Origin of the sequence: Ruegeria lacuscaerulensis (genome assembly GCF_013034685.1) — a bacterium.
GTDB lineage: Bacteria > Pseudomonadota > Alphaproteobacteria > Rhodobacterales > Rhodobacteraceae > Ruegeria > Ruegeria lacuscaerulensis_B.
The window spans coordinates 279,357-390,728 of the sequence record NZ_WQGO01000004.1; the positions used below are offsets into that span (position 1 = coordinate 279,357).

At 59.6% G+C, this 111,372-nt stretch carries 117 protein-coding genes (2 of these 117 running past the window's edge); 50 read left to right on the forward strand and 67 right to left on the reverse strand.

Translation table 11 applies throughout. The features are described 5' to 3' along the window. Together tmpB and GOV80_RS12495 are read left to right on the forward strand one after the other, a co-directional pair. Window positions 1–174: the 3' portion of a (R)-1-hydroxy-2-trimethylaminoethylphosphonate oxygenase gene (gene tmpB, locus GOV80_RS12490; RefSeq protein WP_170785117.1), read on the forward strand. 417 nt of this gene lie to the left of the window's left edge; only the last 174 of its 591 coding nucleotides appear in the window; the start codon falls outside the window, past its left edge; it ends in the stop codon at window positions 172–174. After that, a complete protein-coding gene (locus GOV80_RS12495; protein WP_170785119.1) occupies window positions 171–839 on the forward strand; it encodes an ureidoglycolate lyase in 669 nt (222 codons plus the stop codon). The genes tmpB and GOV80_RS12495 overlap by 4 nt, the downstream gene beginning before the upstream one ends. Here GOV80_RS12495 and GOV80_RS12500 read toward each other — a convergent pair. Both GOV80_RS12500 and dapB read right to left on the reverse strand, forming a co-directional pair. Then, the gene (locus tag GOV80_RS12500; RefSeq protein WP_170785121.1) at window positions 826–1,509 is read right to left on the reverse strand and encodes a DUF2306 domain-containing protein; all 684 of its coding nucleotides are present in this window, start codon (window positions 1,507–1,509) and stop codon (window positions 826–828) included. The genes GOV80_RS12495 and GOV80_RS12500 overlap by 14 nt on opposite strands. A gap of 38 nt (window positions 1,510–1,547) precedes the next feature. After that, entirely contained in the window at window positions 1,548–2,357 is an 810-nt protein-coding gene (gene dapB / locus GOV80_RS12505; RefSeq protein WP_170772800.1) for a 4-hydroxy-tetrahydrodipicolinate reductase, read from the reverse strand. Window positions 2,358–2,447: 90 nt separating this feature from the next. Here dapB and rbfA point away from each other — a divergent pair, with 90 nt between their 5' ends. The 6 genes from rbfA (at window position 2,448) to rpsO (ending at window position 6,577) form a co-directional block, all read left to right on the forward strand. Then, window positions 2,448–2,843, forward strand: a complete 396-nt coding sequence (gene rbfA, locus GOV80_RS12510; RefSeq protein ID WP_170379347.1) for a 30S ribosome-binding factor RbfA — start codon at window positions 2,448–2,450, stop codon at window positions 2,841–2,843. Then, window positions 2,840–3,583, forward strand: coding sequence for a phosphodiester glycosidase family protein (locus GOV80_RS12515; protein WP_170785123.1), 744 nt, complete (start codon window positions 2,840–2,842; stop codon window positions 3,581–3,583). Before rbfA ends, GOV80_RS12515 begins: the two co-directional genes overlap by 4 nt. Window positions 3,584–3,637: 54 nt before the next feature. Beyond that, window positions 3,638–4,543, forward strand: a complete 906-nt coding sequence (gene truB / locus GOV80_RS12520; RefSeq protein WP_170785125.1) for a tRNA pseudouridine(55) synthase TruB — start codon at window positions 3,638–3,640, stop codon at window positions 4,541–4,543. A 20-nt stretch (window positions 4,544–4,563) separates the two neighbouring features. Then, the gene (locus GOV80_RS12525; protein WP_170785127.1) at window positions 4,564–5,067 is read left to right on the forward strand and encodes a DUF1643 domain-containing protein; all 504 of its coding nucleotides are present in this window, start codon (window positions 4,564–4,566) and stop codon (window positions 5,065–5,067) included. A gap of 95 nt (window positions 5,068–5,162) precedes the next feature. Further along, window positions 5,163–6,161 carry a calcium-binding protein gene (locus GOV80_RS12530; RefSeq protein ID WP_170785129.1) on the forward strand — a complete coding sequence of 333 codons (999 nt, stop codon included), beginning with the start codon at window positions 5,163–5,165 and terminating at the stop codon, window positions 6,159–6,161. 146 nt (window positions 6,162–6,307) lie between these two features. Next, window positions 6,308–6,577, forward strand: coding sequence for a 30S ribosomal protein S15 (rpsO, locus tag GOV80_RS12535; protein ID WP_008757925.1), 270 nt, complete (start codon window positions 6,308–6,310; stop codon window positions 6,575–6,577). A gap of 84 nt (window positions 6,578–6,661) precedes the next feature. Here the strand turns inward: rpsO and GOV80_RS12540 are convergent, their stop codons facing one another. Beyond that, window positions 6,662–7,039 (reverse strand): winged helix-turn-helix transcriptional regulator, encoded by a 378-nt coding sequence (locus tag GOV80_RS12540; RefSeq protein ID WP_170772810.1) that lies wholly within the window; start codon window positions 7,037–7,039, stop codon window positions 6,662–6,664. Between the two features lie 180 nt (window positions 7,040–7,219). Here GOV80_RS12540 and GOV80_RS12545 point away from each other — a divergent pair, with 180 nt between their 5' ends. Continuing rightward, window positions 7,220–7,990, forward strand: coding sequence for a nuclear transport factor 2 family protein (locus GOV80_RS12545; protein ID WP_170785131.1), 771 nt, complete (start codon window positions 7,220–7,222; stop codon window positions 7,988–7,990). Between the two features lie 69 nt (window positions 7,991–8,059). Here GOV80_RS12545 and GOV80_RS12550 read toward each other — a convergent pair whose 3' ends face one another. After that, window positions 8,060–9,772 (reverse strand): adenylate/guanylate cyclase domain-containing protein, encoded by a 1,713-nt coding sequence (locus tag GOV80_RS12550; protein WP_170785133.1) that lies wholly within the window; start codon window positions 9,770–9,772, stop codon window positions 8,060–8,062. 346 nt (window positions 9,773–10,118) lie between these two features. Here GOV80_RS12550 and pnp point away from each other — a divergent pair, with 346 nt between their 5' ends. Next, window positions 10,119–12,266 (forward strand): polyribonucleotide nucleotidyltransferase, encoded by a 2,148-nt coding sequence (pnp, locus tag GOV80_RS12555; protein WP_170785135.1) that lies wholly within the window; start codon window positions 10,119–10,121, stop codon window positions 12,264–12,266. 61 nt (window positions 12,267–12,327) lie between these two features. On the opposite strand, the gene GOV80_RS12560 is transcribed toward pnp, so the two are convergent. Next, window positions 12,328–12,849 (reverse strand): GNAT family N-acetyltransferase, encoded by a 522-nt coding sequence (locus GOV80_RS12560; RefSeq protein WP_170772818.1) that lies wholly within the window; start codon window positions 12,847–12,849, stop codon window positions 12,328–12,330. 57 nt (window positions 12,850–12,906) lie between these two features. After that, the gene (locus GOV80_RS12565; RefSeq protein ID WP_170772820.1) at window positions 12,907–13,542 is read right to left on the reverse strand and encodes a DUF1326 domain-containing protein; all 636 of its coding nucleotides are present in this window, start codon (window positions 13,540–13,542) and stop codon (window positions 12,907–12,909) included. Window positions 13,543–13,791: 249 nt separating this feature from the next. Here GOV80_RS12565 and GOV80_RS12570 point away from each other — a divergent pair, with 249 nt between their 5' ends. From GOV80_RS12570 to GOV80_RS12580, 3 genes are all read left to right on the forward strand, one after another. After that, a complete protein-coding gene (locus GOV80_RS12570; protein WP_170785137.1) occupies window positions 13,792–14,277 on the forward strand; it encodes a PACE efflux transporter in 486 nt (161 codons plus the stop codon). Window positions 14,278–14,409: 132 nt separating this feature from the next. Continuing rightward, window positions 14,410–15,099: an outer membrane protein gene (locus GOV80_RS12575; protein ID WP_170772824.1), complete on the forward strand. Its 690-nt coding sequence runs from the start codon at window positions 14,410–14,412 to the stop codon at window positions 15,097–15,099. Between the two features lie 69 nt (window positions 15,100–15,168). Further along, window positions 15,169–15,891 carry a glycosyltransferase family 25 protein gene (locus GOV80_RS12580; protein WP_170785139.1) on the forward strand — a complete coding sequence of 241 codons (723 nt, stop codon included), beginning with the start codon at window positions 15,169–15,171 and terminating at the stop codon, window positions 15,889–15,891. Window positions 15,892–15,929: 38 nt separating this feature from the next. Here the strand turns inward: GOV80_RS12580 and GOV80_RS12585 are convergent, their stop codons facing one another. Both GOV80_RS12585 and GOV80_RS12590 read right to left on the reverse strand, forming a co-directional pair. After that, window positions 15,930–16,580: a peroxiredoxin gene (locus tag GOV80_RS12585; RefSeq protein WP_170785141.1), complete on the reverse strand. Its 651-nt coding sequence runs from the start codon at window positions 16,578–16,580 to the stop codon at window positions 15,930–15,932. Window positions 16,581–16,743: 163 nt separating this feature from the next. Next, complete coding sequence (locus GOV80_RS12590; RefSeq protein ID WP_170785143.1) at window positions 16,744–17,586, reverse strand: bifunctional helix-turn-helix domain-containing protein/methylated-DNA--[protein]-cysteine S-methyltransferase; 843 nt, start codon at window positions 17,584–17,586, stop codon at window positions 16,744–16,746. 116 nt (window positions 17,587–17,702) lie between these two features. On the opposite strand from GOV80_RS12590, the gene nth reads away from it, so the two are divergent. Together nth and GOV80_RS12600 are read left to right on the forward strand one after the other, a co-directional pair. Beyond that, window positions 17,703–18,347, forward strand: coding sequence for an endonuclease III (nth, locus tag GOV80_RS12595; RefSeq protein WP_170785145.1), 645 nt, complete (start codon window positions 17,703–17,705; stop codon window positions 18,345–18,347). Then, window positions 18,344–19,333 carry an adenosine kinase gene (locus tag GOV80_RS12600; protein ID WP_170785147.1) on the forward strand — a complete coding sequence of 330 codons (990 nt, stop codon included), beginning with the start codon at window positions 18,344–18,346 and terminating at the stop codon, window positions 19,331–19,333. Before nth ends, GOV80_RS12600 begins: the two co-directional genes overlap by 4 nt. 48 nt (window positions 19,334–19,381) lie before the next feature. On the opposite strand, the gene GOV80_RS12605 is transcribed toward GOV80_RS12600, so the two are convergent. The 3 genes from GOV80_RS12605 to GOV80_RS12615 all read right to left on the reverse strand — a co-directional run bounded on the left by GOV80_RS12605 (window position 19,382) and on the right by GOV80_RS12615 (window position 22,157). Continuing rightward, window positions 19,382–20,221 carry a DUF547 domain-containing protein gene (locus GOV80_RS12605; protein ID WP_170785149.1) on the reverse strand — a complete coding sequence of 280 codons (840 nt, stop codon included), beginning with the start codon at window positions 20,219–20,221 and terminating at the stop codon, window positions 19,382–19,384. Continuing rightward, the gene (locus tag GOV80_RS12610; RefSeq protein WP_170785150.1) at window positions 20,218–21,591 is read right to left on the reverse strand and encodes a radical SAM protein; all 1,374 of its coding nucleotides are present in this window, start codon (window positions 21,589–21,591) and stop codon (window positions 20,218–20,220) included. The genes GOV80_RS12605 and GOV80_RS12610 overlap by 4 nt, the downstream gene beginning before the upstream one ends. An 80-nt stretch (window positions 21,592–21,671) precedes the next feature. Beyond that, window positions 21,672–22,157: an RNA pyrophosphohydrolase gene (locus GOV80_RS12615; RefSeq protein ID WP_170785152.1), complete on the reverse strand. Its 486-nt coding sequence runs from the start codon at window positions 22,155–22,157 to the stop codon at window positions 21,672–21,674. A 138-nt stretch (window positions 22,158–22,295) separates the two neighbouring features. Here GOV80_RS12615 and GOV80_RS12620 point away from each other — a divergent pair, with 138 nt between their 5' ends. Next, complete coding sequence (locus GOV80_RS12620) at window positions 22,296–24,323, forward strand: NADPH-dependent 2,4-dienoyl-CoA reductase (RefSeq protein WP_170785154.1); 2,028 nt, start codon at window positions 22,296–22,298, stop codon at window positions 24,321–24,323. Window positions 24,324–24,606: 283 nt separating this feature from the next. After that, complete coding sequence (locus tag GOV80_RS12625; protein WP_170772843.1) at window positions 24,607–25,512, forward strand: LysR family transcriptional regulator; 906 nt, start codon at window positions 24,607–24,609, stop codon at window positions 25,510–25,512. Between the two features lie 52 nt (window positions 25,513–25,564). On the opposite strand, the gene GOV80_RS12630 is transcribed toward GOV80_RS12625, so the two are convergent. Further along, window positions 25,565–26,482 (reverse strand): hydrogen peroxide-inducible genes activator, encoded by a 918-nt coding sequence (locus GOV80_RS12630; protein WP_170785156.1) that lies wholly within the window; start codon window positions 26,480–26,482, stop codon window positions 25,565–25,567. A gap of 98 nt (window positions 26,483–26,580) precedes the next feature. On the opposite strand from GOV80_RS12630, the gene GOV80_RS12635 reads away from it, so the two are divergent. After that, on the forward strand, window positions 26,581–27,543 hold the full coding sequence (locus GOV80_RS12635; protein ID WP_170785158.1) for a sodium-dependent bicarbonate transport family permease: 963 nt from the start codon (window positions 26,581–26,583) through the stop codon (window positions 27,541–27,543). 5 nt (window positions 27,544–27,548) lie between these two features. Here GOV80_RS12635 and GOV80_RS12640 read toward each other — a convergent pair whose 3' ends face one another. From GOV80_RS12640 to GOV80_RS12655, 4 genes are read right to left on the reverse strand one after another with little or no spacing between them, the layout of a single operon-like run. Continuing rightward, window positions 27,549–28,451 (reverse strand): OmpA family protein, encoded by a 903-nt coding sequence (locus GOV80_RS12640; RefSeq protein WP_170785160.1) that lies wholly within the window; start codon window positions 28,449–28,451, stop codon window positions 27,549–27,551. Further along, the gene (locus GOV80_RS12645; RefSeq protein WP_170785162.1) at window positions 28,448–29,020 is read right to left on the reverse strand and encodes a peroxidase-related enzyme; all 573 of its coding nucleotides are present in this window, start codon (window positions 29,018–29,020) and stop codon (window positions 28,448–28,450) included. Before GOV80_RS12645 ends, GOV80_RS12640 begins: the two co-directional genes overlap by 4 nt. A gap of 15 nt (window positions 29,021–29,035) precedes the next feature. Continuing rightward, window positions 29,036–29,743: a GNAT family N-acetyltransferase gene (locus tag GOV80_RS12650; protein WP_170785164.1), complete on the reverse strand. Its 708-nt coding sequence runs from the start codon at window positions 29,741–29,743 to the stop codon at window positions 29,036–29,038. Further along, window positions 29,740–30,462 carry a competence/damage-inducible protein A gene (locus GOV80_RS12655; protein ID WP_170785166.1) on the reverse strand — a complete coding sequence of 241 codons (723 nt, stop codon included), beginning with the start codon at window positions 30,460–30,462 and terminating at the stop codon, window positions 29,740–29,742. Before GOV80_RS12655 ends, GOV80_RS12650 begins: the two co-directional genes overlap by 4 nt. 51 nt (window positions 30,463–30,513) lie before the next feature. Between GOV80_RS12655 and sfsA the strand changes: the two genes are divergently transcribed. Further along, the gene (sfsA, locus tag GOV80_RS12660) at window positions 30,514–31,224 is read left to right on the forward strand and encodes a DNA/RNA nuclease SfsA (RefSeq protein ID WP_170785168.1); all 711 of its coding nucleotides are present in this window, start codon (window positions 30,514–30,516) and stop codon (window positions 31,222–31,224) included. Here sfsA and GOV80_RS12665 read toward each other — a convergent pair. Next, complete coding sequence (locus tag GOV80_RS12665) at window positions 31,221–31,583, reverse strand: hypothetical protein (RefSeq protein ID WP_170785170.1); 363 nt, start codon at window positions 31,581–31,583, stop codon at window positions 31,221–31,223. The genes sfsA and GOV80_RS12665 overlap by 4 nt on opposite strands. Before the next feature lie 247 nt (window positions 31,584–31,830). On the opposite strand from GOV80_RS12665, the gene map reads away from it, so the two are divergent. Continuing rightward, complete coding sequence (gene map / locus GOV80_RS12670) at window positions 31,831–32,643, forward strand: type I methionyl aminopeptidase (protein WP_170772862.1); 813 nt, start codon at window positions 31,831–31,833, stop codon at window positions 32,641–32,643. Here map and GOV80_RS12675 read toward each other — a convergent pair. The 4 genes from GOV80_RS12675 to GOV80_RS12690 are packed head-to-tail and all read right to left on the reverse strand — an operon-like array spanning window position 32,631 to window position 35,238. Further along, a complete protein-coding gene (locus tag GOV80_RS12675; RefSeq protein WP_170785172.1) occupies window positions 32,631–32,816 on the reverse strand; it encodes a hypothetical protein in 186 nt (61 codons plus the stop codon). The genes map and GOV80_RS12675 overlap by 13 nt on opposite strands. A 25-nt stretch (window positions 32,817–32,841) precedes the next feature. Next, entirely contained in the window at window positions 32,842–33,477 is a 636-nt protein-coding gene (locus GOV80_RS12680) for an HAD family hydrolase (RefSeq protein WP_170785174.1), read from the reverse strand. Further along, window positions 33,470–34,030 carry a 16S rRNA (guanine(966)-N(2))-methyltransferase RsmD gene (rsmD, locus tag GOV80_RS12685; RefSeq protein ID WP_170785176.1) on the reverse strand — a complete coding sequence of 187 codons (561 nt, stop codon included), beginning with the start codon at window positions 34,028–34,030 and terminating at the stop codon, window positions 33,470–33,472. The genes GOV80_RS12680 and rsmD overlap by 8 nt, the downstream gene beginning before the upstream one ends. Beyond that, window positions 34,027–35,238 (reverse strand): NAD(P)/FAD-dependent oxidoreductase, encoded by a 1,212-nt coding sequence (locus GOV80_RS12690; protein ID WP_170785178.1) that lies wholly within the window; start codon window positions 35,236–35,238, stop codon window positions 34,027–34,029. The genes rsmD and GOV80_RS12690 overlap by 4 nt, the downstream gene beginning before the upstream one ends. Before the next feature lie 99 nt (window positions 35,239–35,337). Between GOV80_RS12690 and GOV80_RS12695 the strand changes: the two genes are divergently transcribed. The 4 genes from GOV80_RS12695 (at window position 35,338) to GOV80_RS12710 (ending at window position 36,867) form a co-directional block, all read left to right on the forward strand. Next, window positions 35,338–35,823 (forward strand): peroxiredoxin, encoded by a 486-nt coding sequence (locus tag GOV80_RS12695; RefSeq protein ID WP_170785180.1) that lies wholly within the window; start codon window positions 35,338–35,340, stop codon window positions 35,821–35,823. A 100-nt stretch (window positions 35,824–35,923) separates the two neighbouring features. Continuing rightward, a complete protein-coding gene (locus tag GOV80_RS12700) occupies window positions 35,924–36,169 on the forward strand; it encodes a glycine zipper 2TM domain-containing protein (RefSeq protein ID WP_170772870.1) in 246 nt (81 codons plus the stop codon). 10 nt (window positions 36,170–36,179) lie between these two features. After that, window positions 36,180–36,527 (forward strand): EF-hand domain-containing protein, encoded by a 348-nt coding sequence (locus tag GOV80_RS12705; protein ID WP_170772871.1) that lies wholly within the window; start codon window positions 36,180–36,182, stop codon window positions 36,525–36,527. Window positions 36,528–36,555: 28 nt separating this feature from the next. Continuing rightward, on the forward strand, window positions 36,556–36,867 hold the full coding sequence (locus GOV80_RS12710; RefSeq protein WP_170772872.1) for a hypothetical protein: 312 nt from the start codon (window positions 36,556–36,558) through the stop codon (window positions 36,865–36,867). On the opposite strand, the gene GOV80_RS12715 is transcribed toward GOV80_RS12710, so the two are convergent. Genes GOV80_RS12715 through GOV80_RS12730 form a run of 4 tightly spaced genes read right to left on the reverse strand, consistent with a single transcriptional unit; the run spans window position 36,864 to window position 39,606 of the window. Beyond that, window positions 36,864–37,157, reverse strand: coding sequence for a 4a-hydroxytetrahydrobiopterin dehydratase (locus GOV80_RS12715; RefSeq protein ID WP_170785182.1), 294 nt, complete (start codon window positions 37,155–37,157; stop codon window positions 36,864–36,866). The genes GOV80_RS12710 and GOV80_RS12715 overlap by 4 nt on opposite strands. Beyond that, window positions 37,154–38,341, reverse strand: coding sequence for a GNAT family N-acetyltransferase (locus GOV80_RS12720; RefSeq protein WP_170785184.1), 1,188 nt, complete (start codon window positions 38,339–38,341; stop codon window positions 37,154–37,156). The genes GOV80_RS12715 and GOV80_RS12720 overlap by 4 nt, the downstream gene beginning before the upstream one ends. 45 nt (window positions 38,342–38,386) lie before the next feature. Then, window positions 38,387–39,154, reverse strand: coding sequence for a glycerophosphodiester phosphodiesterase family protein (locus GOV80_RS12725; RefSeq protein ID WP_170785186.1), 768 nt, complete (start codon window positions 39,152–39,154; stop codon window positions 38,387–38,389). Then, window positions 39,151–39,606 carry a RidA family protein gene (locus tag GOV80_RS12730; RefSeq protein WP_170772876.1) on the reverse strand — a complete coding sequence of 152 codons (456 nt, stop codon included), beginning with the start codon at window positions 39,604–39,606 and terminating at the stop codon, window positions 39,151–39,153. The genes GOV80_RS12725 and GOV80_RS12730 overlap by 4 nt, the downstream gene beginning before the upstream one ends. Before the next feature lie 300 nt (window positions 39,607–39,906). Between GOV80_RS12730 and GOV80_RS12735 the strand changes: the two genes are divergently transcribed. Together GOV80_RS12735 and GOV80_RS12740 are read left to right on the forward strand one after the other, a co-directional pair. Next, entirely contained in the window at window positions 39,907–40,719 is an 813-nt protein-coding gene (locus GOV80_RS12735) for an MlaA family lipoprotein (RefSeq protein ID WP_237215815.1), read from the forward strand. Beyond that, window positions 40,709–41,311 (forward strand): MlaC/ttg2D family ABC transporter substrate-binding protein, encoded by a 603-nt coding sequence (locus GOV80_RS12740; protein WP_170772878.1) that lies wholly within the window; start codon window positions 40,709–40,711, stop codon window positions 41,309–41,311. The genes GOV80_RS12735 and GOV80_RS12740 overlap by 11 nt, the downstream gene beginning before the upstream one ends. Before the next feature lie 58 nt (window positions 41,312–41,369). Here GOV80_RS12740 and GOV80_RS12745 read toward each other — a convergent pair whose 3' ends face one another. The 4 genes from GOV80_RS12745 to GOV80_RS12760 are packed head-to-tail and all read right to left on the reverse strand — an operon-like array spanning window position 41,370 to window position 45,546. Beyond that, entirely contained in the window at window positions 41,370–42,467 is a 1,098-nt protein-coding gene (locus GOV80_RS12745; protein ID WP_170772880.1) for an ABC transporter ATP-binding protein, read from the reverse strand. 5 nt (window positions 42,468–42,472) lie between these two features. Next, window positions 42,473–43,378: a carbohydrate ABC transporter permease gene (locus GOV80_RS12750; RefSeq protein ID WP_170785188.1), complete on the reverse strand. Its 906-nt coding sequence runs from the start codon at window positions 43,376–43,378 to the stop codon at window positions 42,473–42,475. After that, entirely contained in the window at window positions 43,371–44,243 is an 873-nt protein-coding gene (locus GOV80_RS12755; protein WP_170387762.1) for a carbohydrate ABC transporter permease, read from the reverse strand. Before GOV80_RS12755 ends, GOV80_RS12750 begins: the two co-directional genes overlap by 8 nt. A gap of 58 nt (window positions 44,244–44,301) precedes the next feature. Next, a complete protein-coding gene (locus tag GOV80_RS12760; protein ID WP_170785190.1) occupies window positions 44,302–45,546 on the reverse strand; it encodes an ABC transporter substrate-binding protein in 1,245 nt (414 codons plus the stop codon). Between the two features lie 220 nt (window positions 45,547–45,766). On the opposite strand from GOV80_RS12760, the gene GOV80_RS12765 reads away from it, so the two are divergent. Further along, the gene (locus GOV80_RS12765; RefSeq protein WP_170785192.1) at window positions 45,767–46,501 is read left to right on the forward strand and encodes a response regulator transcription factor; all 735 of its coding nucleotides are present in this window, start codon (window positions 45,767–45,769) and stop codon (window positions 46,499–46,501) included. Continuing rightward, on the forward strand, window positions 46,498–47,940 hold the full coding sequence (locus GOV80_RS12770) for a sensor histidine kinase (protein ID WP_170785194.1): 1,443 nt from the start codon (window positions 46,498–46,500) through the stop codon (window positions 47,938–47,940). Before GOV80_RS12765 ends, GOV80_RS12770 begins: the two co-directional genes overlap by 4 nt. Before the next feature lie 4 nt (window positions 47,941–47,944). On the opposite strand, the gene fliP is transcribed toward GOV80_RS12770, so the two are convergent. Genes fliP through fliF form a run of 4 tightly spaced genes read right to left on the reverse strand, consistent with a single transcriptional unit; the run spans window position 47,945 to window position 51,138 of the window. Next, entirely contained in the window at window positions 47,945–48,673 is a 729-nt protein-coding gene (fliP, locus tag GOV80_RS12775; RefSeq protein ID WP_170785196.1) for a flagellar type III secretion system pore protein FliP, read from the reverse strand. Continuing rightward, window positions 48,673–48,960, reverse strand: coding sequence for a FliM/FliN family flagellar motor switch protein (locus GOV80_RS12780; RefSeq protein WP_170785198.1), 288 nt, complete (start codon window positions 48,958–48,960; stop codon window positions 48,673–48,675). The genes fliP and GOV80_RS12780 overlap by 1 nt, the downstream gene beginning before the upstream one ends. Beyond that, window positions 48,953–49,549, reverse strand: a complete 597-nt coding sequence (locus GOV80_RS12785; protein ID WP_170785200.1) for a FliH/SctL family protein — start codon at window positions 49,547–49,549, stop codon at window positions 48,953–48,955. Before GOV80_RS12785 ends, GOV80_RS12780 begins: the two co-directional genes overlap by 8 nt. Next, window positions 49,549–51,138 (reverse strand): flagellar basal-body MS-ring/collar protein FliF, encoded by a 1,590-nt coding sequence (fliF, locus tag GOV80_RS12790; protein ID WP_170785202.1) that lies wholly within the window; start codon window positions 51,136–51,138, stop codon window positions 49,549–49,551. The genes GOV80_RS12785 and fliF overlap by 1 nt, the downstream gene beginning before the upstream one ends. A gap of 119 nt (window positions 51,139–51,257) precedes the next feature. On the opposite strand from fliF, the gene GOV80_RS12795 reads away from it, so the two are divergent. From GOV80_RS12795 to GOV80_RS12815, 5 genes are read left to right on the forward strand one after another with little or no spacing between them, the layout of a single operon-like run. Then, the gene (locus GOV80_RS12795) at window positions 51,258–51,755 is read left to right on the forward strand and encodes a flagellar basal body-associated FliL family protein (RefSeq protein WP_170785204.1); all 498 of its coding nucleotides are present in this window, start codon (window positions 51,258–51,260) and stop codon (window positions 51,753–51,755) included. Window positions 51,756–51,764: 9 nt separating this feature from the next. Next, window positions 51,765–52,244, forward strand: coding sequence for a hypothetical protein (locus tag GOV80_RS12800; protein ID WP_170772897.1), 480 nt, complete (start codon window positions 51,765–51,767; stop codon window positions 52,242–52,244). After that, on the forward strand, window positions 52,241–52,813 hold the full coding sequence (locus tag GOV80_RS12805) for a MotE family protein (protein ID WP_170785206.1): 573 nt from the start codon (window positions 52,241–52,243) through the stop codon (window positions 52,811–52,813). The genes GOV80_RS12800 and GOV80_RS12805 overlap by 4 nt, the downstream gene beginning before the upstream one ends. A 46-nt stretch (window positions 52,814–52,859) precedes the next feature. Continuing rightward, complete coding sequence (gene motA, locus GOV80_RS12810) at window positions 52,860–53,729, forward strand: flagellar motor stator protein MotA (protein ID WP_170785208.1); 870 nt, start codon at window positions 52,860–52,862, stop codon at window positions 53,727–53,729. Further along, window positions 53,726–55,864 carry a tetratricopeptide repeat protein gene (locus tag GOV80_RS12815; protein ID WP_170785210.1) on the forward strand — a complete coding sequence of 713 codons (2,139 nt, stop codon included), beginning with the start codon at window positions 53,726–53,728 and terminating at the stop codon, window positions 55,862–55,864. Before motA ends, GOV80_RS12815 begins: the two co-directional genes overlap by 4 nt. Before the next feature lie 36 nt (window positions 55,865–55,900). Here the strand turns inward: GOV80_RS12815 and GOV80_RS12820 are convergent, their stop codons facing one another. Together GOV80_RS12820 and GOV80_RS12825 are read right to left on the reverse strand one after the other, a co-directional pair. Beyond that, window positions 55,901–57,250 carry an MmgE/PrpD family protein gene (locus GOV80_RS12820; protein ID WP_170785211.1) on the reverse strand — a complete coding sequence of 450 codons (1,350 nt, stop codon included), beginning with the start codon at window positions 57,248–57,250 and terminating at the stop codon, window positions 55,901–55,903. Beyond that, window positions 57,247–59,691, reverse strand: coding sequence for a GcvT family protein (locus tag GOV80_RS12825; protein ID WP_170785213.1), 2,445 nt, complete (start codon window positions 59,689–59,691; stop codon window positions 57,247–57,249). The genes GOV80_RS12820 and GOV80_RS12825 overlap by 4 nt, the downstream gene beginning before the upstream one ends. A gap of 370 nt (window positions 59,692–60,061) precedes the next feature. Here GOV80_RS12825 and GOV80_RS12830 point away from each other — a divergent pair, with 370 nt between their 5' ends. Then, on the forward strand, window positions 60,062–60,391 hold the full coding sequence (locus tag GOV80_RS12830) for a hypothetical protein (protein WP_170785215.1): 330 nt from the start codon (window positions 60,062–60,064) through the stop codon (window positions 60,389–60,391). Window positions 60,392–60,394: 3 nt separating this feature from the next. Here the strand turns inward: GOV80_RS12830 and GOV80_RS12835 are convergent, their stop codons facing one another. Then, window positions 60,395–60,895, reverse strand: coding sequence for a potassium channel family protein (locus GOV80_RS12835; protein ID WP_170785217.1), 501 nt, complete (start codon window positions 60,893–60,895; stop codon window positions 60,395–60,397). 63 nt (window positions 60,896–60,958) lie between these two features. Next, window positions 60,959–61,864 (reverse strand): oxygen-dependent tRNA uridine(34) hydroxylase TrhO, encoded by a 906-nt coding sequence (gene trhO / locus GOV80_RS12840; protein WP_170785219.1) that lies wholly within the window; start codon window positions 61,862–61,864, stop codon window positions 60,959–60,961. A 93-nt stretch (window positions 61,865–61,957) separates the two neighbouring features. Between trhO and pncA the strand changes: the two genes are divergently transcribed. Then, entirely contained in the window at window positions 61,958–62,551 is a 594-nt protein-coding gene (gene pncA / locus GOV80_RS12845) for a bifunctional nicotinamidase/pyrazinamidase (RefSeq protein WP_170785221.1), read from the forward strand. Here pncA and GOV80_RS12850 read toward each other — a convergent pair. Continuing rightward, on the reverse strand, window positions 62,548–63,081 hold the full coding sequence (locus GOV80_RS12850; RefSeq protein WP_170785224.1) for a hypothetical protein: 534 nt from the start codon (window positions 63,079–63,081) through the stop codon (window positions 62,548–62,550). The two genes, pncA and GOV80_RS12850, sit on opposite strands and share 4 nt — an antisense overlap. Window positions 63,082–63,245: 164 nt before the next feature. Here GOV80_RS12850 and pncB point away from each other — a divergent pair, with 164 nt between their 5' ends. Next, window positions 63,246–64,538: a nicotinate phosphoribosyltransferase gene (gene pncB, locus GOV80_RS12855; protein WP_170785226.1), complete on the forward strand. Its 1,293-nt coding sequence runs from the start codon at window positions 63,246–63,248 to the stop codon at window positions 64,536–64,538. Window positions 64,539–64,541: 3 nt separating this feature from the next. Here pncB and GOV80_RS12860 read toward each other — a convergent pair whose 3' ends face one another. The 6 genes from GOV80_RS12860 to GOV80_RS12885 are packed head-to-tail and all read right to left on the reverse strand — an operon-like array spanning window position 64,542 to window position 72,030. After that, window positions 64,542–65,993, reverse strand: a complete 1,452-nt coding sequence (locus GOV80_RS12860; RefSeq protein ID WP_170785228.1) for an aldehyde dehydrogenase family protein — start codon at window positions 65,991–65,993, stop codon at window positions 64,542–64,544. A 32-nt stretch (window positions 65,994–66,025) separates the two neighbouring features. Next, a complete protein-coding gene (locus GOV80_RS12865; RefSeq protein WP_170785230.1) occupies window positions 66,026–67,624 on the reverse strand; it encodes an ABC transporter ATP-binding protein in 1,599 nt (532 codons plus the stop codon). Continuing rightward, a complete protein-coding gene (locus GOV80_RS12870) occupies window positions 67,621–68,436 on the reverse strand; it encodes an ABC transporter permease (RefSeq protein WP_170785232.1) in 816 nt (271 codons plus the stop codon). The genes GOV80_RS12865 and GOV80_RS12870 overlap by 4 nt, the downstream gene beginning before the upstream one ends. Continuing rightward, window positions 68,433–69,380 carry an ABC transporter permease gene (locus GOV80_RS12875; protein WP_170785234.1) on the reverse strand — a complete coding sequence of 316 codons (948 nt, stop codon included), beginning with the start codon at window positions 69,378–69,380 and terminating at the stop codon, window positions 68,433–68,435. Before GOV80_RS12875 ends, GOV80_RS12870 begins: the two co-directional genes overlap by 4 nt. Before the next feature lie 40 nt (window positions 69,381–69,420). Then, window positions 69,421–70,482, reverse strand: a complete 1,062-nt coding sequence (locus tag GOV80_RS12880; protein WP_170785236.1) for a ligand-gated ion channel — start codon at window positions 70,480–70,482, stop codon at window positions 69,421–69,423. A gap of 60 nt (window positions 70,483–70,542) precedes the next feature. Continuing rightward, entirely contained in the window at window positions 70,543–72,030 is a 1,488-nt protein-coding gene (locus GOV80_RS12885) for an ABC transporter substrate-binding protein (protein ID WP_170785238.1), read from the reverse strand. 171 nt (window positions 72,031–72,201) lie between these two features. Here GOV80_RS12885 and panB point away from each other — a divergent pair, with 171 nt between their 5' ends. The 3 genes from panB to glpK all read left to right on the forward strand — a co-directional run bounded on the left by panB (window position 72,202) and on the right by glpK (window position 75,429). After that, entirely contained in the window at window positions 72,202–73,041 is an 840-nt protein-coding gene (gene panB, locus GOV80_RS12890; RefSeq protein WP_170785240.1) for a 3-methyl-2-oxobutanoate hydroxymethyltransferase, read from the forward strand. Beyond that, complete coding sequence (gene panC / locus GOV80_RS12895; RefSeq protein ID WP_170785243.1) at window positions 73,038–73,880, forward strand: pantoate--beta-alanine ligase; 843 nt, start codon at window positions 73,038–73,040, stop codon at window positions 73,878–73,880. The genes panB and panC overlap by 4 nt, the downstream gene beginning before the upstream one ends. 70 nt (window positions 73,881–73,950) lie before the next feature. After that, window positions 73,951–75,429 (forward strand): glycerol kinase GlpK, encoded by a 1,479-nt coding sequence (gene glpK / locus GOV80_RS12900; protein ID WP_170772936.1) that lies wholly within the window; start codon window positions 73,951–73,953, stop codon window positions 75,427–75,429. Window positions 75,430–75,442: 13 nt separating this feature from the next. On the opposite strand, the gene smpB is transcribed toward glpK, so the two are convergent. From smpB to GOV80_RS12950, 10 genes are all read right to left on the reverse strand, one after another. Continuing rightward, window positions 75,443–75,925 (reverse strand): SsrA-binding protein SmpB, encoded by a 483-nt coding sequence (gene smpB, locus GOV80_RS12905; RefSeq protein ID WP_170755184.1) that lies wholly within the window; start codon window positions 75,923–75,925, stop codon window positions 75,443–75,445. A 41-nt stretch (window positions 75,926–75,966) separates the two neighbouring features. After that, a complete protein-coding gene (idi, locus tag GOV80_RS12910; protein WP_170785245.1) occupies window positions 75,967–76,509 on the reverse strand; it encodes an isopentenyl-diphosphate Delta-isomerase in 543 nt (180 codons plus the stop codon). 152 nt (window positions 76,510–76,661) lie between these two features. Beyond that, window positions 76,662–77,075: a c-type cytochrome gene (locus tag GOV80_RS12915; protein ID WP_170772938.1), complete on the reverse strand. Its 414-nt coding sequence runs from the start codon at window positions 77,073–77,075 to the stop codon at window positions 76,662–76,664. Between the two features lie 113 nt (window positions 77,076–77,188). Continuing rightward, window positions 77,189–78,208 carry a P1 family peptidase gene (locus GOV80_RS12920; RefSeq protein WP_170785247.1) on the reverse strand — a complete coding sequence of 340 codons (1,020 nt, stop codon included), beginning with the start codon at window positions 78,206–78,208 and terminating at the stop codon, window positions 77,189–77,191. 81 nt (window positions 78,209–78,289) lie between these two features. Further along, window positions 78,290–79,036 (reverse strand): SDR family oxidoreductase, encoded by a 747-nt coding sequence (locus GOV80_RS12925; protein WP_170785249.1) that lies wholly within the window; start codon window positions 79,034–79,036, stop codon window positions 78,290–78,292. A 55-nt stretch (window positions 79,037–79,091) separates the two neighbouring features. Then, entirely contained in the window at window positions 79,092–79,511 is a 420-nt protein-coding gene (gene arfB / locus GOV80_RS12930) for an alternative ribosome rescue aminoacyl-tRNA hydrolase ArfB (protein WP_170772944.1), read from the reverse strand. A gap of 263 nt (window positions 79,512–79,774) precedes the next feature. Then, complete coding sequence (locus GOV80_RS12935; RefSeq protein WP_170785251.1) at window positions 79,775–80,419, reverse strand: queuosine precursor transporter; 645 nt, start codon at window positions 80,417–80,419, stop codon at window positions 79,775–79,777. A 91-nt stretch (window positions 80,420–80,510) separates the two neighbouring features. Then, complete coding sequence (locus GOV80_RS12940) at window positions 80,511–81,395, reverse strand: esterase-like activity of phytase family protein (RefSeq protein WP_170785253.1); 885 nt, start codon at window positions 81,393–81,395, stop codon at window positions 80,511–80,513. Then, a complete protein-coding gene (gene mepA, locus GOV80_RS12945; protein ID WP_170785255.1) occupies window positions 81,368–82,231 on the reverse strand; it encodes a penicillin-insensitive murein endopeptidase in 864 nt (287 codons plus the stop codon). The genes GOV80_RS12940 and mepA overlap by 28 nt, the downstream gene beginning before the upstream one ends. Then, window positions 82,228–83,595, reverse strand: a complete 1,368-nt coding sequence (locus tag GOV80_RS12950; RefSeq protein WP_170785257.1) for an MFS transporter — start codon at window positions 83,593–83,595, stop codon at window positions 82,228–82,230. The genes mepA and GOV80_RS12950 overlap by 4 nt, the downstream gene beginning before the upstream one ends. Window positions 83,596–83,725: 130 nt before the next feature. Here GOV80_RS12950 and GOV80_RS12955 point away from each other — a divergent pair, with 130 nt between their 5' ends. The 3 genes from GOV80_RS12955 to yaaA all read left to right on the forward strand — a co-directional run bounded on the left by GOV80_RS12955 (window position 83,726) and on the right by yaaA (window position 86,934). Continuing rightward, the gene (locus tag GOV80_RS12955; RefSeq protein ID WP_170772954.1) at window positions 83,726–84,013 is read left to right on the forward strand and encodes a YggT family protein; all 288 of its coding nucleotides are present in this window, start codon (window positions 83,726–83,728) and stop codon (window positions 84,011–84,013) included. A 78-nt stretch (window positions 84,014–84,091) separates the two neighbouring features. Continuing rightward, a complete protein-coding gene (gene recQ / locus GOV80_RS12960) occupies window positions 84,092–86,131 on the forward strand; it encodes a DNA helicase RecQ (protein WP_170785259.1) in 2,040 nt (679 codons plus the stop codon). A 32-nt stretch (window positions 86,132–86,163) separates the two neighbouring features. After that, window positions 86,164–86,934, forward strand: coding sequence for a peroxide stress protein YaaA (gene yaaA, locus GOV80_RS12965; protein WP_170785261.1), 771 nt, complete (start codon window positions 86,164–86,166; stop codon window positions 86,932–86,934). On the opposite strand, the gene GOV80_RS12970 is transcribed toward yaaA, so the two are convergent. Beyond that, on the reverse strand, window positions 86,925–87,383 hold the full coding sequence (locus tag GOV80_RS12970; protein ID WP_170785263.1) for a VOC family protein: 459 nt from the start codon (window positions 87,381–87,383) through the stop codon (window positions 86,925–86,927). The genes yaaA and GOV80_RS12970 overlap by 10 nt on opposite strands. A 9-nt stretch (window positions 87,384–87,392) precedes the next feature. Then, the gene (locus GOV80_RS12975) at window positions 87,393–89,597 is read right to left on the reverse strand and encodes a response regulator (protein ID WP_170785264.1); all 2,205 of its coding nucleotides are present in this window, start codon (window positions 89,595–89,597) and stop codon (window positions 87,393–87,395) included. A gap of 117 nt (window positions 89,598–89,714) precedes the next feature. Between GOV80_RS12975 and GOV80_RS12980 the strand changes: the two genes are divergently transcribed. Continuing rightward, on the forward strand, window positions 89,715–90,566 hold the full coding sequence (locus tag GOV80_RS12980; protein ID WP_170785266.1) for a 2-keto-4-pentenoate hydratase: 852 nt from the start codon (window positions 89,715–89,717) through the stop codon (window positions 90,564–90,566). On the opposite strand, the gene GOV80_RS12985 is transcribed toward GOV80_RS12980, so the two are convergent. The 4 genes from GOV80_RS12985 to GOV80_RS13000 are packed head-to-tail and all read right to left on the reverse strand — an operon-like array spanning window position 90,567 to window position 97,244. After that, entirely contained in the window at window positions 90,567–92,609 is a 2,043-nt protein-coding gene (locus GOV80_RS12985; RefSeq protein ID WP_170785268.1) for a DUF7408 domain-containing protein, read from the reverse strand. It lies immediately after the preceding gene. Continuing rightward, a complete protein-coding gene (locus GOV80_RS12990; protein ID WP_170785270.1) occupies window positions 92,606–95,368 on the reverse strand; it encodes a DUF4159 domain-containing protein in 2,763 nt (920 codons plus the stop codon). Before GOV80_RS12990 ends, GOV80_RS12985 begins: the two co-directional genes overlap by 4 nt. Continuing rightward, a complete protein-coding gene (locus tag GOV80_RS12995; protein ID WP_170785272.1) occupies window positions 95,365–96,240 on the reverse strand; it encodes a DUF58 domain-containing protein in 876 nt (291 codons plus the stop codon). Before GOV80_RS12995 ends, GOV80_RS12990 begins: the two co-directional genes overlap by 4 nt. Further along, window positions 96,237–97,244, reverse strand: coding sequence for an AAA family ATPase (locus GOV80_RS13000; RefSeq protein ID WP_170785274.1), 1,008 nt, complete (start codon window positions 97,242–97,244; stop codon window positions 96,237–96,239). The genes GOV80_RS12995 and GOV80_RS13000 overlap by 4 nt, the downstream gene beginning before the upstream one ends. Before the next feature lie 64 nt (window positions 97,245–97,308). Here GOV80_RS13000 and GOV80_RS13005 point away from each other — a divergent pair, with 64 nt between their 5' ends. Beyond that, a complete protein-coding gene (locus GOV80_RS13005) occupies window positions 97,309–97,887 on the forward strand; it encodes a DUF1285 domain-containing protein (protein WP_170785275.1) in 579 nt (192 codons plus the stop codon). On the opposite strand, the gene GOV80_RS13010 is transcribed toward GOV80_RS13005, so the two are convergent. After that, window positions 97,884–98,825, reverse strand: coding sequence for a DMT family transporter (locus tag GOV80_RS13010; protein ID WP_237215817.1), 942 nt, complete (start codon window positions 98,823–98,825; stop codon window positions 97,884–97,886). The genes GOV80_RS13005 and GOV80_RS13010 overlap by 4 nt on opposite strands. Window positions 98,826–98,997: 172 nt before the next feature. Between GOV80_RS13010 and GOV80_RS13015 the strand changes: the two genes are divergently transcribed. Together GOV80_RS13015 and GOV80_RS13020 are read left to right on the forward strand one after the other, a co-directional pair. Next, a complete protein-coding gene (locus GOV80_RS13015; protein WP_170785277.1) occupies window positions 98,998–99,753 on the forward strand; it encodes a hydroxypyruvate isomerase family protein in 756 nt (251 codons plus the stop codon). A 60-nt stretch (window positions 99,754–99,813) separates the two neighbouring features. Beyond that, window positions 99,814–100,044 (forward strand): DUF2798 domain-containing protein, encoded by a 231-nt coding sequence (locus GOV80_RS13020; RefSeq protein WP_170772971.1) that lies wholly within the window; start codon window positions 99,814–99,816, stop codon window positions 100,042–100,044. Between the two features lie 43 nt (window positions 100,045–100,087). Here GOV80_RS13020 and polA read toward each other — a convergent pair whose 3' ends face one another. The 4 genes from polA to GOV80_RS13040 all read right to left on the reverse strand — a co-directional run bounded on the left by polA (window position 100,088) and on the right by GOV80_RS13040 (window position 104,489). Then, window positions 100,088–102,883, reverse strand: a complete 2,796-nt coding sequence (gene polA / locus GOV80_RS13025; protein ID WP_170785279.1) for a DNA polymerase I — start codon at window positions 102,881–102,883, stop codon at window positions 100,088–100,090. Window positions 102,884–102,953: 70 nt separating this feature from the next. Then, window positions 102,954–103,424, reverse strand: coding sequence for a hypothetical protein (locus GOV80_RS13030; protein WP_170785281.1), 471 nt, complete (start codon window positions 103,422–103,424; stop codon window positions 102,954–102,956). 138 nt (window positions 103,425–103,562) lie between these two features. Further along, on the reverse strand, window positions 103,563–104,225 hold the full coding sequence (locus GOV80_RS13035; protein ID WP_170785283.1) for a YrbL family protein: 663 nt from the start codon (window positions 104,223–104,225) through the stop codon (window positions 103,563–103,565). A 90-nt stretch (window positions 104,226–104,315) separates the two neighbouring features. Further along, window positions 104,316–104,489, reverse strand: a complete 174-nt coding sequence (locus GOV80_RS13040) for a zinc-finger domain-containing protein (protein ID WP_170772979.1) — start codon at window positions 104,487–104,489, stop codon at window positions 104,316–104,318. Between the two features lie 87 nt (window positions 104,490–104,576). Between GOV80_RS13040 and GOV80_RS13045 the strand changes: the two genes are divergently transcribed. Next, a complete protein-coding gene (locus GOV80_RS13045) occupies window positions 104,577–105,566 on the forward strand; it encodes an ABC transporter ATP-binding protein (RefSeq protein WP_170785489.1) in 990 nt (329 codons plus the stop codon). On the opposite strand, the gene GOV80_RS13050 is transcribed toward GOV80_RS13045, so the two are convergent. After that, a complete protein-coding gene (locus GOV80_RS13050; protein ID WP_170785285.1) occupies window positions 105,563–106,027 on the reverse strand; it encodes a DUF1203 domain-containing protein in 465 nt (154 codons plus the stop codon). The two genes, GOV80_RS13045 and GOV80_RS13050, sit on opposite strands and share 4 nt — an antisense overlap. 110 nt (window positions 106,028–106,137) lie before the next feature. Here GOV80_RS13050 and GOV80_RS13055 point away from each other — a divergent pair, with 110 nt between their 5' ends. The 3 genes from GOV80_RS13055 (at window position 106,138) to GOV80_RS13065 (ending at window position 110,591) form a co-directional block, all read left to right on the forward strand. Then, window positions 106,138–109,056 carry an error-prone DNA polymerase gene (locus GOV80_RS13055; protein ID WP_170785287.1) on the forward strand — a complete coding sequence of 973 codons (2,919 nt, stop codon included), beginning with the start codon at window positions 106,138–106,140 and terminating at the stop codon, window positions 109,054–109,056. A 48-nt stretch (window positions 109,057–109,104) separates the two neighbouring features. Next, window positions 109,105–109,518, forward strand: a complete 414-nt coding sequence (locus GOV80_RS13060; protein WP_170785289.1) for a group III truncated hemoglobin — start codon at window positions 109,105–109,107, stop codon at window positions 109,516–109,518. Between the two features lie 134 nt (window positions 109,519–109,652). Next, entirely contained in the window at window positions 109,653–110,591 is a 939-nt protein-coding gene (locus tag GOV80_RS13065; protein WP_170785291.1) for a DMT family transporter, read from the forward strand. A 52-nt stretch (window positions 110,592–110,643) separates the two neighbouring features. Here the strand turns inward: GOV80_RS13065 and GOV80_RS13070 are convergent, their stop codons facing one another. Continuing rightward, on the reverse strand, window positions 110,644–111,372 hold the 3' portion of the coding sequence (locus GOV80_RS13070; RefSeq protein ID WP_170785293.1) for an S-(hydroxymethyl)glutathione dehydrogenase/class III alcohol dehydrogenase. It continues 384 nt past the right edge of the window; the window shows 729 of its 1,113 coding nt (coding positions 385–1,113); its start codon lies off the right edge, out of view; its stop codon occupies window positions 110,644–110,646.

Genomic DNA, 111,372 nt, shown 5'->3' on the forward strand with positions numbered 1-111,372 from the left:
CCGATGAACCCCGAAGAGGTGGCCGCGTTCGAGGCCAACCCGAACCTGAAAGAGATCATTCAGGTCCGCTATCTGGACGAGGCTGGCAAACGCGCGGGCATGGAAACCCCCGATTTCGCCCATTTCGCCCCGATGGTGCAGCGCATGGTCGATAAGCATATGGGGGCCGCATGACCGCGCCTGAATACATCTTTGAAGCCAGCACCAAGCCGTCCCTACCTTGGCACGAGGTGCCCCTGATCCGGGCCACCGATGCATCCGTCAAAGGCTATGGTTGTCTGGTCGATGACCCTCAAGGGTTCGAGATCGAGATCACCCGCTGGCCGCAGCAAGGCTGGCGGCCCATCGACGAGGGCACCGGCGACGAAGGCGGCTGGGTTGAAGGCACGTTCAAATGCGACTGGCAAGGCGACGTGCTCTATGGCGAGAACGAGGCGGTCAAAGGCCAATATGTTCTGGGCTGGTCCGCCGATCCGCAGCAAGCGCAAAAGGCACGCCAAACCGCGCCTCGTGATCAGGTCCTGCTGTGGCACATGAACTATCACCCGGATGGTGGTCAGATGTTCTGGCCCCTGGACAACAAGCCCTTCATCGTTCCTGCTGCCCTGCCCGGCGACAACCTGACGCCCGAGAAGGTCGTGGCCTTCTGGTGCGACGGCTCGCGCGGGCTCTATATTCATCCCGGTATCTGGCACGAGGGAATTTTCCCGGTCGAAGACAGCCAGCGGTTCCTTGACCGTCAGGGCGCAGTTCATGCGCGCGTCAGCGCCGATATCGGGAAAGAGTTCGGCGTCTACCTGTCTTGCCCGTTGCGCGCGGACATGATTAAGGACGTGTAGGCAAAGCCCCAGTATGCGCCCGTTGCTTGCGGTTGACCCATAGCTGAACGGCCATCAGATACGGCACGTAGAACGCAAAGTTCTGCACAAGGTCAAACGGGCCCGAGAAATCGGGCTCGGACCCCAGCCCACCGGTCAGCAGATACCAGATCGTGTAGTGCACCCGATAAAGCCACGATCCCAGCGCCAGCCAGAACAGACGCAGGCCCCAAGCCCAATGGCCTGCACGGTCTTTGTTCAACGCCATACGCGCCACCATCAGCGCAGCGGTGAACAGGCACAGACCATAGAGGAAAAAGGCCGCCGACATGACCGGCCCACCGATCGTGCCACGCAGAGGGATATAGGTCATTCCGGCCAAACCCGTGATCAGCGCGAGTGTGACAAGCACTCGGCCCAGCATACGATGGAAACCGGTAAATCTCCGCCGCAAGTTTGGTAGTACTTGCAAAGGGACAAGCGCGACCAACACGGTACCGGCAAATATATGCACCAGCATCGCCAAATTGCCGACGCCCTGCCCGTCTGCAAACAAATAGCTTTGCTGCGCCGCGTCTTCAGACAGCCCGACACGGATCATGCCAAATCCATGCACGACGAAAGGCAGCAGCGTCAGATAGAACACCACCAGCAGCAGGCCCAAAACTACGCGAGACTTCACGGTTCGCATAAGCTGACCCTAGCGCCTTTGGTCTCCGCGTCTATGGCTCAGAGGCCCAGCACATCTACCATGTCATATTGGCCGGGCGCTTTGCCTTGCCCCCACAGCGCCGCTTTCAGCGCGCCGCGGGCGAAGATGACGCGGTCGGTGGCCAAATGGCGCAGCACGATACGTTCGCCCGGAGCTGCGAATAAAACATCGTGTTCGCCCACGATGTCTCCGCCGCGAATGGCGTGGAAACCGATATCGCCGCGTTTGCGCGCGCCCGTGATGCCGTCGCGGGCGCGATCGGACACGTCCGCCAGATTGACCCCGCGCCCTTCGGCTGCGGCCTCACCCAGCATCAAGGCAGTGCCCGAGGGCGCATCGACCTTGTGGTGGTGATGACCTTCGATCACTTCGATATCGAAATCCTCATCCAGCGCGGCGGCAACTTTCTTGGTCAGCTGCACAAGCAGATTGACGCCGAGGCTCATATTGCCCGCCCGCACGATCACTGCATGGCGCGCGGCAGGTTCCAGCGCGGCAATCTGCTCATCCGTCATACCGGTGGTGCCAATCACATGTACACAGCGCGCTTGTGCGGCCAGCGCGGCAAATTCCAGCGTCGCCTCGGGCGCGGTGAAGTCTATCACCGCCTGCGCCTGCGCGAATGCTTCCAGTGGGTCATCTGTGACAGTGACGCCCAACGCGGGGCCGCCCATCGCCGTGCCCACATCCTGACCGATCCAGTCATGGTCCGCACGTTCAACAACGCCGACCAGACGCGCCTGATCGCTCTCAGATACGGTCTTGATCAGCATCTGCCCCATACGGCCCGAAGCTCCTGTGATGACTATCCCCGGAATATGGGTCATGGCTTGCTTCCCTCATTGCAATCGGCTCAAAGCCTCCTACCCGGTTCGCGCCCGCTTGGCAAAGGTGGGATTTGGGCTTAGATCGAAGTCATGGCAAAGAACAAATTCCACGATGGCCCCGGCCCGTCCCAACGACAGCTTCGTGTCGGCGAACTGATCCGTCGCACCCTGTCCGAGGTTCTAGCGCGCGGAGATGTCCACGACCCCGACCTGAATCGCATGTCAATCACCGTGGGTGAGGTCCGCACCTCGCCCGATCTCAAGATCGCCACCGCCTATGTGCTGCCCTTGGGCGGCAAGGGGCAGGAGGACGTGATCGACCTGCTGGCCCGCAACAAGGGCGAGCTGCGCCGCATGATCGGCAAGAAGCTGAACCTGAAATTCTCGCCCGATCTGCGGTTCCGTCTGGATGACACGTTTGACCGTCTGGACGACACCCGCCGCATGTTCGAACAGGACGCGGTGCGCCGCGATCTGGACGAGTGATCCGCACGCTGGCCACATTGGGCGCGCTCCTGTGGGCCGCGCAGGCCGGTGCGGTGAGCTGTGAAAAAGTCACCCACGACGACAAGCGATACACTGTTTGTGAGGTGGACGCGGCAAACGAAGACCTGCGTCTATTTCTGAACGACGACAGCGGCGATCTGCTGGGGCATTTTTCCTCGGTGAATGAGGCGCTGGCCCCCGGCGGTGAACGCCTGGCCTTTGCGATGAATGCGGGCATGTATCACGACGACCGCTCGCCCGTGGGTCACTATGTCGAGAACGGCCAAGAGCAGATGCGCGTCATCTCCAACCCCGGCCCCGGCAATTTCGGCCTTCTACCCAATGGGGTGTTCTGCATCCGCGAGGGCCGCGCCGATGTGTTCGAGACGCTTGACTATGTGGATCAGGCCCCCGAGTGCCGCTTTGCCACCCAATCCGGCCCCATGCTGGTGATCGACGGAGAGCTGCATCCGCGTTTTCTGCCCGACTCGACCTCTCTGTTCGTGCGCAACGGGGTGGGCACTAGTGCTGATGGCACCCGCGCGGTGTTTGCGATCTCGGACGATTACGTCACCTTCCACGAATTCGGCAGCCTGTTTCGGGACGTGCTGAAAACCCCCAACGCACTGTTCTTCGACGGGAATATTTCACGCATGTATGACCGGGCCGGGGGCCGCTCAGATATCGGCTTTTCACTGGGGCCCATCGTGGGTGTGGTCGAAATCGCACCTGTAAATTGACAGCGCCCATGTGATCCGCTACCCCGCGCGCCTCAGCATGAATCAAGGTGTAATATGGGACGCAAACGCAAGGGCCGCGACATTTCCGGTTGGCTGGTGGTGGACAAGCCTGCGGGCATGACCTCGACCGCCGTGGTCAACAAGGTGCGGTGGGCGATGGATGCGAAAAAGGCGGGCCACGCGGGTACGCTGGACCCCGAGGCGACCGGCGTTCTGGCCGTGGCGCTGGGTGAGGCGACCAAGACCGTTCCCTACATCACCGACGCCTTGAAAGCCTACACCTTCACCGTGCGTCTGGGTCAGGCCACCAATACCGACGATGCCGAGGGCGAGGTGATTGCACAAAGCGATGCGCGCCCCTCGGATGACGATATCAAACAGGCGCTGACCCCGTTTCTGGGTGACATCATGCAGGTGCCGCCCAAGTTTTCCGCCGTGAAGATCGATGGCCAACGCGCCTATAAACTAGCTCGCGATGGCGAGGATGTGGAACTCTCCGCCCGGCCTCTGTGGGTCGAAGAGCTGATCCTTGTCGACCGCCTGGATGACGATCATGTGGTGCTGGAAATGACCTGCGGAAAAGGTGGCTATGTGCGCTCCATCGCCCGCGATCTGGGTGCGGCGCTGGGATGTCACGGCCACGTCAAAGAACTACGCCGCATCTGGTCCGGTCCGTTCGAGGTCGAAGATGGACTGTCCGTCGACCAGATCGACGAAATGGCAAAGACCGAGGCTCTGGATGACTACCTCCACCCGCTGGAGACCGGCCTCGCCGACCTGCCCGAGTTGAAATGTACCCCCGAGGGCGCCACCCGTCTGCGCAATGGCAATCCGGGCATGGTGCTGGCCAGCGACGTGGAATATGGCGACGAGGCTTGGGCCTCACTTGACGGCAAAGCTGTGGCCGTGGGCATCTATAAATCCGGCGAATTGCATCCCAGCCGGGTGTTCGTCGCCTGAACGCCGTGCTAGGCGGGGGCATGATCACCCGAACGCACACCAAAGGCGATGCGCCCTCGACCGCCGTCTACTCCGATTGCGAGAAGTATCGCTATAGCCTGACCCGCATGTGGGATGCGGGCGGGCGCAAGGCGCTGTTTGTGATGCTCAACCCTTCGACCGCGACCGAGGTGCAGAACGATCCCACCGTCGAACGCTGTGAACGGCGGGCGCGGGCGCTGGGGTTTGGCGCGTTTCAAGTGACGAACATCTTTGCCTGGCGCGACACCGACCCCCGCAAGATGCGCGCCGCCACCGATCCGGTAGGCCCCGCGAATGACGCCGCCATTCTGGACGGTGTCAATTGGGCCGATCAGGTCATCGCCGCATGGGGCACCCATGGCGAACATCTGGACCGCGGCCCGGCGGTCGAGACCCTGCTGCGCGGCACCGGGCATCCTCTGTTCCATCTGGGACTTACCAAGGCGGGCCACCCGAAACACCCGCTCTACATCGCCTATACCCAGCAACCCGAGCTATGGTGACAAAGGGTTAACCAATACCCCAAGCAGGTTTTGACCAACTGGCTGAATGCATGGGATAAATCATCCTCGGGGCAATGCGTGCGCGGAGGGGTTCCATGTTCATGATCGGGTTTCTCAGTATCGCAGCCCTGGGCGGCGCGGCTTATGCGATAAGCGATATATTCGAGCCAGAGGACGAGCCCGAAGAAGACGACGTCATTGAAGATGACGCCGAAGAGATCTCGGAAGGCAATCTGCTTGAGATTGACGATGTGCCAGACGCACCGTCAACCGGAACTGTCATTTTCGAACACGAAGGCAATCTGATCCTTGCTGGTACTGAAGAGCAGGACATTCTGACCGGTCAAGATGGCGACGACCAGATCAATGGCTATGCCGGGGATGACACCGTGATTGGCGGCGCGGGCGATGATACCCTCCATGGCGGGGACGGGGACGACACGGTCTTGGGTGGGTTGGACGATGACATTCTGCATGGCGAGGATGGCGATGACCTTCTGACCGGAGAGGACGGGGATGACACGCTCTACGGTTATTTCGGCGTGGATAATTTGGAGGGCGGCGTCGGGGACGACGATCTTTATGGCGGTCAGGACGACGACAGGCTGAGCGGGGGTGACGGGGATGACGCACTGCATGGCGGCTATGGCAACGACACGCTGAACGGCGGCGCGGGTGAGGATGCGCTGTTCGGGGACGACGGCGACGATATTCTAATCGGACAAGACGCCGAAGGCGAGGATGAGGTCGATTTCCTCAACGGTGGCGAAGGGGATGACACCATTCTGGCCGACGGGGGCGACATTGTGACTGGCGGCAATGGCACGGATGAAATCATCGTTACCCCGGAAGAAGGCGACGACCCGGTCACAGTGATGGATTTCCAGCCCGGTCAAGACAAGCTGCTGATCTCGTGGACCGGCGAGGAAGACCCCGACATTCAGGTTGAACCCGATGCCGAAGATGACAACCTGACAAATGTCGTGATCAACGGGCAGACCGCCGTGCAACTGCTGGCAGCCGAAGGATTGACCGCCGAGGATATCCAACTGATTGGCGAGGGCGCGCTGGCGCAATTGAACGCGCTGGGCTGATCGGGCAGAATCCCTTTGCTATCCACCGAAAATCCGCTTATACGCGCGCATCCGCATCGGAATCGGTGCGGTTTTCTCCATGGGCCTGTGCTGGACGACATCCCGGCCTGCGCCATTAACCTTAACCTTTTTACAAGGAGACCCCGATGTCGATTACTGCCGCTGAAAAAGCACGCGTCATGAAAGAATTCGCAACCAAGGACGGCGACACCGGTTCGCCTGAAGTCCAGGTTGCCATCCTGACCTCGCGCATCACCACCCTGACCGAGCACTTCAAGACCCACAAAAAAGACAACCACGGTCGCCGCGGTCTGCTGAAAATGGTCGCCCAGCGCCGTAAACTGCTGGACTACCTGAAGGGCAAGGAAGAAGCACGCTATCAGGACCTGATCAAAAAGCTGGGCATCCGCCGCTAAGCGCTTTTTCGTCCAATTCGAAACGCCCGCCAATTTGGTGGGCGTTTTTTTTGTTCGGGACGATCTATCGAAGCTATTGTGCTGTCAGTCCGAAGCGGCGCGATCATATTCCATGCGCGCGGTCTTAACCTGATCCATCTGTTCGTGCGACCAGTAGACGAGCGGCCTGAGCAGTTCCAATAAGCTGCGGCCCTGAGGTGTCAGTGCATAAGACACAGCGACAGGCGGACCGGGATCGACAGTACGCGTTAAATATCCATCCCGCTGTAGCCCCCGCAGATTTTCGGTCAGCACCCTTTGCGTAACGTCACCGATACATCGCTTGAGCTCTCCGAACCGCTTCGGCTCATCTTCTAGCGCCAGAATGATGATCATCCGCCACTTGCCTGTGACGTTGGACAAAACGGATCGGATCGAACAGTTCGACGCTTCGGCTTTATTGCTAACGCCAATGGGAAGCATGACACCCTCAAGTTCATTATGAATACCAGAAACGACTACAATACCTCATAGCACAAATGCAACATACTGTTTTTTCGCCAGTATCCTAAAAGTAACCCGGTGACTTTAAGGTGCGTAATTGCCCTTTGGTGCGTTTTTGATACCTACTATCAACGCAACACGAATCATCAGGAATTCACCATGACCCCCAAAGATCTTGTCCTCGCACTTTTTTCTGCCGCTTTCCTGGACCATGACCCCGAAGCTGCGCGTCAGATGGTAAGCACCGACTATGTTCAGCACAATCCGCAGGTACCGACCGGGGCCGAAGGACTGATGGGCCTGATCTCGTTGGTCGGTCAGGCTGGTATGACCGCGACCACCCATCGCGTGATCACCGAAGGTGATCTGGTCGTACTGCACAACACCTATGACAATGCCGACGCGTTCGGCGCGTCCTCGCTCGCTGCGTTTGACATCTTTCGCGTAGAAGACGGGAAAGTGGTTGAACATTGGGACAACTTGCAACCTATCCCCGAAACCACCGCGTCAGGGCGCGGCATGACGGATGGTGCGGTTGAGATCACCGATCTCGACAAGACCCAAGAAAACAAAGCCTCGGTTCTGGGTTTTGTACGCGACGTGTTGGGCGGGGCAGCACCAGAGAATGTCTCGAAATACATGGACCCCGAAGTTTACATGCAACACAACCCGTCAATCGAAGACGGCCTGTCGGGATTGATGGCCGCGATCGAAGCATTTGCTGCACAGGGAATGGTAATCACCAAGTTTGAGCCTCAATTCGCCGTGGCCGAGGGCAATTTCGTCTTTGTCGCGACCGATGCTGTCATGGGCGGCGAACCCTGGGCCTTCTTCGATCTGTGGCGCGTGGAAGATGGCAAGATCGTAGAGCACTGGGACGTCGTCTCACCTATCCCGTCCGAAATGGCACATGGGAACGGCAAGTTCTGAGTAAGCTTGACCGCCCCTGAAGCGCCATGAGAAAGCGCCCGTCAAACCTGCCGGCGTTTTCCGCTTTCTTCAATCAGGAAGACCCGCATTCCGCCACCCGGCGCGCCAATTTTCCGAAGCATTTGTCATCGAAAACACAGGCAGTTTGGCTTGTTCGGTAGATGCGGTGATATCGGGCCGAAGCGCATTAAGGTCATTGACCGCAGACTTCGCCGCGGCTGTATCCGGCAGTTGCCCCAACGCGGCAATCAGCATCAAATGGCTCATGACAAAACCGGACCGAACGGCCAGAGCCTCACGCGCTGCGGCGGCGGCTTCTTCGTACCGGGCAAGCTGGAACAAAGCGCTGCATCGGGCAATATGCGCGGCGTGTCGCATTGGGTCCTTGGGGCTGAGTTCAACGGATTGCGTCGCATGATCCAGTGCCTCGTCCGGTCGATTTAGCATGCACAGGTTGATCGAAGCCAGCATATGCACACTCGCAGCATTCGGATTCTCGGCCAACGCCTGTTTGAAAGCAGCCCGTGCGCGCGGTAAATCCCGCGCCAGCATCGAGATCGAGTGCGCCGCATAGGCCATTGCGATTCCGTCAGCCCGGTCGCTCATCAACACGCGTTCGGCGGCAGCTACGGCGGCCTTGGGGCCTTTGCCCACAGGTTCCAGACCCTGCACAAGGCGCTGGATGTGCAGCCATGCCAACAACCCGGCTGCGGCTGCGTAGTCAGCGTCGCGCTCCAGTGCCAGAGTGGTAAGCCGGATCGCTTCGCGATTGTCTTCATCGGTCAGCAAATGGAAATGCGACAGAGCCTGTAAATACAGCTCATACGCCTCCAGATTTTCGGTTGGCTTGGCGCGCGAGCGGGTGGTTTCAGCGCGACGCAGTGACGGCTCGATTGCTGTCACCACCTCTTGCGTGACCTTGTCCTGAAGATCGAAAATATCGTCCAACACACCATCAAACCGATCTGCCCAAAGGTGGCTGCCGTTTTCCGCATCAATCAACTGCCCGGTAATCCGAACACGTTGGCCCGCCCGACGGACCGACCCTTCCAGCACATAGCGAACGCCCAGGCTACGCCCGACCTCGCGGATATCAGTGCTTTTTCCTTTGAAAATAAAAGATGAATTGCGCGCCACTACCATCAGCCACCGAAACCGCGACAGCTCGGTGATGATGTCCTCGGTCATGCCGTCGGCAAAAAACTCCTGCTCGGGGTCGCCGGACATATTGTCAAAGGGCAGCACGGCGATGCCGGGGCGCGTGTCGGCCGAGGTCGACAGATTGGCCGACGTCCCCTTGGGCCAGCACCAGACACCGATGCGGCGCGTGATGTTTTTCAACTCGGTCTGCTCGCCCCCGTCGAACTGGGCCGCATCACCCCGGTCCAGACTGTTGTGCGACGTGTCCGAGATCAGGATCTGGTCAGGTTCAGCCAATGCCTCAAGCCGCGCGGCGATATTGATCCCGTCACCGAAGATATCGTCGCCATCCGAGATCACCTCGCCCGTGTGGATGCCGATACGCAGCCGAATGGTATCTGCCTTTGGAGCCGATTGAACCGCAATTGCGCAATCGGCGGCGTCGGATGTCGAGGGGAACTCGGCAATCCACCCGTCCCCCATGCTTTTGATCAGGCGCCCCTTATGCGCCTCAAGCAAGGACTTAAGCGTGTCTTCACGAAACGACCTGAGCGCAGCCAACGTGCCCTGCCGGTCCTGATCCATCAGCGCCGAGTATCCAACGACATCTGCCGCCAGCACCGTCGTAAGTCGTCTTTTCATTGACAGCCTCCCATCAAGAGCAACTTACCGCGCGGCAGAGTGTCTGTCAGGTTTTTTGCGCGGGACATCCGCGAAGTTTGTCCGTAGCCTTGGCACATTTCGCTTTCGTTCCAACCTGATTTCACGCGCGCGGCGTCAAATCCCAGTTTGGCAAGCATGCAACTGAAAGTCGGTGCTTCGGTTTCGCTTTCCTTCACCTTAAAACTCATGTATGCGCGCGGGTATCTGAGACGTTGTGCCCGGACCCTGGCACTCGAATGGAAGATAAATGGGGTCGGCGGCAATGGGGCCGCCATGCAAACCGGAGACCCGCAGGGGCGGGAGTGCTCCGTTCTAGGATACGCATATGTTTGATGTAACAAAGAAATCGATTCAGTGGGGCGAAGAGACGCTGACACTGGAAACCGGCAAGGTTGCCCGTCAGGCGGACGGCACTGTGATTGCCACGCTGGGCGAAACCAGCGTCATGGCCAACGTGACCTTTGCCAAAAGCCAAAAGCCCGGTCAGGATTTTTTCCCGCTGACCGTACACTATCAAGAGAAATACTATGCCGCCGGTAAAGTTCCGGGTGGCTTTTTCAAGCGCGAGGCGCGCCCGACCGAAAAAGAGACGCTGACCGCGCGTCTGATCGACCGTCCGATCCGCCCGCTGTTCGTCGATGGCTTCAAAAACGAAGTTCTGGTCATGTGCACCGTGCTGAGCCACGATCTGGTCAACGATCCCGACATCGTTGCAATGATTGCTGCGTCGGCTGCTCTGACTATTTCCGGCGCGCCGTTCATGGGTCCGATCGCCGGTGCCCGCGTTGGTTTCGTGGATGGCGAATACGTCCTGAACCCGACCGTAGACGACATGCAGGACCTGCGCCTGAACCCTGAACAGCGTCTGGATCTGGTTGTCGCCGGCACCAAAGATGCCGTGATGATGGTGGAATCGGAAGCTTACGAGCTGTCAGAGGCCGAAATGCTGGGCGCCGTGACCTTCGCGCATGAACAAATTCAGCCGGTTATCGACCTGATCATCAGCTTGGCCGAAGAAGCTGCGAAAGAGCCGTTTGAATTCGCCGCCCCCGACTATGCGGACCTCTACGCTGCTGTGGCCGCAGCCGGTGAAGAGCAGATGCGCGCCGCCTTCGCGATCACCGACAAGCAAGAGCGCACCACCGCCGTTGCCGCGGCCCGCGAAGCGATCAAAGAAGCGTTGACCGAAGAACAGCTAGAAGACGGCAACCTCGGTTCCGCGATGAAAAAGCTGGAAGCCGGCATCCTGCGAGGCGACGTCGTCAAAGGCGGCAAGCGGATCGACGGTCGTTCGACCACTGATATCCGTTCGATCGTAGCCGAAACCTCGATGCTGCCCCGGACCCATGGTTCCGCCCTGTTCACCCGTGGTGAGACTCAGGCACTGGCCGTAACCACGCTGGGCACCGGTGATGATGAGCAGTTCATCGACGCGCTGCACGGCAACTTCAAATCGAACTTCCTGCTGCACTACAACTTCCCCCCCTATTCGGTTGGTGAAGTTGGCCGCGTGGGTGGCCCCGGACGTCGTGAGATCGGCCACGGCAAGCTGGCATGGCGCGCCCTGCAGGCGGTTCTGCCTGCGGCGACCGACTTCCCCTACACGATCCGTATCGTGTCCGAGATCACCGAATCCAACGGATCGTCCTCGATGGCGTCGGTCTGCGGCGGCTCGCTGTCGATGATGGATGCGGGCGTTCCGCTGAAAGCACCGGTTGCCGGTGTGGCCATGGGTCTGATCCTGGAAGATGACGGCAACTATGCCATCCTGTCCGACATTTTGGGTGACGAAGACCACCTGGGCGACATGGACTTCAAGGTTGCGGGTACAGAAAACGGCATCACCTCGTTGCAGATGGACATCAAGGTTGCGGGCATCACGCCCGAGATCATGGAGAAAGCCCTGGCGCAAGCCAAGGACGGCCGGATGCACATCCTGGGCGAGATGGGCAAAGCCCTGTCCGAGACCAACGAATTCTCGGTCCACGCCCCGCGCATCGAGACCATGAACATCCCAACCGACAAGATCCGCGAAGTGATCGGCTCGGGCGGTAAGGTCATCCGCGAAATCGTCGAGGTTTCGGGTGCCAAGGTCGACATCAACGACGACGGCGTGATCAAGATTGCCTCGCCCGATGGGGAGTCGATCAAGAAAGCTTACGAGATGATCCACTCGATCGTCGCAGAGCCGGAAGAAGGTCAGATCTACACTGGTAAAGTGGTCAAGATCGTCGACTTCGGTGCCTTCGTGAACTTCTTTGGCAAGCGCGACGGTCTGGTCCACGTTTCCCAGATCGAAAACCGCCGCCTGAACCATCCGTCGGATGTTCTGAAGGAAGGTCAGGAAGTGAAAGTCAAACTGCTGGGCTTTGATGATCGCGGCAAGGTTCGCCTGTCGATGAAAGTGGTCGATCAGGAAACCGGCGAAGAGATTGTTCCCGAGAAGAAAGAAAAGAAAGAAGACGCCGAATAATCAGCGCCTCTTTTCGAATTACCAAAGACCCCGGTTCTGGCCGGGGTCTTTTTTTGTGACCCTACAAGTCCTTGGCAAAGTAATGCAGATGCGGTCGCAACATCGGTTGGTCCTTGTAGGTTGTTGTCTCGATCGGTGTGTCCAGTTCCACAAACCCAAGCTTCGGATACAGGCTGCGCATCTCAACATTCGGAGTCAACGTATCGGCCACCAGCCGTTTCAACCCCATCTGTCTTGCGGCATTCTCTCGCGCCACGATCAACGCGCGCCCGGTTCCGGTGCCACGGGCACTTTCGGTGACAAAGACGCGCTTTAACTCACCGGTCTCTTGATCCAGACGCTTCAGCATCCCGCACCCCACAATCGCGGACTGCCCATCCCGCGCCACGACCAGGCAACCATTGGGTGGCAGGTAATCCTCGGGGCGCGCCCAGAATTCGGCTAAGGCGCTTTCCGGGGCGGATGGATCAATCTCGAACCCCATGGCGCCCATGCGTTCGACAATCAGGTCGTAATATTGCGACAGGATGCCATTCAGCTGATCCTTGGGCGGCAACGCGGCGCAGTTTTCAATTTCAATCATCGGGTCACACCTCGCGGATCAGTTGACCCTGTTGCGGGTGTGACCACAAGCCATTGTTCAATGCGCAACACCGGACGGCCCATGTTTCATCACGTGCCACTGGCCATAGCTGTCGTTCAGATCAAGCTTGATCGCTGCATCCGCCTTGGTCGAAGCGCTACCGATCTCGGCCAGTGTGAATTCGATCCCGCCGGGAATGTCGATCCGAACGCGATGCTCGCCGCCGCCGTGCGGGGCCTGAATTGGACGCCCCGTGGATTGTAGCACATCGCCCACGGTGACCTTGGCCTTGCGCCCTTCGATGTCGATATCGAAATCAATCGGCAGATACAGTGTCTCGTGAACGGTCTTGCACATGGCACGGAAGACGAACCAATGGGTGGCCATCTCATCCGTTTCCTCACCGTGAAACACCTTTTCCAACGCATCGCGCTGCGCGTCCGAGGCGCTGGGATCAATAATCACCTGCATCTCGCCGCCGCCTTCAAAGATCGGGCCGGGCCAAGCGTAGATCAGAGCCGCTTTGGTGCCTGCCAGATCAGTGTCGCCGAAATGCCCCTTGGAGACCTCCAGCACTTCGAAACCCCTGCAATTGCCATTGGTGGGTAATTCTTCGAACTGACAGGGGCAGGCGTAGCCGCAGTTGCAATTCCCGAAGGCTTCGCCCTCAACGTACCAATCTGTGAATGCCATCGTAACTCTCCTGATGTGAAAGCCCGATTCCTGTCATCACCCGCCCCGATCGCGGCACCATAGCATATTTACGCCAAATCCCGAACCTCCGCGAAAAATCGAATGAGAATGAGAAAGACGCGCGAATGTGTCGAACTTCACAGTCAGAAGGCTTTCGGCATGACAATTTGCGCCAGGGTCGAAAGACCCGCGACCGAGCATGCAGGGCCGACGTCGCACAACCAATAAGTGTGTGCGAAGGAATGGGCCATGACATTAAGATCGTTCAAAGAACGAGTCATCCAAACATGTAGTTTCGAGGTGGTGGGGATCGCGTTCGTCTCGCCGGTTTATGCATATATCGCGGGGGCGTCGATGGCGCATGGGTTTGCGCTGATTTCCCTGCTGTCCATCGTCATTTTGATCTGGTCGCCCATTTTCAACACGTTGTTCGACTGGATAGAACGGCACCGAACCCGCCGCCTGGCAAGCGCCCGCCCCCACCGGTTGCGGATCGTCCACGCGGTGCTGCATGAGGTCACCGCGATTATTATTACATGCCCGTTGCTGATGTATTTTGGCGGCCATTCCCTGCAGGCCGCACTGGCTTTCAATCTTGGGCTGACGATCACCTATTCGATCTACACCTATGTTTTTCATATCATTTATGACCGGTTACGCCCCGTAAGACCTGTCTCTGCGGTCGAGGGCACACCGCAATGCGATCCCGGCGCGGCGGTCTGCAATAACATCTGAACAAACCCGCGCTGCTTGTTCGATCACTCCACCCCAATAAGCTGTGAATCGAAGTGAAGCTCGCCTGTCTTTCATTTGCGGCGAGTTTGTCCACATGTGGGTTCATAACCATTTGGAACAAAGGACATGGACATGGTTAAGCGAATTATTCTCGCCTCGGCGGTGCTGGGCCTCAGCGCGTCAGCACCGGTTGCGCAAAGCCTCACAGATGACCTCTACGTCCACGGATTTGCTGGCTACAGCAATTTGCAGGACAGCGATTTCACCGGCACCGTCAATGGTGGCCCGGAATCCGTCGATACCGATTTTGACGGTGGGTTTGGACTGGGCATTGCCATCGGCAAAGAAATCCCACAGTGGAGCAATGACAGCATCGCCACTCGGGTCGAACTTGAACTCTCTTATCGGGACAATGACGTAGACGGAGTGAATTTTTCCGGCAACGGGCCCGCAAGCGAAGTCAACGTTTCGGGTGATGTGACCCAAACGTCCTTGTTTGCCAATGTTCTGGTCGATTTCAAAACCGCTAGCGCGCTCACGCCCTATGTCGGCTTGGGTCTGGGTGTCGCCTACACCGATCTGGATTTCTCATACGGACCGGGTGTGGAGTTGGATGACAGTGACACCAACTTTGCCGCTCAGATCATCGCAGGCGTTGCCTATGATGTCAGCGAAAACACGGCTCTGACACTGGATACGCGCTATTCGCGCGCCTTCGACGTTTCCTCGGACCGTCTGGCCCCGAACGGCGCGTTGACCGGCACCGTCGAAGATGACATCGACGCGTTCAGCATCAATTTCGGCGTACGCCAAAGATTTTGATCGAATAGGGGAAGTGTTTCTCTCCGGTTTCCCTTCCCCCGCATGTCCGCGTGCTCTATGCACGAGGACATGCGATCTTTCGTCATCCATATGTCCTCTAGTGCCGCGCGGCGACCCAATGCCGAGAAACTTTGCAGCGACCTTCCGAACGCGGAATTATTCGAAGCGGTAAACGGTCGCGACCCGGCGCAGATCGCCGATGTTGCGCTGTTTCCCGGCAATTTGCACCATCCAGAATACCCGTTTAAATTGCGCCCTGCGGAGATCGGGGTGTTCGAAAGCCATCGTCGTCTTTGGCGCAAACTGGTGGACGAAAAGATCGACATGGCCATCATCACCGAAGATGACCTGCGCATTGAGCCCATTCGCATGGCCAAAGCGCTAAAGATGTTGGCGGCCTTTGCTACGCCCGAGCACTATATCCGCATTCCCGTAAAACAACGCGAAGTTGCGGCGCAAGTGCTGGCCAAAACCAATGATCAGCGTCTGATCCTGCCAAAGGTGATCGGGTTGCAATGTGTGTGCCAGCTTGTCGGGCGCCGCGCGGCAGAACGGCTTTTGGCCGCAACTGACAAGATCGACCGCCCTGTGGATACGTTCCTGCAAATGCACTGGCTAACCGGCCAACCAATCCTGTCGCTTCAGGGCAGTGGCAATCAGGAAGTGGCTGGTGAAATCGGCGGGTCCACAATCCAGACTCGTCCTCCGCTGGGCGACAAACTGACCCGCGAGTTCAAGCGCGCAGCTTATCGCGCCTATCTGCACAGCCATCCGCAAAAGCCGGCTTGCTGAACGAAAAAGCGGGGCCTGATGCCCCGCTTTGTTGTTTCTTAGCTCGGCGCTTTGGTTTTGCGCAGATAAGGGAAGATCGTTTCGAACTCGCCAAATTTCTCCTTGGCCTCATCGTTCGACACCGCAGGCGGGATGATCACGTCTTCACCGGGCACCCAGTTGGCCGGGGTTGCGACGCCCTTGCTGCTCATTTGCAGACCGTCCAACGCGCGTAGGATTTCCGCAAAGTTGCGGCCCACGGTCATCGGATAGGTCATGGACAACTTCAACTGCTTGTCCGGGCCGATGATGAACACCGAACGCACGGTGGCACTGTCCGCCGGGGTGCGGCCATCGGGCAGATAAGCTTCGGCAGGCAACATGTCGAAGGCTTTCGAGACCGCAAGCCCGTCGTCGGCAATGATCGGGAAACCGGGATTGGCATTGCCATAGGCCTCGATGTCTTTCTTCCACTTCTTGTGGTCTTCCACACCATCGACCGACACGCCCAAAACCTTGGTGTTGCGTGCCGCCCATTCGTCATTCAGTTGCGCCACGGCAGAAAACTCGGTGGTGCAGACAGGAGTGAAGTCCTTGGGGTGCGAGAACAGAATAGCCCAGCTGTCACCGATCCAGTCGTGGAACTGAATGGTGCCCTGATCCGTTTCTGCGGTGAAATTTGGGACGGTGTCGTTGATGCGCAAGCCCATAATGCGTCTCCTTCTCCTGTTGGTCAGCCTGGCAGGCTGATGCGAATTTAATCACTTTGTGTGTAAGTTAAACCGTTCTTTGAGGGATCGCTCAAAATTCACGTATCACGATATTATCCTAAAATTCAGGAATTCGCCCCAACAAAAACGCGGCGCGCCTGTCTCAGGCCTCGGCCTGCGCGGCCTCATAAGCCAGCATGGCGCGCTTGACGGGCAGGCCCCAATGATAGCCCCCTAGCCCGCCTGACTTGCGCAACGCACGGTGGCATGGGATCAGCCAACTGACCGGGTTGCGCCCGACTGCCGTACCCACAGCCCGAACTGCTTGAGGAGACCCCACCCGCTGCGCGATCTCGGAATAGGTCGTGACTTGCCCCGAAGGGATGTGCATCAGCGCCTCCCACACTTTGATCTGTAAAGGGGAGCCGAACAGGTGCAGCGGCGTCTCAGACCGATCGGCACCAAACGACGCCTCGACCCATGGGCGCAATTTTTCGGCATTCTCGACATAGCAGGCTTTGGGCCAGCGCGAGGTCATATCTTCCATCGCCGCCGCTTCGCCGGTTTCCGCGCCAAAAGCCATGCCGCAGATACCCTTGTTGGTGCCCATCACCAGCGTCGGACCAAATGGACAATCGAACCAGCCCCAGTAAATCGTCAGGCCCTCGCCTTTGCGGGCGTATTCGCCGGGGCTCATGGATTCCCATTTCAGGAACAGGTCATGCAGACGGCCGCTTCCGGACAGCCCCACGTTATGCGCGGTCTCCAGCGTGGTGAACCGCTCGTGCAGCAAGGCCTTGGCGTGGCCCAGCGTCAGATATTGCTGATAGCGTTTCGGCGATACCCCGGTCCAGCGTGAGAACAGGCGTTGAAAATGCGCGGGGCTCATGTCCATCTGGCGGGCCAGTTCGTCCAGCGACAGGGATTCGCCGCCCTGATCAATCAGCTCGATCGCGCGGCGCATGACGTTGTAGTGGTATCCGCTTTCGGGGGTCTGGACGTTCATAACTCACCTCATCTGCTGCCCCGGACCATATCCCGCGCGCCACGCCACCGCGACCCGAAACATGCGCATTGGCTTTGGGCTTGTGTCATGCGCCTGCGGGCGGCATTAAGGCCCGGATGGCAAAGCAACTCGATTACCACACGATCCGCGAGATCTTTACGCGTTTTCAGGACGCCGACCCCGAACCCAAGGGCGAGCTGGATCATGTGAACGTCTATACTCTGGTCGTGGCCGTGGCGCTATCGGCGCAGGCCACCGATGCGGGCGTTAACAAAGCCACGCGCGAGCTGTTCAAAATCGCCGACACACCGCAAAAGATGCTGGATTTGGGCGAAGAGGGCCTGACCGAGCATATCAAGACCATTGGCCTGTTCCGCCAGAAGGCCAAGAACGTCATCAAACTCAGCCGCATTCTGGTCGAAAACTATGGCGGCGAAGTGCCCAATTCCCGTGCCGCGCTACAATCGCTGCCCGGTGTCGGGCGCAAGACGGCCAATGTGGTTCTGAACATGTGGTGGCGGCAACCGGCGCAGGCGGTCGACACCCATATCTTCCGCGTCGGCAACCGCACCGGCATTTGTCCCGGCAAGACCGTAGATGCCGTCGAACGCGCCATCGAAGACAATATTCCCGCCGATTTCCAACTGCACGCGCATCACTGGCTGATCCTGCATGGTCGCTATCACTGCAAGGCGCGCAAACCCCAATGCGGAACCTGTATCATCCGCGATCTCTGCGAATTTGAGGACAAGACCCTATGAAAACCTACCAGCTCACCGGTATCGGAAATGCCGTTGTGGACGTGATCTCCCAGGCCGATGACAGCTTTCTGGAACTGATGGGCATCGAAAAGGGCATCATGCAACTGATCGAGCAGGAGCGCGGCGAAGTGCTGTATGCCTCGATGGAGGGGCGCGTGCAGACGCCCGGCGGCTCGGTCGCGAATACCATCGCGGGTGCCGGGGCACTGGGACTGGATGCGGCATTCATTGGCCGGGTGCATGACGACGCGCTGGGGCGGTTCTATGCGGATGCGATGAACGAGGACGGCGTCGATTTCGTCAACCCGCCGGTGCCGGGTGGCGAGCTGCCGACCTCACGCTCGATGATCTTTGTCTCGCCCGACGGCGAACGGTCAATGAACACCTATCTGGGCATTTCCTCGGAACTGTCATCACAGGACGTGTCCGAGGATGTGTCAGGCAACAGCCAAATCATGTTCCTTGAGGGGTATCTGTTCGACAAGGAAAAGGGCAAAGCCGCGTTTCTTGAGGCCGCGCGCACCTGTCACAAGGGCGGCGGCAAGGCGGGGATCGCCATTTCCGACCCGTTCTGCGTGGAACGTCACCGGGTCGATTTCCTGCTGCTGATCGAGAACGAGCTGGATTTCGTGATCGGCAACGAGGCCGAGATCAAATCGCTGTTCGAAACCGATGATCTCGAGGATGCTCTGGCCAAAACCGCCGCGATTTGCCCTCTGGTCGTATGCACCCGGTCGGGTGATGGCGTCTCGGTTTTGTTCGATGGTCAGCGGGTGGACGTACCGGTGGAAAAGGTTGTGCCCGTGGACGCCACCGGCGCGGGCGATCAATTCGCCGCTGGGTTCCTGTTCGGTATGGCCACAGGGCGCGATTACGCGACCTGCGCCAAGATCGGCAATGTCTGCGCCCGCGAAGTGATCAGCCATATCGGCCCAAGGCCAGAAGCGAATATGCAGGAATTGCTGCGCGCCGAAGGCTTGCTGTAAGTCGCTGAGTAGCGCCGAGGGAGCCCAGATGACCTTGGCGCAGCTTTTTTACGACCCCGCCGCCGCGTCGTTCAGTGCCCAGTCATAACTATAGGCACTGACACGGGACACATCTTGCAGCCGCGCTTCCAGATCGGGGTCGGCGACCGTTCGGACATAGGTTAGAACCGCCTGTTCGTTCGGTCCGAAATCCTCTCGGAACCAGATGAAGATTTTCGACAGGATCAGCCCACCATTGTCATTGAATCGGACCCCGCGCGGGTCGTTAATATAAGCATGCTCGGCAGCGGCAAAGTCACGCTCCAGCGTGTCGGCCTGCCAGGCGCGGTCCATGAGGTTGGGGCAGCCCACAGCGGCACAGTTCAGGGCATAATGAATGCGCGGCTCGTTGAATTCAGGGCGGATGATGCGGTGTTCGATCTCGTTCAGGGTTAAGCTCTGCCCGGCGACCGTCACTATGGGCCGGTTCCACGGCCCGATTGACAGCGGCCCGTCCTTGATGTCGCGGATCGAGGCGACGGGGTAGTTCTCAAGGATCACATCCACCGTCACCGCGTTATACATGTTGATCCAATAGGCCAGCTGTTGATCACGGGTCAGCGCCGCAGGGTCAACTGCTTGCAAATCTTCGATATACCCGTCCAAACGTGCTTTGTCGTCGGCCGAGACCTGCCCGTAAGCCATCCGGTTCACCCCCTGCGCATCAGGCGCGACATAGCGGTTCAGAAAGGTGGTCCAGTCGCGGTGATCAACACGCTCTCCGGGCGGTTGGGCAGCGCGGGTCAGGGCGCTGTTCGCCAAAGGTTCGGGCGCGGGAAGGGCCAGTCGTTCGACACTGGCACAAGCCGCAAGCAGGGGCAGCAACAGCAGGATCAGCAGACGTCTCATGAGGCATCCTTTCGGGACTGGCGCAGGGCGCGCATCTGCCCTTTCAGCCGTTTCATCGGAGCAAGCGCCGGATCGCTCAGTTCGGGCAGGTCCGGGCCATTGGACAGACGCGGAACGGCAGCGTTCCACCAGCTTGGACCGGTCGGCCCGTCAATCCGGTCAGGGCTGGCCAGATGCATGTCGCGCTGCGCGTTATGGACACACATCGAAAGCGGCCCGTTCGCCGTAGCCACCATGAACACGCACGAGGCGCAGCGGTCTTCGTCCAACTGATCTGCCGCCATGAAATTGTGAATGAACACCGCTTGCCGCCGCACCGGGCCACGCAGCACGCCAGTACCCAGACAAGCGACGCTCAGCCCAAGTTGCCCCAATGCGCGCAGGGCCAGCAGCGGATGTCGTCGGATCATGCGCCCAACCTTGGGGCGAATACGGATATGGGCGTCCTGATTGTCGTCCACCCCTTCCAGCGCTGTCATCACCCGATGCACCAAGCTTTGGTTAGACAATAGCGAGACCGCGCGCCCTCCGGCCGTCAGGACGCTGGCGTAACGGTTGCATTTGGAATGGCCCACAGCCGCCGTGCCGAAATGCAGCGGCGTCCCATAGCCTTCCTCGACCGCGCGCGCGACACTGTCCTGCGTGATCATCTCGGGCCGTTCGCGCAACACGCCGCGCCCGGTATCGGCCTGCATCTGGAACGAGACAAACGCCACCTCGGGCCGATCCCGCAGATACCGCGCCAGCATGGGCAGTTCGTCGAAATTGCCGGCAAACACCGTGGTGTTGAACAGAATCCGCAGCCCCAATCCCCGCGCCCGGCGGATATAGGCGCGGCGGACGGTGTTCAGCTCTTCTTCCGAGGTGAACCCCTTACGCTCTTGCGTCATGTCCACATGAAAGGCCACGTCGTTCAGCCCCGCCGCTGCCAACCGCATCAACTTGGCGCGGCTGGCGCGAATCCCGTTTGTCATCAGACAGGACCGCATACCCAAACGGCGGATTTCCCGGCACAGCGCCTCAAGATCCTCGATCTTGCGCAGGGTCGGATCACCGCCAGTCAACTGCACCGATACGCCGGTGCCGTAGTGGCTTTGAATTGTCTTCAACCGCGCAAACAGAACCGACAGAGGAGGGTCATAGGTCATCTCGGCCCGGTCCGAGAGGTAACACAGCGTGCAATCCAGATTGCACCTTTGCGTGACCTCCAGCGCAACGCAAGCGATGGGATAGAACCGCCCCGCCGTTTGCCCGGCATGGTATTCGCCACAGCCTTGCAAACCCTCGCGCAGAGGCGCGCGGCGGTCAGAACCTATGAACTTGCGACCTGCAGGGACGATGGCGGGGGGGCTGTGCGCGGTATCTCTCATGCGGACCAAGCTAGAGATGCCGTGTGGCCCGAACTATGCCCCCTCACGGCAAGTTGTCGCAGGGTGAGTGAAGCGCGCTCCTACCGCAGAAATGCGCTGAATGCTGCAACCACCTGCGCGTAGACATCGCGCTTGAAGGGTACGATTTCTTCAACCAAGCGTGAGGGCTCCTGCCATTTCCAGCGGGTGAACTCGGGATGATCGGTGTCGATATTGATCTGATCGTCACGGCCCGTGAAACGCAGCAGGAACCATTTCTGCTCTTGCCCGCGATAGCGGCCTTTCCAAATCTTGGGCACGATGTCATGGGGCAGATCATAGGGCAGCCAGCCGGGGGTTTCAGCCACGACCTCGACCAGATCAGCGGTCACACCCGTCTCTTCCCACAGCTCGCGCAGGGCGGCGTCGCGCGGGTCTTCGCCTTTGTCTACCCCACCCTGCGGCATCTGCCAGGCATCGGCGTGTCGGTCATTGCGCTGGCCGACAAAGATATGACCCTCGGCATTCATCAGCATCAGCCCGACGCAGGGCCGATAGGGCAGTTTGGCGATTTCATCGGGGGTCATGTGCGGCCTCTTTTTCCTGTCACGCCTTGTCTGTATCAAGTGCCGTCAGGACAGCAAAGACCGTGACGCAAGGTTTCGCGTGACAATGTTGACGCAAACGTCAATCTAACGACAAAGAATTCGGGAGGGAGAGTTACCATGACTGCGTACCCAAACATGCTGGCCCCGCTGGATCTGGGCTTTACCACTCTGAAAAACCGGGTCCTGATGGGCTCGATGCATACCGGTCTGGAAGAGACCGGCGACTGGAACCGCGTGGCAGAATTCTATGCTGACCGTGCCCGCGGCGAAGTAGGGCTGATGGTGACGGGCGGGATTGGCCCGAACCTCGAAGGCTCGGTCCTGCCCGGCGCGTCGATGATGACCACCGAGAAGGACGTCGAAAACCACTCCATCGTGACCCAGCGTGTGCATGAGGCAGGCGGCAAGATCGCCATGCAGATCCTGCATGCGGGTCGCTATGCCTATGGCCCCAAATGCGTGGCGCCAAGCCCGGTGAAATCACCCATCTCGCCCTTCCCGCCCAATGAGCTGGACGAAGACGGGATCGAGAAACAGATCAGCGACATCGTCAACGCCGCCAAGCTGGCCCAAAAGGCGGGCTATGACGGGGTCGAAATCATGGGATCGGAAGGCTATTTCATTAACCAGTTCCTCGTGACCCACACCAACAAGCGCGAAGATCGCTGGGGCGGCTCGTATGAGAACCGGATGCGCCTGCCGATTGAAATCGTGCGCCGCACGCGCGAGGCCGTGGGCCGTGATTTCATTATCATCTACCGCCTGTCGATGATCGACCTTGTGCCCAATGGCTCCACCCATGATGAGGTTGTCGAACTGGCGAAACGGGTTGAACAAGCGGGAGCCACGATCATCAACACCGGCATCGGCTGGCATGAGGCGCGGATTCCGACCATCGCCACATCCGTGCCGCGCGCAGCTTTTGCGTGGGTTACTAAAAAGCTGATGGGCAAGGTGAGCATTCCGGTGATTACCTCGAACCGGATCAACACGCCCGAAGTCGCCGAAGAGGTTCTGTCCACCGGCTGCGCCGACATGGTGTCACTGGCGCGCCCGATGCTGGCGGATGCGGATTTCGTCGCCAAGGCGATGGACGGCAAATCGGCGCAGATCGCGCCCTGTATTGCCTGTAACCAAGCCTGTCTGGACCACACATTCGGCGGCAAGCTGACCTCGTGTCTGGTGAACCCGCGCGCCTGCCACGAGACCGAGTTGGTGATTGGCAAGGCCGACACACCAAAAACCGTGGCCATCGTTGGCGCGGGCCCTGCGGGTCTGTCCACTGCCATGACCGCCGCCCAGCGCGGCCATGACGTGACTCTATTTGACCGCGCATCTGAGATCGGTGGCCAGCTGAACATGGCCAAACAGGTGCCCGGCAAGGAAGAGTTCTGGGGGCTGGTCGACTGGTTCCGCACCATGATAGCCGATCTGGGCGTGAAGGTTGAACTGAACCGCGAGGTAACGGCTGACGACCTGACCGGCTTTGACGAGGTTGTCATCGCCACGGGCGTCACCCCGCGCGATCCGCAGATTCCGGGGCAGGATCGGGACAATGTGATCGACTATATCGACGTTTTGCGCCACAAGGCCGAGGTCGGCAAATCCGTCGCTGTGATCGGCGCGGGGGGCATCGGGTTTGACGTGTCCGAATTCCTGCTGGAGGACGGCCACAGCATCACCACTGACCTGCCTGCATGGATGAAGGAATGGGGCGTCACCGACCCGGCCGAGCATCGCTCGGGCCTTGCCCCCGAGGGCCCCCAACCGGCGGCACCCGCGCGCGACGTTACGCTGTTGCAGCGCAAGAAACAGGCGCATGGCAAGGGTCTGGGTAAAACAACCGGCTGGATTCACCGCGCTACGCTGAAGATGAAAGACGTCAATTTCGTCGGCGGTGTGAACTATGAACGCATCGACGATGACGGCCTACATGTCAGCTTTGGCGAAGAGCGCGCCGACCCAACCGTGATTGCGGCGGACACGATTGTTCTATGCTCGGGTCAGGTTTCCGAACGCAGCCTCGCGGATGCGCTGATCGAACGCGGTATAACTCCGCACGTGATCGGCGGGGCGGATGTGGCGGCAGAGTTGGACGCCAAACGCGCAATTAATCAAGGCACACGTCTGGCGGCGACTTTTTGAGGCATCGGGCCCGGTTCGCGCCGGGCCTGCGCCGCAACGAAAAAATGGCTTTGGTGACACGTTCAACGGTCACAAATTTGCCATCCTCAGATTAACATATGTGTAATGCTGCCGGTAAAACCCCATAGTTTTCGGGTTTGTGGCGAATTTAGAAACCACCGTTTCCACGTTTCCTATCCGCAAACGATCCAGATTAAATCCCTGATATTATCCCATGTCTGCCCAGTTTCCGCCCAGATTGAGCGCCAAGGTCAGTCAACGAACCAAGACTTGGGGTACGAGTATGGACAGACTGACCGAAATGGAAGCCTTTGCCAATGTGGTGGACCAAGGTGGCTTCACAGATGCGGCCAAGAAAATGGGCATCTCCAAATCGGCCGTGTCCAAGCACGTCTCGAGCCTCGAGGCGCGTCTGGGCGCCCGTCTTTTGAACCGCACAACGCGACGCGTGTCGCCTACGGAAATCGGTTTGGCCTATTATGACCGCGCGCGCCGTGTGCTGAATGACGCAGGCGAGGCTGATGCGCTGGTGACGTCGATGCAATCCGCGCCTTCGGGCCTGTTGCGCATCAGTGTGGCCACGGATTTTGGCGTGAATCATCTGTCTCCGGTCCTGTCAGAATTCCTGTCAGCCTATCCCGATATCACCGTGAACATGGTGCTGAACAACCGGTATGTTGAGCTGATCTCGGAAGGGTTCGACGTGGCCGTGCGTATTGGTGAGTTGGAAGACAGCACCCTGCGCGCCCGCAAACTGACCGAAACCGTGAAACGGATGGTCGCGGCCCCCAGTTACATCGACAAATATGGCCGCCCCCAAAAGATCGACGATCTGAACGAGCACAAGCTGCTGCATTACTCCAGCCAATCTTCCGGCAACGTGTGGAAACTGACCGCGCCATCAGGCGAAAAGCGTCAGGTCCGTACCGCCGGCTGGCTGAGCGTGAATGACGGGCAGTCCCTGCTGAACGCAGCGATCTCGGGCCTTGGGATCGCGCATCTGCCCAGCTATCTGTACGCTGACGCGCTGAAGAGCGGCAAGGTTCTGGATGCGATGCCGTCGCTGCCTGATGAGTTGCAGGGCGTCTATGCAGTGTACCCTCCGGGCCGTTTCACACAGCCCAAGGTGCGCGCATTCATTGATTTTCTGGTCGAGTCCTTCAACGACAAGGGCCCGATGGATTGGTAATTTCTCCCCGGTGAAGACTGAACGGCCCGCACACAATTGTGCGGGTCTTTTTTTATTCCATGAAGACCGACAGCCCCATGCCCTTGGCAACGGTGCGCAGGGATTGGATCAGGATGTTTTGTCCGGGCAGGGCGGCTTCCCCGCGCCGCGACAACAGCGAGATATCGCGGTTGGCGTTGGGGATCGTCAAAGGGCGCAGACGCACCTCGTCTCGGTAAATACCCTGCCGCCTTGCATAGAGATCGGGCAAAACCGCAGCCCCCACCCCCGAGGCTGCCATTAGCACGATAGAATCCAGTGTCGTGCCCTCGTATTCATCGGATACCACGCCTCCGCATTCCGCCGCCAGCGCATAGACGATCCGGGACAGACGGTGGCTTTGGTCCAAAGTCAGGATCAGACGGTCGCGCAAATCCTCGGCTGTGACCCCGTGCAGATCGCGCGCCAGTACGTCGTCCACGGCCACCCCAATCCAGAGCGTTTCGTTGAACAGGCGTTGTTGCAGCGTATTGGGGTGATCTTCGGGGGTTGAAATGATCATGTCGAACCGGCCGGATTTCAATCCCTGCTCAAGGTCTCGGGTGTTTTCTTCGCGCACGACGATGCGCAATCCGGGCCGTTCCTGGTGCACATGCTTGATGACTTGCGGCAACAGGTAGGGCCCAATCGACGGCAATACACCCAACCGCAGTCGTCCACCGACAGGGGTGTCGCTGGTCATCGCATGGCGCAGGTCCTGTACCTCGGCCAGGATTTTCTGAGCGCGGGCAATGAACTCCTCGCCCCGCGCTGTAACCTGTACCCCGCCCCGGTCCCGTTCAAAGATTCGCAAGCCAAGCTCTTGTTCTACCGTCGCAATTTGCGCCGAGAGGCTGGGCTGACTGACATTGAGAACGTCAGCAGCCAGCCCGAACCTGCCCAAGCGACTGACCGTGACGATATATTCCAGCTGGCGCAGGGTGGGTCGCATTTCATAGTTCCAAACTATTCAGTTCTTAGAAAGATAATATTGGGCTAATTAAATTCTGCAAGGCACTAGGCCCCGGACCGCCGGAAAAGGAGCCGTATATGCCCAGCGTCCTAGAAACTCTGTCCAGCAATCTGCTGGTGCCCACCATTTTGTTTTTTGCCTTGGGGCTGGTGGCCGCGTTTGTGCGCAGTGATCTGTCCATCCCGGCGGGCGCGGCCAAGTTCATGTCGCTCTACCTGCTTCTTGCCATCGGGTTCAAAGGCGGAAGCAACCTAGCCGAGCACGGCATCCACATGGACCTGTTCCTGACGCTTCTGGGCGGGGTGGCGCTGTCCTTTGCCATCCCCTTCGTCGCTTTCGGGCTGTTGCGAGTGATGACACGGTTGGACAGCCTGAACGCAGCCGCGGTTGCAGGGCATTACGGCTCGATCTCGATCGTGACCTTCGTAACCGCGACCAGCCTGTTGGACCTTGTAGGACTTAGTCATGACGGGTTCATGGTGGCCGTCGCCGCCGCGATGGAGGTTCCGGCCATTCTGTCCGCGCTGTGGTTGGCGCACCGGTCCAATGGCAATGGCGTCAAGGATGACGGGTTGTGGCGTGATCTGTTGGCCAACGGCTCCATCGTTCTGCTGACCGGGGCGTTCCTGATTGGGGCTATAACCGGTGGTCAGGGGATGCAGATGATTGCGCCCTTCATCGTGACGCCATTTACCGGGATTTTGTGCCTGTTCCTGCTTGATATGGGCCTGTCGGCGGGGCGCAGCTTGCTGAGCAATCGCGACAAGCTGTCGGTCGGCCTGTTCGCCTTTGGGGTCCTGATGCCCCTGATCGGCGCGATGATGGCCTGGGCCGTGGGCGCGCTGATCGGTCTGTCCGAAGGCAGCCTGTTCCTGCTGATGGTTCTGTCCGCCTCGGCCTCGTATATCGCGGTGCCTGCGGCCATGAAAATCGCCCTGCCCAAGGCGGAATCCGGGATTTACCTGACCCTGTCTCTGGGCGTGTCCTTCCCGTTCAACATCACCGTTGGCCTGCCGCTTTATCTTTGGTGGGTGATGTAGGCAGGTCAGTTCACCAGCAGAACCGCCTCAACCCGGCGGTTCTGGTCGCGGCCCTCGGGCGTGGCATTTGAGGTCATGGGGGCCAGATAGCCAATGCCGCGCGCCTCAAGACGGTTTCCGGCAACGCCGTGCTGTTCGATCAACCGCACGCGCACAGCCTGCGCACGCCCCGTACTGACCGAAATGTTCGCCTCGAGCGTACCCGTATCGTCGGTATTGCCCACCAGCGCCAATCGGACGTTAGGATTGTCGGCCATATAAGACGCGATCAGCGCCAGCGAAGGAAACGGGCCTTCGCCCAGCGTAATCTCACCGGTTCTGAAATGCAGGTCTTCAAGGATAACGTGGCCATTCTGTTCCAGTGCGTCCAATAGCCCGTCTGTCTGCTTCACCGTTTCCTCAACGACCAGAGGCGGCGGTTCGGGCGCGTCCACGGGCGTGACACGGATCATCTGCACATATCCGTCGGGCGGATTGCGGCTGACCAGCAGGCTCAGCGCCTCATCCCCACGGGTGGCCGAGAGAAAGCGATAGTCCTGAATGGCCACGTACATATCCGGGGTGGGCACGACCTCGGTTCCAAAACGGAAGTCGAAACCGCCGCAGGTGATCGCCTCGCATTCGAAGATGATGTCAAAGCCCTGATCCATGATCTGTTGACGCAGTGGGGCCAATAGCTGCAACGTGGTGCTGGACCCTGATTGCAGGCGCCATGTCAGGCGCTCGACGCGGCCCTCGACTGTGAGGGCAGGGACTTTGCCAGTCGCGAATCCGCCGGTGGGCAAGTCATAGCTGTCCAGCGGACTGACTCGTTCGCTGACCAGTCGCGAACCCGACGGCAAGGCCACATCCTGCGCCAACGCAGAACCAGCCAGACATAGCGATATCAGGCCCGCGCGCAGGATCATCGGGCCTGCGCGAAATAGGCGTCGTTTGGCACCATCGCCGTGGCGCTGGCGACCCGGTTCGACATGTTGAAAAAGCCGGCCACATTGACAATGTCCCAGATATCACGGTCGCTGAAACCCGCATCACGCAGGTTTTGGCGGTCCGGTTCTTCAATCTCAGCGCTGGCATGGGTCATCTTGGCCGCGAAATCCAGCATCGCCCGCTGCCGCGCATCCAGTGGGGCGACGCGATAGTTCATCGCCAACATCTCACCCAGTTGGGGATCACCCGACATCTGCCGCACGGCTGCCCCATGCGCCACAAGGCAATAAAAGCACTTGTTGATGGCCGAGACGACAACCGCAATCATCTCACGTTCCAGCTTGGTGATGCCGCTCTCGGCCAGCATCAGATCGTTGTACATGGTGGTAAAGGCATTCAGCTTGTCTATGTCAAAGGCATAGGCCCGCAACACATTGGGCACAAAGCCCAGCTTCTCCACACAGATATCGAAATACCGCTGGGTTTCCGCTGGTAGGGGATCGACCATCGGCAGGTTCAATGCAGTCGGCAGAGAGGGATCGGTCACGTCAGGTTTTTCTCCTTAGATAAGCTGACGGTAATGGTATTCTCCGGCGATCTCCATCCCCAGCGCATGATAGAGACCATTGGCCCCATCATTGATCTTGGTGCAAATCACACTGAGCGTCCGCGCCCCCTGTTCTTGCGCCCAGAAAGCCGCCGCTCGCATCGCCCATTGACCCAGTCCATGACGGCGGTGTTCCGGCAGGATTTCCAACGCGTGGACCATGGCGACATCATCGTGGATAGCGACAAACGCCGTCCCGGCCGGTTTATCCACGCGGCGCATCAGCAGTCCCGTTTTCGGCCCCGGCGCGCGTTCCATGACCGCAAGCCGTTCTGGGCCGATGCCGCCTTTGGCCCAGATCTCGACCATGATGGCCAGCGGGTCCCAGATGGCAAAGGCAGTCACCCGCGGAACAGGGGTGTCGGTCAGATGCGCCACCGGGCAGGTGTAGATGTTGACCGGGTCCAGCACGTCGTACCCTCGGTCCGAGAGCTGCCGGTCCAACGCCTCGTCCCCCGGTCGCAGGCAAAAGATGCGTTTCTGCCCCATCGCCAGCATGGCGGCTTCGGCGGCGTCGATCTGTGCGTCAGACGCGGGTCCTCGCGCGCTGGCAGCCGAGACGCGCGAGCCACCGCCCTGCCCTTGACGCAGTTGGAACGGGCCCTGCTGCGTGTACTGCGCGGCGGGCCATGTGCCGTCGACGATGTTGGCCCAATCGGTCAAAGTTCGAACTCTTTCGCCAACCGTGTGACCGCTGCATCAACTTGCGCCCCGTCGGTGCCGCGCACCACGATATTCGCGCCAAAGGCCCCGTTGATCTGAAACGGATAGCTACCAATGGCCAGATCGGGAAAATCCGCAGCCAACGCTGCCAGCGGCCCCGCGATATCGCCCTCGCCCCGATGCACGCGCAGGGTCTGCGACAAAAGCGGGCTGCCGCCGGTCAGGCCGGGCAGCACACTGGCCACCATCGCCTGAAAGACCGAAGGCACCCCGGCCATGACATGCACATTCGCAATCGTGAACCCCGGTGCGGTCGAGACCGGGTTGTCGATCAGCGTGGCCCCATCCGGGATGCGCGCCATGCGCAGGCGGGCCGGGTTCAGCTCCAACCCGGAATTCTTGTAGTGCGCTTCAAGCAAAGCGCGCGCGTCGGCACGGATATCAATGGCCGCGTCAAAGGCACGCGCGATGCAATCGGCGGTGATGTCGTCATGGGTCGGCCCGATACCACCGCTGGTGAACACATGGTCATGCGCTTGGGACAGCGCCTTAACGGCGGCTTCAATCGCCGGGGCGTCATCGCTGACGATACGCACCTCTTTCAGGTCGATGCCCTGTTTGGTCAACTCGCCCGCCAGAAAATGCATATTGGCATCGCGCGTGCGGCCCGACAGGATTTCATCTCCGATCACCAGCATTGCAGCGGTTGGATTGGCCATGGCGCATACCCCCTCTTGATCGACCGTTGGGGCAGGTATAGGCCCTAGGCCATGCGATTTGAAACCCCTCTTGTCCCCGCCCGCCTGATCCGGCGCTACAAACGCTTTCTGGCCGATTGCACGCTGGAGGACGGGCGCGAGGTAACCGCCCATTGCGCCAATCCCGGCTCAATGATGGGTCTGGCCGAGCCAGGCCAGAAAATCTGGTTGGAGCCCAATGACGACCCCAAGAAAAAGCTGAAATATGGCTGGCGGCTGGTCGGCCACGAAAATGGGCATTTTACCGGGGTAGACACATCGCTACCAAACAAGGCCCTGCGCGCGGCGTTACTGGAGCGAGAAATCCCGGCGCTGGCCGCCTATGAAACCATCCGGCCCGAGGTCAAATACGGCGAAAACAGCCGCATCGACTTTCTTCTGACCCAACCCGGCCTGCCCGATGCCTATGTCGAGGTCAAAAGTGTCACTCTGTCCCGCCAGCCCGGTCTGGCCGAATTTCCCGACAGCGTCACCGCGCGCGGCACCAAACATCTGGGAGAGCTGGCCGCAATGGCAGCACAAGGCCACCGGGCGATCATGCTGTATCTGGTACAACGCACCGACTGCGACCGCTTTGCTCTGGCTGCCGATATCGACCCGGCCTATGCAGCCGCGTTCGAGGCCGCACAAGGGGTCGAGCGGCTGATCTGCGGTACCACGATCACGCCCGAAGGGGTCTGGGTCGACACCGACAAGATCTGGCACGTCGACGGTCGCCCTTAGTCAAGAATTTGGAAGTCGCCCAGATAAGACCCCGTGTCGGGGCTGAACGCCTGATAACCACCGCTTTCTGTCCGGCCCACGGTCGCGCACAGCTTTGCCCCCTGCCGGAACGCAGCCCATTGGCTGCATATCGCGTCTTCTTCAAGCCACCACGCGCCTGTGTCCTGCCCTAAACGAGGCACCAGCACCGCGAACTGGCCATCGCGGTCAATTCGCGCCGAGCCCGAGATGTGGAACCGTTCGAATGTGATCCTCCGATCCTGCGCCAAAAGCGCGGCCACATCGGTCGCGGACAGCATCTGAACCTCTTCCCGACATCCCACAAGGGTCAAAACTGCAAGGATCAGACCCTTTTTCATATTCACCATCCTTTCCGAGCCACACATGTCTGTACCGGCTTTCTGCACTTGCGCAGATCACAAGATCGCGCGCAAATTTACTTTTGACACGCCATGATTTAAGATCATAACCCATACTGAAGGTTGAATTTCCAGGCTTTGCGCCTCATCTGAACCATCGATCCCGCCGCGACCGGACGCCCTCTGGTACTTTCTGCACAAGCAGCGTAAAAGGAGCGCTGCGCGAAACATTTGGAGCCTCGCACCGATGAAAGAACATCGTGGCCGTCTGACCAAGGACGGTATCCGCATTTACGAACAGGGTGACTTTGCCGGGATGCACGCGGCAGGGGCCTTGGCTGCGCGGATATTGGATGACATCGCCCCGCATGTCTTTCCCGGCCAAACCACGGGCGCGATTGACGGGCTGATCACCCAGATGGTCGAAGATGCGGGCGCGACCTCGGCAACCATCGGCTACAAGGGCTATCAGCACGCCAGCTGTATCAGCGTCAATCACGTGGTCTGCCACGGCATTCCTGGCGATAAACGTCTGAAAGAGGGCGATATCCTGAATATCGACGTCACGGTCATCGTGGATGGCTGGTTCGGCGACACCTCGCGCATGTATGTGGCCGGAAAACTGCCCCGCAAGGCTGAGCGTCTGATCCAAGTGACCCATGATGCCCTGTTCAAGGGGATCGAGATGGTTAAACCCGGCAACACTTTCGGTGATATCGGCCACGCTATTCAGGCCTATGTCGAAGCGCACCGTATGAGCGTTGTACGCGATTTCTGCGGTCACGGTCTGGGACGTGTGTTCCACGCGCCGCCCAACGTGCTGCATTACGGCCGCCCAGGCACCGGCGCTGTGCTGGAAGAGGGCATGTTCTTCACCATCGAACCCATGGTCAATCTGGGCCGCCCCGAGACCAAGACGCTGGCCGATGACTGGACAGCTGTGACCCGCGACAAGTCTCTGTCGGCGCAGTTCGAACATTCGGTTGGCGTGACGGCAAACGGGGTTGAGATTTTCACCCTGTCGCCGGGTGATATGTTCCACCCGACCTATTCGTCCTGATCTTTGGCCTGATCGCGTAGAAGCTTCAGCAACAGGGTCTCGTCCCGCCACGGGATGACGGCGTCATGGATGAAAACCGGTGCGCGCAGCGGTTTACGCTCGGGGCCGGTGGCCGAGTCTGTGGCGGCATCCTGCTTGGGTGCCCAGAACAATGGGGGTAATGCGCGATCCATGCTGAAACCCTAGCATGTTTTGCGATCAGAGTCCCAAAAGCTCGGGCAGTTGTGACATCTGCGTGAACACCTCGGCGCCCAAGGCGGACAATCCCGCGCCGTCATCATGGGAGGCATAGGCCAGACAGCGCATCTCGGCCCGGATCGCAGCAGTGACGCCATTTTCGCTGTCTTCGATGACAACCGGGCGGACAGCACCGAAATGCTGCGCTGCGGTCAGAAACAGGGTCGGGTCCGGCTTGGCGGTCCCCATTACCTGGGCCGAGAACATGACGTCCTTGAATCGATCCCAAAGCCCGTTCTGGCCCAGCGTGATCTGCATTTTCTCTGGGCGGCCATTCGAGGCCACGCAATAGGGAACACTGGCGGTCTCCAGCCGCTGCAACACGTTCCGAACACCGGGCACCAGAGGCGTTCCGGCGCGCAAGGCGGCGTAAACCTCGGTATAGATTTGCTCCACCCAGTCGTCGGGCAGGTCTGCCCCAAGGTTGCGCGCCTGTTGGTGGACGCCGCTCATGGTGCCGCCTACGAACAGAGACATGCATTCCGACAGCGACACATGCAAATCGTAACGTGCAAGGTTGTCGACCAGAACCTGATTGGTCAGCCTTTCGCTGTCCACCAGAACGCCGTCACAATCGAAGATGACCAGATCATGCATCGGCGCGGTCCTTCCACATCAGAGTGATATGCGTGTCGCCGTATTTGCGGGCGTCTTGCAGGATGAACCCCTCGGGCGGTTGCATCGGCGCGTTCTCCTCCCACACAATCAGCGCGTCGTCCGCGAACCACCCTTGGGTCAGAGCCGCGATGGCCTTCTGGCCCATCGACTTGCCATAGGGCGGGTCGAGGAAGAGCAAATCATAAGGCGCGTCGGTGTTTTCACCCAGCCGGGTCGCGTCGCGTCGGATCAGCTGGGTGCGGTCTGCACTGCGGGTCAGGTCGATATTCTTTCGGATCAGACCCTGCGCTACGCGCCCGTCATCCACGAAGGTCACATGGGAAGCACCACGCGACAGTGCCTCAAGCCCCAGCGCACCAGTGCCTGCAAACACGTCCAGCACACGCAGCCCGTCAAAATCAATCTGATGGCTGAGGACGTTGAACAGACTTTCGCGCACCCGGTCCGTGGTAGGCCGCAGATGCGCCCCCGAATCGCCTTTGCCGACCGAGGCCAGGGCTCGGCCTCGGAAATCTCCGGCGATAATCCTCACGCTTTGAGCAGCGGTTTCAGGTCCGCAGTCGGGTCGGCTACCACGGCGGGATCAGCGGTCTTGCCCGCGTCGATCAGGCGTTTGCCGACCATATAAGCACGAGGGTCGTTCATCGCGTCCACCGCAATCAGTTGATCGCCTTTGTAGTACCAGAAGGACACGGTTGCGCCCTCACCTTGCCGGGTCACGACGCGGTCATAGCCCGTGTTCAGACCCGCGATCTGCAGCTTGACGTCATACTGGTCGGACCAGAACCACGGTGTTGCAGTGTAATCCTTGGCCGCGCCCAGCATGTTCTGGGCCACGATCTCGGCCTGATCAATGGCGTTGGGCACGCTTTCCAAACGAATGCGCCCTTCGCCATGCGGGAAAGACGCACAATCGCCTGCCGCCCAAATCGACGGATTGGATGTGCGGCCATGGGCGTCGGTCTTGATACCGTTCTCCAGCTCCAGCCCCGCCATCTCTGCCAGTTGGGTCGCGGGCGCGATGCCCACACCTACCACAACGAAATCAACGGCAATCTCGGTGCCATCGGTCAGAACCGCGCCCACCACTTTGCCATCCTCGCCCAGCAGACGGTCCAGCCCGACGCCTTCACGGATATCGGCCCCGTATCCGGAATGCAGCGCCCGGAAATAGTCGCTGGTCTCAGGTGCGGCGACCCGTTGCAGGATGCGGTCGGCCATCTCGACCAAGGTCACCTTGACCCCGCGCTTGGCGCAAACCGCAGCCGCCTCGAGCCCGATATAACCTCCGCCTACGATTAGCGCGCGGGCGCCGTCGGTCACGCGCGGCTCCATCTCGTCGATATGGGCCAAATCGCGCACCACATGTACGCCTGCCAGATCGCCACCAATCGCAGCAGGCAGATGGCGCGGGTCGGACCCAGTGGTCAGGGCCAGTTCGTCATAGGAAATGACCTCATCACCCAGCGACACGGTCTTGGCTTGCGGATCAATCGCGGTCACACGCTGACCCAGACGCAGGGTGATATTGTTCTCGGCATAAAAGCTCTCGGGGCGCAGGAACAGGCGCTCCAGCTCCATCTCGCCCAGCAAATAAGCCTTGGACAGGGGCGGGCGCTGATAAGGCAGATGCGGCTCGGCCCCGATCAGGGTGATGTCCCCGTCAAACCCGTCTTTGCGCAGCCGCGCCACCAGCGATGCACCCGCCTGCCCGGCACCGATCACGACAATATGGCTCATCTTCCCCTCACCCTGTCGAATTCCCGTGGTCTCCTCCACGCGACCACCTATATTGCGGCTAAGCCCGACTCTGCAAATCCAAACGACAGGAGCACAAAAATGATTTCAACAGGTGATACGCTGCCCGACGCCACACTGACCCAGATCGGTGCGGAAGGCCCCGAGGAGGTCCGGATTTCCGATAAAACAAACGGGCGCAAAGTGGTGATATTTGCCGTCCCCGGCGCGTTCACGCCCACCTGCCATTCGGCCCATGTGCCCAGCTTCATGCGCACCAAGGATCAGTTCGATGCCAAAGGCGTGGACGAAATCATCTGCCTGTCGGTCAACGACCCCTTCGTGATGAAAGCCTGGGGCGAGGCCACCGGCGCGTCAGATGCGGGACTGACCATGCTGGCAGATGCCGCGTCCGAATTCACCAAGGCCATCGGCATGGATTTCGACGCTCCGCCGGCCGGGCTGATCGCGCGCTCGAAACGCTATGCGATGCTGGTCGAGGATGGCAAAATCACCGCGCTGAACTTGGAAGAAAGCCCCGGCGCGTGCGAAATCTCGGCTGGTGAGGGTCTTTTGGACGTCATCTGATCCGGTTTGGCCCCGGTTCTGTCGGGGCCTTTGCCCTATTTAACTTGATAGATACCCCTGAACGGCAAATACTCGGCCTAGTTGTTCAGGGAGTCCTTTTATGAAGCTCAAGTCCATTACCCTATGTCTGGGCACAGCAGGCGCACTGGCCGCGTGCGGCCCTGCCCCCACACCACAACAACAAGCCGCCCGCCAACATGAGATCGCCTGCCTCAGCGGCACGGTCGGCGGCGCGCTATTGGGTGGCGTCATCGGCAATCAGTTTGGTGGCGGGTCCGGCAAGACGATCCTGACAGCAGCAGGGGCTGCCGTCGGCGGGATCGAAGGTCAGAAATTCGCGTGCTGAGGGGGACATCATGAAACTTGGGATTTTGACACTTGGCCTGACCCTTTTGGCTGGGACCGTTGCGGCCGAAACGGTAGCAGAGCTGCATGAGAATGAATTGAAAGCCATCGACGCCAACAACGATGGATTTCTGTCAAAGGATGAGTTCAACGCTTTTTCCGACTATGCGTTTCAGGCGATGGACGAAGACAAGAACGGCACTCTGGGGTTAGACGAAGCCAAGCCCTTTCTGGACATAAAGCAATTCCAAAGCGTTGACCGCAATCAGGATAACATTATCTCTCGGTCAGAGTTCGATGCGCAGATGAACGACGACTTCACGTCTGCCGACAAAGACGGGAACGGCCAGTTGGACTAGGGCCGCCCGAACCCGACAGGAGCGTATGATGAACAAATGGATATCGCTGGGTGTTCTGGGTCTGCTAGCGGCTTGCGACGTGCCGCAGGCGCCGATTGTGACAGGACCAGACGGCCAGCAACGGATTCAGATCAATACCAGCGGGATGACCTGCTATGATACGCGCTGTCTGTATATTGACCCGGCGGCGCGGTCGGTGCGGTCGAACGGCCTGCGCACGACGCGCATCCCCGGCAATATCGACGTCAGCAGCGGCACCGTCACGCCGGATGAGTTCCGTCAAATGGGTGTTGCCGCCTCGCTGGCGGGTGGCGTCGGCTCGGCAAGCGACCGGGGTTAAACCAGACTGTCCATCTTGCGGGCCAGCTTGGCGTCCAGCGCCGACAAACCGCCCACATCATGGGTGGACAGTGTCACCTCGACCCTGTTGTAGACATTGAACCATTCGGGGTGATGGTTCCATTTCTCAGCAAAGATGGCCACTTGGGTCATCCAGCCGAAGGCCTGGACAAAATTCTTGAACGTGAAGGTCTTGGTGATCGCATCCCGGCCTTCAACCATGGTCCAGCCGGTTTGAAACAACGGGTCCAGAAGGGGGCCGCGCGTTTCGGTCGACAAAAGTTCGGTCATTGCTGTTCCTCCGGGTTCGCTTTTCTGAACGGGCCGTAATCCGTCAGAATCTCGATCTCTTCTCCCACTGCGTGGGCCTCGGCGTCCAGATATTTTCGGATCGCGTCCGCAAAGCCAGGGTCGTTGACCCAATGCAGGCTGTGCGTGCGCGTTGGCAGATAACCGCGGGCCAGCTTGTGTTCCCCCTGCGCCCCGGCCTCGACCCGAGACAAACCCTGCGCGATGGCGATGTCGATCGCCCTATAATAGCACAGTTCGAAATGCAGACAGGCATGGTGCTCGACGCAGCCCCAATGGCGGCCATAAAGCGTTTCGCGTCCGATGAAGTTCAACGCGCCTGCAATCGGGTATCCGTCACGCTCGGCCAGAACCAGCGCCATGTCGTCGGCCATGGTTTCATGGGCAATGTCAAAGAATTGACGTGTCAGGTATGGCATCCCCCATTTGCGCGAGCCTGTGTCCTGATAGAACCGCCAAAATGCGTCCCAATGTTCGGGCCGCAAGTCGTCACCGGTGAGCGTGCGGATTTCTCCACCAAACCCACAGGCCTGCGCGCGCTCCTTGCGGATATTCTTGCGTTTGCGCGACGAGAGCGCCGCCAGAAACCCGTCGAAATCCGCATATTCATCATTCAGCCAGTGAAACTGCTGCGAATGGCGCACCATCAGACCCATTTCTTCACCCGCTTCGGCCTCGGCCTCGGTGCAGAAGGTCGCGTGGATGGATGAGACCTGATTATCCGCCGCCAGTTGCACGGCACCTTGTACGAGGGCCGACAGCCCGACGCCCTCATAGCCGAGCCGCACCAGAAACCGTCGCCCCGTGGCGGGCGTAAACGGCACCGCGATTTGCAGCTTGGGGTAATAGCGCCCACCCGCATTTTCGTAGGCATGCGCCCAGTTGTGGTCAAAGATATACTCGCCCTGAGAATGCGACTTGGCGTACATCGGTGCCGCCCCGATCAGCATCCCGTCCAGATAAGCGGTCAGATATTGCGGCTGCCAACCCGTGCCCCGCCCGACCGAGCCGCTGTTTTCCAACGCCAACAAGAACCGATGCGTGGTAAATGGATCCAGTGGACGACCGCCATCGGCCGCCTCGGGGCAGGCACAGCTGTCCCACTCTGCCGCAGGGATTTGCGAGAGCGACCCCAGTACCCGAACCTCGATTTGCGCCTGATCCATGTGCCCTCCGCGTCTTGTCTTTATCTGTGACGGATGGGGTGGGGTTCAACCCGGATGGGCGGCCAAATACCCTTCGAAGGTCACATTATCGGCAACCTTGCGGGCCTCTGCCTCTTGTTCGGGCGAGCGGATGGTCCAGCACAGGATCGGCACGCCCTGCGCCTTCAGCGCAGCCACGCGGGGGCGCGACAAGTCTGCGGCCTCATGGCTGATAAAGCCGGCCCCCACCCGATCGAAATCGGGGATGTCGCGCAGGTGGTCACAAACCGCTTGCGGCAAATGCTCAATCTCGGGCTGGTAGGAACAGGTGGTGATCCCACGCGGCAGATGCGGTGCCAGCCGTGCCAGTTCAGCGACCGAGTTGGGGTTGAACGACATCAGCGCCACCGGCCCGTCATAGCCTTGCAACGCGCGCACCGTATCCGCCTCGAGCGGGCCGACATTGGGGCCCATCGCCCCATCCTGATCCTTCAGCTCAATCAGCAGGGGCACTTGCCCAGCCACGATTGCAAGCACCTCGTCAAAGGTCGGAATGCCGTCCTCACCGTGCAAAAGCCGCGTGGCTTGCGCCTCATCCGCCGTGATCTGCTGGATCGGACCGGATCGGCCGGTCAGCCGCGTCATGTCATAGTCATGAAACACCATAGCCCGGTTATCGCGGCTGCGTTGCAGGTCGATCTCGATCCCGTAACCGGCCTCGACAGCCGCGCGAATGGCCGCCCGGCTGTTTTCCGGGCGGTTGTCCGAGAGGTCATGCAGGGCCCGATGCGCAATCGGGGCCTGCAAGAGCACATCAGGTAGGGCAGGTATCATGCGACCTCGAAGATGCCTTCGATCTCGACCGCGACACCCAGCGGCAACGCAGCGGCACTGACAGCCGAGCGCGAGTGACGGCCCGCTTCGCCCAGCGCCTCGACCAGAAAATCCGAGGCCCCGTTGATCACCTGCGGCTGCGCGGTGAAATCTGCGGTCGAGTTCACGAACCCGGTCAGCTTGATCACGCGCACCAGCTTGTCGATATCGCCACCACAGGCCGCCTTGACCTGCGCCAGTAGGTTGATTGCGCAAACCTTGGCCGCCGCGGCACCCGCTTCGACATCCATGTCGTCGCCCAGCTTGCCGGTGATCATCGTGCCGTCGTTCGAGATCTGGCCCGAGACATAGACGATATTGCCCACGCGCACGAAGGGCACATAGTTGGCGGCGGGTGCAGGTGCGTCCGGCAGGGTGACGCCCAGGCTGTCCAGTTTGGCTGCGATGCTCATGTGATACTCCTCACCTAAATTCGACTCGGACGGACGCTAACCGGGATAGCGCGGATCGAAAAGCATGAAACCGGCAGTTTTATGGTTAGCCGCGCAGTAAGCATAACTTCTCTTGTTCGGGACTGTTGAACTTGGGTCACTTTACGTTGACCACTTGTCCGGGTTACATGCTGAGTGTTTCAATCTATTTGAGAAACACCTATGTGACATTGAATTGCGCCGCTTGTTGCGGTCGAAGACAGTATTGATTGAACGTCCAGGCATATTCATTCCTGACGTGTTGGAGTGGCAAAGACCGTGTTGAGCAAAGTCAGCTTGAAGCCTCTGATCCTTGTGTCCCTGGTGGCAACTCTTGGTGCCTGCGCCACGCGCCCGCCTGCTGACGCCCCTCCCGGAGAGGTCTTTGACCCCTATGAAAAGACCAATCGGGGTATTCACGACTTTAACCTCGGCGTTGACCGCTTTCTGTTCCGACCCGCGTCAAAAGGCTATGTGAAAATCTTCCCCGATCCGGTCGTGACCAGCTTCAGCAATTTCGCCGAGAACCTGACCTTGCCGGGACAGGCGCTGGACTATCTGTTGCAGGGCAACCTGAAACAGTCGGGCAACGCATTGCTGCGCTTTGCCATCAACAGCACTGTAGGCGGGGCCGGGTTGTCCAAACCCGCAGACGAGCTGAACCTGCCGCCTGTCGATACTGATTTCGGCGAGACCCTGCATGTCTGGGGCGTGGGCGAAGGCGCCTACGTCGAATTGCCGTTCTATGGTCCCTCGACCCAGCGTGATGCGATTGGTGTTGTGTTCAACCTGTTCTCGAACCCGATCAACTTTTCCCCGGTGCGCCCGGTCGACAATATCGGTGTTTATGCCGAGGTGGTGCGCCGCATGGGCGATCGAGGCCGGTTCTCGGACACGGTGGACTCGATTCTGTATGAAAGTGCCGACAGCTATGCGCAGGCACAAACCATCTACCTGCAAAACCGCCGTTTTGAACTGGCGCGTGATGACGAAGACGCCTATCTGGGCCTGTATGACGACCCCTATTCCGTAACCGGGACCGACCCGGTCAGGGACCCCTATCTTGACCCTTACGAGGACCCCTATGCCGAGTAATCTGATGAACCGACGCGGTTTCGTCGCCACCGGCCTGGCCGGGGCGCTGATGACCGCCCTGCCCGCCTACGCCCAGACCGAGGCCAGCGCGAAGGCGCTGGTGGTCAGCGTGGTGGATGACATCAACCGCGTGATCGCTTCGGGCAAATCCGAAAACGCGATGATCCGCGATTTCGAGAAGATCTTTACCCAATATGCCGACGTGCCAATCATGGCGCGTTACGTACTGGGTGCCGATGGCCGCTCGGCCAGCCCGGCGCAGTTGCGACAATTCACCAAAGCCTTTCAGGGCTATATCTCGAACAAATATGGCCGCCGCTTCCGTGAATTCATTGGCGGCCAGGTTACAGTTCGCAACGCCCGCAAAATCAAGGCTGGGTACGAAGTACGCACCTCGGTCAAGCTGCAGGGCTCGTCCCCGTTTGAGGTGACTTTCCTTGTATCCGACAAATCGGGCCGAGACCGGTTCTTCAACATGTTTATCGAAGGGGTGAACATGCTGCTGACCGAACGGACCGAGATTGGTGCGATGCTGGATGCCCGTGGTGGCGATCTGAACCGGTTGATCAAGGACCTGAACAAAGTCGGTTGAGCGTCTTTAAAAATGCAAGCAGCGCCGCGCAACCTTTTGGTCGCGCGGCGCTGTGCGTTTAGTTCAGGCGTTCACCGGTTTCCTGAGCAAAGTAAGACACTTTGCTCATGTCGAAGGCCAGATTCAGCATCTTGCCCGCCTGCGCGCTGGTTTCAGCGTGCAAACGCGCCGTGACCTGCTTGCCGCCCAGCTCCGAGACCACATAGGTGTCGGCCCCTGCGGGTTCGACCATGTCGACCAGACATTCAGCCTCTTGCACGCCGTCGCCGGCGCGGAACCCGGCTTCGGCGATGTCTTCGGGACGCAGGCCCAGGATGACATCCTTGGGAAGCGCCAGATCGCGGGCGTCGTTCAGCACCAGTGTCTCACCACTGTCGCGCGCGATGGCGATCTGGGTCCCCGCTCCGTTCTTATGCGCCTGCGCCGGAATCAAGTTCATCGCGGGCGAGCCCATGAAGTCAGCAACAAACAGGTTGGCCGGGTTGTTATAGATCTCGGCCGGTGTGCCGATCTGCTGAACGACTCCACCTTTCAGCACGACGATCTTGGTCGCCAGTGTCATCGCCTCGATCTGGTCATGGGTCACGTAAACGATCGAGGCATCCAGCGTTTGGTGCAGCTTCTTGATCTCGGTCCGCATCTCGACCCGCAGCTTGGCGTCGAGGTTGGATAGCGGTTCATCGAACAGGAACAGCTTGGGATCGCGCACCAGCGCCCGACCCATTGCCACACGCTGACGCTGACCGCCCGATAATTGGCTGGGGCGGCGGTTCAGCAGAGGTTCGATCTGCAACAGTTGGGCGACCTCTTTCAGCTTGGCATCCTGCGTCGCCTGATCGACCCCGCGCACTTTCATGCCAAAGGTTATGTTCTTGGCCACGGTCATGGTCGGGTACAAAGCGTAGGACTGGAACACCATCGCGATGTCGCGGTCCTTGGGGCTGACATGGGTCATGTCATTGCCCCCAATGGACAGGGTGCCGCCAGTGATCTCCTCCAACCCGGCAATGCAGTTCAGCAGGGTGGACTTGCCGCAGCCCGAGGGGCCGACGAGCACCAGGAAATCGCCCGGCTCGATCGAGATGTTGATGTCCTTCAGAATCTCGGTCGCACCGTAATTCTTATAGAGTTTGTTGATATCAAGGATGGGTGCCATGGGTCTTATCCCTTCACAGAACCGGCGGTCAGGCCGCGTATGAAATACTTACCGGCAACGACATAGACGAGCAGCGTCGGTAGCCCCGCGATAATCGCGGCGGCCATGTCGACGTTGTATTCTTTCACGCCGGTGGTGGAGTTTACGATGTTATTGAGCGCCACTGTCACGGGTTGCGTACCCGCCTGGCTGAACGACACGCCGAACAGGAAGTCGTTCCAGATCTGCGTGAACTGCCAGATCACGGTCACAACGATGATCGGCAGCGACAGCGGCAGGAAGATCGACCAGAAGATCCGCAGGAACCCGGCCCCATCAACGCGTGCTGCCTTGGTCAGCTCGGACGGGATGGTGACATAGTAGTTACGGAAAAACAGCGTGGTGAAGCCCAGCCCGTAGATCACATGGACAAAGATCAGGCCCGGAATGGTCCCGGCGATCCCCATCATGCCCAACAGGCGCGCCATCGGCAGCAAAACCACCTGAAACGGGATGAAGCAGCCAAACAGCATCAGCGAGAAAATGATGTTCGCGCCTTTGAACCGCCAATGCGCCACGACATAGCCGTTCAGCGCACCCAGCAGGGTCGAGATGGCCACTGCAGGCACCGCGATGAGGACCGAGTTCCAGAAATATGGCCGCAGGCCCTCGCACTGAATACCGGTACAGGCACCGGACCATGCGGTTTTCCAGGCATCAAAGCTGACCTCGCGCGGTAAAGAGATCAGGGACCCGGTGCGGATTTCCTCAAGGCTTTTCAGCGATGTGGTCAACATCACAAACAGCGGCATCAGGTAATACAGCGCAAACAGGCCCAGCAGGACGTACAGCAACCAACGCAGGGCAACTTTGCCAACGGCACTTTGGCTACGGGGTTCGGTTTGGGATTGGGGCATCGACAGATCAGTCATTTTTCGCCCTCAGCTCTGAGTAAAGATAGGGAACGACGATGGCAAAGACGACCAGCATCATGATCATCGCGGACGACGCCGCCTGACCAATATCGCCGCGCGAAAACGCCATGGCGTACATGTATGTGGCTGGCAGATCGGTTGCGTAACCGGGGCCACCACCCGTGAGGGCGATGACAAGGTCAAAGCTCTTGATCGCAAGGTGGGCCAGCACGATGAAGGCGGACAGGAAGATCGGGGCCATCGACGGGATGATGATCGCCGTGTAGATGCGCCATGTGGGGATACCATCGACCTGGGCTGCCTTGATGATCTCACCATCCACCGAGCGTAGACCAGCGAGGAACAGCGCCATGACGAAGCCTGAGCTTTGCCAGATCGCGGCCATCACGATGGTGTAGATCGCGTAATCGGGGTTCACCAGCCAGTCGAACTCGAAATTGGTAAAGCCCCAGCCCTGCACCATGGATTCGATCCCCAGACCGGGGTTCAGTATCCACTTCCACGCGGTACCGGTCACGATCATCGACAGCGCCATCGGGTACAGATAGATCGTTCGGATGGCCCCTTCGACGCGGATCTTCTGATCCAGCAGAATGGCCAGCAGCAGGCCCAGCACCATCGCGATCACGATGAACAGCGCACCAAAGATATAGAGGTTGTTGATCGCCGTATCCCAACGGGGTGAGTCAAACAGGCGTTCATATTGAATGAAGCCTTTGATCTCGTATTTCGGCAACAGTTTCGATCGGGTCAGCGACACCCAAGCCGTCCATCCGATAAAGCCGTAGACAAAGATCAATACGGCAATGAACGACGGTGCCAGCACCACCTTGGGCAGGTGGTTTTCCAGCCATTCGGACATGATTTCCTCCGGGGAAAAATGCTCTGCCCCGTCAGTATAGGGGGCAGAGCGATTTGGATCAGTAGCTGTTGGCCACTGCCGCCGCCAATTGCTGAACCGCGTCAGCCGACGACATATCCGAGTTGAAATGCGCGGTCACAACATCCGTGATCGCACCAGACTGCGAGCCGCGCAGCGCCATGCCGTGGGCATAAGACGGCAACAGCGAGCCTGCATCCGAGGTCGAACCCATATCTTCGGCCGACAAGTTGGCGCAGATGTCAAAGTCATCCAGTGCCACGTCGGTCCGCGCGGGGATCGAGCCTTTGTTCAGATTGAACACTTTCTGGAAGTTCGGCGCGACGATCAGCTTGGCCAGCAGGTCCTGACCGGCTTTCTTGTCGTCACCTTCCACGTCGAACATGGCAAAGCTGTCGACGTTGTACAGGTAGCCGTCACCGGGGGTCGAGGCACACAGGAAATCCTCGCCGGGCTTTTTGCCCGCCGCCAGGAACTCGCCCTTGGCCCAATCACCCATGATCTGGAACGCCGCCTCACCGTTCATGACCATCGCGGTGGCCAGGTTCCAGTCGCGGCCTGAGAAGTTCTCGTCCACGTAGCCGCGCAGGGTGCGCATCTGGTCAAACACCTGCACCATCGTGTCCGAGGTCAGCGCCTCAGGGTCCAGATCGACCAGCGCTTTCTGGAAGAACTCGGGGCCGCCAATGCCCAGAACCACGGTTTCAAAAACGGTCGCGTCCTGCCATGCCTGACCACCATGGGCAAGCGGGATCACACCTGCGGCTTGCAGCTTGTCTGCGGCAGCGTTGAATTCGTCCCACGTGGTCGGCATCTCGATGCCATTTGCGGCCAGAACGTCGGCGTTTGCCCAGATCCAGTCAACGCGGTGTACGTTCACCGGCGCAGCGCACCACGTGCCCTCGCATTTCATGTGACCAGCGATCGAGGCGGGCAGAACGTCGGCCCAGCCTTCGGCCTCGGCCACGGATGAGATATCGGCCAGCACGCCTTCTTCATACCATTCCTGAATGGCCGGGCCTTTCAACTGAACAGCAGTCGGCGCGTTGCCCGACAGAACGCGAGCGCGCAGCGCGGTCATCGCGGCATCACCGCCGCCACCGGCCACGGGCATATCGGTCCAGCTGCCACCATTGGCCGCGAATTCCTCTTGCAGGACGGCAACTGACTTGGCCTCACCACCCGATGTCCACCAATGCAGAACTTCTGCCTGGGGGCCCGCCAACACCGACGATCCGGCCACAACAGCCAGCGTCGATACGGTGGCAAATGCAAAACGTTTCATTTCTTGTCTCCTCCCTGAGAACCTAAGAGGCTGCCGCAGCAGCGATGTCGGCCATACTGGGGCGCACGGGCCGTCTGGCAACTTGGAATCCGCGCCAAACCCGTGCGTCAGACCAATTTTTCACCGCTTCTGTTACAGCGTGTTACGTTGACATTGAATCTGTTTCCGTTCGTTACAATTGACGATGTCAGAGGGGCCACAACCGGGGAGGACAGACATCATGAGCATTCCGCGACTGTTGGTGGTGGATGACGACCTCGAGATGCGGTCGATGATGACTCAGTTCATGCAGCAAAACGGGTTCATTGCCCTACCCGCCCGATCGGAATCCGAAATCCGTGGGCATCTGGGGGCGGGCCGCATTGACCTGATCTTGCTGGACGTGATGCTGGGCGATGAAAACGGCGTCGAGATCTGCGCCCGCCTGCGCGCCGAACAGGATGTGCCGATCATTCTGGTCTCGGCCCTGTCAGCCGACCATCAGCGCATGGCGGGGTACGAGGTCGGGGCCGATGACTATATCGCCAAGCCTTTCAACCCGCAGCTTCTGCTCGCCCGCGTGCGGGCGGTGATGCAACGGGCGCGGCGGTCATCGTCGCTGGCCTACCGCCGCCGCATCCACAGCTTCCGCTTTGACGGCTGGCTCTATGACGGCAAACGCGATGAGGTGCATTCGCCCGAAGGCTATTTGGTGGCGCTGTCCCAGCGTGAGACGGCGTTGCTCAAGGTTCTGCTTGCCAATCCGCATATCCCCCTGACAAGGGATGAGATCGTCGCCGCGCTGGATGTCACCGGCGGCTCCGACAAACCCGAGGCGCAGGGCCGCGCCATCGACATGCTGGTTGGGCGGTTGCGATCGAAAATCGAAGCCAACCCGAAGGACCCGCAGATGCTGCGCACCGAACGCGGCGTCGGCTATGTTTTTGCCGCTGACGTGTCGGTGCAAGAGGAATGACACTGCGCCTGCGCAATCTTGGTTGGCTCTGGGTGATCTCGGCCTTCGCAACGGGGCTGGTATCGGCCAGCCTGTGGTTTGCTTCGGCCCGTGCCTGGAATCAGTTCCTAACGCAATCCTTCGTCGCGGGGTTTACCGTTTACGAAGACCTGCGCACCGGGATCGCTCCGGCCGCTCCGCTGTCCATTTCGCCCTTGTCACCGGCGGATACCGGGCTGGCCGATATGGGAGAGTTCCAGCAATTGCCTGGGTCTTCTGGCCGTCGGTTCCTGACCAACCTTTCGATCCTGACCGACAGTTCAGCGCCGCTCAACGGGCGTGAATTGACGCTGGCGATCCTGTCCGATCGTCTCGTGTATCCGGTGTCGGATATCGTGTCACGCAGTGATCAGACCGGGCCTGAGAAGATGGGCAACCTGACCCGGCTGCTGGCCACCTATTGCAGCGAACCGATCCTGATTGCGCAATTCGGGCGCGGGCCGTGGTACCGCGTGGATGGCACCGGGATCTGGGGCTGTGGCGCAGCGCCGACAGATCTGCGCCTGCCCGCGATATTGCTGGGCATCGTGGCGCTGGCGGTCCTTCTGACCTCGGTCGGCAACGTGTCCGATACATTCACCCGGTTTGCCCATGCCCTGCGCGACCGTCGGAGGCGTGGAGGCCCCGACAGCTATGACGCCGACGGGCCAACCGAGCTGCGCGATATCGTGTCTGCGGTGAACGCCCATCTAGACGCCGAACGCGCCTTGCTAGAACAACGGGCCACGGTCTTGTCGGGTGTCAGCCACGATCTAGGCACCCCCGCAACCCGCGTCCGGCTGCGCGCTGCGTTGATCGCCGATGACGAGCTGCGCGAAAAGCTGGAAGCGGATGTGGACCAGATGACCGGCATGATCGAAAGCGTTCTGACCTACACGCGTTCAGAACTGAGCGTCGAGGAACCGCGCCAGATTTCTCTGACATCCTTGGTCGAATCTGTCGTCGCCGATTATCAGGACATGGACCTGCCGGTGACGCTTCAGAATGTCGACCCGGTCGCGGTCGAGGGTGCTCCGTCCGTTTTCATGTCCCGCCGCGGGCATGGGACGCTGCTGGAAACCCGACGCATGTTGGTAACGGGTCGACCCATTTCGCTGAAACGAGCATTGACCAATCTGATCGACAATGCGCTGAAATATGGCCGCCACGCCGAGGTTCAGCTGGAAACCGACGCGCGCACCGCGACAATCACCGTCGAGGACAAGGGCAATGACCTGACTGTGGACGAAATCGAAGCCCTGATGGCCCCGTTTCAGCGCGGATCAAATACCGGCTCGTCAGACGGGTTTGGCCTGGGTCTGACAATTGCGGCCACAGTGGCTGACCAGCATGGTGGTGGGCTGCATTTCGAGGCCGGGGATCAGGGGCTGCGCGCCCGATTGACGATCACGCGGCAGTAATCTGTCAGCCCATGTAGCTTCGCACCAAAGCGCTGGCGATCAGGGACCACCCATCCGCAATGACAAAAAACGCCAGTTTGAACGGCAGTGAAACCGTTGCAGGTGGCACCATCATCATCCCCATCGACATAAGCACCGCAGCTACCACAAGGTCGATGATCAGAAAGGGCAGGAAGATCAGAAAACCGATCTGAAAGGCCCGCGCAATCTCGGACAACATGAAAGAGGGCATCAGGATCGACAGCGGCGCATCCGGCGACACATCCACCGCATTGCCTTCGGGGCGCAGCGCAGCCATGGCGTAGAACGTGTCAGGGTCCAGCCGTGCGGCCATGAAGGCGCGAAACGGTTGAAGGGCGCGTTCCAAAGCGGGCTCGACCTCCATCGTTTCGTCGACCATGGGTTGGATGCCAGTGGTCCAGGCCTCGGTGAAAACAGGCTCCATGATGAAATAGGTCAGAAACAAAGCCAGGCTGACGATCAACATGTTGGGCGGTGATTGCTGCAACCCGATCCCTTGCCGAAGGATGGCCAGCACGGTGATCAGAAAAGGAAAACAGGTGATCATGATCGCCAACCCCGGTGCGAGGCTGAGCACGGTAATCAACAGGATCAATTGGATCGTCCGCGCCGAGATCGAACCACCGTCACCCAGCGACAAGGACACATCCTGCGCCGCTGCAAAAGACGGTGTCAGCAGCAGCGCCACGATGATCCAGGGCAGAACGCGCATCAACCGATCCCGTTTTGCAGATCGGCAATCTCGGTCAGGCGCACGGCCAGTTGTCCGGCCTGATCGCCTTCCATCTCTTCCAGCAAGCCGCGGGCCACCAGCTGGTCCCCTACATAAAGATCCACCGGATCCTCGATCCGTTTGTCCAAAGTCAGCACCGCATTTTCACCCATATTCAACAGATCGCGGATCAGTGGGCGGGCGCGGCCGACCGAGACCGTGACCTCGATCGGGACCGATTCAAACGGGTTGGATTTTTCGCTTTTGGGAGTTTGGGGATCACTCATTGCTCAATGCCTCTTTTGCCTCAAATACAAACGCGTCGAACGCGGCGCGGATCGACGTCAGCAGGCCGCCGCAATCCACCTCGCGCCGCGAGATACCGATCTGCAATCTAGCCTGGCCGGGTTTGATCTGCGGGTCTGAGATGACTTGCGCCATCTCGGCCATCCCCTCGGGCAGCATCTCTTTCACCTCAGCCGCGAGGCCTTCGGGGACGAAAACCTGCATCGGCTCATTGATCTGTTCGCGAGCCATGTCGGTCAGTTGTTCGGCCAGCCGGATGGTATAACCCCGCTCCAAAGTTTCGGGCAGGACCGCGAGCATCAGGCTGTTGAACATCGGTTCCAGCGACAGTGTCATCCGTGTTACCGCCTCATGATAGGTGAAGGACATGTCCTCAAGCGACTTGGCCAACTCGGTCGAGATCCGACCTCGGTTTTGCTCCTGTGCCTGAACGGCATCTTCCCAACCGGCGGCATAGCCCTGTTCGAACGCCGCCAGACGCTGTTCCTCCAACCCGTCCTCATCCAGCAAGTGCAGCTTTCCACCGCCAGCCTGCAACGTGAAATCTTCCAGCAAATGGGCGATCGACATCAGACCTTTTCCTCGCCTTCTTCAAGCCAGCTGCGCAGGATTTCGACCGTTTCCTCCTGCTTGTCGCCAATCATCGCCCGCAGCCGATCTACCGGGTCCGCCCCGGGCTGAGAAGCCAGCGCTGGAACATCCCCGCCCGCGACCTGACCCGCGATCGGTGCGAATTGCCCGCCTTCTTCGGTCGCAATCTCACCCGTCAAAACCGAGCCTGGTTCGGGTAGACTTCCAGTAGGTAGTAGTGCCGTGGTCACAACCGGCTTGGTCAAAATAGGCCGGATCACGAACAAACCGAGGATCAGAGACACAATCGCTAGAACTGCCATCTGGATCAGCGACATTGCGTCGAAATGCACCTTCTGCCAGATCGAAGCCGAGGCCAGCGTGCCCTGCGGTTCAACAACCGGCAGGTCCATGGATTTCAGCGTGATCACGTCGCCGCGTTCCGCATCAAACCCCACGGCCGAAGCGACCAATTCCTTCAACGCCTCCATCTCTGTTTCGGGCATGGGGGCAAAACTTTCCGTGCCGGTCGCATCCACACTGCGCGTTCCATTCACCAGAACGGCCACAGTCAGACGTTTGATCGCGCCGGGGGCGTTGTGAACCTCAAGCTCCGTCTCGGACACCTCGTAGTTTACCCGCTCGCGCGTGTGGGTGGCGTTCGAGTTCGACTCGTCGCCCCCCGCGCCGTCACCATCCGGCAGGTTCGACGCAACGGTGACATCGGCGGATTGATTGCGCGCGCTGTCTGAACGTTCTTCGACATCGGTGCTGATCGCCACACGACCGTTGGGGTCAAAGCGACGCTCGCGAATGGATTCGGTTTTCGTCACCGTATCTACGCTGACTTCTACAACGGCATTGCCCGTACCTACGCGGGCTTCGGCCAAACGCAGGACCTTTTCCCGCAATTGCCGCGACCTGTCATCCGCCGTATCGGAGGCAACGGCGTTTTCCTGCGCGCCAATCACAGCCCCGTTCGAATCGATGATCGCCACATTCTCGGGCGCAAGACCACTGACCGCGGATGAGACCAGAAACCGGATCGCCTTGGCCTGATCTGACGTGATATCCGCCCCCGAAGACACCAGATAAACCGAGGCAGTCGGTGCAACGCTGCGCTGAAATGGATTGGTTGAACCATTGGCGATGTGCACTCGCGCCTGGCTGATATGGGGTGCCCCTACAATCGTGCGGGCCAGTTCACCCTCTTTGGCGCGCCAATAAGCGGCGTCAAACATTTGCGAAGTGGTCCCGAACCCGCTGAGCGTATCCAGCAGTTCGTACCCCCGGTTTCCATTCGCAGGCAAACCCTCGCTCGCCAGAGTCATGCGCAACTCATCCCGCTGCGACCCCGGCACGTAGATCGAGCCGCCCCGAATCTCAAAGGGCACGCCGCGCTGATCCAGTGACCGAACGATATCGCCCGCCGCCCCACTTTCCAGCCCGGCATAAAGCAAGGTCATCGACGGTGCCGTTATCAGCCGCGACATCGCAAGGACCCCAAGAAATACCAGCATAACCGCACCGGCAACGATGATTTGTTTTCGCCTGTCCAAACTTGTCCAGACAGTTCCGATCTGCTGCACGCTCACCTCCGACTCGCCGACATTCTGCTTGGCGCATCCCTTGTTTGACCGATTGCCCTTAATAATCGGTTAGTCCCTACCGGGTTATGACGATTGCAGAACGGATGGATGAGGACGTCATGACTGACGCAACTGCAGAACAGGCAGAAGCCCCAGAAAAGCCTGGGAAAAAGGGATTGATACTAGGTGTGATTCTAGCCCTGTCCGGCGCGGGTGGAGGGTATTTTGCAACCACGTCCGGGCTGTTGCCAATAGGCGCCATGCCCAAGGCGCAAGGGGCGGTTGAAGAGGCGGAAAAAAAGCCTGCAAAAGCCTTGCCTGACGTTGGATTCGTCGATCTTCCGCCGCTGATCCTGTCGCTGAACTCGGGCGATTCGCGGCACCTGAAATTTCACGCTCAGCTTGAGGTGAACTCGGACTATCTGGGCGATGTCGAAAAGATGAAGCCGCGAATCATGGATGTGTTGAACGGGTATCTGCGGGCGGTTGAAATCTCGGATCTTGAGGATTCGTTGGCCCTGGTGCGCATTCGCGGGCATCTGCTGCGGCGCATCGGCATTGTAGTTGGCGAGGATCGCGTTCGCGATGTCCTCGTGATGGAATTCGTTTTGAATTAGGAGGCAAAGTTGGAACTGATCGCAGATATTTTCCTAGTCGCAGGCGCCTTGGGCGCAGGTCTCTATTGCTTTGTTCTGTCTCGACGCCTCAAGCGATTCACCGATCTTGAAAAGGGCGTTGGCGGGGCCGTTGCCGTTCTTTCGGCACAGTCGGATGAATTAAAGAAATCGCTGGAGTCCGCGCGTGCGGCGTCGGACCGCTCCGGGGACACCTTGAAGCAATTGACGCAACGGGCGGAGACGGTCGCGCAGCGGTTGGAGCTGATGATGGCGTCGATGCATGACATCGTGCCGGATCAGGAAGCCCCAAAGGATACAGCCTCGCCCGCGACCGAGCCTACGGTGCCACCAGAGCCTGAGGTTGCAAAGGTTGAAGCTGCGGAAGCCCCCGAGCAAAAGGAGGAACCCGTTCCTGAGCCTGCGGAAAAACGAACGGCTGGTCCGATGTTTATGCGGCATGGTCGCAAGAGGCGTGAGGCCACGGCATGAAAACAAGGCAGAGCAACAAACCCAAAGGCGGCGTGCTTGCTGTGATCTCTTTGCTGATGATCGGATCGGCTGCGATTCGCGTCGGGTTGGAGGCTGGTCCGGCACTGGCCAAGAACCCCGAACCGACGGTCAAGCAAGCCAAGCCAGAAGGTATGGAAAAGCCCGGCGCACAGGAATTGTTGACAGAACTTCTGCGACGCGAAGCGGCGTTGGAAAAGCGCGAAGCCGCCGCAATCGACAAGGAAAAGGCGTTGGAAATCGCCGAGCAAGCCATCGAAACCCGAATGGTCGCTATGCAAGCGGCCGAAGAGAACCTGCGCGAAACGCTGGCCTATGCGGAAAAAGCGGCCGAGACCGACCTGACCCGGCTGACGGATGTGTATCAAAGCATGAAACCCAAAGACGCAGCCGCCTTGTTCGAGACGATGGATCCAGGTTTTGCCGCCGGTTTCCTGTCACGGATGCCTGCGGATGCCGCTGCTGGCGTGCTGGCGGGGATAAGCCCTGAGGCCGCCTATACAATCAGCGTCATCATGGCGGGGCGCAACGCTGCCGCGCCACAGGAATGACGTCCATGTTCACCAAAGCCGCGTTTGAGTTTGCTGGAGGCCCCTCATGATCGGACTAGTCGGAATTGTCGTCATCTTCGTCATGGTGTTCGGTGGCTATCTGGCCGCTGGCGGCAAGATGACCATCATCATGAAATCTCTGCCGTTCGAAATGATGATGATCGGGGGCGCAGCGGTCGGAGCGTTTTTGATCAGCAACGACATGAGCGCGGTGAAGCATACGCTCAAGGACATGTGGAAGGTGTTCAAAGGTCCGAAATGGAAACCCGATGACTACCGCGACCTGTTATGCCTTCTGTTTTCCCTGATCCGCATCGCCAAAGCCAACCCGGTCGAGGTCGAGCAACATATAGAAGACCCCGAAAATTCCGCAGTGTTTTCGGCCTATCCGAAGATTCAATCCGACAAAGAGGCCGTGGATCTGATCTGCGACACGATGCGGTCGGCTTCGATGAACTACGACGACCCCCATCAGGTCGAAGAAGTTCTGGAAAAGCGGATGGAGGCGAATTTTCACCACGCCATGCATTCCAGCCATGCATTGCAGACGGTTGCGGATGGCTTGCCAGCCCTGGGGATCGTGGCTGCGGTTTTAGGGGTGATCAAGACCATGGGATCGATCGACCAGCCACCCGAGGTACTGGGTAAACTGATCGGGGGGGCTCTGGTTGGGACCTTTCTGGGCGTGTTCCTGGCCTATGGTCTGGTCGGGCCATTCGCAGGAAAACTGAAGGCCGTGGTTGAGGAAGACAACCATTTCTATCAACTGATCAAAGAGGTTCTGGTCGCCAATCTGCACAACCACAACCCCGCGATGTGCATTGAAGTCGGTCGCCAGAACACGCCGACCCATAACCGCCCTGGTTTTTCGGAACTGGAAGAGGCGTTGAAAGAGCTGAAACAGGCGGCGGCATGATCCGACTTGGTCTTTTTCTTGCAGTGTTGCTTGCAGCAAACGGTGCCACTGCGCGTGAAGCCACCGTGCGCTCGGGAGAGCATGAGGACTACACCAGGCTGGTCATTCAGGTGCCGCCTGGCACCGGCTGGGTCCTCACCCAAACCAAGTATGGTGCGCGTCTGAACGTCACCCTGGAGGATGTTCATTTCGAAACCACTTCGGTCTTCCGCAGGCTGTCTCAAAACCGTTTGTCCGCCATTTCTCAGGCTGAACCGGGCGGGCCGTTGGAAATGCAATTCGGGTGTGAATGCGCGGCTTCGGCGTTTTTATACCAAGACACCATGATTGTGGTCGATATTGCCATTGCGCAGGCCCTGCCACCGATAGGTGCGGACATTCCTCCGCCCATCTTGCCGCAAGCAAACCGCGACACCGGGCTGCTGGCGGCGGCTCAGAACCGCAACGTCTTGTCAATGCCTGCGCTTCCGACGCCATTGCTTGGGTTTGAGGATCGCCTGTCAGAACGTCTATTACAAGGTGCAGACCGGGGCATCGTTGACCTTGAGCTTGCCCAGGTTGGCCCGCGATCGTCGATCTTTGACGGTGCCACGGAAGGGCCAGCAGACCCGACAGGGAATATCAGCGTATCGACGGTGCTCGATGAATTGAACGGTCTATTGGGGCCCGATTTGATCGGGTTTGAACAAGAACCTGCCTGCATATCCGATACAGAGTTGGGGTTCGAGACGTGGGGTGGCTCAGCCGATTTCCCTCAGCAAATAGCCACCTTAAGATCAGGTTTGTTTCAGGAATTCGATCGGGTTGATCAGGACACAGCGTTGTCTCTGGCAAAGCTGTACGCATTCTATGGCTTCGGCGCCGAGGCGATGCAGGCTTTGGCATTGGTGGAAGATCCCGATGCTGACGTAAACCGGATTGCAGCAATTGCGCAGTTTTTGGACGCAGGGCACGTGGCAGACGACAATCCGTTTGGTGGCTTGCAACGATGCGGGGGTGACGTTGCACTTTGGGCTGTTCTGATGGCCGGGGAATTATCCGCTGAAGCAAACTTGGACAGGGTAGAGCAATCATTTTCACGGCTGCCAACGCATCTAAGACGGCAATTTGGACCTGATCTATCCGAAATTTTGGTCGATGCAGGTCGGTTAGAAGCCGCTCGACGCGTATTGCGGTCTGTTGACCGGGCGGGAATTCAAAACGCCTCGGACACAACACGGGCCAAAGCTAAGGTCGCAGCCGCCGAAGGTGACGCTCCAAAAGCCGAGGCGTTGCTAAACGACGTGGTTGCATCCTCCGGCCCCAATCTGGACGCTCCGCTCGCTTTGGCGCGGCTGATCGAAAACCGATGGGTTGATCGAGGCGCCGCTTCACCCAAAGAAGTCGCCCTTGCGGCGTCTTTTTCGAACGAGTTTCGTAAATCCGAGATCGAGCCACAGTTAAAACGGGCTCATGCTGTGGCCCTAAGTCTGACTCAGGAATTCGACCTAGCATTTGATGCTGCCTTGGAAATACCTGCAGGGCAAGAACGCCTGGCCACGTTGAACCGGATTTCTCACATTCTGGTGGAGAGGGCGGATGACATAACATTTCTACGTCGGGCGTTGGAATTTGCATCCGGTGATACGCAGGACCTGAGCACAAATACGGCTGTCGCGTTGGCAAACCGTCTGGTGAAGCTTGGGTTCCCTGAACCAGCGCTGGCTTTGTCGAACAGACCCCAAGATACGGTGCAACGGTCAGAGCGTGCACGGATCAGGGCACGCTCTGCCTTGCAAACGCAACGCCCTCACCAAGCTATGCTTGAACTGGAAGGGGACAGTTCGGAAGAGGCATTGCGTATCAGGCACCAAGCGATGCAGGCCCTTGGCGATTTCGATACAGCCGGAGAGCTATCGCGCACATTAGGGCAGGCGGAGCAGGCTGACCGAAATTTTTGGCTGGCCGACCGCCCCGAAGCCATTGATCAAGAGGAAGAAACGCAATTTGGTTTGGTTAGCAAGGCGACACAGGTCCTGATCACTCCTCCTGTTTCGCAACCTGACAAGCCTTTGGCCGAGGCGGCGGATTTACTTCAGGATAGTGTCGAAGCTAGGGAAAAAATCACCCAATTGCTTACTATTCTCGAGCAGTGAACCGTATCAATTGGGGCCCGATTCCCCGCGAAACTGCTATCGCGGGGGTGAAGAAACCAGCGACGCCAGATCGGCATATCTAGAATGCGGTTCAATCCAGGACAAGATCGCATCGCGGATCGCGTTAGCCCGATGCGCTCCGACAACTGGTTCTGCGAACTCGGAATATTTCGCCAAAACCTCATCGCGCGACATAGGCGCCTCAGGGCCACCGCGGGCGTGGATATCGCCCGATTGCAAAATGCGCCCGTCCGTTGTCTCAATTGATACATCTGCCCAGCGCCCACCCGGGAACCGTTGCGAATGCCTCTCTTCCTCGCTCACGTGTATACGGGAAATCAGGCCCGCGATCCGGGGGTCGGACAGTCCGGGCCCTGAGATATGCTCGGCTCCGATACGGCCATACAGAACCTGAACTGCAACAGCGAAGGGCAGAGAGTACTGTGCTTGCGAAGTGGTCGCGGGCATTCCAGAAAACAGTCGCACGGCCTCACAAAAAGTGTTGATCTGGATCGAATGGATCTGGTCACCGACCAAACTGTGTTTCGACATCAGCGCGCGGACCCCATCTATCGCGGCGTGGGCCCAGCGGCAGATCGGGTACGGCTTCACATATTGATACTCAACCTGCCAAAACCTGCCCAAATCCGCCCAATGAGGGGCGGCAATCTCGGCCTCGATCGTGATGGCAGGCGCCCCGGTAAACCCCCGCTCGGCCAGAATCGCCGCAGACAGGCCGACCATCGCACCCCATCCCGAACCATCATGCAGCATCGTGGGATTGGCGATCTCGCGCATCATCTGGCTGCGCGGCCCATGATATTCGGCGATCCCCAGCGCCTGCCGCAACTGGTCTGGAGTGAGCCCGCGCAAACGGGCCGCCATTGCGACCACGCCCAGCGCATTCCAGGCCCCAGAGGTGTGATATTCGCTGACCGACGCGTGCAACGAAATCCCCGCGCGGCCCGCGATTTCATAGCCAGTGATCACAGCAGCCAAAGCCTGCGGGCCAGTCAAATTCGGGCAATGCGTGGCAAGCGCAACCAACGCAGGCAGCACAACCACGCCGATATGGCCTTTGGTCGGGTTATACCCGTCATGCCCGTCCAGATTGTCTGTCTGTGTCGCCGCCGCATATGCAGCGCCAGCCATACTGACGGGTCGCCCGTCAAACATCAGCCGAGCGCTGAAGGAAGAATCCGTGCTGGCGTAGAGCAATGCCGCCGTATCCCGCGCGATCACGCCCGCTTCCATCGGGCCGGAGGCAATCAGGATACCCATAGTGTCCACCATCATCAGCGCCGCTGCCTCTTTGGCGCTGTCTGGCATTTCCTCGGGTGGGCGATTTAGGACGAAATTTGCAACGCGGGCGAACGTATCGGTCATTCGGCAGGCTCTATAGCGGGCTTAGAGACATCACGCAGCCGATATCCCGCAGGATCAAAAGGAGGTTCAGCCAGAATAGTTGCGCGATGCGGTTTGCCGAGGATGAACACCTCAACCCTATCACCGGGTTTTGCGACTTGCGGGTTTGCGAACCCAAGGGCCAGCGATTTACCGACCGAATACCCGAAGCCGCCCGATGTCACGCGCCCGACCGAATGACCATCTGGTGTAAAGATCGGCTCACCGCCCGAGGCGTCGGCGGTGTCCACCTCAATTTCGAACATCGACAAAACCTCACGCACAGGATTGTTCTTGATGGCCAGATAGGCCTGCTTGTGCAGGAAATCCTTGTCCAGCTTGATGAGGCCGTCCAGCCCGACTTCCTGCGGCCAGTATTCCTGACTGTACTCTCGCCCCCACGAGCCGTAGCCCTTTTCGATACGCAGACTACCCAGCGCACGGCCGCCAACTGGGCCGCCGCCTTGCTCTTTCGCGGCCTCCAGCAAGGCCGTGTAAAGCGCAACCTGATCGCTCTCAGCGCAGTGCAGCTCCCACCCAAGGTCGCCGGTAAAACTGACACGGATGGCGAGGCAGGAAACGGCCGCCACGTCTATCTGACGTGAACGCATGAAGCGGAACCCTTCGTTGGACAGATCCGCATTGGTCAGCCGTTGCAGCACATCGCGCGATTTCGGGCCGGCGACGTTGAACCCGGCGATACGGTTTGTGGCAACCTCGAAACGGGTACCTTCAGGCAGATCAACCATGTTGAAGAACCGCTGGTGATAGCGCTCGGCCATGCCCGAGCCGATCATCATGTATTCGTCATCGGCGACTTTGGTGATGGTAAAGTCCCCGGCAACGCCTCCGCGCACTGAAATCAACGGGGTCAAACACGACCGGCCAACCTCGGTCGGTATCCGGTTGGCAACAAGACGATCCAGCCAATCATGCGCCCCTGGCCCCTTGATCACATAGTTGGCGAAGTTCGAGATGTCGATCACACCCACAATGTCGCGCAACATCTGCACCTCTCGGCCAACCGGTTCCCACCAATTCTGGCGGGTGAAGCCGTTGGTTTCGACCACACCGGGTTGATCAGCGAACCAGAGGGGGTGTTCCCACCCGCAGTTCAGGCCAAAGACGCAGCCCATCTCCTTTTGCATCTGATAGGCCGGGCGCAGGCGCGCGGGGCGTCCGGCGCTGCGCTCTTCGTTCGGGAAATGGATGGCGAAGCGGTGCGTATAAACGTCCTGCACCCGCGCCTTTGTGAAGGCCTTGTCGGCCCAGTCGCCTAACCGCGCCAGATCCCAGGCAAACATGTCGTGTTGCGGCTCGCCCTCGATCATCCATTGCGCCGACAACAGGCCAAGCCCGCCCGATTGCGAAAATCCGGGGATGATCCCGGTGCAGCAGAAATAGTTCTGCAACTCGGGCACAGGCCCCCAGATCGCATTACTGTCCGGCGACCAGATCATCGGGCCATTGATTACCCGCTTCACCCCCGCAGTTGCCGCAACGGGCACGCGTTCGGTGGCCCGGATAACGTTTTCCATGATGCGGTCCAGATCGTCGGGGAACAGATCGTGGGCGAAATCCAGCGGTGTGCCGTTTTCGGCCCAAAACCGCATGTCCTTCTCATAGGCCCCGATCAGCAAGCCATTGCCCTCTTGCCTGAAGTAGTACTCGCCATCCCGGTCGGCGATGGACGGCAAGCGACGGCCCAACGCGGCGACTTCATCAATCGCTTCGGTGACAAAATACTGATGTTCAGTCGGTTGCAGGGGCAGTTCAATCCCAGCCATCGCGGCCACTTCACGCCCCCACAATCCACCGGCATTGACCACCCACTGCGTATGGATATCGCCCTTTGCGGTGCGTACGATCCACGATCCGTCTAGTTGCTGTTCAGTGCCTAACACAGGGCAAAACCGCTCAATACTGGCACCCATCGCGCGTGCTCCGGCGGCATAGGCATGGGTCACGCCCGAGGGGTCAACATTGCCGCCATCAGGTTCGAACATGATACAGCGGATATCATCGAATTGCGCCAGAGGGTGCAGTTCCATAGCCTGTTCGCGGCTGATCTCGTGGAAGTTAAGACCGTAGAAACGCGCCTTGGCTTCTTGCAGGCGCAGTTGGTGTTCGCGATCCTCGGTCTGCGCCAAATAGAGCGAGCCGGATTGAAACACGCCGCAGCCCTGTCCGGTTTCCTTCTCTAGCTCTTTGTACAGGTTCATCGTGTAGTGCTGAATGCGCGTGATGTTGTTGTTGTCATGCAGCCCGTGGATATTGGCCGCTGCGTGCCACGTGGACCCACTGGTCAACTCATCGCGTTCCAGCAGGACAACGTCAGTCCAGCCCAGCTTGGCCAGGTGATACAGGATCGAGCAGCCGACCAGCCCCCCTCCGATGACAACGGCCTGAGCATGGGTTTTCATTGGCGCACCTCCTACAGAGCTTGCACGAAAGTCAGCCACAGGTCAGGGGCTACTGATGCTCTGTTCCCGACGCAAAATGTCGGTAATGACGATCAAAGCGCCGGAAGCAAACGCCGCGTCGGCGGATCATCGCCCGGTGACACCAAACGCGCGATGTCGTGAGCGTTTGTGTCTTGAAATGAGACGCACTGATTCTTTGATTAAATTAGGAAGCACGAAAATACGTGCCGAATAGGTCGAAACGCGACGGGACAGGCTGGTTTGAAACTCGGTGAAGACCGCGTGGATCAGCGGAAATCTTGAAAAGTTCCTAAAATGTTTTATATTTGTTCCACGTGAATGTCTGAGGTGGAACGGAGGTATTCGAGCTATGGCCAACGCTGCCCGTCAAAGCTGGTACGACGCACCCAGCAACGACTATCACATGCTGCCCGTCACGGACCGGCAGATGCGCTATGCGCGCGCGATTGCTCAGCAATCGGCGCTTGAAATCCCGGTCGAGGCACAACGCGACCGCAGGGCCATGTCCCAGTGGATTTCGGCGCATAAACAGGATGACCCGTCACCATTTGCCAATTACCCCACCAGCAAACAGGTCGCTTTTGCCGAACGGATCTCGCGTTCCAAACGCAGGCCGATACCGTCTGAGTGTTTCCGCGACAAGCACATGATGTCCCGGTGGATTGACACCAACAAATAGGCTCTAGTCCGAGTGGTTTCGGGCGAAAAGTGCCACGGCAGCGGCGACGAAGAGGCCCAGCAGGATGTAGCCTGTCACCGCTTCTGACACAGCCAACGCGCGGCACAGGCCAGTCGGGGCCATGTCGCCATATCCAACGGTGGTGAAGGTGACATATGAGAAATACAGGATATCCCCCGGTCCGCTGGCACCGACCACGCAGTTGTCTTTATAGCCGAACGCACCATAGACGGCGGCGAACAGGAAGGGGACGACCTGAATAAAGGATACGCCCATCAAGAACAGCACGCGGCGCGGGGATTTCACCTGTGTCATATAGTACCACGATTGCGAGACAATCCACAGGAACAGGCCCACGGATGCAAACGTGCCCAACGTATCGCCCGCCGTTGATTCACTAAGGCGGGAAAGGCCGAACCAGGCAAAGAAGCTGGCCAAAACCATACCGCCTGCGGCAAGCAGGGTCGATTTCCATTCTTCCAACGTTGTCGGCTCGCGGCGCATGTCGTCTCCGTCTTTAACGGGTGCGATGATCGGGGTTTCGCCCCGCCCGTGCAACCGAGTGGTTTAGTCTGCGCCCAAATGTTCCTGCCCGCGTTGGAGCGCCAGCCCGATCTGCTTCTGCCGCTCGCGGAAGCGCATCTTGTCAGCTTCCGAGGTTTCATCGACGCATTGATGGCACGCAACGCCGTGTTCATATTCAGGGCGTTTCATATCCTCGGGCAGGATCGGACGGCGGCAGCCATGGCACAGGTTGTGGGGCCCCTCGACCAGCCCGTGCCCCACGGACACGCGATTGTCGAAGACGAAACACTCACCCTGCCAAGTGCTGTCCTCGGCGGGCATTTCCTCAAGATATCGCAGGATACCGCCTTTCAGGTGATAGACATCCTCGACCCCCTGACCCAGCAGGAAGTTGGTGGATTTCTCGCACCGAATACCGCCGGTGCAGAACATGGCAACACGCTTGTTGTGAAAGCGGTCCTTGTTTTCCTCCCACCAGGCCGGAAATTCGCGGAAACTGGCTGTTTCAGGGTCTATTGCCCCTTCAAACGTACCAATCGCCACCTCATAATCGTTGCGGGTGTCGATCACCACCACATCGTCGGAACGGATCAGGTCGTTCCACTCCTCCGGCTCGACATAGTTGCCGACACGGGCGCGCGGATCGACATCCGGCTGGCCCATTGTCACGATCTCTTTCTTCAGGCGCACCTTCATCTTCCCGAAAGGCGGATGGTCGGCGGTGGCCTCTTTCCATTCCAGATCGGCGCAACCCGGCAGCGCTTTGATATGCGCCAGCACGGCGTCAATCCCGGCGCGCGGGCCCGCGATGGTGCCGTTGATCCCCTCTTGCGCAAGCAGCAGCGTGCCTTTGACCGATTGTGCACGGCACAGGTCCAGCAAGGGTTCGCGCAAGGCGGCGTGATTAGCGAAACGGGTGAAGTGATATAGGGCAGCGATGGTATACATGCGCGCGGTCTAGCCCCACGCGTGCAGAGTCGCAAGGGATCGGATTGACGCCCCCCGCTCGCCCCCTTACCGATAGCTGAAAAGGAGAGCGCGATGACCCATGCCCTGATCGTAATCGACGTCCAGAACGATTTCTGCCCCGGCGGCGCGTTGGCCGTTCCCGGCGGCGATGAGATCGTCGCCCCGATCAACGCGATTATGGATGAGTTCGACGCGGTGATCCTGACGCAGGACTGGCATCCGGCAGGGCATTCCTCATTCGCCAGTACTCATGCAGGAAAGAACCCATTTGACGTAGTAGAAATGCCCTATGGCCCGCAGGTGCTCTGGCCGGATCATTGCGTGCAGGGAACGCAGGGCGCAGCGTTTCATCCCGATCTGCGCATTGAAGGCGATTTGATCATTCGCAAAGGGTTTCGCAGTGCGGTTGACAGCTACTCAGCCTTTTTCGAGAACGATCAGACTACGCCAACCGGGTTGGAGGGCTATCTCAACACCCGAGGCATCCGCAAACTGACGATGGTGGGCCTGGCCACGGATTTCTGCGTTCACTTCTCAGCCGTGGACGCGGCGCGGTTGGGATTTGAGGTGACGGTGAATATGGGACTGTGCCGCGCGATTGATCTGGACGGCTCGCTGACGGCAGCAGAAACAGCGATGAAGGCTGCCGGTGTGACCTTGGCTTAGGGCGCGGAGCCCGAATCCAACAGATATTTCAGGACCACAAAAATAATAACCGCCAGCCCAAGAGCCACGCCAATGCGGGCGGGCAAGGTGCGGCGTTCCGGCGTTGCCGGGGATTTATAGCGCGGGTTCGGGGTCCAATCAGCGGTGTTGCGTCGCTGACCGTTGCGCGGGCGGGCCGATTTGACGTCCCGAAGGAATTTCCAAAAGTCGAATTCGCCGCAATATTCGCCCTTAACACCCATTTCCCGAATGTTGGCAAACAGCGCTTTCAGAATCCGTTCACGCTCGGCCTCGTCACGGGGTCGATAAAAGCCATGCATCAACTGGCTTCCGGTCGCGTCCAGACCGAAACCTGCATCCTGAAAGATCTTGCGGATTTTCGGAGAAGCCGCCCGCAGCGCGTCCGCCGTTTTCACATTGCGGAACATTGCGCGCAAAACGGGCTTTTTCGAAGCCCCCTCTGCGCCTTGTTCGCCTTCTCCGTCCCCCGGATCGACAACAACGATGTCAAAATCGTACTCGAGAACCATTCACTAACTTAACCTCGACTTCCAAACCCCTCTTCTCACTAACCGGTGAAAAGATCACACAATTTGCTCGCTTTGTGACCTGAGCTTGTCATTGTCACCAAACCAGCGACTCTTGCCATTCCACACACCGATTGATCTAACAACGGAAATCGCAGGAGTTCCTCATGGTCGATATTGCGGCACGTGTGTACAATCATAAATGGCAGATTGACCCAATTATACGGTCTTTAATCGACACAGATTTCTACAAACTGCTGATGTGCCAGTCAGTGTTTCGAAATCGGCCCCAAACGGAAGTGGTGTTTTCGCTGATCAATCGGTCGAATCACATCCCCCTCGCCAAGCTTATTGATGAGGGCGAACTGCGCGAACAGCTGGATCATATCCGCTCGCTCAGCCTTAGCCGCGGCGAAAGCACTTGGCTGCGGGGCAATATGTTCTACGGCAAGCGACAGATGTTCCGATCCGATTTCATGGAGTGGTTCGAGAACCTGCGCCTGCCGGCCTATCATCTGGAACGCAAGGGCGATCAGTACGAACTGACCTTCGAAGGCAAATGGCATGAGGTCATGTTGTGGGAAATCCCGGCCCTGGCCGTGTTGATGGAATTGCGCTCTCGCGCAGTTCTCAACGACATGCGCCGGTTCGAGCTGCAAGTGCTCTATGCCCGCGCCATGACCCGCGTTTGGGAAAAGATTGAGCAACTGCGTGATATTGATGGGCTGGGCATTGCGGATTTCGGCACCAGGCGGCGTCATTCTTTTCTGTGGCAGGATTGGTGCGTGCAGGCGATGATCGAAGGATTAGGGTCTGCTTTTTCCGGCACGTCGAACTGCCTGATTGCCATGCGCCGCGAGGTTGAGGCCATCGGCACCAACGCGCATGAGTTGCCCATGGTCTATTCCGCACTGGCCGACACAGACGCCGAATTGGCGCAAGCGCCCTATGATGTTCTCAGGGATTGGCATGATGAGCATGATGGCAACCTGCGCATCATCCTGCCCGACACCTATGGAACACAGGGCTTTTTGGACCGCGCACCCGACTGGCTGGCAGGCTGGACGGGCATCCGCGTCGACAGTGGTGATCCGGCAGCCGCAGCGGAAACCGCCATCAACTGGTGGAAATCACGCGGCGAGGATCCGCGCGAGAAGCGCGTGATCTTTTCCGACGGGCTGGATGTAGACAAGATCCGCGAGTTGCACGGCCAGTTTGCCGGACGGACCAATATTTCCTTTGGCTGGGGTACATTGCTGACCAACGATTTTCGCGGGTTGGTGCCGGATGACGCGCTTGCACCGTTTTCTCTGGTCTGCAAGGCGGTCTCGGCCAACGGGCGCCCGACGGTCAAATTGTCGGACAATCCCGAAAAGGCGATGGGTCCGGCGGATGAGATCGAACGTTACAAACGTGTCTTCGGGGTCGGTGCGCAAGAAGCGATCGAGGTCATCGTTTAGACCCTAACCATGGTAGTTCGCCACGGTTTTAAGCTGTAAGAAGCCATAGAGCGCCTCGAAACCCTTTTCGCGGCCATGGCCAGATTTACCGACGCCGCCAAATGGCAGTTCGACCCCGCCGCCGGCCCCGTAATTATTGACGAAAACCTGCCCCGCCTGCAGCCGTTTCGCCAACCTCATCTGCCGCGCACCGTCGCGGGTCCAGATGCTGGCGACAAGCCCATAGTCGGTACTGTTGGCGATCTCTGCGGCTTCGTCCTCGGTGTCGAACGGGATCAACACCTGCACTGGGCCGAAAATCTCATCCTGCGCCAACGTATGATCAGGCGGCACATCGGCGAACAGGGTTGGCCGCACATAAGCACCTTGAGCCGGAGCATCCTCAACGATTTGTCCCTGCGCCACGATGGTCAAATCTTTGCCCTTGGCCAGAAATCCTTCGACAATCTGTTGTTGCCGAGCCGAGATTAAAGGCCCCACCCGCAAATCCTGCACCGCAGGTCCAACGGTCAGATCAGCATAGGCCGCAACCATGCGCGCCTTGACTTGGCTATAAACCCCACGCTGCACCAGAATGCGGGACGAGGCCGAACAGGTCTGCCCCGCGTTCTGAATACCCGCATTCACCAGAAACGGAAGGGCCGCGTCCAGATCGGCATCATCAAACACCAGTTGCGGGGATTTTCCGCCCAATTCCAACGTTACTGGTACAACATTGCGCCCCGCCGCCTGCTGCACCAAGGCCCCTGTCGCGACCGACCCGGTGAACGAGATGTGGTGGACGCCGGGATGGGCCGACAGTGCTGCTCCGGCCTCGGCCCCTAAACCCGGCACCACGTTTAGCGCACCAGCGGGCAAACCCGCTTGTTGGGCCAGATGCGCAAAGGCCAGCGCGGTCAGGCAGGCCTCTTCCGCCGGTTTCAGCACGCAGGCATTGCCCATCGCCAGTGCCGCCCCGACCGAACGCCCGATGATCTGCATCGGGTAATTCCACGGCACGATATGGCCCGTCACCCCATGGGGTTCGCGCAGGGTATAAACGGTGTAGCCGTCCAGATAGGGAATCGTCTCGCCCATAACCTTATCCGCCGCGCCGCCGTAGAATTCGCAATACCGCGCCAAGGCCACCGCATCCGCGCGCGCCTGAGTCAGCGGTTTGCCCACATCCATCGCCTCCAACGCAGCCAGATCGTCCACGCGTTCAAGTACCAACTGACCCAATCGTGTCAGGATCCGCCCGCGTTCCATTGCGGTTTTACGGCCCCAATCCTCATCTAGTGCTGCCTGCGCAGCCGCGACCGCCGCGTCGATATCGGACGTATCCCCCCGCGCGATGCGACAGATTTCCGAACCGTCAGAGGGGTTGATCAAAGGCAGGTCGACGCCAGCAGAGGGCGCGATCCACTCTCCACCAATCAAACAAAGTGCGGGGTTGAACCAAAGAGGATTGGGCATGTTTCTCTCCATTCAGGCTCTAATCATACATTTCAGCCAGCAAGCGCCCCGATATCAGGCAGTACCGGCGCGGCGTCGATCAGGGTACGGGTATAGGCGTGCTGCGGATTGGCAAAGACCTGCTCGGTCTCGCCTTGTTCCACGATCTTGCCCGCCTGCATGACCATCACCCGATCAGTGATCGTGCGCACCACGCTCAGGTCATGGCTGATGAACAGATAGGTCAGGTTATAGGTCGCGCACAGCTCGGCCAGCAGATCCAGGATTTGCGCACGAACTGAAACATCAAGGGCCGAGACCGCTTCATCAAACAGGATCAATTCGGGGCGGATGATCAAGGCACGGGCAATGGCGATACGCTGACGCTGCCCGCCCGAAAATTCGTGGATGTATTTCCCCGCATCATCGGGGCTGAGGCCCACGGCGGTCAGCATTTCTGCGATCCGGTCCTGCCGCTCGGTCCCTGTGGGCGGCGTGTCCAGCAAATGAAACGGTTCGGTGATCAAACGCGCGACTTTGTGGCGGGGGTTGAAGCTGCCATAGGGGTCCTGAAACACCACCTGCATTTTACGGCGCACCGCAGGGTTTGGTTTATGGCCCGTGAGAACGAGTGCACCATCCAGACGGATTTCCCCCGCTTGTACCTCTTCCAAGCCCAGAATAGCCCGCGTTAGGGTCGATTTTCCACATCCAGACTCACCTACCAAACCCAGCCGTTCACCTCGATTGAGCGTAAAGCTGACCTGATCCACCGCGCGGTGGTGGCCCGGCGTGTCGAACAGACCCTTGCGCGGCAAACGATAGTCGCGGACGACCTGAGTGACCTCTAACAACGGGCGATCACCCGCTGTGTCGGGCAAGGCCACCTGATGATCCGAGGCCTCAAACAGCATACGGGTGTAAGGGTGCTGCATGTTGTGCAGCAGATCGTCGGTGGGGCCCGCTTCCACGACCTCGCCGTGCCGCATCACGACGATCTGGTCTGCCATGTCAGCGACCACGGCCAAATCATGGGTGATCATCAGCAGACCCATGCCATATTCGCGAACCAACCCTTTCAGCAGATCGAGGATTTGTGCCTGCGTGGTCACGTCCAGCGCCGTTGTCGGCTCATCCGCGATCAGCAGATTGGGCCGCAAGGCAATAGCCATGGCAATGACAACGCGTTGGCGTTGCCCGCCTGACAGCTCATGCGGATAGCGAGACAGGGGAAAGCGCTCCGGGGGAAGGCCCACGCGGCGCAATACTTCCTTCGCGTGGTCCAGAGCCTGCGTGGCAGGCATGGCCTTATGGATCAGGATTGTTTCCATAACCTGATCGCCGATGGACTTCACCGGGTTCAGGGCTGTCATCGGTTCTTGAAACACCATCCCGATTGCGGCCCCGCGCAGGGCACACATCTCGGCTTCGGGAGTTGTCAGCAGGTCGCGCCCTTCCAGCCGGATCTCGCCCTGCGTCTGCGCCCCGTTGGGCAACAGTTGCATCACGGCCAAAGCGGTCATCGACTTGCCCGAGCCGCTTTCACCTGTCACGGCGACGATCTGGCCGGGATCAATGGACAGGTTAATCTTCTTCAGGATCGGCGCCCCGTGGATGGACAGCGACAGGTTTTCGACCTCAAGCAAACTCATGCGCGCGCCACCCTGATCCGAGGGTCCAGCCAATCGCGCAGCCCGTCGCCCAGCAGGTTCAGACCCAGCACCGTGACAATGATCGCCAGCCCTGGAATCAGAGCCAAATGCGGGGCAAAACTGACCATTGTCTGCGCATCGGCCAGCATGCGGCCCCAGCTAGGTGTGGGCGGTTGCGCACCAAGTCCGACGTAAGACAGCCCGGCTTCGGCTAGTATCCCCAGCGAGAACTGGATGGTGCCCTGTACGATCAGCAGATTGGCGACATTGGGCAGGATATGTTCCGCCGATATGCGCGCAGCACCCTTGCCCGAGACACGGGCGGCGAGGATGAACTCACGCTCCCACAGGGACAGCGCCGCGCCGCGGGTGATACGGGCGAAGACGGGGATGTTAAAGATACCGATGGCGATAATCGCGTTGATCGCCCCTGCGCCGAATACGGCTGTGATCAGGATCGCAATGACCAGCGATGGGAAGGCAAAGACCAGATCATTGCCGCGCATGATCACCTCATCCAGCCAAGATCCTTTGCGCGCCGCCGCTGTCAGGCCAAGCGGCACGCCCAGCGCCATACCGATCCCCACGGCAACTAGGGCGACCGCAATCGACGTGCGCGCGCCCACCATAATCATCGAGAACATGTCGCGCCCGAAATGATCCGTGCCAAACCAGCTCTGTGCGCTTGGCGTCTTTAGCTTGCCGGGAATATCCAACGCGGCGTGGTCGTAAGGTGTCCAGACAAAGGACACCAGCGCCGCCAGCAGAACCAGCGAGGACAGCAAGGCGCCAAGGATCAGGTTGCGGCTCATGTCCGGCTCCTGAGGCGGGGATCGACGGCAGCATAAGCCAGATCGACCAGGAAATTCACGGTGATGACGGCAAAGACCAGCAACATGACGACCGATTCCACCACAATCAGATCACGGGCCGAGATCGCCTGAAACACCAAACGCCCAAGGCCGGGCAGGTAAAAGACCTGTTCGATGATGATCGACCCAGCCAAGAGGAATGAAAACTGCAGCCCAATGATGGTCAGCACCGGGATCAGCGCGTTGCGGACGCCGTGCCGCCACAGGGCCTGACGGCGCGACAGACCCTTGGCGCGGGCAGTGCGCATGAAATCCTCGCCCAGAATATCCAACAGAGATGACCGCATGACCCGCGCCAGAATCGCTGCTTGCGGCAAGGCCAGCGCGACGGCGGGCAGCGTCAACGAATGCAACCCGGTCCAAAACCCCTGATCCCAACCTGCGAACCCTCCGGCGTTGAACCAGCGCAGGTTTATGGCAAAGATCAGCACCAGCATCATGGCAAACCAGAAATTGGGCACCGCAATGCCCAGCTGCGTCGCACCCATCACGGTCAGATCGCCGGGCTTGCCCCGACGCGCAGCAGCGTAAATCCCGGCTGGGAAGGCAATCAGTGTCGACAAGGTCAATGCATAGAGCGCCAGCGGCAAAGACACCCAAAGCCGATCCTGGATCATCTGCGAAACTGGCGTGCGATAGGTATAGGAGGTGCCGAAATCACCCACCAGCATTCCGCTGACCCAGTTGAAGTAGCGCTCAAGCTTTGAGCCATCCAAGCCCAACTCAGCCCGTAGCGCAGCTAGCGTGTCCTCTTGCGCGTTTACGCCCAGCATGAAGGATGCCGGATCGCCCGGTGCAACCTCGATCACTGCGAAGATCACGACCGAAGCAACAGCCAGGCTGATCATCAGCGATATCAGGCGTTTGAAAGCGTAGCGCAGCATAGATCGCACGTTAGGGTCACAGGTGCCGTTGGTCCAGCGTCTAAGGTATCAGCAAATAAGCAGAAACCGCGTAGCCGACGATCGCGGCATAGCCCAGAGGATAGATCCACTTAACCGCGTAATTGTCCAGCTTGCGCGCCGTGTCTTCGCGCCCGGCGACCTTGAGTCTGCGCAAGGCGACGTTGAACACGATCAGCGCCCCGGTCATCAAGAACATCCATTGCAGAACGAAATCCAGAAAGGTCAGATAGCCCAGCTTGGGCAGATCAGCAGAAATCGCCCAGTTGAAAGCAACGAAGACCAGCAGGTTGCCCCCCGCAATCTCGATCCGTTTGCGGTATTCGTCCAGAAAGAACAGCGCCCAGCCAACAGCAACGAGTACCAGCATGGGCATGAACACCCTGATCATGTAGTAAGTCTGATGCCTGCTGCCCTGAAAGGCCAGCGCCAACTGATCGCTATCTTGCCCCGACAGACCCTGAACCTGGGTTTTCACCATTCGCGCATTGCCCAGAACCCATTCTTCCTCGCCCAGCAGATCGCCCAGACCCGAGTAGTCTTCCAGCGGGTAATACGTCACGTAATCCGAGGGAAAGACTGAAACGACCTCGAAATAGAAATCCTGCGTGTCGAACGGATACTTGCGGAAATCGAAATGAGGGGCCTGCAAGGTCAGCGAAGATTTCTCGACATAAACCACCCGCCCGTCGCTGCGCAGCGAGGCGGCGGCCTCGTGTATCCATTTGTTGGATTGCTGATTGTGGATCACGAAAGCGGGCATGACGGCGCCAATCTCGGCCGCGTGGTCCGCCAGGTCAGACGGGTTGAAGACCCGAATGTCTCGCCCCGTCTTCTCTGAGTCAAACGCCAGCAGAGGGTCCGTCCATTCGAACCGCAAAACCGCCACCGCCCCATAGTTTTCCGCCTTTTGATCGACGCTTGTAATCTGGTTGATCCTGATCCCAACGCCCACATTCAACGGATTTTCGGGGGTGCCGGCCAGTGCGTCCAACCGGGTGCTCAGCGCATTTTGCGCACCCGCCATCGAGGCCAGCCCGCAGAGCGTACACACGCATAGCAAAAGAACATGGAAAGACGTCATGATACTGCTCACCCTGACCCTGGCAAAACTTGGGGCCGCGCAACACGGCCCCAGTTCCGGTCATTCAGACCAACTGATCTGCGTCAGATCGATGGCAGCCGTGGGCGCGTTCTCCCACAGGCCCTGCACACCTGCTTTGGCAACACCCAGCTTGGCCAGCTGGAACAGATAGCCGTTGACAAAATCGGTGGCGATCAGGCGTTGCGCATCGCCCAGCAATTTCTTGCGCTGATCCGGGTCGGTTGTTTCGTTCAACAGTTCCATCAGAGCCTGAAAGTCGCTGCTGTCATACTGGAAGTAATAGTCGGGCCGCGCATAGATGCCGATATCCATCGGCTCGGTATGGCTGACGATAGTCAGGCCAAAATCCTTGCCCTTGAACACCGATTCCAACCATTGCGCCCATTCAACATTGATGATCTCGGCCTTGATCCCGACCTCGGCCAGTTGCGCCGCGATGATCTCACCGCCGCGACGGGCGTAAGAGGGGGGCGGCAGGTGCAACGTGGTTTCGAACCCGTCAGCATAGCCTGCATCAGCCAGAAGCTGCGCGGCTTTTTTGGGGTCATAGGCCGAATTGCCGGTCAGATCGACATAGGCCGGATTGTGCGGTGCGAAATGAGTGCCGATGGGGGTGCCATAGCCGAACATCGCTCCGTCAATAATCGCCTGCCGATCGATCGCATGGGCCAAAGCCTGCCGCACGCGGATATCGTCAAAGGGTGGCTTTTTGTTGTTCGTGGACAGGATCGTTTCGCCCTCGGTCGAGCCGACCAGCACCTGAAACCGCGAATCCGCCTCGAACTGAGGCAGGTTTTCGGGGGCCGGGAAATTGTCGAACACATCCACATCATCGGCCATCATCGCAGCAAATGCAGCGGTCGGATCCGAGATAAACTTGAACGTAGCGGTCTCCAACGCGGGTTGATCGCCCCAATAGTTCGGGTTGCGGTTCAGCGTGATGCTGTCGCCCTGCACCCAGTCGCCAAAGGTATAGGCCCCGGTACCAACCGGGTTGGTCTTGATGTTCTCGATGCTTTCAGGCGCGACAATCACCGCATCGCCCCACGCCATGTTGAACAGGAAGTTCCCGTTCGGTGCAGACAACGTGACCTTGACAGTCAGCGGGTCCACCACCTCGACACTGTCGATCCCGGCAAACAGGGCTTTTTGCGCGTTGGCGCTGTCTTCGGCGCGGGCGCGGTCAAGGCTGAACTTGACGTCCTCGGCATCCATGGTCGAGCCGTCATGGAAGGTCACCCCATCATGCAGCTTGAAAGTATAGACGGTGCCGTCATCCGAAATCTCCCAGCTTTCCGCCAGCCCCGGCACGACCGAGCCATCGCCCATAAAACGGGTCAACCCTTCGAAGATATTAGTATAAACGACCGAATCGATGGCCTGCGCGGCGGCGCTTGTCGGGTCCAGATGCGGAGGCTCCAACTGCATCGCAATGGTAATATCGGATTTGGCCCAAGCCTGCCCGGCGAAGAGGCTGGCTCCCACGGCCAACACCGACGCAAAGGACCGAAACGTCTGCTTTGTCATGTAAATCACTCCCCACTGAAAATGTGTGACCCTTCGTTTCCGAGGGTCGTTCTGAGACCAATGTCCCCATAAACCCAAGGTCAATCAAGGAAATGTTCGCGCAACCGGGGTTTCTATGGCCCATGTCGATCTGTTATGCCGCGCTGCAACATGAACCCCGGAGCAACGATCATGAGTGCCACCGCCCGCAAAAAAGCCCCAAACGCCCAGGATATCCGCGACCTCAAAGGCGGCGAGCCCATCGTCAGCTTGACCGCGTATACCACGCCGATGGCGCGGTTGATGGATGCCCATTGCGATTTCGTACTGGTTGGCGACAGCGTCGGCATGGTGCTGCACGGGCTGGAATCGACGCTGGGCGTGACGATGGAGATGATGGTGATGCACGGGCAGGCCGTCGCCCGCGGGCTGAGCAATGCGATGATGGTCATCGACATGCCCTTTGGCAGCTATGAACACTCCCCTGCCGACGCCTTTCGCAACGCTGCGCATCTGATGGCTGAAACCGGCGCCGGTGCCGTCAAGCTGGAGGGCGGGGTTGAGATGGCCGAGACCATCCGATTTCTGGTCCAACGCGGCATTCCGGTGATGGCCCATATCGGCCTGACCCCACAATCGATCAACACGCTGGGTGGCTACAAGGTACAGGGCCGCGATGATCAGGCCGAGGCGGTTCTGGCCGACGCCCACGCCGTCGCAGGCGCAGGCGCGTTTTCGGTCGTGTTAGAGAAGGTTCCGCAAGGCCTGGCCGATCGCATCACAGCAGAGGTTGCGATCCCCACCATTGGCATCGGTGCATCTGCGGGCTGTGACGGGCAAATTCTTGTGGTCGACGACATGGTGGGCTTTTTCACCGCCTTCAAACCGAAATTCGTCAAACGCTATGCCGAACTTGGCCCGCTGGCCGAAGCCGCCATCGCCGAATACGCCGCCGAAGTGCGCGCCCGCAGCTTTCCGGCGGACGAACATGTCTTTGCCGATCAGGCCCCGTCCAAAGGACCAAAGACATGACAGCCCCCATCTTGCGCCGCCTTGCAGATCTGCGCGCGCTGACAACCGAATGGCACCGCAAGGGTGAAGTCATCGGCGTGGTCCCCACCATGGGCGCGCTGCATCAGGGGCACCTGTCACTGGTTGAGGCCGCCAAGGCCGGGGCCGACCGCGTGATCGTCACGATCTTTGTGAACCCCAAGCAGTTCAACAACCCCGAAGACTTGGCCAATTATCCGCGCACGGAACATGAGGACGCGCAGAAACTGGGCCCATTTGACGTGGATGCGATATATGTGCCCGATCCTGATGAGATCTATCCGCAGGGCTTTGCCTCCACCGTTTCCGTCACCGGCCTGACCAATGTGATGGAGGGTGAATTCCGCCCCGGTCATTTCGATGGCGTCGCCACTGTCGTCGCGAAGCTGTTCCTGCAGACGCAGGCAGACAGAGCCTATTTCGGGGAAAAAGACTATCAACAACTGATGGTCGTGCGCCGTATGGCCCGCGATCTGGATATCCCGATTGAGGTTGTTGGCTGTCCCACGGTGCGCGAACCCTCAGGGCTGGCGATGTCCTCGCGCAACCTGCGTCTGTCGCCAGAGGGGTTGGAGGTTGCTGCCCACAAGCACCGGATCATGATCGAACTGGCCACCTCGCTGAAAGATGGCGCGGCATTCGACGCCTTGGCCGCGCGGGCACAGACCGATCTGCTGGCAGCGGGCTTTACGCAAGTCGAATATATCCAACTGCGCTGCGCCGAGACGCTGGATCCGCTGACCCATGCCGACCGCCCCGCCCGGCTGTTTGTGGCCGCTTGGGCGGACGGCGTGCGACTGATCGACAATATTCCGGTCTGATCGCTCTGGCCCCAGCCACGCTGTTTGCGCTAAAGTCCTGCAAAACCAATACCGGAGGGGGGCGCAGGGCATGACCTATATTCTCGCCATTGATCAGGGCACCACATCATCGCGGGCCATTCTGTTTGACGCTGAAATGCAGCGCGCTGGCACCGCACAGCACGAATTCACCCAGCATTTCCCGCAGGAAGGCTGGGTCGAACACGACCCCGAGGAAATCTGGGACAGCGTTTTGCGGGTCTGCCGCGAGGTGATGGAAACCAATGGCGTCACCCCCGACCAAATCGCCGGTATCGGCATCACCAACCAGCGTGAAACCACCGTGGTCTGGGATCGCGCCACCGGGAAACCGATCCACAACGCCATCGTCTGGCAGGACCGCCGCACCGCCGAGATTTGCGCCCGCTACAAACAAGCCGGTTGCGAGGATGATGTGACGGCCCAGACCGGCTTGCTGCTGGACCCATATTTCTCGGGCACCAAGGTGAAATGGCTGCTGGATACCGTCCCCGGCGCGCGCGAAAAGGCCGAACCCGGAGAGCTGCTGTTCGGCACCATCGACAGCTTCCTGATCTGGCGTCTAACCGAAGGCCGCAGCCACGCCACCGACGCCACAAACGCCGCCCGCACCCTGTTGTTCGACATCCACAAAGGCGAATGGAGCACGGAGATCTGTGATCTACTGGACGTGCCGATGAATATGCTGCCGCAGGTCCATGATTGTGCCTCGGACTTCGGAGAAACGACCCTGTTTGGGGGAAATATCCCCATTTTGGGCGTCGCCGGCGACCAACAGGCCGCCACCATTGGGCAGGCGTGTTTTCAGCCGGGGATGATGAAATCCACCTATGGCACGGGCTGTTTCGCGCTGCTGAACACGGGCGACAAGCCGGTCGAATCGAAGAACCGTCTGCTGACTACCATCGCCTACCAGCTGGACGGCAAACGGACCTATGCGTTGGAGGGCTCGATCTTTGTGGCCGGGGCTGCGGTGCAGTGGCTGCGTGATGCGTTGCAGATCATCGAAACGGCCCCCGAAAGCGGAGAATTGGCGCAACAAGCAGACCCTAATCAGCATGTCGTGCTGGTGCCCGCTTTTACCGGGCTGGGCGCGCCTTACTGGAAACCCGATTGCCGGGGCGCAGTGTTCGGTCTGACCCGCAACTCAGGTCGGGCCGAGTTCGCCAAAGCCACCTTGGAAAGCATCGCCTACCAGACCCGCGATCTGTGGCACGCCATGCAAGGCGACTGGGGCGCGGATACCGATGTGACGCTGCGCGTCGACGGTGGCGCCAGCGCCTCGGATTGGGCGATGCAGGGTTTGTCGGACTATCTGGGGGCCGAAGTTGACCGTCCGGTGATGCAGGAAACAACTGCTCTGGGTGCGGCGTGGCTGGCCGGAATGCGCGCGGGGGTCTATCCCGATCAGCAAGGATTCTCGGAGACCTGGGCGCTGGATCGCCGGTTTAAACCTGAAATGTCGCAGGAAGATCGTGATGCCGCCTATGACCGTTGGAAACGGGCTGTGTCGGCCGCGATGGCGTTCTGAACCCGGTGAAGGATCAGCTATGATCCTTCATCAACCGCTGCTTCTGGCGTGACCAGTCGCGTTTGGCCTGCGTCTCACGCTTATCGTGCAGTTTCTTACCCTTGGCGATTCCAATTTTCAGCTTGGCCCGGCCCTTGTGATTGAAATACAAAACCAGCGGCACCAGCGTCATACCCTTGCGCTGGGTCGCATTCCACAGACTCGACAATTCCTTGCGCGATACCAACAACTTGCGGCGGCGGCGTTCTTCATGCTTGAAGACCTTCGCCTGCTCGTAAGGCGCGATATAGCTATTGATCAGCCACAGCTCTCCGTCATCGACCGAGGCATAGCTTTCGGCAATGTTCGAGCCACCCGCGCGTAAGGATTTGACCTCGGAGCCTTCCAGCATGATGCCGCACTCAATATCCTCTTCGATCGCGTAATCGAAGCGGGCCCGCCGGTTTTCGGCGATGACTTTGTAGTTCGGGTCGGTCTTCTGCTTCTGCTTGGCCATGACGCGTTGATTTAGGCGGCTTGGCGCGGCCTTGCAAGCCCTCAGGTCTTGGCCGAGATGATCAGGTCGGGGCCGAAAATCGTGTCGGCGTGGTTGTGCAGATAAATCTTGAGCCAGGGCGTGAAACGCTCGGGGTGGCGCTGCACCTCGGCCAGAAGGTCGTGATAGTCGATCCAGCGGATATCCATCACCTCGTCGGGGTTCGGTTCGATCTGCAATGGCCCACGCACATGAGCGAGGAACACGTCCACCACCTCATGCTCGATCATCGAATTGCCCACATCGGCGTGGTATTCCAGCCGGTGACGGTATTCGGGATAAAGTCCGGTAATCCCCAACTCTTCGCGCAGGCGGCGCACTGCGCATTCCGAGGGCGTCTCACCCCAGTCGGGATGGGTGCAGCAGGTATTCGCCCACAGGCCCGGCGTATGGTATTTGCCCATCGCCCGGCGTTGCAGCAAAATCTCGGTGCCGCGCACGACAAAGACCGACACCGCCTTGTGCCGCAAACCCTTTTCATGCGCTTCAAGCTTGTCCACGGGGGTCAACTCGCCATCGACCCAGGCCGGGATCATGATTCCCATCTTTCAACTCCTGCTGCCTGCCCGACGGACAGGTCGGGCTCGTTCGGCTGCGTATGTCCAAGGTGGCGATGTTGAGCACTCATATCAATCGCACGAAAGGCCGCAGGGGGACTGCGGCCTTTCGATGAATCTCAGGAGATCGGTGTCAGATATTATTCGCCCGAAACGCTGACGATATAGGCATAGACGTCTTCACCGCCGGATTTCAGCCGGAAGGTCATTTTCGACTTGGCCGCTGTGTCATCCAGATAGGTTTTCAGGAAGGCTTTGGGGTCCTGAACATATCCAACGAAAGTCGTTTCATCCCAGACCAGGCCATTTTCACCTGCAGCGACAAGGCTGTCACCATATTTGAATCCATCAACGGTACCAGCGGTACGGCCTGCGATGGCGTAGAGGTTCGGACCAGTCTTGCCGCCTTTGACGATGGCTTCACCGGAGGCATCGGCGATCTGGTGGCAGGACTTGCATTTGTTGAACGCTTTCTTGCCCGCTTCGGCGTCACCTTCTGCATAGGCAGGAAGGGCCAGAAGACCGGCAACTGCGGTGGCGAGGATACGATTCATAGCTTTTGCTCCGATACGAATTGGCTGCACTGAATGGATCGTCAGTGCAGATGAGAGTCAACGCGCAGATTGCCGCGCGATGGCACTGTGTCACAGCCCGACTTTGGTCGTCCTTAACTTAAGTCATGTATCTGTGACCAACAGGGTAACAGATCCCCTGTCTGTGGCGTCGCCTCAAAGATGGCGCGACCTATGGCGCGGGCCAGACAGACGGCCGCTGCGTGTCCCAGCGCTCCTATCTGCATCGGGTCACCCCCAAGCGGGCGGGTCCCCGTGCTGACTGCAAAGACCAGGTCCCCGTCGCCCGGCGTATGGGCGGGAACGATGGCGCGGGCAATACCATCATGGGCGGCAACCGCCATTCGATGACATTGCGACTTGGACAGTTTGGCGTCGGTGGCGACAATCGCGATGGTGGTATTTGCTTTGTCCGGCGCCGCCGGGTGCATGGCCTGCGCCTTGCGGCTGGGGCCTGGTTGCCCCAGACCCGAATTCGGGTCGGGTCCCAGTCCTCCGAATTCACTATCCATTTCGAACGGCGCGGCCCAGAAATGGCGATCACCCGGCGTGGTGACACTGCCCAGTGGGTTCGCCGCCGCCAAAGCGCCGACCGTGATGCCATTGGGCAGAACGGCAGAAGCCGAGCCCAGCCCGCCCTTTTGCATCGCTGCCAATGCGCCGGTGCCGGCCCCAATGCTGCCGAGTTCAAATTGATCTGAGGCCGAGAGATACGCTTGATGACCCAAGCTGCGATACGGGTTTTCAACCCATGCCTTTTCACCGCCGTTCAGCAAGTCAAACAGGATGGCGCCCGGAACGATGGGGACCACAGCCGCGCCGACGGCGAAGCCCCGACCCTGCGCGCGCATGGCATCCGAGACGCCGGAGCAGGCATCTAACCCGAAGGCCGATCCCCCGGACAACACGATGGCGTCGACTCGGTCCACGGATTTGTCCGGGGCGAGAAGGTCAGTCTCACGCGTGCCCGGAGCGCCGCCCATCACATGGACCGATGCGATGAACGGGTTGGCGGAGGTCAGGACCGTGGTGCCGGATTTCAGCGCTGCGTCCTGCGCGTTGCCGACCAGAAGGCCGGGGATATCGGTGATCAGGTTTTTGGGTCCGGGTGTCACGACTGACTGGTCCGTTTGGGGCGGAAAGCGCGCGGGCGCGCTGCCTCCGGCGGGGATATTTTTGGCCAGATGAAGGGCGGATCAGATACAGCGGCCACCATCGACCTCCAAAGCTGTGCCAGTGATCATGCTGGCCTCGTCCGAGCACAGGAATAGGGCGGCGTTTGCCATATCCTGCGGGGTTGAGAAACGGCCGAGCGGGATGGTTGAGAGGAATTTGGCGCGGATTTCCGGGGTGTCTTCGCCCATGAAGGATTTCAGCAGCGGGGTTTCACCGGCCACCGGGCAGATGGCGTTGACGCGCACGCCGGACGGGGCCAGTTCCACAGCCATGGTTTTGGTGGCCGTGATCATCCAGCCCTTGGACGCGTTGTACCAATTCAGGTTCGGGCGCGGCGACAGGCCCGCCGTGGAAGCCACGTTCAGGATCGCGCCTGCGCCGCGTGCCTTCATCGCCGGGACAAAGGCGCGAGCGGTCAGGTAGACAGATTTCATGTTCACGTTGAAGACGCGGTCGAAATCATGCTCGGTCACGTCCTCTAGCGGAGTTGGCAGGTGGGTAACGCCCGCATTGTTGACCAAAATATCGAGGGTTCCGAAGGTTGCGGCTGCGGCGTCGGCCATGGCCTGAACCGAAGCTCGATCAGCTACATCCACCTGTTGCGCGGTGGCTTGGTCGCCAAGGGACGTGGCCATGTCTTGTGCCGCGTCGCCGTTGATATCTGCAACCATCACGCGGGCACCTTCGGCTATGAATGTCTGCGCGATGCCTGCACCGAAACCGGATGCACCGCCGGTTACGATTGCCGTTTTACTCTTAAGCCTCATAGCCTTGCCCTCCCGTTTGGTGGTCAGACTAGCAAGGCGCGGGGAAACTGCCAGTTCAATCTTCGTTAACCCGTCCGCGCAGTGCCTTGACGTCAGAGCGCGCCTTTTTCGCTGCCAGCCGCCGTTTAACCGAACCATAGGTGGGTTTGGTGGCGATGCGCCGTTTGGGTTTGACCAGCGCGCGGGAAATCAACTCGGCCAGGCGGGCGCGGGCCAATTCTCGGTTCCGGGCTTGTGAGCGCGTTTCCTCGCACTGGATGATGATCGCGCCGTCTTTGGTCCAGCGCCGTCCGGCCAACCGTTTCAGCCGCGCCTTGACCGGATCGGGCAGGGATGGTGAGCGCGCAGCCTCGAACCGCAACTCGACTGCGGTTGAAACCTTGTTCACATTCTGCCCACCAGGGCCGGAGGACCGAACAAAGGTTTCGGTCATTTCCCAGTCTTGCAGGATGATATCGTCGGTGATGCGCAACATGAGGCGGACCTTAGCGGGCGCGGGCGGAAACAAAAAGGGCCGCCCCGGTGGGACGGCCCTTCGAAAGTACAGGAGGTTGGGTCGGTTAGATCAATCGACCAGCCGGGGTGATTACCCCGCCAAGGGCTGCCCTAGCAGGCTTTCCCCCCGGTTGTTCCGACACCTCTCTCCAATCTCTTTCTCGACACTGGATCACCTCCTTTTCTATCTGTTGCGGTTGATAAGGATGGTGACACAAGATGCGCTATTCTCAAAGCACTTTTTTACGCGGGCTGTGCAGTCAATCGGCCAACGATCACTTTGAACGGGATCAGGGCGATCAGGGCCAGCGACAATTTCACCAGCCAATCCGCAAAGGCCAGCGTCACCCACAAGGGCGCCATCGGGCCGGTCAGCATGAAGGGCACGGGCTCCCACGCCCAGTTGATCGCGGCGTCCGCATTGGCACCGAAGAATGTGACCGAGGCCGAGAAGGCCAGCGTAAAGAAGATCGCAGTGTCCAGCGCAGACCCAACCAGTGTCGAGACCAGCGGTGCGCGCCACCAGCGTCCGCCGCGCAGCGAATTGAACACGGTGACGTCGGTCAGCTGCGCGATCAGGAAAGCGGTGCCCGAGGCTACGGCGATGCGCAGCGGGACAGCGGCATAGGTGAACCCGTCACCTTGCAACATGATCTGGCTGCCGATCAGCGAGCAGATGATGCCGGTGACAAACCCGGCGAACACGACCTTGCGGGCCGGGCCCACGCCATAGACGCGGTTCATGATGTCCGTGACCAGGAAGGCCAGCGGATAGGTAAAAGCACCCCAGGTCAACAGCCCGTCAAAGATCAGGAACTGGACCAGAAAGTTCGAGGCCACGACAATGGCGGCCATGGCAAAAATGCCGGGAATAAAGCTGCGTTGCATATTTTGATGCCCGTTTTGTCAAGGTAGCGGCGACTTGGCCAAGGGACCGTCCCAAGGCAAGCTGTGCGTTTAGACCCTTGGGTGTTCTGAGTCAATCGGGCAGAAGATACTCGACCAGCTCGGTACGTTGCAGCGCCAGAAAGTTGTCATCCGAGATCATGGTGGCGCGCAAACGGTCTTGGTCATCGCGCCAGATGGACAACCCCTCGAGGTTGTCATGCGTGCCGGTGCCCGTTTCAAACAGGGTTTCTTCGCCGGTCACCTCCCCGTCGCCCAACTGCCAGCGTCGCAAACGCGAGCGGAAGCCGGTCCACCCGACTGCGCGCTCTAACAGGTAAAACCGCCCGTCAGGGCCGACATCCGCCGCAACAGGCAAAAACTTACCGCGTTGCGGCAAGACAAAGGGGGTCGCCCAACCCTGACCATCCCAACGGTAGACGGGAATATCACCCTGCGCGGTGCGGTTCTTTTCCGGCAAGGTATAGAGACGACCGCTGGAATCCATCGCCAGCGCCTCGAACGACCCGTTGCCATTCAATGCGTCGAACGCTTTGGGGCGCGGCAGAACACGGGCTTTGGCCTTTAATCCTGTGTAATGCGCGACACGGTGGATACCCTCGAAAGAGACGTAAAAGCTGCCATCCGGGGCAACGGCGATCCCTTCGGAATCGCCCGCTGTGCCAGACATGGCGCGCCCAGTGCTGGACAAAAGCCGCGCGTGGTCGGTCAGGGTGACGCCGGTGATCTGGCCCCTGTCGCGCTCGATCCGAGCCTCGATGACCGTGGACCGATCGCTAAGCGCGATTATGCGCTGCCCCTGATCATAGACATGAACGGCAGAAAATCCGCCGAACCACGCGGCGGGGTGTTTCCAGGTGTAGCCGCTCAGGTGCGAGGCCGTTTTTGCCTCAACTGCCCAAACAGCACCTGCGACCAGAGACGCGGCGATCAGTTGGATTGCAGAACGGCGGCGCATTGTTGCGGCAGATCGGCAAGTCGGTATTCTCGCCGGGGCTTCGGCGCAGGCGCATTCGGGTCCGGTGGCGGCGGGTTGAGGATGTTGTTCACCCATTCCTGCGCCTGTGCGCAGCCGTCACCCTTGGGGGGTGGGTCCTGATTGACACAGCCGCGCGACCCTCTCGGGCAAGCCAGGCGAACGTGGAAGTGATAGTGATGCCCCCACCAAGGCCGGATCTTACGCAGATAGGAACGGTTGCCTTTCTCATCCTTGCACATTTGCACTTTGGCACCGGGGAAGACAAAAATCCGAGCGACGCGCTTGTCCTTGGCAGCTTCGCGCAGCACCGCGTGGTGTTGCTTGGTCCAATTGCCGTTTACAAAGGCCCCGTTTTCACGGCGCAGGGAGATGGACGAGATATTCTCGCGCGCCTTGCGGGACAGGCGCATATTGTCACCGGGCAGCATCCAGATGTCGATATCCAGACCCAACTGGTGCGAGCGGTGCCCCGAGGTCATCGGCCCGCCCCTCGGCTGGCTGATATCCCCGATATAGAGACCATTCCACCCCGGCTGTTTCGCCGCAAACCGGCTGAGGTCCTGCGCGAAGTCGATCGCCTGCGGGTGCCCCCAATTGCGGTTGCGCGACAGGCGCATGGCCTGCCATGTCGGACCGGTTTCAGGCAGCTGCACCGATCCGGCGGCGCATCCGCGCGAATAACTGCCGAAAGCAGCCGATTTTTGTTCTGACCCGACCTTCTGGGCCCCGAAAAGCTGCTTGGCCAAGGGTTGTGCCGTGGCTGTGCCTGCCAATGTGATTGCGGCCAAAATGGCCAAAAAACGTAGTAAAATCATCTGCTCTGATCCCCTTCCGGTTTCACCCAGCGCATAAGGATTAGACCCAGAATAAACAAAGCGATGATCGGTGACACCCCCAGACGCGCACTGCCGGTCACACTTGTTGCAATCCCGATCAGCAACGGCGCGGCAAAGGCGGTTGCACGCCCCGACAAACCATAAAGACCAAAGCTTTCCACCGGAGCCGTAGGATCGGTATGACGCACCATCAGCGACCGGCTGGCCGATTGCAGAATACCCCCCATACCGCCGATCAGAACGCCACAGCCGAAGAACACCATGTCCGGCAGGCCTGACCCTTCGGGCAATGTGATCCCGTAAATCTGTGTCCGGTCCATCGACACCACCGTGACGCAGACAAAGATCAGTACCCAGATGGCGACCAAGATCACTGGTTTAGGGCCGTATTTCTTGTCTGCCTTACCCCCAATCCACGCAAAGATGGCCGAGGCCAGAACGCTCACAATTCCAAACACGCCGATCTTGATAAGGCCCCATTCCAGCACCAGCCGCGCATAGACCCCGCCAAAGCTGTAAAGCCCGTTCAACGCGTCACGGTAGAACATGGACGAGCCCAGATAAGTCGCCAGACTGACACGGTGGCGCAAGTCCGAGATAGATTTTCCCAGCAGTTTCAGCGCATCCCCGACCGAGCCCTGTTTTCCGCTGTCAGGATCGTCCTTTACCCACAGGAAATAGGGCACCATGAACAGGATGAACCAGATCGCGGTAAAGGGTCCGACGAACCGCGTGCCCTCCTGCGCAGCGGCGTCCAGCCCAAGGATCGGCGCAATCCCGATCAGCGTCTTGCCATTGGGTTGTTCGACAAACAGCGTCAGCATGATCGCCAGCGAGATCAACCCGCCAAAATAGCCAAAGGCAAAGCCCGAGCCTGAAATCTCACCCACTTCATTATCATCGCCCAGTTCGGGTAGTTGCGAGTTGATAAAGATCAGCGCGTATTCAGCGCCCACAAAGCCTAGACCAAAGGCCGACAGCATCAGCCACATGTTTGACCCATCAGGCAGCGTGTACCACAGCGCGGCGGACCCCACGGCATACATGACCGAGAAGGCAAAGATCCAAGGGATGCGCCGCCCCGACACATCGGCCATCGCTCCCAGCAACGGCGCACCAAACGCGATGATCAGCCCAGTGATCGTCAGGCAATTTGCCCAAACCGTCTGCGCCCGCGCTGCGGCGGCTTCGGCATCCAGCCCGGTGCCGCTGAAATACCCCGCCGCAATCCCTGCGAAATAGGGGCCAAAGACAAATGTCACCAGCAATGTATGAAAAGGTTGCGACGCCCAATCGAAAAACCACCAGCCCCAGATGCGCTTGCGCTTGGAAATCTCTGCCATGACCGCCCCTGTTTTTTCTTGCTTCAATAAGACGGGGCTTTGGGTCAATTCGCAAGCGTTCTGTGGGCGCGGGCTTGCTCTTTGACGCAAGGGCGCTTAGGTCTCAGGCAATCGACCACCCGGAGGCCCCATGCTGTCGTTGATCCAAATTCTGCTGCTGATCCTGGACATTGTCTGGTTCATCATTCTGGCCCATGTGATCATGAGCTGGCTGATCAACTTTCAGGTGCTCAACCTGCATCAGCAACTGGTGGCACAAATCTGGTACGGCCTGAACCGGATACTCGAACCGATCTATGGCCCCATACGGCGTTTTTTGCCCAATATGGGCGGTCTGGATCTGACACCTCTGGTCGTGCTGGTCGGTGTCTATGCGCTGCGGATCATTCTGATCAACAACATGGTCTATTTCGTCTGACCTCTTGTTCACCGAATCTTAGTATGAGATTGTCCTGTCTTAAGAGCAGAAAAACCTTAAAACAGGGCAACCCCGCAGATGTTCGACTCCGCGCCTTTGCTGCGAGATGTCTTTGGATTCGACGACTTCCGACCCGGTCAGGAAGAGATCGTCGACGCCGTGACGGCAGGCGAGAACGTGCTGGCCATAATGCCCACGGGCGGTGGCAAATCCCTGTGTTTCCAACTACCTGCCCTGTTGCGCGACGGGGTGACGGTGGTGATTTCCCCCCTGATCGCCCTGATGCGCGATCAGGTGCGCGGGCTGCAAGAGGCCGGGGTTGAGGCTGGCGCGCTGACCTCGGGCAACACCCCCGAAGAAACCGATGCGGTGTGGGAGGCGCTGGAGGCCGGGCGGCTGAAGCTGCTCTACATGGCTCCCGAACGTCTGGCCGCCGGGTCAGCTCTGGGCATGCTGCGCCGGATCAATGTCGGCCTTATTGCGGTGGACGAGGCGCATTGCGTCAGCCAATGGGGCCATGATTTCCGCCCCGATTACCTGCGGATCGGAGAGCTGCGGCGCGCACTGAACGTCCCCTTGGCGGCCTTTACCGCCACAGCGGATGCGGAAACGCAGGATGAGATTGTCGAGAAACTGTTCGACGGCACCGCACCCCGCAAATTCCTGCGCGGCTTTGACCGACCCAACATCCATCTGGCCTTTGCTGCCAAAGACGGGCCACGCAAACAGGTGCTGGATTTCGCCGCCGCGCGCAAAGGGCAATCCGGCATCGTTTATTGCGGCACCCGCAACAAGACCGAGGTGCTGGCGCAGGCCCTACGTGCCGAGGGCCATTCGGCCTGTCACTATCACGGCGGTATGGACCCCGAAGATCGCCGCATTGTCGAAACCCGCTTTGCGCGCGAAGACGGGTTGATCGTGGTCGCGACCGTCGCCTTTGGTATGGGCATCGACAAACCCGATATCCGCTGGGTCGCCCACGCGGACCTGCCGAAATCCATAGAAGCCTATTATCAGGAGATCGGGCGCGCCGGACGTGACGGCGACCCTGCGGAAACGCTGACCCTGTTTGGCCCCGATGACATCCGCCTGCGCCGCGCGCAAATTGACGAGGGGCTGGCCCCACCGGAACGCCGCATGGCCGATCATGCCCGTCTGAACGCCTTGCTTGGGTTGGCCGAGGCGCTGGTCTGCCGCCGTCAAACCCTGCTGGGTTACTTCGGTGAACAGGCCGAACCCTGTGGCAAATGCGATCTGTGCGATGCCCCGCCCGAGGTATTCGACGGCACCACGCCGGTTCGCATGGCCCTGTCTGCCATCTTGCGCACCGAGGAATGGTTCGGCGCAGGCCATCTGATCGACATCCTGCTGGCCAACGAAACCGACAAGGTCCGCGCGCGGCGGCATGATGCGCTGTCCACATGGGGCATTGGAAAAGACTGGTCCCGCCCGCAATGGCAGGCGATTTTCCGGCAGATGATGGGGCATGATCTGGTCCGCCCAGACCCCGACCGCCATGGCGCGCTGCGCATGACCGAAGCCGCCAAACCGATCCTGAAGGGCAAGGCGCAGATCAACCTGCGCAAGGACTCGATCCGCAAAGCCACCCGCCGCCCTGCCGTCAAGGCGATGGTGGCCGAAGAAGACGCGCCACTGCTGTCCGCGCTCAAGGCCAAACGCCGCGCGCTGGCGGAATCGCAGCGGGTGCCCGCCTACGTCATTTTCCCTGACCGCACCCTGATCGAAATGGCCGAGACCCGCCCCATGACGCTGGACGACATGGCCCGGATCGGCGGCGTCGGTGCAAAAAAGCTAGAACGCTATGGCGACACTTTCCTTGAGGTGATCGCAGGTGAGGCCGCCGCGCTGCACCCTGCCCGGCGCAAACTGGCCGGGCGCGATCAGGGGGACATCTACGACCAGCTTTTGGCCGTTCAGAACGATCTGGCACGCGGGCCTGACGGGATCGACAAACCGCTGACCTGTTCTGCCTCGCAACTGGCCAAGGTCGCGCAATTGCGCCCCGGCGATCAGCGCGGGCTGGAACAAGTGCTGGGCGATCGTCGTCACGAAAGGTTTGGGGCCGCTTTTCTGGACGTCTTGCAACAAGCGGGCTAGATACCCCGAACAGGCAAGCGAAGAGGGCGGATATGCTGGTAGTGATTTCCCCGGCCAAACGGCTGGACTGGGCCGAGCGCGACGTGACGGTCACACAACCGGATTTTCAGGATGACGCGATCCGACTATCGAAAACCGCCCGCAACCTGACGCTGGGCGATCTGAAAAAGCTGATGGACCTGAGCGATGATCTGGCCCGCCTTAACCGCGACCGCTATCGCGCCTTTTCCGATGCGCCCGAGGCCGACCTGATCCGCCCCGCCGCGCTGGCCTTTGCCGGTGACACCTATCAGGGGCTTGAGGCCGCATCTTTGGATGCAGATGAAATGGCATGGGCACAGGATCACCTGCGCATTCTGTCGGGGCTTTACGGCGTGCTGCGTCCGCTGGACGCCATTCAGGCCTATCGGCTTGAGATGGGCAGCAAGCTGAAAACCCGGCGCGGCAAGAACCTGTATGAATACTGGCGCGATCAGCTCAGCAAGGCATTGAACGCGCAAGGCGCGCAGATCGGGTCGGATGTGCTGGTAAATTGCGCCAGCCAGGAATATTTCGGCGCGGTTGATCCCAAGGCACTGAAACTGCGGGTCATCACGCCGGTGTTCATGGAGGACAAGGCAGGCACCCCCAAGATCGTCAGCTTTTTCGCCAAGAAAGCGCGCGGGGCCATGGCGCGCTATGTCATCCAGCACCGCCTGACCGATCCTGCGGGGCTGTTGGACTTTGACAGCGGTGGGTATGAATACCGCCCCGACCTGTCATCCGAGGACAAACCCGTCTTTGTGCGCCCCTATCAGGCCTGATCCTGCATCGAAGTGTCATAGGCCACCAGCTCGACCGTATTGCCTTCGGGGTCTTCGGTGAAAATACCGCGCCAACCGATCCAGCTGAACTGCTCGACGCGGTAAGGCTGGCCCAACTGGTCATACCAGCGCAGGACGGCCTCTTGCTCCTGAAACGGCAAAGACAAAGCAATGTGATGCAGCGATGACCCGGCCCCGGTCGTGGGGCGGCCTGCACCTGCGGGATGCAAACCGGGGCGCGGAGCGGCCGTGTGGTGGAACAAGGCCAATACCTGCGTGTGGCCGCCAAATCCTGGGCCAATTCGAAAGAATGTGATGGCGCTGTTGTGGTCGCCGCTCAGGCGCTCCAACCCGATGACATCCTCATAGAATGCTACCATTGCGCGCATGTCTGCGCACCGAATGGCAATCTCGCCCAATGCGCGCGGTTGAAATCCACGGTCCGACATGGGTACAACCTAGGTGGGTTCCTTTGCGCTATCAATCACCGGCTGTGCGTCATCAGGCTCATGATTCAAGATCATCTGATGAATTTTCCGCTTTTGCAGCGGCTTGGTCAGGTAATGATCCAACCCCGCAGACAGGATACCCTGATCATCGCCCGCCATCGCATGCGCCGTCAGCGCAACGATTGGCACAGCGCGCCCGGTCTGGATCTCATGCCGCCGAATCTCACCCGTAGCCTGTTTTCCATCCATTCCGGGCATCGAGATATCCATGAAGATCAGGTCGGGGTTAAAATTCATATAAGCCTCAACCGCCTCGGCCCCGTTATTAGCGAAGCGCAGGTCAATGTTCAGCGTCTTGACCATCTTTTGCAGGATCAACTGGTTCGTCCTGTTATCCTCAGCCGCCAAGACGCGCATCAGGCGCTGATCCAAGGTGTCTGTGGCGGGCGCTGGCTCGGTTTCCTGTTGGGCGGGGGCATCCACCTTGTGTTGACCCAATGCAGTCAGGCGCGCGTAAAGCTCGGATCGCGGGATGGGTTTTTGCAAGACCCCTTCGATCAGGTGACGGGCGGGATTGGCATGTATAGTGCCGGGATTGGCAGACATGACCACAATCGGCAACTCGCCCCAGCCCCGTTCCTTCAATGTGGTGGCAAGTTCCAACCCATCCATATCCGGCAGGTCGTGGTCGCACAGCACTAGATCGACCGATGAGTCGATAGCCGCCAACGCCTCACCCCCAGAGGTGCAGACAGTGACCCGAGACCCCAGCCGCCCAAGTTGTTTGGACAAGATCGCGCGGTTGACCGCCAAATCCTCAACCACCAGCACATGGTTGAGCCTGCCTTCAAGATCAGGTGGTTCGGGCTGAGGACCTTCGGCCGTGGGAAGTGATATCCGAAACCCAAAGCACGAACCCTGCCCCGGATCGCTTTCCACCCAGATCGTTCCGCCCATCAACGTGATCAGACGCTTGGTGATAGCCAGACCCAGCCCGGTTCCTTCGAACTGGCGGTTTTTCTCATCTTCGACCTGATTAAACTCTCCAAAGATGTGGTCAATTTTCGCCTGCTCGATCCCGATGCCGGTATCTTCGATTGCCACGTGAATATCGCAGCTTTGCGCCTCGGCATTGGGGACGCCGGTGACGCGGATCAGCACATGGCCATTGGCAGTGAATTTGACAGCGTTGCCCACCAAATTGGTCAGAACTTGCCGCACCCGCCCCGGATCGCCAACAAACAGTGTGGGCAGGAACAAGTCATAGTCGACCAGCAAGGTCAGCCCCTTGTCCCGCACACCCGGTTGCAGCAACATCGCGACCTCAAGGATACAGCGTTCGAAATCGAACTGCTCGGGGTGCAGGACCAGCTTGTCAGCCTCGACCTTCGAATAGTCCAGAACATCGTTGATGATGACCAGCAACGCCTCGCCCGAATTGCGAATTGTATTGAGATAGAGCCTTTGTTCCTCATCCAAAGGTGTCTCGTCCAGCAATTCGGTCATGCCGACGATCCCGTTCATTGGGGTTCTGATCTCGTGGCTCATATTCGCCAGAAAGGCCGACTTTGCCCGATTGGCCGCTTCGGCCCGTTCTCGCGCTGATCGCAATTCAGCCTCATGCCGGACTGAAGCCGAAATATTTAGCGCTAGACTAACCACATCGCCGCCGTTGCCACGCTGATCGATGAGTTTGAAGTAGTGACCGTTCCATAGACGAATGACTTCGGGTTGCGGGTTGGCTTGCGTCCACCGTACCTTCATTCTTTCTATCCAGTCCGGGGCAGCCTCATCTCCAAGGTCGATCAGGCCCTCGGCTGTGAGAATTTCCAGAATACGGGGATAGGCAATGCCCGGCGCCACTTCTTCAATTCCGTCAAAGACGCTCAGATAGGCCGTATTGGCGCCGATCAGACGGTTATTACTGTCGAAAAACGCAAACCCGTCATGGAAGGTTTGAATCGAGTGCCACAGCCGCCGCTCGGCCACTTCAATCTTTGCATTGGCCAGTGTGAGGTCCGATTTGACCTTCTCATTCTCATCGCGGACGGTTTCAACCTCGGCCTGCGTCTCGCCAATTCGTTTGGTCAGAGCTATGGCGTGCAGGCCAAGCTTGCGGTTGGCCGCCGATAACTCGGCCTGTTTCATTTCAAGCAAGCGCTCAGCGGCAAGCCGCGCACGCCGTTCTTGTGCCAGTTTTGTTGCAAGACTCATCGTGGGCGATCCTCGGGCCATTCCGTCCCAGCATCCGGGCAGAGAGTGAAGAACTGCTTAAGCCGTTGCTTGGAAGCCAGGGCTTGTGTCAGACTTTTTGCAAACCGGAGGCTACCTATGACAAATGCACGCTATTTTTCTGCCGTCTGGCTGTTCTGCGCGGCAACGCAGCCCGCTTGGGCCGAATGCGCCACGGATGCGCAGGTTGACCGGTTTGTTCAGGATTATCTTTCCAACACGCCGACTGCGGCTCTGTCCGCCGATGGAACGATGCAAGACGCATTATGTACGCAGGCCAAAATTTCTACTGCGTTAGAGCCTTATTTGGGCCCAATCATCGGCTACAAAGCGGGTCTGACCAGCAAGCCCGCGCAGAACCGGTTTGGCGCGGATGAACCGGTGCAGGGGGTCTTGTACCGCGACATGATGGTCGCGAATGGCGCGACGGTTCCACTGAACTGGGGCGCACGCCCTGTGTTCGAGGCCGATCTGGTTCTGGTCGTGGGAGATGCTGATATCAACATGGCCACGACGCCGCTGGAGGTGATGCAAAACATATCAGCCATTCGCCCATTTATGGAACTACCGGACCTGACCCTCGCCGAAGGCGAACCGATCACGCCGATTACGTTGACTGCAATTGGGGTGGCGCCAAAATTGGGCGTTTTAGGGTCTGATATTCCTGTCTCCGACCCTGCCGCGATGTCCCAGGCCCTGCCAGATATGACCGTCACTTTGCGGGCGGCGGATGGGGAGGTGTTGGCAGAGGCTCCAGGCGCTGCAGTCATGGGGCACCCAGCCAATGCAGCGTTGTGGCTGATCTCGAAAGGGATCGAGTTTCAACCCGGCGATCTGATTTCGGTCGGCTCTTTCGGCCCGCTGGTCCCGCCTGCAAAGGGTAAAGGTGGCGCGTCGGTCAGCTATGACGGATTGCCCGGTGACCCCACAGTGAGCGTTGTGTTCGACTAATCAGCGCCGCCCTTCACGCAGCCACCCGCCGACGAGAAACCCGCCAGCCAGCAAGAGCACCAACCACGGCGGCAACAGCCCAGCCTGCGTGACGTCCCGCGTTTCATAGGCATCGCGTGGTGTCAGGCCGATCCATCCCCGTCCCGAAGCAGGGCGTCCGGCCCGCACATTTCGGATCGACGGCAAGCCCTCCTCGACCCGGATGGTGCCACCGCGCAATCCCGCCAGAATAGGGTCCAGCACTTCCGAGGTCGCGATCGTGCGCTCGAACTCTTTTGGCGCGGCGGGGCCAAGGCCGATCACCGCCGAGTGCTCACCCTCCTGCAAACGGTAGAGGCCAATCTCGGGCCCGTAATACTGCGCTTCGAACCGACCGGGCGAGACCTCGTCCAATGTCACCTCAAGCGTTTCGCCGTTGGGAAGCGTGACGGTCACGGGGCCGACCTCATCTTCAAGGGTCTGGCGAATGATGCGCATGATTTGACCGTTGGCTTCGGCCCACAGCGCCTCTTCCTCTAGCTCGGGCTCTTTCATCATCCAATGCGCCAGACGGCGCAGCAGTTCCAATTGCGGTCCGCCGCCTTCGAACCCGCGGCTCCACAGCCACGCGTGATCCGAGGCCAACATCGCCACGCGCCCCTCACCCACACGGTCCAGCACCAGCAAGGGGCGGTCGTCCACGCCGGTCATCAGCATCTCACCCCGGCGCTGGTTCACGTCGATCTGCCGCAGCCACGCGCCCCAGTTTTCAGGATCACCCAGATCGGTCGTCACCGGATGGCGCTGACCCAGATCCGTCACCATAGGGACAAAGCGTTCTTCGATCACCCGTGCAGTTGGCTGCGCCGGAAGGATTGAGGCCAAAGGCGACCGGAAAATACTATCAGCGCTGGCAAAATCCGGCCCCGCCGCGATCAGAACTGCACCACCTTCATTGATGTAGTTACTGACATTGTCCAGATAGATGGCGGGCAGGATTCCGCGCCGTTTGTAGCGATCAAAGATGATCAAGTCGAAATCGTTGATCTTTTCCAAAAACAACTCACGCGTGGGGAAGGCGATCAGCGAAAGCTCATCCACCGGCACGCCGTCCTGTTTCTCGGGTGGACGCAGGATGGTGAAATGCACCAGATCGACCGAGCTGTCGGATTTCAGCAGGTTCCGCCATGTCCGCCCGCCGGGATGCGGCTCGCCCGAGACCAGCAGCACCCGCAGGCGATCCCGAACGCCGTTCATCTGGATCAAGGCGGTATTGTTGCGATCGGTCAGCTCACCTTCGGCCTGCGGAACGGTGAATTGCAGCACATTGCGCCCGCCATGAGGCAGCGTGACGGGCAATTCCACATCTGTGCCAATGGGAATGGTGAATTGCTCGGGCTCGGCCCCGTCGACCGAGATTTCAAGCGGCGCCGTAGTGGCACCGGTAGGGGCAGCGCCGCTATCCTCGACCCGCAGGGTCAGGGTCACGGGCTCGCCGATAATGGCAAAAGCCGGGGCGTTGCGGACAATCAGGCGGCGGTCCCAGTCGCTGGAGCGCCCGGTCTGCAACAGATGCATCGGCGCTGGCAGGTCCGGGGCCTGATCCGCGTCATGCACGATCCCGTCCGAAACGACAACGATACCCGCGATCCGGGCGCGGGGTTCTTCGGCCAACGCCTCATTCAACGCGGCCATAACCTGGGTGCCCTCGTCGCCGTCGCCATCGCCGACCTTGATGCGGCGCAGCTCGGTATTGTCGCGGGATTCGATCTCATCCGCCAGGGCATCCGCCGCTTGCGCTGTTTGTTCAGCCCGGTCCGACAAGGTCTGACTGGCGCTTTCGTCTTCGATCATCAGCACGATGTCGGTCAGAGGCGCACGGTCCTCGACTTGATAAACCGGCCCGGACAGCGCCGCGATCACCACCAGCGCCGCCAGCCCACGCAAGGCCCAGCCGGACAGACCACGCCACAGGGCAACAGCCACCCCCGCCAACGCTATCGCACCTACCACTGCCAGAACGGGCCACGGGATCAGCGGATCAAAAAGTACGGTTCCCGTCATTGTCCCAACCTGTCCAGCAGAGCAGGCACATGCACCTGATCCGATTTGTAATTCCCGGTCAGCACATGCATCACCAGATTAACCCCGAAACGATTGGCCAGTTCGCGCTGCCGCTCTCCGGCATATCCGCGCCCGACGGGCAGAAGTGCCTGACCATTGCGATCCACCGCCCAGGCTGCTGCCCAGTCATTGCCACCAATCACCACCGGTGTCACATTGTCATTGAGGTTGCGGAAGGGCATCCCCTCGATCTGTTCCGCATCCAGCGGGGCGGCTTCAACCCACACATCCGCTCCGGCATGGCGACCCGGAAAATCCTGCAACAGGTAGAATGTCCGCGTCAGCACATGGTCACGCGGGATCGGCTCTAACGAAGGGATATTCAGCGGCGTAGCCAGTTGCTGTAGCTTGCGTCCATTGGGGCTGGCAGCCCCGAACCGCGCCACGTTGGAATCGCGCGTGTCAAACAGGATCATGCCACCAGAGCGCAGATAGGCGTTCAGCTTGGAATACGCCTCGACCGAGGGTTGCGGTTGATCCGGCGTGATCGGCCAGTAGAGCAGCGGGAAGAACGCCAGTTCATCACGCTCCAGATCAACGCCCACAGGCCCGGCCGGTTCCACCGACGTGCGGTAGAACAGGGTCTGCGCCAACCCGCGCATCCCGGCCTCTGCGATCTCATCCACGTCGGCATTTCCGGTCAGCACATGGGCCAACACCAGTTCAGTCGTTGCGTTCAGGGCAAATTCGGTCTCGTCGGGCGTTTGCGCCTGCACCTCGGGTGCGATCAGCACTGCGCCCAGCGCAATCGCCGCCGCGCGCGCAAGACCAAGCCGCCCCGACAACGCCAACGAGGCGATCACGTCCATGGTCAACAACAGCAGCGCAAGACTGAGCAACATGCCTCCAATCGGGGTTTCAGTGCTGATTTCCTGCCCTTTGATCGGCACATCCGAAGGCCAAGAGACCGGCGTCAGAACGGTATCTTCAGCCAAGACGTTCAACGCCAGCTTCTGTTTGCCGCTTTCATAGAGACCAGGGCGCAAGTCAGGACCGATCGTGCCCGTCACCAGATCAACCCCGTCGACACCGGCAAGATTCCCTGCATCCATCAAACCGCCAAAACCGTCCATGACTTGCACTGGCGCCCAGGTGGTGCCCTGCAACTGAGACTCTTGCCGCGACTTAGCGGCCGAGGCGACAGCCAGGCGATCCAACATTTCGACGAACAAACCGGACAGAGGCAAGCTGGACCATTCCGCATCTGCCGTTACGTGAAACAGCACCACCTGCCCCAGACCCAGCGCTTTGCGCGTGACCAGTGGCGTCCCATCCGAAAGCGATGCAATCACTCGATCCGCCAGATTAGGGTCTGGTTGTGCCATCACCTGCGTCGTAACGGAAACGTCCGACGGCACCCTTAAGCCATAAAAGGGCGAGCCTTCTGGGAAGGGGGCAAGCCCCTTGGCCTCACCCCAGCTCATCGCACCACCGACCGAGCGGCCGCCGCTGCGCAGACGTACCGGCAACAGCGTATCCTCGGCATCGCGGCCCAGATCGCTGGCAGCCATACGCGGTCCGGCAAAGCGCAACAGCAACCCTCCCTGTTCAACCCATTCGACGACCGCCTCTTGCTCGCCCGCAGACAGTTTCGCCACATCGGCCAGCACGATCACATCTGGGTTCGCGGGCAGCACATCCATCAGCCCGCCTTCGACAAAATCCGCCGTGGGGGTCAGAACCTGTGTCAGGTAGTGCAACGGCGACAACAGCTCCAGCCCTTCGCGGTTCAGGGTTCCCGCGATCAGCGCAACCTCGCGCCTGCGCAGGCTGTCATCGGTCAGGGTCATCGCGCCCGCCGAGCGCTGGCCCTGAATTTCAAACCGAGTGATCCGTGCGCGCAGCTCGGACGGCAAGGCCAGTTCGACCTGCGCCTGCGTTTCGCCACTGGCAAATTCCATCGCTGCGGATTGCAGAACGCGCATCACTCCAGCCGGGTCACGACCCTGCGCCAAAACAGTGATCTGCTGGGCTGGGCCAGGTTCGGCCCGCTGCGCTGTCAGTTGGATCAACCCGTCCTGATATGTGGCAGGCAAAAGGGCAACAACCGCTGAGGCCGCCTGATAGACCGTGACCTCACCCCGCCCTTGCAGTGCCGCTAGGATCGTTTCCTGGCCATCAAAATCGAGACGATCACTGAACCAATGCGTGTCGAAGTCCCCGTCCAACTGATCCAGCGCAGCCAGAGTCTGTTCGATCTGCACCTCGGTCGGTTGCCAGGGTGTCGGCGCCAGCCCCGGTAACCTGCCGCGCCAGTCTTCGGCGGATTGGAACACCGGTGCTTCGGGTTCGGTCAGGCTCAGGATCGCAACGGTGCGCCCGGCGCGTCCGGCCTCGGCCAGTTGTGCGTCGATCTGATCCAGCGTTGCGGACCATCGGGTGGCCCCGGCCCAGCTGGCATCCAGCACCAGCATCAGCGGACCTGACCCCGCTTGATCACGCGAGGGGTTCAGTACCGGCCCTGCAAGCCCGATGATGATCGCCGCAGCTGCCAGCATTCGCAACAGCAATAGCCACCAGGGTGTCCGATCCGAGACGCTTTCTTCATCTTTCAAGCCCAGCAGCAACGTCACCGCCGGGAACAACCGACGGATCGGCGCAGGTGGCACAGCGCGCAGGATCAGCCACAGGATCGGCAGGGTCAGCAGACCCAGCAACACCCATGGCGCGGTAAACCCGATGCCTGCCAAAATCGTCATTCAGACCCCCGATCCAACGCACGATAAAGCCACAACAGAGCCGCCTGCGCGCTGTCACCCGTGTGATGCAGCCCAAGCTGCCAGCCGGTCGCGCGGCACAACTGCGTCAGCGCATCCTTACGTTTGGCAAGCCGGTCCAGATAGCGGTCGCGCAGCTCTCCGGCTTTCAATGTCTCATGGCGGGTCGTGCCGCCGACGCTTTCGAAAATGGTCCGACCGCGATAGGGAAAACTTTCCTCGTTTGGGTCCAGAACCTGCAACAACACACCGCGCACGCCCCGGTCGGCGGCCTTGGTCAGGGCCAGCTCGACCTCATCCATCGGTCCGAGGAAATCGGAAATGAACACGGCTCGCGCATGCGGGATCATGGCGCGGTGCTCGGGCGGGGCATAGTCGGCCTCGGCATCTTCGGACCAGGCTTGCGCCAGCCGCACGATCTGTGCGTTGCCGCGCCGGGGCGGTAGGGTGGTGCCGGTCAGGCCAACACGTTCGCCACCCCTCACCAGCAGGATAGCCGTAGCTAGGCCTAGCAAGCGCGCCCGGTCCGCCTTGGTCGGGTGGTTCTTGTCAGACGCAAATCGCATCGAGGCACCCTGATCGACCCACAGCATCACCGATTGCGCAATCTGCCATTCGCGTTCGCGCACAAATTGCTGATCTCCGCGCGCCGAGCGGCGATGGTCGATCATCCGACGACTGTCCCCGATCTGGGCCGGGCGGTACTGCCAGAAATCATCACCCAGACCCGAACGCCTGCGTCCGTGATCGCCCAGCAGAACCGTTCCGGCCAGATGTTCGGCCCGCGCCAACAGGGGCGGCAGCCGGGACGCCTCGGCCTCGGATCTTTCACGAAGGGTCAGCGCGGCATTCACGCCGCAGCCTCGGTGCGGATCAACCCGGCAGCGGTGCTTTCGATCAGGTCAGCAAGGCTGTCCCCGCGCGCCCTTGCGGCAAAGTTCAATGCCATCCGGTGGCTAAGGACAGGGCGCGCCATATCCAAGACGTCTTCGGCGTTCGGGGCCAACCGCCCTTGCAGCATCGCCCGCGCCCGCACGGTCATCATCAACGCCTGCGCCGCACGTGGACCCGGCCCCCAAGCGACCGTTTCCGCCACACGTTCGGACACGCCAGCCTCATCCGGGCGGAAGGCGCGCACCAGATCGAGGATCAGCTCAACCACCGAATCTCCGACGGGCATGCGCCGCAACAGAACCTGAGCGGCCAGTAGCTCTTCTTTGGTGAAAATCTCATGCGCGTCATCTTCGTCAACGCCCGTGGTGGCCAGCAGAATGTCACGCTCGGTCTGGCGATCAGGGTATTCCACGTCGATCTGCACCAGGAAACGGTCCAACTGCGCCTCGGGTAGCGGATAGGTGCCTTCCTGCTCAATCGGGTTCTGCGTCGCCAATACGTGAAATGGCGTCCCCAGCGAGCGATCCTCGCCCGCCACCGTCACAGTGCGTTCCTGCATCGCTTGCAGCAGCGCCGATTGCGTCCGGGGGCTGGCGCGGTTGATCTCATCCGCCATCAGCAACTGGCAAAAGATCGGGCCCGAAATAAAGCGGAAATGGCGGCTGCCATCTTCGGCGGTATCCAGAACTTCGGACCCCAGAATGTCGGCAGGCATCAGGTCCGGCGTGAACTGGATGCGGTTGCCGTGCAGGCCCATCACGGTCGACAGCGTTTCGACCAGTCGCGTCTTACCCAGACCGGGCAGACCGATCAGCAACGCATGCCCGCCGCACAGCAGCGCGGTCAGGGTCAGGTCCACGACCCTCTCCTGTCCGATAAAGCGACGGGTGATCGAGGACTTGGCCTCTTGCAGTTTGGTTTCCAGCGCTTCGATCTCGGACACGAGGTCGGCAGGTTCGGTCATGACTTTCCCTTCCGTGGACTAATATGGTTGAAGTGTATCGCGCGAAAAGGAAATGGCAAAAGTAATGAGCGGACAAAAACCTGTGACACCTTCCCCTGATGGCATTGCGGCATCAGTCAATGCCGCCAAAACCAAGGGCCTACCCCCGGTTCATCTGTGGAATCCTCCGTTTTGTGGCGATCTGGACATCCATATCGCCAAAGATGGCTCTTGGACTTATCTAGGGTCGCCGATCAACCGGTTCGAGCTTGTGAAGCTTTTTTCCTCAATTCTTAAGAAGGAAGACGGGAAATATTACCTCGTTACCCCGGTCGAGAAGGTGGGAATCACTGTCGAGGACGCGCCTTTCGTGGCGGTCGATTTCGATGCGACGGGCAAGGGCACGGCGCAGACGCTATGTTTCACCACCCATGTGGGGGATGAAGCCGTCGCAGGGCCCGACCATCCAATCCGCATTGTCATCGACCCCGAATCCGAGGAACCCGCGCCCTACATCCTGATCCGCGCAAATCTTGAGGCGCGGATCGACCGCAAAAGCTTCTACCGGTTGGTCGATATCGCCGAACATAGCGACGGGTGGTTCGGCGTCTGGTCGGGCGGGCAGTTTTTTCCCCTGATCCGGTCCGAGGAGTTGCCGGATTAGACCCGACGCGCCACGCGACGGTCCTGCGCCAACAGCACGGCGATTGCCACGATCCCCGCGCCCAGCGCGCGGGTCCAGTTCCAGTCCTCACCCAGAACCAGCATGATCAACATCACGTAAAACGGCGCAATGTTGATGTGGAACGCGGCCAGCGCCACGCCGATTTTGCCAACGGATGCGATGAAAAAGACCTGACTCAGCCCCATTGAGATCAGCGCATACATCACAAGCATACCCATCTGTTGCATATCGACCGGCGCTGTCGGTGCAACGCTGACACCCATTTGCGCGGCGCAGAAAAACAGAACCGAGGCCGTTACCAGCCCGCCGACAAAAGTGATCGTACTGCGCCCTGTCTGGCTAAGCGCCGGGAAATCCCGCGCCGTCGCCATACTGGCCCAGCAAAACAGGGCCGTGGACGCAATGGCGCAGGCCGCACCCAAACCCAATTGCGCCGGGGCCAGCGCGCTGGTTGCAATCAGCCCGCCGATGATCGACACGACCACGCCCAGCGCAAAATTCCACCGCAAGCGCCGCGTACCTGTCGCCAGTTCCAGCAGAGTTGCAAACAAGGGCGCGCCGGACGCAATAATCGCAACCGTCACCGGGTCAGTCAGCTTTTGCGCCAGAATGATCAGGAACATCCCCGACCCCAGCGCAGCGCCGACAAACATCGCGTGCCCCCAACGCGCGCGCAACACCCGCGCGGGCCCATCCATCAACACCCAGACCGGCACCATCACCAGCACTGCCAACGCCAACCGCGCCACCAGCAACGTAATCGGAGGCCAAGTTTGCAGCAAAACCTCGGCCGCAGGAAACCCGGCTGCCCATGTCAGCATGGACGCCACTGCCAGGCCATTGCCGGATACAGCCGAGCGGCGCCCCGCAGACACAGAAAGAGTGTTCCCGCGCACGGGGTCAGGGCTCATCGCCATGGTGTCAGACCTTCTGTTGGAACGGTGGCCGAAAATGATCCACCGTGATGGCTGAAGGCTGGCTGATTCGAGCCGATGGTTCTGGCCGGTTTTCGACAAACTGTCGTTTTCAGTCTCTTTCGTTGAAATCGCCCCAAGGCTAAGGTCCGGCCAGCATCACGTGGGACCTCTTATGCCGAAATTCGCCGCCAACATCTCGCTGCTCTTTACCGAGCTGCCCTATCTCGACCGGTTTCAGGCCGCGGCGGAGGCCGGGTTTCAGGCAGTCGAGATCCTGTTTCCCTATGAGCTGGCTGCCAAGGAAACCCGCCGCGCCCTGCTGGCCAACGGGCTGGACCTGGTGCTGATCAACGCCCCTCCGCCCAACTACACCGGTGGCGAGCCAGGCTATGCTGCGGTCCCAGGTGGCGAAGCGCGGTTTCAGTCCGATATTCGCCGCGTCATTCGCTACGCCGATGTTTTGAAACCAGGGCTGATCCATATCATGTCGGGGTATTGCGCGGGACCAGATGCACTAAAAACCATGGTTGAGAACCTGAAATGGGCCGCCGATTTCGCCCCCAAACAGCACTTTACGATCGAGCCGCTGAACCCTGTCTCACAACCCAACTACTTCCTGAACGATTATGATCTGGCTGCCGAAGTTCTGGCCTTGGTGGACCGCCCCAATATCGGCCTGCAATATGACAGCTTCCACGCTCATATGATCCACGGTGACGCGCTGGACGTCTGGCACCGCTTTCACCACATTGTCACCCATGCTCAGATCGGTGCCGCCCCAGACCGGTCCGAGCCCGGACGCGGGCCAACAGACTTTGCTGCGCTTTTCGAGACCTTTGACGAAATGGGCTATTCCGGCTGGGTCAGTGCCGAATATACCCCCTCAACGGCGCAAACTTTCAACAGTCTGGACTGGGTAGAGTTCTGATATCTGGCCTTTTCAAAAAAAATCGCGCAGACATCACCACAATGACTTGAAGGAACTGTGATGATCCCTGCCCGCTTTTCGCGCATTGTGTTCTGTCTGATCATGTCGGGGCTGATGTCCTGCATCGTCACAGGCATTGCCACTGTCAAGGCCATAGGATTTGGGCCCACCACATTCGGCGATTGGATGTCTGCTTGGGGGTTTTGCTGGCCCATCGCCTTTACGGTCATCTTTATCCTGGGACCCACCGTACAACGGTTGGTGAACCGACTGGTCAAGACGCAAGATTGACCCGCTGCGAAGAGGGCCCGCCGGGCCTGATGAGCAGCGCTTCTTAGTGCGCCTCGGCCCAATTCGCGCCTTGCCCTGCATCCACGCTTAGCTTCACGTCCAGCTTCACCGCGGGGTCCGATGCCCCCTCCATCACATCGCGCGCCACACGAATCACCTGATCCACTGCATCCTCAGCCACTTCGAACAGCAATTCGTCATGCACCTGCAATAGCATCTTGGCAGGCAGCCCGTTGATCGCATCCGGCATCCGCACCATCGCGCGCCGGATCACATCTGCTGCCGTGCCCTGAATCGGCGCGTTGATCGCCGCCCGACGCGAGAACCCGGCATGCGGCCCCTTGGCATTGATCTCAGGCGTATGGATTTTGCGGCCGAACAGCGTCTGCACGTAGCCGTTCTCTTTCGCAAAAGCGATGGTGTCGTCCATATATGTCCGTATACCCGGAAAGCGTTCGAAATAGCGGTCAATGAACCCCTGCGCCTCGGACCGAGGAATGCGCAGATTGCGCGCCAAACCAAAGCCTGAAATCCCGTATATCACACCAAAATTGATCGCCTTAGCCTGGCGGCGGATTTCAGGTGTCATCTCATCCAGCGGCACGTCAAACATCTCGGAGGCGGTCATGGCGTGAATGTCCAACCCATCCGAAAACGCCTGTTTCAGGGTCGAAATGTCAGCGATATGAGCCAAAATCCGCAATTCAATCTGGCTATAATCGAGGCTAACCATCACATTGCCCGGCTCGGCAATAAACGCCTCACGAATGCGACGCCCTTCTTCGGTGCGCACCGGGATGTTCTGCAGGTTCGGATCGGTCGAGGCCAGACGCCCGGTATTCGCCCCCGTGATCGAATAAGATGTATGCACCCGGCCTGAATCCGGGTTGATATGGGTCTGCAGCGCGTCCGTATAGGTCGATTTCAGCTTGGAAAGCTGCCGCCAGTCCAACACCCGGCGGGGCAGTTCGTGTTCGGTGGCGAGGTCTTCCAGAATGTCAGCCCCGGTCGAATACTTCCCAGTCTTGCCTTTCTTACCGCCCTCAAGCCCCATCTTGTCGAACAGGATCTCACCCAGTTGCGCGGGCGAGCCGACGTTGAAATTCTCACCGGCCAATTCGTGGATTTCAGCCTCTAGCCCGGCCATTTTTTGCGCAAAGGCGTTGGACATGCGGGACAGCACATCGCGGTCCACTTTGATGCCGTGCATCTCCATTTCTTTGAGAACCGGCACCAGAGGACGCTCCAGCGTTTCATACACCGTTGTCACCTGCACCTGATGCAGTTGCGGCTTGAACAGCTTCCACAGACGCAGCGTGATATCCGCATCCTCAGCGGCATAGGCAGTGGCCTCGTCAATCGGCACCTTGTCGAAAGTGATTGCGGATTTGCCGGACCCCAGCAGCGGTTTGATCGGAATGGGCGTGTGGTTCAGGTAACGCTCGGACAGCGTATCCATCCCATGCCCGTGTTCGCCGCCATGCATGGCGTAAGACATCAGCATCGTGTCGTCGATTGGCGCCACGTCCACGCCATAGCGCGCGAAAATCTTGGCGTCGTATTTCATGTTCTGGCCGATTTTCAGGATCGAGGCGTCCTGAAGCATCGGTTTGAGCAAAGTTAGAGCCTCATCCAGCTGCATCTGCCCCTCGGCCAGCGCGTCTGAGCCGAACAAGTCATCCGATGCCCCATCGCGGTGAGTCAGCGGGATGTAACAGGCCGAACCCGCCTCAACACTTAGCGAAACACCCACCATATCGGCGATCATTTCGTTCAATCCGGTGGTCTCGGTATCGACGGCCACCCAGCCGGTCTGATAAGCGCGGTCGATCCACGCCTGCAGCGCGGTTGCATCGCGCACGCATTCGTATTTCGAGGCGTCGAAAGAGATATCCTCAGCCTCGGTCACAACTTCGGGCGCAGGCGCATCAGCAATCACCGGGGCCTCGGCCCCCAGCTTGTCGGCAATTCGCTTGGTGAGGGTGCGGAACTCCATATCCGCCAAGAACCCCAGCAGGGTCTCAGCGTCGGGGTCCTGAACCTCAAGATCATCCAGCGTGAAATCCAGCGGGGTGTTTTCGTCCAACTGCACCAGTTTTTTCGACAGCTCAATCTGGTCGCGCTTTTCGATCAGGGTCTGGCGGCGTTTGGGCTGTTTGATCTCTTCCGCGCGGTCCAGCAGGGTTTCCAGATCACCGTATTCATTGATCAACAGGGCCGCCGTTTTCACCCCAATCCCCGGCGCACCGGGTACGTTATCGACAGAATCCCCCGCAAGCGCCTGCACATCCACCACCCGTTCAGGCCCCACGCCGAACTTCTCAACCACGCCGTCGCGGTCGATACGCTTGTTCTTCATCGCGTCCAGCATTTCGACGCCGCCGCCCACCAGCTGCATCAGGTCTTTGTCCGAGCTGACAATGGTCACGCGCCCGCCTGCCTCACGCGCCTGGACGGCCAGCGTGGCGATGATATCGTCGGCTTCATAGCCTTCCAACTCTTTGCAGGCGATGTTGAAAGCGCGGGTCGCTTCGCGAGTCAGGGGCATCTGGGGGCGCAGGTCCTCGGGCATGGCCTCGCGGTTGGCCTTGTAGAGGTCATAGAGATCATTGCGGAACGTGTGCGAGCCCTTGTCAAAGATCACCGCCACGTGGGTCGGCGCATCCGGTCCCGCGTTCCCTTCGACATATTTCTGCAGCATGTTGCAGAAGCCCGATACAGCGCCGATGGGCAGCCCATCGGATTTGCGCGTCAGCGGGGGAAGCGCGTGATAGGCCCGAAAAATAAAGGCTGATCCGTCGATCAGATGCAGATGACACCCTTTTCCGAAATTGCTCATGCGCGCTCTCCCTGTCGGTCAGGGATCGTTCTGCCACAGGGGCAGACGGGTGACCAGTCAGGAACGTGCCCTAACTCCCAAAGAGGCCGCTGAAAAAGTCCGAAAAACTATGCACCAGAGCCATTATGACCAGCACACCGAGGAACGCAAAAAACGCAAAGGCGAAAAACTGAAACAGAATGGCACCAACACCGATAACCATTCCGGCGATGGCCGGGCGACGCCTTTCGTGACGCAGAAGGCCAATGACCGAAACAACAATCGCCAGCCCGCCAAGCATCGCCACACCGACTTGCAAAAAATCATCCAGATCGCGGGTTCGGGCTACAGGTTCGGGTTGCTCTGCCCCCGTGGCGGCACGCAGGGTCGATTTCCCGATCTCGGCCGCCAGTTCGCCAAGCGTGACGCCTGTAGATTGCTGAGGCGCAAACGGTCCCGCCCAAAACACAAACAAGGCGGCGAACAACGCCAAAGCAGCGAAACAGAATCCGACCCAGCCAAAAACCGGGCTTGCGCTGTCCGTTTGAGCAATCTCAGTCATCACACTCACCTAAGACGAATGCGGCACAGCGTATCACGCAAATATGGGCGCGATTTGGGAAAAAATGACTATTGGAGCAGTTGAAGCCGATCTGTGTTTAAAAAAACATAGATGCACAAGACACCCGCTCAGGATAAATCACGCGATGCTGAAGGCACGGGTCGTCTTGTCCCAGTTCATCCCGGATTGCTGCGCAATGTGCTGCATCTGCTTGTTCAATGACCGATCATTCAGCCTGCGACTTAACGAGCGTAACGGCACAAGGTTTCGTTCCCCGTACCCATCGATCAGAAAGAACATACGTATGTCGTCACGCAATCCATAGACGATGTTTTTCCCGTGGATGTCCCGACCCACAATTTGGAACTCAAAAAGCTTTCGGACAAAGATGTTCAGATCATCCAATGTCTCAGCCGTCATTTCCTGCCGCGCGCACATCGACAGCAAGTCCTGCGCTAATGCGCCATCTTCGGTGCTGATCCTCTCGACCACGACGCCGGGCCCGACATCTGTCTGCACGACACCAAAGGACCGCGCCAGTGGCAGTCTGGAAATGTCCAGACCACTTTTCAGCGCCGCCTTCATCTCGCACTCCAGCTCTTTCAAGGCGTTTCGGAATGCTGAATCGGGCAGCAGACGACGCACAGCGCGTTTCATTATGGATCTGTTGCGGCGGATTCTGGGACGCGTCACTTTGATCAGCAACTCTGGCTGGTTGGGGCAGGCATAAACGTTCCGGTGGCCGCCCTTGGCCACAATATCCCGGTCTGAAAGGTGCATGACCTGCACGGAAAAGAGCATCTTCGCGCCCTGGAATCATAAAGCTATTTCGTCAGGATATAGAGTCTTCACTCGGGCGGAAATAGGACGCGTAACAGTTTTGTGACGAGCCTACTGATCCTGATCCGCCAGCACATATTTGCAATCGCAATAGGGGCACTCAACCCAGCCGGTATCCTCGGGGATCTGCAGCCAGACCCGCGGATGGCCCAGCGCACCCTCGCCGCCGTCGCAGGCAACACGAGAGGTTTCGACGATCTTGGTTTCCGGCGCTTCGATGGTCACGGCTGGCGATCCTTCTTCGGTTGTCGGCCTCGCGGGCATGGTTTAGGTGCGTTTATGAGCGATGAGCAAACCGGGGGCAAGAGCCACATGAGCGATGCGGCAATCAGGATCGAAGGGCTGCGCAAGACCTATCGTGGCGGTAAGGGCCAGCCTGAAAAGCACGCGCTGAAGGGCATCGATCTGACCGTCCCGCGCGGCTCGGTCTTTGGGCTGTTGGGGCCGAACGGGGCCGGGAAATCGACTCTGATCAACATTCTGGCCGGTCTGGTGGTGAAATCGGCGGGTTCAGTGTCGATCTGGGGGTTTGACCAGGACCAACACCCCCGTCAGTCCCGCGCTGCCATTGGCGTGATGCCGCAAGAACTGAACTTGGACCCGTTCTTCACCCCGCGCGGCGCATTGGAGGTGCAGGCCGGGCTCTATGGCGTACCCAAGTCGCAGCGTCGCAGCGATGAAATTCTCGAACTTGTCGGCCTCAGCGACAAGGCCGAGGCCTATGCCCGCACGCTATCGGGCGGCATGCGACGACGGCTTTTGCTGGCCAAGGCACTGGTGCACCACCCCAAGATTCTGGTTCTGGATGAACCCACGGCAGGTGTGGATATTGAACTGCGTCAGATGCTCTGGACCAATGTGCGCAAACTGAATGAACAGGGCATGACCATCATCCTGACCACGCATTATCTGGAAGAAGCGCAAGAGATGTGCGACGAGATCGCCATCATCAACCATGGCGAAAAGATCGCACAGGACAGCACCGCCAACTTGCTGGGTCGGATGGACAGCCGGACGATGGTGATCGTTCCGGACAACCCTGTGACGAAACTGCCTGCAACAGAAGGGGTCGAAGCCGCGCTGCGCGACGATGGCAGCCTTGTGCTGCAATATCAGGGCAATCAAACCAGCGCCGAGCAGGTGCTGGAAGCCGTCCGTGCCGTGGGTATCCGTATTCGTGACGTGCGTACCGAGGAAGCCGATCTTGAGGATGTGTTCCTTGCACTGACTTCGTCGCGCGCCGAGGAACCTGCAGACGATCAGGACCAGCCGCGCCGGGGAATGCACCGCGTTAAGCTTTAGGCGCGGTCGATCCGCGCCTGATAGCAGTTGTTTCTGGCCGAGCGGACATGGATATAAGCGATATCCGGTGTAGCAAAGATGCCCTTCACCGCTGCGCCGATCTGCTCCATGGGCGTGATCGCCCCGGTGCCATAGACGATCCTGTCATCCGCTCCATAGCCCTTGATCAAATAGTCAGGAGAGGTGGTCAGAATCTCGGGCATCTCTTCCCCCTCATGCCGCTCGCACGGTTTAGCACACAGAAAGATCGGGCCGGTTTCCGCATACGGATGCGTCTCTAAAAAGGGGCGATGGGCCAATATCAGCATCTCTTCGCCTTCGGGAATGTTCTGCAGGCAGTGGCGGCATGGATTGCCTGCACCAGTCGAAACGGCGTGTTCGGGCGTTGCGCCATAAGCATCCGGACCACCGGCCTGAAGGGCGCGTACCTCGTTGGTGGGTAATGCAGTAATTTTGAACATATCGGGCCTCCTTTTTTGCCGACCCTGCCGATCTGATCGATCTCAAGCGACCCGTTTCCTGCGCAAAGGACTCGAAAAAGAACAAAACGTGAATATAATAGTGACTCGCCATGTATGCCGAGCTGTCGATCACATCGAACTTCACCTTCCTCACCGGGGCCTCGCACCCCGAGGAGTATATGGAGCGTGCCGTCACCCTGGGCCTGCCCGCTATTGCGATTGCCGATGACAACTCGGTCGCCGGGATTGTCCGCGCCCACACCCAGGCGCGCGAGATTGCCCGCAAGGTCCGCGAACGGCTGGAGTGGGAAGCGCAGAGCACCTCCATCGGCCCACCCTGCCCTGACCACATCCCCAAACCGCCCTCGTATCCGATTCACGCAGTGCCGCGCCTGATCCCAGCCGCGCGGCTGATCTTTACCGACGCACCTACCGTCACCGCCTTGCCGCTGAACCGACAGGGTTGGGGCAACCTATGCCGTATCCTGTCCACTGGCCGCCTGCGTGCCGAGAAAGGCGACTGCATCCTGCACCTGTCCGACCTTTTGGAGTTTTCCGACGGCCTCCACCTGCTGCTCTGGCCACAAGCGGACCGATCCCAAGGCGGCGCGAGCGCATGGAGGACACACGCGCAACAACTGACGCGCCGCTTTGCCGGGCGGATAAACCTGTTGATGCACCCTCGATACGATGGCGCAGACAGCGCATATTTCTCTTTGTTAGAGACTGAATCAAAGCAACTGGGCATCCCCACACTCGCCAGTGCCACACCGATGATGCATCACGGGGCCCGTCGTAAGCTGGCCGACGTTCTGACCGCCATCCGCCTGCGCCGTAAGGTGGATGATCTGGGCCGCGAGGCATTGGCCAATGGCGAACAGCGCCTGCGCTCCGAGACCGAGATGTTGCGCATCTTTAAAGGTCACGAGGGCGCTGTTGCCCGCGCTCATGCTCTTAGTAAAGACCTCACCTTCTCGCTCGATGAGCTGCGCTATGAATACCCAAGCGAGGGCGACGAACAGGAAACCCCGACCCAGCGCCTGCACCGTCTGGCCCATGAGGGGTTGAACTGGCGTTATCCGGCGGGCGCGTCCGAGAAGGCCAAGAAAATGCTGGCGCATGAACTGACCCTGATCGGCAAGCTGAAATATGAACCCTATTTCCTGACCGTCCGTGACATCGTCACCTTCGCCCGATCCCGCGATATCCTATGTCAGGGGCGCGGTTCGGCGGCCAATTCGGTGGTCTGCTATTGCCTCGGCATCACCGAAGTCAGCCCGGAACTCGGTACGATGGTGTTCGAACGCTTCGTATCCGAGGCGCGGGACGAGCCCCCCGACATAGACGTCGATTTCGAACATGAACGCCGCGAAGAGGTGATCCAGCACATCTATGACCGCTATGGCCGGGAACGCGCGGGCCTCTGCGCCACGGTCGTACATTATCGCGGCAAACGCGCCATCCGCGAGGTGGGGCGAGCGATGGGGTTGACCGAGGATACGATCTCGGCGCTCTCGTCACAGCTATGGGGGTTCTTCTCGGCCAAAGGTCTTGAAGCCGAACGCATGCGCGAGATTGGCCTTGATCCCGACGATAAACGCCTGAAACAGACTCTAATGCTGGTCTATGAGATTGACGGCTTCCCCCGCCACCTCTCGCAACACGTCGGCGGGTTCATCATCACCGAGGGCCGGCTGGATGAACTCGTCCCCATCGAAAACGCCACGATGGAGGACCGTACGGTCATCTGCTGGGACAAGGACGATATCGACAGCTTGGGTATTCTGAAAGTCGATGTGCTCAGCCTCGGGATGCTGACCTGTATCCGCAAGGCGTTCGACCTAATCACGCAGCACCACCAAACCGGCTATACCCTTGCCACCCTGCCGCCCGAGGACCCGGCGGTGTATGACATGCTCTGCAAGGCGGACTCGGTGGGGGTGTTTCAGGTGGAATCACGCGCGCAGATGAACTTTCTGCCCCGGATGCGGCCGCGCAATTTCTATGATCTGGTGATCGAGGTCGCCATCATCCGCCCCGGCCCCATTCAGGGCGACATGGTCCACCCCTACATCCGCCGCCGCAATGGCGAGGATGAGGTCAGCTTCCCCTCGGATGCGTTGGGTGAGGTGCTGGGTAAAACGCTGGGCGTGCCGCTGTTTCAGGAACAGGCGATGCAGATCGCCATCGTCGGCGCGGGGTTCACCCCGGAACAGGCGGACCGGCTGCGGCGGTCGTTGGCGACGTTCAAGAAACATGGCAATGTCAGCGAATTCCGCGCCTTGTTCCTGCGCGGGATGGAGCGGAACGGCTATGAACAGGATTTTGCCGAGCGCTGTTTTTCGCAGATCGAAGGCTTTGGCTCTTACGGTTTCCCCGAAAGCCACGCGGCCAGCTTTGCGCTGCTGGTCTATGCCTCGGCCTGGATTAAATGCCATCATCCGGGGATTTTCGCCTGCGCGCTGCTGAACTCGCAGCCCATGGGGTTTTATGCACCAGCGCAGATCGTGCGCGATGCGCGCGAACATGGGGTTCAGGTGCGCCCCGTCTGTATCAATGCCAGTTTCTGGGACAATGTGATGGAACCCGACGGTCACGGCGGGTTGGCCCTGCGGCTGGGGTTCCGCCAGATCAAGGGCCTGAGCGAGGAAGATGCCAGCTGGCTGACCGCCGCGCGCGGTAATGGCTACCATCAGGTGGATGATGTGTGGCGTCGTGCCGGACTTGGCCCCTCGGTAATCGAACGGTTGGCTGAGGCCGATGCCTTCTCCGCCTGCGATCTGACAAGGCGCGAGGCGTTGTGGCAGGCCAAAGCGATTGCCACCGCGAAGCCCTTGCCGCTGTTCTCGCAGGATCTGGAGGGCGAGGCGCTGGACGAGCCCGCAGCCTATCTGCCACAGATGACGCTAGGCGAGCAGGTAGTCGAAGATTACGTGGCCACCCGCCTCAGCCTCAAGGCGCATCCAGTGGCCCTGATCCGGCATCTGCTGACGCCCGATCCGCGCGACAAAACCACACCTGTTGCGTGACGCCCAAACCGGGTATCGGCCCAGAACAGAGTCGAAAACGGACCAAACATGACCCGCCCCACGCTGTCGCCGCGCTTTCCCGCGACCCCAGATCAGATCAATGCTCAGGTCGCCGCCTTTTACGCCCGCGTGCGCGAGGACGCGGTGCTAGGACCGGTCTTCAGCACACATGTCCAAGACTGGCCCACGCATGAGAAAAAGATCGCCGCCTTCTGGCGCAACGCCATCCTGTATGAGCGCAGCTATGACGGCAATCCGCAGCGGGTCCATATTGAACGGCCCGACGTGCAGCCCGAGATGTTCGCCCATTGGCTGGACCTTTTCGAAGAGGTCGCCACCCAGACCCTGCCACCCGAGACCGCGATCCCGTGGGTCGCACTGGCCCGCCGGATCGGCGTGGGGATGAAGGCCGGTGTGCAATCTGCACGACAACCCAAAGACGCCCCTCCCATCCTGCGTTGATCCCAGGACATGGCGGTTTTGCCATGTTAGCGGTAAAATAGGGGCTATGCGGGTCGGCCAAATGGGTTTACTCAGGGGTACGACAGCCCCAATGCGCTGCGCCCCTACACCGACACATCACCCGAGGCCGCCTCATGAGCACTCAGAACACCACCCTTCGGGGGCTTGGCTATGCGTTTGCGGGCTTTGCCGTTTTTGCGAGCCACGATGTGCTGATCAAAGTGTTGGGTAGCACCTATTCGGTGATGCAGATCATTTTTTTCGCAACGCTGTTTTCCTTTGTGCCAATGGCGGTGACGATCCTGACCGACCGGACAACGGGCAATTTCCGACCACATCATCCGTGGCTGGTCCTGCTGCGCTCGGCCCTGATGGTAACGTCCATGGTCTGCGCCTTCTACGCTTTCTCGGCGCTGCCGCTGGCCGAGGTCTATTCGCTGCTATTCGCCTTCCCTCTGTTCGTCACCGTCCTGTCGATCCCAATCCTGGGGGAGGTCGTGCGCGCACAGCGTTGGGCCGCCGTCGGCTGTGGCCTGATCGGAGTTCTGATCGTCCTGCGCCCCGGTGCAACGGACATCACTCTGGGCCACCTCGCGGCCCTGACTGCGGCGTTTTCCAGCGCGTTAGGGTCTGTTTTGGTGCGCAAGATCGGGAATGAGGAACGCTCGGCCGTGCTGATCCTATATCCGATGCTGCTGGCCATTGTGGTCATGAGCTTGATGCAACCCGCCGTTTACCAACCTCCCTCGCTGCTGCATCTGGCGATGATGGCGCTGGTGGGCGTGTTCTCGGTCGTCGCACAACACTTGATCATCCTTGCCTATCGAGCCGCGCCCGCTGGGGTCGTCGCCCCCAGCCAATACAGTCAGATTATCTGGGCCACATTGTTCGGCATGGTCTTTTTCAACGAGCGGCCCGATGGCTGGGTCGCCGTTGGGGCCAGCATCATCATCGCCTCAGGCGTCTATGTGGTCTGGCGCGAAAGCCGGGCGAACACCTCGTCGGTCAATACCCCGGTTCTGCGGGTCCGCTCGCCACGCTCTGACACCGGCGCAAGCCGTCCCGGCAAATAAAAACGGCGCGCCATTCACAGCGCGCCGTCCTCAAAATCGCAGGTTGAGGGCCTTAGTAAACCACGACCGAGCGGATGCTTTCGCCCTTATGCATCAGGTCGAAACCGTGGTTAATGTCGTCCAGACCCATGGTGTGGGTGATCATCGGGTCGATCTCGATCTTGCCTTCCATGTACCAGTCGACAATTTTCGGCACATCGGTCCGGCCCCGCGCGCCGCCAAAGGCCGTACCGCGCCACGAGCGGCCCGTGACCAGCTGGAACGGACGGGTCGAGATTTCGGCTCCCGCAGGCGCCACGCCGATGATGATCGATTCACCCCAGCCCTTATGCGCCGATTCCAATGCGGCACGCATCACGCCCACATTGCCAGTGGCGTCAAAGGTGTAATCCGCGCCACCTTTGGTCAGGTTGACCAGATAGGGCACCAGGTCGCCTTCTACCTCGTTCGGATTCACGAAATCGGTCATGCCAAACTTGGTCGCCATCTCGACCTTGGCGGGGTTCAGGTCAACGCCAACGATTTGATCGGCCCCGGCCAGACGCAGGCCCTGAATGACGTTCAACCCGATACCGCCCAGACCGAACACGATGGCGCGGCTGCCGATTTCCACCTTGGCAGTGTTGATCACAGCGCCGATCCCTGTGGTCACACCGCATCCGATATAACAGATCTTGTCGAAGGGCGCATCCTCACGCACCTTGGCCAGCGCGATTTCCGGCAGAACCGTGTGGTTCGAGAAAGTCGAGCAGCCCATGTAGTGCAGGATTGGATCACCATC

Bases quoted from the DNA above. Each gene is read 5' to 3' on its own strand.
- GOV80_RS12495 (WP_170785119.1), top strand. From the start codon at position 171: ATGACCGCGCCTGAATACATCTTTGAAGCCAGCACCAAGCCGTCCCTA.
- GOV80_RS12500 (WP_170785121.1), bottom strand. From the start codon at position 1,509: ATGCGAACCGTGAAGTCTCGCGTAGTTTTGGGCCTGCTGCTGGTGGTG.
- dapB (WP_170772800.1), bottom strand. From the start codon at position 2,357: ATGACCCATATTCCGGGGATAGTCATCACAGGAGCTTCGGGCCGTATG.
- rbfA (WP_170379347.1), top strand. From the start codon at position 2,448: ATGGCAAAGAACAAATTCCACGATGGCCCCGGCCCGTCCCAACGACAG.
- truB (WP_170785125.1), top strand. From the start codon at position 3,638: ATGGGACGCAAACGCAAGGGCCGCGACATTTCCGGTTGGCTGGTGGTG.
- GOV80_RS12525 (WP_170785127.1), top strand. From the start codon at position 4,564: ATGATCACCCGAACGCACACCAAAGGCGATGCGCCCTCGACCGCCGTC.
- GOV80_RS12530 (WP_170785129.1), top strand. From the start codon at position 5,163: ATGTTCATGATCGGGTTTCTCAGTATCGCAGCCCTGGGCGGCGCGGCT.
- rpsO (WP_008757925.1), top strand. From the start codon at position 6,308: ATGTCGATTACTGCCGCTGAAAAAGCACGCGTCATGAAAGAATTCGCA.
- GOV80_RS12540 (WP_170772810.1), bottom strand. From the start codon at position 7,039: ATGCTTCCCATTGGCGTTAGCAATAAAGCCGAAGCGTCGAACTGTTCG.
- GOV80_RS12545 (WP_170785131.1), top strand. From the start codon at position 7,220: ATGACCCCCAAAGATCTTGTCCTCGCACTTTTTTCTGCCGCTTTCCTG.
- GOV80_RS12550 (WP_170785133.1), bottom strand. From the start codon at position 9,772: ATGAAAAGACGACTTACGACGGTGCTGGCGGCAGATGTCGTTGGATAC.
- pnp (WP_170785135.1), top strand. From the start codon at position 10,119: ATGTTTGATGTAACAAAGAAATCGATTCAGTGGGGCGAAGAGACGCTG.
- GOV80_RS12560 (WP_170772818.1), bottom strand. From the start codon at position 12,849: ATGATTGAAATTGAAAACTGCGCCGCGTTGCCGCCCAAGGATCAGCTG.
- GOV80_RS12565 (WP_170772820.1), bottom strand. From the start codon at position 13,542: ATGGCATTCACAGATTGGTACGTTGAGGGCGAAGCCTTCGGGAATTGC.
- GOV80_RS12570 (WP_170785137.1), top strand. From the start codon at position 13,792: ATGACATTAAGATCGTTCAAAGAACGAGTCATCCAAACATGTAGTTTC.
- GOV80_RS12575 (WP_170772824.1), top strand. From the start codon at position 14,410: ATGGTTAAGCGAATTATTCTCGCCTCGGCGGTGCTGGGCCTCAGCGCG.
- GOV80_RS12580 (WP_170785139.1), top strand. From the start codon at position 15,169: ATGCGATCTTTCGTCATCCATATGTCCTCTAGTGCCGCGCGGCGACCC.
- GOV80_RS12585 (WP_170785141.1), bottom strand. From the start codon at position 16,580: ATGGGCTTGCGCATCAACGACACCGTCCCAAATTTCACCGCAGAAACG.
- GOV80_RS12590 (WP_170785143.1), bottom strand. From the start codon at position 17,586: ATGAACGTCCAGACCCCCGAAAGCGGATACCACTACAACGTCATGCGC.
- nth (WP_170785145.1), top strand. From the start codon at position 17,703: ATGGCAAAGCAACTCGATTACCACACGATCCGCGAGATCTTTACGCGT.
- GOV80_RS12600 (WP_170785147.1), top strand. From the start codon at position 18,344: ATGAAAACCTACCAGCTCACCGGTATCGGAAATGCCGTTGTGGACGTG.
- GOV80_RS12605 (WP_170785149.1), bottom strand. From the start codon at position 20,221: ATGAGACGTCTGCTGATCCTGCTGTTGCTGCCCCTGCTTGCGGCTTGT.
- GOV80_RS12610 (WP_170785150.1), bottom strand. From the start codon at position 21,591: ATGAGAGATACCGCGCACAGCCCCCCCGCCATCGTCCCTGCAGGTCGC.
- GOV80_RS12615 (WP_170785152.1), bottom strand. From the start codon at position 22,157: ATGACCCCCGATGAAATCGCCAAACTGCCCTATCGGCCCTGCGTCGGG.
- GOV80_RS12620 (WP_170785154.1), top strand. From the start codon at position 22,296: ATGACTGCGTACCCAAACATGCTGGCCCCGCTGGATCTGGGCTTTACC.
- GOV80_RS12625 (WP_170772843.1), top strand. From the start codon at position 24,607: ATGGACAGACTGACCGAAATGGAAGCCTTTGCCAATGTGGTGGACCAA.
- GOV80_RS12630 (WP_170785156.1), bottom strand. From the start codon at position 26,482: ATGCGACCCACCCTGCGCCAGCTGGAATATATCGTCACGGTCAGTCGC.
- GOV80_RS12635 (WP_170785158.1), top strand. From the start codon at position 26,581: ATGCCCAGCGTCCTAGAAACTCTGTCCAGCAATCTGCTGGTGCCCACC.
- GOV80_RS12640 (WP_170785160.1), bottom strand. From the start codon at position 28,451: ATGATCCTGCGCGCGGGCCTGATATCGCTATGTCTGGCTGGTTCTGCG.
- GOV80_RS12655 (WP_170785166.1), bottom strand. From the start codon at position 30,462: ATGGCCAATCCAACCGCTGCAATGCTGGTGATCGGAGATGAAATCCTG.
- sfsA (WP_170785168.1), top strand. From the start codon at position 30,514: ATGCGATTTGAAACCCCTCTTGTCCCCGCCCGCCTGATCCGGCGCTAC.
- GOV80_RS12665 (WP_170785170.1), bottom strand. From the start codon at position 31,583: ATGAAAAAGGGTCTGATCCTTGCAGTTTTGACCCTTGTGGGATGTCGG.
- map (WP_170772862.1), top strand. From the start codon at position 31,831: ATGAAAGAACATCGTGGCCGTCTGACCAAGGACGGTATCCGCATTTAC.
- GOV80_RS12675 (WP_170785172.1), bottom strand. From the start codon at position 32,816: ATGGATCGCGCATTACCCCCATTGTTCTGGGCACCCAAGCAGGATGCC.
- GOV80_RS12680 (WP_170785174.1), bottom strand. From the start codon at position 33,477: ATGCATGATCTGGTCATCTTCGATTGTGACGGCGTTCTGGTGGACAGC.
- GOV80_RS12690 (WP_170785178.1), bottom strand. From the start codon at position 35,238: ATGAGCCATATTGTCGTGATCGGTGCCGGGCAGGCGGGTGCATCGCTG.
- GOV80_RS12695 (WP_170785180.1), top strand. From the start codon at position 35,338: ATGATTTCAACAGGTGATACGCTGCCCGACGCCACACTGACCCAGATC.
- GOV80_RS12700 (WP_170772870.1), top strand. From the start codon at position 35,924: ATGAAGCTCAAGTCCATTACCCTATGTCTGGGCACAGCAGGCGCACTG.
- GOV80_RS12705 (WP_170772871.1), top strand. From the start codon at position 36,180: ATGAAACTTGGGATTTTGACACTTGGCCTGACCCTTTTGGCTGGGACC.
- GOV80_RS12710 (WP_170772872.1), top strand. From the start codon at position 36,556: ATGAACAAATGGATATCGCTGGGTGTTCTGGGTCTGCTAGCGGCTTGC.
- GOV80_RS12715 (WP_170785182.1), bottom strand. From the start codon at position 37,157: ATGACCGAACTTTTGTCGACCGAAACGCGCGGCCCCCTTCTGGACCCG.
- GOV80_RS12720 (WP_170785184.1), bottom strand. From the start codon at position 38,341: ATGGATCAGGCGCAAATCGAGGTTCGGGTACTGGGGTCGCTCTCGCAA.
- GOV80_RS12725 (WP_170785186.1), bottom strand. From the start codon at position 39,154: ATGATACCTGCCCTACCTGATGTGCTCTTGCAGGCCCCGATTGCGCAT.
- GOV80_RS12730 (WP_170772876.1), bottom strand. From the start codon at position 39,606: ATGAGCATCGCAGCCAAACTGGACAGCCTGGGCGTCACCCTGCCGGAC.
- GOV80_RS12740 (WP_170772878.1), top strand. From the start codon at position 40,709: ATGCCGAGTAATCTGATGAACCGACGCGGTTTCGTCGCCACCGGCCTG.
- GOV80_RS12745 (WP_170772880.1), bottom strand. From the start codon at position 42,467: ATGGCACCCATCCTTGATATCAACAAACTCTATAAGAATTACGGTGCG.
- GOV80_RS12750 (WP_170785188.1), bottom strand. From the start codon at position 43,378: ATGACTGATCTGTCGATGCCCCAATCCCAAACCGAACCCCGTAGCCAA.
- GOV80_RS12755 (WP_170387762.1), bottom strand. From the start codon at position 44,243: ATGTCCGAATGGCTGGAAAACCACCTGCCCAAGGTGGTGCTGGCACCG.
- GOV80_RS12760 (WP_170785190.1), bottom strand. From the start codon at position 45,546: ATGAAACGTTTTGCATTTGCCACCGTATCGACGCTGGCTGTTGTGGCC.
- GOV80_RS12765 (WP_170785192.1), top strand. From the start codon at position 45,767: ATGAGCATTCCGCGACTGTTGGTGGTGGATGACGACCTCGAGATGCGG.
- GOV80_RS12770 (WP_170785194.1), top strand. From the start codon at position 46,498: ATGACACTGCGCCTGCGCAATCTTGGTTGGCTCTGGGTGATCTCGGCC.
- fliP (WP_170785196.1), bottom strand. From the start codon at position 48,673: ATGCGCGTTCTGCCCTGGATCATCGTGGCGCTGCTGCTGACACCGTCT.
- GOV80_RS12780 (WP_170785198.1), bottom strand. From the start codon at position 48,960: ATGAGTGATCCCCAAACTCCCAAAAGCGAAAAATCCAACCCGTTTGAA.
- GOV80_RS12785 (WP_170785200.1), bottom strand. From the start codon at position 49,549: ATGTCGATCGCCCATTTGCTGGAAGATTTCACGTTGCAGGCTGGCGGT.
- GOV80_RS12795 (WP_170785204.1), top strand. From the start codon at position 51,258: ATGACTGACGCAACTGCAGAACAGGCAGAAGCCCCAGAAAAGCCTGGG.
- GOV80_RS12805 (WP_170785206.1), top strand. From the start codon at position 52,241: ATGAAAACAAGGCAGAGCAACAAACCCAAAGGCGGCGTGCTTGCTGTG.
- motA (WP_170785208.1), top strand. From the start codon at position 52,860: ATGATCGGACTAGTCGGAATTGTCGTCATCTTCGTCATGGTGTTCGGT.
- GOV80_RS12815 (WP_170785210.1), top strand. From the start codon at position 53,726: ATGATCCGACTTGGTCTTTTTCTTGCAGTGTTGCTTGCAGCAAACGGT.
- GOV80_RS12820 (WP_170785211.1), bottom strand. From the start codon at position 57,250: ATGACCGATACGTTCGCCCGCGTTGCAAATTTCGTCCTAAATCGCCCA.
- GOV80_RS12825 (WP_170785213.1), bottom strand. From the start codon at position 59,691: ATGAAAACCCATGCTCAGGCCGTTGTCATCGGAGGGGGGCTGGTCGGC.
- GOV80_RS12830 (WP_170785215.1), top strand. From the start codon at position 60,062: ATGGCCAACGCTGCCCGTCAAAGCTGGTACGACGCACCCAGCAACGAC.
- GOV80_RS12835 (WP_170785217.1), bottom strand. From the start codon at position 60,895: ATGCGCCGCGAGCCGACAACGTTGGAAGAATGGAAATCGACCCTGCTT.
- trhO (WP_170785219.1), bottom strand. From the start codon at position 61,864: ATGTATACCATCGCTGCCCTATATCACTTCACCCGTTTCGCTAATCAC.
- pncA (WP_170785221.1), top strand. From the start codon at position 61,958: ATGACCCATGCCCTGATCGTAATCGACGTCCAGAACGATTTCTGCCCC.
- GOV80_RS12850 (WP_170785224.1), bottom strand. From the start codon at position 63,081: ATGGTTCTCGAGTACGATTTTGACATCGTTGTTGTCGATCCGGGGGAC.
- pncB (WP_170785226.1), top strand. From the start codon at position 63,246: ATGGTCGATATTGCGGCACGTGTGTACAATCATAAATGGCAGATTGAC.
- GOV80_RS12860 (WP_170785228.1), bottom strand. From the start codon at position 65,993: ATGCCCAATCCTCTTTGGTTCAACCCCGCACTTTGTTTGATTGGTGGA.
- GOV80_RS12865 (WP_170785230.1), bottom strand. From the start codon at position 67,624: ATGAGTTTGCTTGAGGTCGAAAACCTGTCGCTGTCCATCCACGGGGCG.
- GOV80_RS12870 (WP_170785232.1), bottom strand. From the start codon at position 68,436: ATGAGCCGCAACCTGATCCTTGGCGCCTTGCTGTCCTCGCTGGTTCTG.
- GOV80_RS12875 (WP_170785234.1), bottom strand. From the start codon at position 69,380: ATGCTGCGCTACGCTTTCAAACGCCTGATATCGCTGATGATCAGCCTG.
- GOV80_RS12880 (WP_170785236.1), bottom strand. From the start codon at position 70,482: ATGACGTCTTTCCATGTTCTTTTGCTATGCGTGTGTACGCTCTGCGGG.
- GOV80_RS12885 (WP_170785238.1), bottom strand. From the start codon at position 72,030: ATGACAAAGCAGACGTTTCGGTCCTTTGCGTCGGTGTTGGCCGTGGGA.
- panB (WP_170785240.1), top strand. From the start codon at position 72,202: ATGAGTGCCACCGCCCGCAAAAAAGCCCCAAACGCCCAGGATATCCGC.
- panC (WP_170785243.1), top strand. From the start codon at position 73,038: ATGACAGCCCCCATCTTGCGCCGCCTTGCAGATCTGCGCGCGCTGACA.
- glpK (WP_170772936.1), top strand. From the start codon at position 73,951: ATGACCTATATTCTCGCCATTGATCAGGGCACCACATCATCGCGGGCC.
- smpB (WP_170755184.1), bottom strand. From the start codon at position 75,925: ATGGCCAAGCAGAAGCAGAAGACCGACCCGAACTACAAAGTCATCGCC.
- idi (WP_170785245.1), bottom strand. From the start codon at position 76,509: ATGGGAATCATGATCCCGGCCTGGGTCGATGGCGAGTTGACCCCCGTG.
- GOV80_RS12915 (WP_170772938.1), bottom strand. From the start codon at position 77,075: ATGAATCGTATCCTCGCCACCGCAGTTGCCGGTCTTCTGGCCCTTCCT.
- GOV80_RS12925 (WP_170785249.1), bottom strand. From the start codon at position 79,036: ATGAGGCTTAAGAGTAAAACGGCAATCGTAACCGGCGGTGCATCCGGT.
- arfB (WP_170772944.1), bottom strand. From the start codon at position 79,511: ATGTTGCGCATCACCGACGATATCATCCTGCAAGACTGGGAAATGACC.
- GOV80_RS12935 (WP_170785251.1), bottom strand. From the start codon at position 80,419: ATGCAACGCAGCTTTATTCCCGGCATTTTTGCCATGGCCGCCATTGTC.
- GOV80_RS12940 (WP_170785253.1), bottom strand. From the start codon at position 81,395: ATGCGCCGCCGTTCTGCAATCCAACTGATCGCCGCGTCTCTGGTCGCA.
- mepA (WP_170785255.1), bottom strand. From the start codon at position 82,231: ATGATTTTACTACGTTTTTTGGCCATTTTGGCCGCAATCACATTGGCA.
- GOV80_RS12950 (WP_170785257.1), bottom strand. From the start codon at position 83,595: ATGGCAGAGATTTCCAAGCGCAAGCGCATCTGGGGCTGGTGGTTTTTC.
- GOV80_RS12955 (WP_170772954.1), top strand. From the start codon at position 83,726: ATGCTGTCGTTGATCCAAATTCTGCTGCTGATCCTGGACATTGTCTGG.
- recQ (WP_170785259.1), top strand. From the start codon at position 84,092: ATGTTCGACTCCGCGCCTTTGCTGCGAGATGTCTTTGGATTCGACGAC.
- yaaA (WP_170785261.1), top strand. From the start codon at position 86,164: ATGCTGGTAGTGATTTCCCCGGCCAAACGGCTGGACTGGGCCGAGCGC.
- GOV80_RS12970 (WP_170785263.1), bottom strand. From the start codon at position 87,383: ATGTCGGACCGTGGATTTCAACCGCGCGCATTGGGCGAGATTGCCATT.
- GOV80_RS12975 (WP_170785264.1), bottom strand. From the start codon at position 89,597: ATGAGTCTTGCAACAAAACTGGCACAAGAACGGCGTGCGCGGCTTGCC.
- GOV80_RS12980 (WP_170785266.1), top strand. From the start codon at position 89,715: ATGACAAATGCACGCTATTTTTCTGCCGTCTGGCTGTTCTGCGCGGCA.
- GOV80_RS12985 (WP_170785268.1), bottom strand. From the start codon at position 92,609: ATGACGGGAACCGTACTTTTTGATCCGCTGATCCCGTGGCCCGTTCTG.
- GOV80_RS12990 (WP_170785270.1), bottom strand. From the start codon at position 95,368: ATGACGATTTTGGCAGGCATCGGGTTTACCGCGCCATGGGTGTTGCTG.
- GOV80_RS13000 (WP_170785274.1), bottom strand. From the start codon at position 97,244: ATGACCGAACCTGCCGACCTCGTGTCCGAGATCGAAGCGCTGGAAACC.
- GOV80_RS13005 (WP_170785275.1), top strand. From the start codon at position 97,309: ATGAGCGGACAAAAACCTGTGACACCTTCCCCTGATGGCATTGCGGCA.
- GOV80_RS13010 (WP_237215817.1), bottom strand. From the start codon at position 98,825: ATGGCGATGAGCCCTGACCCCGTGCGCGGGAACACTCTTTCTGTGTCT.
- GOV80_RS13015 (WP_170785277.1), top strand. From the start codon at position 98,998: ATGCCGAAATTCGCCGCCAACATCTCGCTGCTCTTTACCGAGCTGCCC.
- GOV80_RS13020 (WP_170772971.1), top strand. From the start codon at position 99,814: ATGATCCCTGCCCGCTTTTCGCGCATTGTGTTCTGTCTGATCATGTCG.
- polA (WP_170785279.1), bottom strand. From the start codon at position 102,883: ATGAGCAATTTCGGAAAAGGGTGTCATCTGCATCTGATCGACGGATCA.
- GOV80_RS13030 (WP_170785281.1), bottom strand. From the start codon at position 103,424: ATGACTGAGATTGCTCAAACGGACAGCGCAAGCCCGGTTTTTGGCTGG.
- GOV80_RS13035 (WP_170785283.1), bottom strand. From the start codon at position 104,225: ATGCTCTTTTCCGTGCAGGTCATGCACCTTTCAGACCGGGATATTGTG.
- GOV80_RS13045 (WP_170785489.1), top strand. From the start codon at position 104,577: ATGAGCGATGCGGCAATCAGGATCGAAGGGCTGCGCAAGACCTATCGT.
- GOV80_RS13050 (WP_170785285.1), bottom strand. From the start codon at position 106,027: ATGTTCAAAATTACTGCATTACCCACCAACGAGGTACGCGCCCTTCAG.
- GOV80_RS13055 (WP_170785287.1), top strand. From the start codon at position 106,138: ATGTATGCCGAGCTGTCGATCACATCGAACTTCACCTTCCTCACCGGG.
- GOV80_RS13060 (WP_170785289.1), top strand. From the start codon at position 109,105: ATGACCCGCCCCACGCTGTCGCCGCGCTTTCCCGCGACCCCAGATCAG.
- GOV80_RS13065 (WP_170785291.1), top strand. From the start codon at position 109,653: ATGAGCACTCAGAACACCACCCTTCGGGGGCTTGGCTATGCGTTTGCG.